This window comes from Pseudoxanthomonas sp. UTMC 1351 (genome assembly GCF_040948865.1).
In the GTDB taxonomy this organism is placed as follows: Bacteria; Pseudomonadota; Gammaproteobacteria; order Xanthomonadales; family Xanthomonadaceae; genus Pseudoxanthomonas_A.
Genome location: NZ_JAVGJT010000019.1, coordinates 1 through 115343, shown reverse-complemented (window position 1 = coordinate 115343; position 115343 = coordinate 1). Strand labels below are relative to the sequence as shown.

General features: G+C 62.3%; 92 protein-coding genes and 3 pseudogenes (1 of these 95 running past the window's edge). 48 read left to right on the top strand and 47 right to left on the bottom strand.

The genetic code is table 11. The features are described 5' to 3' along the window. The 3 genes in view from AB6O04_RS14290 to ompR are tightly spaced (at most 25 nt apart) and all read right to left on the bottom strand, a layout consistent with a single transcriptional unit that may run on beyond the window. On the bottom strand, positions 1–873 hold the 5' portion of the coding sequence (locus AB6O04_RS14290; RefSeq protein ID WP_368564720.1) for an alpha/beta hydrolase. It extends 36 nt beyond the left edge of the window; the window shows 873 of its 909 coding nt (coding positions 1–873); the start codon lies at positions 871–873; its stop codon lies beyond the left edge, outside the window. Between the two features lie 25 nt (positions 874–898). Beyond that, positions 899–2164, bottom strand: a complete 1266-nt coding sequence (locus tag AB6O04_RS14285) for an ATP-binding protein (RefSeq protein WP_368564719.1) — start codon at positions 2162–2164, stop codon at positions 899–901. Then, positions 2161–2892 (bottom strand): two-component system response regulator OmpR, encoded by a 732-nt coding sequence (ompR, locus tag AB6O04_RS14280; RefSeq protein ID WP_368564718.1) that lies wholly within the window; start codon positions 2890–2892, stop codon positions 2161–2163. The genes AB6O04_RS14285 and ompR overlap by 4 nt, the downstream gene beginning before the upstream one ends. A 197-nt stretch (positions 2893–3089) precedes the next feature. On the opposite strand from ompR, the gene AB6O04_RS14275 reads away from it, so the two are divergent. The 6 genes and pseudogenes from AB6O04_RS14275 (at position 3090) to AB6O04_RS14250 (ending at position 9402) form a co-directional block, all read left to right on the top strand. Then, entirely contained in the window at positions 3090–3614 is a 525-nt protein-coding gene (locus AB6O04_RS14275; protein WP_368564716.1) for a hypothetical protein, read from the top strand. Positions 3615–3727: 113 nt separating this feature from the next. Further along, a pseudogene (locus AB6O04_RS14270) lies at positions 3728–3997 on the top strand (hypothetical protein); the annotation flags it as partial. Between the two features lie 552 nt (positions 3998–4549). Beyond that, positions 4550–5704, top strand: a complete 1155-nt coding sequence (locus AB6O04_RS14265) for a DUF2235 domain-containing protein (RefSeq protein ID WP_368564715.1) — start codon at positions 4550–4552, stop codon at positions 5702–5704. 47 nt (positions 5705–5751) lie between these two features. Then, a complete protein-coding gene (locus tag AB6O04_RS14260) occupies positions 5752–7500 on the top strand; it encodes a hypothetical protein (protein ID WP_368564714.1) in 1749 nt (582 codons plus the stop codon). 10 nt (positions 7501–7510) lie between these two features. Continuing rightward, positions 7511–8803: a hypothetical protein gene (locus tag AB6O04_RS14255; RefSeq protein ID WP_368564711.1), complete on the top strand. Its 1293-nt coding sequence runs from the start codon at positions 7511–7513 to the stop codon at positions 8801–8803. A gap of 206 nt (positions 8804–9009) precedes the next feature. Continuing rightward, positions 9010–9402 carry a hypothetical protein gene (locus tag AB6O04_RS14250; RefSeq protein ID WP_368564710.1) on the top strand — a complete coding sequence of 131 codons (393 nt, stop codon included), beginning with the start codon at positions 9010–9012 and terminating at the stop codon, positions 9400–9402. Positions 9403–9527: 125 nt separating this feature from the next. Here the strand turns inward: AB6O04_RS14250 and AB6O04_RS14245 are convergent, their stop codons facing one another. Further along, positions 9528–10913: a choice-of-anchor Q domain-containing protein gene (locus AB6O04_RS14245; RefSeq protein ID WP_368564709.1), complete on the bottom strand. Its 1386-nt coding sequence runs from the start codon at positions 10911–10913 to the stop codon at positions 9528–9530. A 591-nt stretch (positions 10914–11504) separates the two neighbouring features. Between AB6O04_RS14245 and AB6O04_RS14240 the strand changes: the two genes are divergently transcribed. Then, entirely contained in the window at positions 11505–14324 is a 2820-nt protein-coding gene (locus AB6O04_RS14240) for a glycosyl hydrolase 115 family protein (RefSeq protein WP_368564707.1), read from the top strand. Between the two features lie 207 nt (positions 14325–14531). On the opposite strand, the gene AB6O04_RS14235 is transcribed toward AB6O04_RS14240, so the two are convergent. From AB6O04_RS14235 to AB6O04_RS14215, 5 genes are all read right to left on the bottom strand, one after another. After that, positions 14532–21590 (bottom strand): autotransporter-associated beta strand repeat-containing protein, encoded by a 7059-nt coding sequence (locus AB6O04_RS14235; protein ID WP_368564706.1) that lies wholly within the window; start codon positions 21588–21590, stop codon positions 14532–14534. After that, on the bottom strand, positions 21487–26061 hold the full coding sequence (locus AB6O04_RS14230; protein ID WP_368564705.1) for an autotransporter-associated beta strand repeat-containing protein: 4575 nt from the start codon (positions 26059–26061) through the stop codon (positions 21487–21489). The genes AB6O04_RS14235 and AB6O04_RS14230 overlap by 104 nt, the downstream gene beginning before the upstream one ends. Positions 26062–26562: 501 nt before the next feature. Then, positions 26563–27000: a hypothetical protein gene (locus AB6O04_RS14225; RefSeq protein ID WP_368564704.1), complete on the bottom strand. Its 438-nt coding sequence runs from the start codon at positions 26998–27000 to the stop codon at positions 26563–26565. Between the two features lie 156 nt (positions 27001–27156). Next, positions 27157–27783, bottom strand: a complete 627-nt coding sequence (locus tag AB6O04_RS14220; RefSeq protein WP_368564703.1) for a response regulator — start codon at positions 27781–27783, stop codon at positions 27157–27159. A 173-nt stretch (positions 27784–27956) separates the two neighbouring features. Beyond that, positions 27957–31253: a PAS domain-containing protein gene (locus tag AB6O04_RS14215; protein ID WP_368564702.1), complete on the bottom strand. Its 3297-nt coding sequence runs from the start codon at positions 31251–31253 to the stop codon at positions 27957–27959. A 504-nt stretch (positions 31254–31757) separates the two neighbouring features. Between AB6O04_RS14215 and AB6O04_RS14210 the strand changes: the two genes are divergently transcribed. Further along, a complete protein-coding gene (locus AB6O04_RS14210; protein ID WP_368564701.1) occupies positions 31758–32966 on the top strand; it encodes an EAL domain-containing protein in 1209 nt (402 codons plus the stop codon). 245 nt (positions 32967–33211) lie between these two features. Here AB6O04_RS14210 and AB6O04_RS14205 read toward each other — a convergent pair whose 3' ends face one another. Continuing rightward, positions 33212–33709 carry a hypothetical protein gene (locus AB6O04_RS14205; protein WP_368564700.1) on the bottom strand — a complete coding sequence of 166 codons (498 nt, stop codon included), beginning with the start codon at positions 33707–33709 and terminating at the stop codon, positions 33212–33214. 517 nt (positions 33710–34226) lie between these two features. Here AB6O04_RS14205 and AB6O04_RS14200 point away from each other — a divergent pair. The 24 genes from AB6O04_RS14200 (at position 34227) to AB6O04_RS14085 (ending at position 57206) form a co-directional block, all read left to right on the top strand. Continuing rightward, positions 34227–35627, top strand: coding sequence for a sensor histidine kinase (locus AB6O04_RS14200; RefSeq protein ID WP_368564699.1), 1401 nt, complete (start codon positions 34227–34229; stop codon positions 35625–35627). 161 nt (positions 35628–35788) lie between these two features. Further along, the gene (locus AB6O04_RS14195; RefSeq protein WP_368564698.1) at positions 35789–36454 is read left to right on the top strand and encodes a response regulator transcription factor; all 666 of its coding nucleotides are present in this window, start codon (positions 35789–35791) and stop codon (positions 36452–36454) included. A 192-nt stretch (positions 36455–36646) separates the two neighbouring features. Beyond that, entirely contained in the window at positions 36647–37027 is a 381-nt protein-coding gene (locus AB6O04_RS14190; RefSeq protein WP_368564696.1) for a response regulator transcription factor, read from the top strand. A 185-nt stretch (positions 37028–37212) separates the two neighbouring features. Continuing rightward, positions 37213–37818, top strand: a complete 606-nt coding sequence (locus tag AB6O04_RS14185; RefSeq protein WP_368564695.1) for a YSC84-related protein — start codon at positions 37213–37215, stop codon at positions 37816–37818. A 36-nt stretch (positions 37819–37854) separates the two neighbouring features. Then, the gene (locus AB6O04_RS14180) at positions 37855–38478 is read left to right on the top strand and encodes a DUF4136 domain-containing protein (RefSeq protein WP_368564694.1); all 624 of its coding nucleotides are present in this window, start codon (positions 37855–37857) and stop codon (positions 38476–38478) included. Between the two features lie 62 nt (positions 38479–38540). Beyond that, the gene (locus tag AB6O04_RS14175; protein ID WP_368564693.1) at positions 38541–39026 is read left to right on the top strand and encodes a hypothetical protein; all 486 of its coding nucleotides are present in this window, start codon (positions 38541–38543) and stop codon (positions 39024–39026) included. Positions 39027–39147: 121 nt separating this feature from the next. Then, on the top strand, positions 39148–40632 hold the full coding sequence (locus AB6O04_RS14170; protein ID WP_368564692.1) for an arylsulfatase: 1485 nt from the start codon (positions 39148–39150) through the stop codon (positions 40630–40632). Beyond that, positions 40632–42011 (top strand): class I SAM-dependent methyltransferase, encoded by a 1380-nt coding sequence (locus AB6O04_RS14165; RefSeq protein ID WP_368564691.1) that lies wholly within the window; start codon positions 40632–40634, stop codon positions 42009–42011. The genes AB6O04_RS14170 and AB6O04_RS14165 overlap by 1 nt, the downstream gene beginning before the upstream one ends. Beyond that, positions 42008–42985, top strand: a complete 978-nt coding sequence (locus tag AB6O04_RS14160; RefSeq protein WP_368564690.1) for a formylglycine-generating enzyme family protein — start codon at positions 42008–42010, stop codon at positions 42983–42985. Before AB6O04_RS14165 ends, AB6O04_RS14160 begins: the two co-directional genes overlap by 4 nt. 3 nt (positions 42986–42988) lie before the next feature. Further along, the gene (locus tag AB6O04_RS14155; RefSeq protein WP_368564689.1) at positions 42989–43336 is read left to right on the top strand and encodes a DUF1622 domain-containing protein; all 348 of its coding nucleotides are present in this window, start codon (positions 42989–42991) and stop codon (positions 43334–43336) included. Then, entirely contained in the window at positions 43333–43821 is a 489-nt protein-coding gene (locus tag AB6O04_RS14150) for a YidH family protein (RefSeq protein WP_368564687.1), read from the top strand. The genes AB6O04_RS14155 and AB6O04_RS14150 overlap by 4 nt, the downstream gene beginning before the upstream one ends. 33 nt (positions 43822–43854) lie before the next feature. Beyond that, positions 43855–44229, top strand: a complete 375-nt coding sequence (locus AB6O04_RS14145; protein ID WP_368564685.1) for a hypothetical protein — start codon at positions 43855–43857, stop codon at positions 44227–44229. A 149-nt stretch (positions 44230–44378) separates the two neighbouring features. Then, positions 44379–46754, top strand: a complete 2376-nt coding sequence (locus AB6O04_RS14140) for an arylsulfatase (protein ID WP_368564684.1) — start codon at positions 44379–44381, stop codon at positions 46752–46754. A gap of 147 nt (positions 46755–46901) precedes the next feature. After that, positions 46902–47279, top strand: coding sequence for a hypothetical protein (locus AB6O04_RS14135; protein WP_368564682.1), 378 nt, complete (start codon positions 46902–46904; stop codon positions 47277–47279). Then, positions 47276–48487 (top strand): hypothetical protein, encoded by a 1212-nt coding sequence (locus tag AB6O04_RS14130; RefSeq protein ID WP_368564681.1) that lies wholly within the window; start codon positions 47276–47278, stop codon positions 48485–48487. Before AB6O04_RS14135 ends, AB6O04_RS14130 begins: the two co-directional genes overlap by 4 nt. 164 nt (positions 48488–48651) lie before the next feature. Then, the gene (locus AB6O04_RS14125; RefSeq protein WP_368564679.1) at positions 48652–49401 is read left to right on the top strand and encodes a hypothetical protein; all 750 of its coding nucleotides are present in this window, start codon (positions 48652–48654) and stop codon (positions 49399–49401) included. A 37-nt stretch (positions 49402–49438) separates the two neighbouring features. After that, positions 49439–49912, top strand: coding sequence for a YMGG-like glycine zipper-containing protein (locus AB6O04_RS14120; RefSeq protein WP_368564678.1), 474 nt, complete (start codon positions 49439–49441; stop codon positions 49910–49912). A 40-nt stretch (positions 49913–49952) separates the two neighbouring features. Then, positions 49953–50765, top strand: coding sequence for a transporter (locus tag AB6O04_RS14115; RefSeq protein WP_368564677.1), 813 nt, complete (start codon positions 49953–49955; stop codon positions 50763–50765). A 15-nt stretch (positions 50766–50780) separates the two neighbouring features. Continuing rightward, on the top strand, positions 50781–51569 hold the full coding sequence (locus AB6O04_RS14110; RefSeq protein ID WP_368564675.1) for a hypothetical protein: 789 nt from the start codon (positions 50781–50783) through the stop codon (positions 51567–51569). Between the two features lie 43 nt (positions 51570–51612). After that, entirely contained in the window at positions 51613–52362 is a 750-nt protein-coding gene (locus AB6O04_RS14105; RefSeq protein ID WP_368564674.1) for a carbonic anhydrase, read from the top strand. Between the two features lie 151 nt (positions 52363–52513). Further along, positions 52514–53326, top strand: a complete 813-nt coding sequence (locus AB6O04_RS14100) for a DUF2092 domain-containing protein (protein WP_368564673.1) — start codon at positions 52514–52516, stop codon at positions 53324–53326. A 14-nt stretch (positions 53327–53340) separates the two neighbouring features. Next, positions 53341–53988, top strand: coding sequence for a hypothetical protein (locus tag AB6O04_RS14095; RefSeq protein ID WP_368564672.1), 648 nt, complete (start codon positions 53341–53343; stop codon positions 53986–53988). 145 nt (positions 53989–54133) lie between these two features. After that, positions 54134–56362, top strand: coding sequence for a patatin-like phospholipase family protein (locus tag AB6O04_RS14090; RefSeq protein ID WP_368564671.1), 2229 nt, complete (start codon positions 54134–54136; stop codon positions 56360–56362). 529 nt (positions 56363–56891) lie between these two features. After that, entirely contained in the window at positions 56892–57206 is a 315-nt protein-coding gene (locus AB6O04_RS14085; protein ID WP_368564670.1) for a hypothetical protein, read from the top strand. 324 nt (positions 57207–57530) lie between these two features. Here AB6O04_RS14085 and AB6O04_RS14080 read toward each other — a convergent pair whose 3' ends face one another. Beyond that, positions 57531–58463, bottom strand: coding sequence for an alpha/beta fold hydrolase (locus AB6O04_RS14080; RefSeq protein WP_368564789.1), 933 nt, complete (start codon positions 58461–58463; stop codon positions 57531–57533). A 732-nt stretch (positions 58464–59195) separates the two neighbouring features. Here AB6O04_RS14080 and AB6O04_RS14075 point away from each other — a divergent pair. Beyond that, complete coding sequence (locus AB6O04_RS14075) at positions 59196–59726, top strand: NUDIX hydrolase (RefSeq protein ID WP_368564669.1); 531 nt, start codon at positions 59196–59198, stop codon at positions 59724–59726. A gap of 248 nt (positions 59727–59974) precedes the next feature. Here the strand turns inward: AB6O04_RS14075 and AB6O04_RS14070 are convergent, their stop codons facing one another. Then, on the bottom strand, positions 59975–60868 hold the full coding sequence (locus AB6O04_RS14070) for a universal stress protein (RefSeq protein ID WP_368564668.1): 894 nt from the start codon (positions 60866–60868) through the stop codon (positions 59975–59977). Positions 60869–60878: 10 nt separating this feature from the next. Further along, positions 60879–62363, bottom strand: coding sequence for a SulP family inorganic anion transporter (locus AB6O04_RS14065; RefSeq protein WP_368564667.1), 1485 nt, complete (start codon positions 62361–62363; stop codon positions 60879–60881). Between the two features lie 262 nt (positions 62364–62625). On the opposite strand from AB6O04_RS14065, the gene AB6O04_RS14060 reads away from it, so the two are divergent. After that, positions 62626–62796, top strand: coding sequence for a hypothetical protein (locus tag AB6O04_RS14060; RefSeq protein WP_368564666.1), 171 nt, complete (start codon positions 62626–62628; stop codon positions 62794–62796). 256 nt (positions 62797–63052) lie between these two features. Here the strand turns inward: AB6O04_RS14060 and AB6O04_RS14055 are convergent, their stop codons facing one another. After that, positions 63053–64441, bottom strand: a complete 1389-nt coding sequence (locus AB6O04_RS14055) for a PhoX family phosphatase (protein WP_368564665.1) — start codon at positions 64439–64441, stop codon at positions 63053–63055. A gap of 434 nt (positions 64442–64875) precedes the next feature. Between AB6O04_RS14055 and AB6O04_RS14050 the strand changes: the two genes are divergently transcribed. Beyond that, positions 64876–66426, top strand: a complete 1551-nt coding sequence (locus tag AB6O04_RS14050; protein WP_368564664.1) for a TerC family protein — start codon at positions 64876–64878, stop codon at positions 66424–66426. Positions 66427–66553: 127 nt separating this feature from the next. Here AB6O04_RS14050 and AB6O04_RS14045 read toward each other — a convergent pair whose 3' ends face one another. Further along, a complete protein-coding gene (locus AB6O04_RS14045) occupies positions 66554–67612 on the bottom strand; it encodes a succinylglutamate desuccinylase/aspartoacylase family protein (protein ID WP_368564663.1) in 1059 nt (352 codons plus the stop codon). Between the two features lie 179 nt (positions 67613–67791). Next, a complete protein-coding gene (locus tag AB6O04_RS14040) occupies positions 67792–69837 on the bottom strand; it encodes a TonB-dependent receptor (protein ID WP_368564662.1) in 2046 nt (681 codons plus the stop codon). 339 nt (positions 69838–70176) lie between these two features. On the opposite strand from AB6O04_RS14040, the gene AB6O04_RS14035 reads away from it, so the two are divergent. After that, positions 70177–70530 (top strand): LysR substrate-binding domain-containing protein, encoded by a 354-nt coding sequence (locus AB6O04_RS14035; protein WP_368564661.1) that lies wholly within the window; start codon positions 70177–70179, stop codon positions 70528–70530. 169 nt (positions 70531–70699) lie between these two features. Here the strand turns inward: AB6O04_RS14035 and AB6O04_RS14030 are convergent, their stop codons facing one another. The 4 genes and pseudogenes from AB6O04_RS14030 to AB6O04_RS14015 form a co-directional block, all read right to left on the bottom strand. Then, entirely contained in the window at positions 70700–71149 is a 450-nt protein-coding gene (locus AB6O04_RS14030) for a hypothetical protein (RefSeq protein ID WP_368564660.1), read from the bottom strand. Positions 71150–71495: 346 nt separating this feature from the next. Next, positions 71496–73394 (bottom strand): annotated as a pseudogene (locus AB6O04_RS14025) (polysaccharide biosynthesis protein); the annotation flags it as partial. A gap of 123 nt (positions 73395–73517) precedes the next feature. Then, positions 73518–75230 (bottom strand): ATP-binding cassette domain-containing protein, encoded by a 1713-nt coding sequence (locus AB6O04_RS14020; RefSeq protein ID WP_368564658.1) that lies wholly within the window; start codon positions 75228–75230, stop codon positions 73518–73520. Between the two features lie 69 nt (positions 75231–75299). Further along, positions 75300–76295, bottom strand: a complete 996-nt coding sequence (locus tag AB6O04_RS14015) for a serine kinase (protein ID WP_368564788.1) — start codon at positions 76293–76295, stop codon at positions 75300–75302. A 241-nt stretch (positions 76296–76536) separates the two neighbouring features. Between AB6O04_RS14015 and AB6O04_RS14010 the strand changes: the two genes are divergently transcribed. Genes AB6O04_RS14010 through ribA form a run of 4 tightly spaced genes read left to right on the top strand, consistent with a single transcriptional unit; the run spans position 76537 to position 80736 of the window. After that, on the top strand, positions 76537–78018 hold the full coding sequence (locus tag AB6O04_RS14010; RefSeq protein ID WP_368564787.1) for a radical SAM protein: 1482 nt from the start codon (positions 76537–76539) through the stop codon (positions 78016–78018). 8 nt (positions 78019–78026) lie between these two features. After that, positions 78027–79247, top strand: coding sequence for a nucleotidyltransferase family protein (locus AB6O04_RS14005; RefSeq protein WP_368564657.1), 1221 nt, complete (start codon positions 78027–78029; stop codon positions 79245–79247). Continuing rightward, positions 79244–80095 (top strand): class I SAM-dependent methyltransferase, encoded by an 852-nt coding sequence (locus AB6O04_RS14000; RefSeq protein WP_368564656.1) that lies wholly within the window; start codon positions 79244–79246, stop codon positions 80093–80095. Before AB6O04_RS14005 ends, AB6O04_RS14000 begins: the two co-directional genes overlap by 4 nt. After that, entirely contained in the window at positions 80092–80736 is a 645-nt protein-coding gene (gene ribA, locus AB6O04_RS13995; protein ID WP_368564655.1) for a GTP cyclohydrolase II, read from the top strand. Before AB6O04_RS14000 ends, ribA begins: the two co-directional genes overlap by 4 nt. Before the next feature lie 252 nt (positions 80737–80988). Here the strand turns inward: ribA and AB6O04_RS13990 are convergent, their stop codons facing one another. The 15 genes and pseudogenes from AB6O04_RS13990 to AB6O04_RS13920 all read right to left on the bottom strand — a co-directional run bounded on the left by AB6O04_RS13990 (position 80989) and on the right by AB6O04_RS13920 (position 96461). Next, the gene (locus AB6O04_RS13990) at positions 80989–82110 is read right to left on the bottom strand and encodes a glycosyltransferase family 4 protein (RefSeq protein WP_368564653.1); all 1122 of its coding nucleotides are present in this window, start codon (positions 82108–82110) and stop codon (positions 80989–80991) included. Next, complete coding sequence (locus tag AB6O04_RS13985) at positions 82107–83195, bottom strand: glycosyltransferase family 4 protein (protein ID WP_368564652.1); 1089 nt, start codon at positions 83193–83195, stop codon at positions 82107–82109. The genes AB6O04_RS13990 and AB6O04_RS13985 overlap by 4 nt, the downstream gene beginning before the upstream one ends. A gap of 22 nt (positions 83196–83217) precedes the next feature. Next, positions 83218–84729, bottom strand: a complete 1512-nt coding sequence (locus AB6O04_RS13980) for a radical SAM protein (RefSeq protein WP_368564651.1) — start codon at positions 84727–84729, stop codon at positions 83218–83220. A 23-nt stretch (positions 84730–84752) separates the two neighbouring features. After that, positions 84753–85451, bottom strand: a complete 699-nt coding sequence (locus AB6O04_RS13975) for a class I SAM-dependent methyltransferase (protein WP_368564650.1) — start codon at positions 85449–85451, stop codon at positions 84753–84755. A gap of 323 nt (positions 85452–85774) precedes the next feature. Next, a pseudogene (locus tag AB6O04_RS13970) lies at positions 85775–86812 on the bottom strand (amidohydrolase family protein); the annotation flags it as partial. A 139-nt stretch (positions 86813–86951) separates the two neighbouring features. Next, positions 86952–87788, bottom strand: coding sequence for a class I SAM-dependent methyltransferase (locus tag AB6O04_RS13965; RefSeq protein ID WP_368564649.1), 837 nt, complete (start codon positions 87786–87788; stop codon positions 86952–86954). A gap of 359 nt (positions 87789–88147) precedes the next feature. Beyond that, the gene (locus AB6O04_RS13960) at positions 88148–88969 is read right to left on the bottom strand and encodes a Wzz/FepE/Etk N-terminal domain-containing protein (protein WP_368564647.1); all 822 of its coding nucleotides are present in this window, start codon (positions 88967–88969) and stop codon (positions 88148–88150) included. Beyond that, a complete protein-coding gene (locus AB6O04_RS13955; protein ID WP_368564645.1) occupies positions 88966–90147 on the bottom strand; it encodes a hypothetical protein in 1182 nt (393 codons plus the stop codon). The genes AB6O04_RS13960 and AB6O04_RS13955 overlap by 4 nt, the downstream gene beginning before the upstream one ends. After that, on the bottom strand, positions 90144–91091 hold the full coding sequence (locus AB6O04_RS13950) for a glycosyltransferase family 2 protein (RefSeq protein ID WP_368564644.1): 948 nt from the start codon (positions 91089–91091) through the stop codon (positions 90144–90146). Before AB6O04_RS13950 ends, AB6O04_RS13955 begins: the two co-directional genes overlap by 4 nt. Beyond that, entirely contained in the window at positions 91088–92341 is a 1254-nt protein-coding gene (locus AB6O04_RS13945) for an O-antigen translocase (protein ID WP_368564643.1), read from the bottom strand. Before AB6O04_RS13945 ends, AB6O04_RS13950 begins: the two co-directional genes overlap by 4 nt. Beyond that, on the bottom strand, positions 92338–93453 hold the full coding sequence (locus tag AB6O04_RS13940) for a DegT/DnrJ/EryC1/StrS family aminotransferase (protein WP_368564786.1): 1116 nt from the start codon (positions 93451–93453) through the stop codon (positions 92338–92340). The genes AB6O04_RS13945 and AB6O04_RS13940 overlap by 4 nt, the downstream gene beginning before the upstream one ends. 29 nt (positions 93454–93482) lie before the next feature. Next, entirely contained in the window at positions 93483–94415 is a 933-nt protein-coding gene (locus AB6O04_RS13935; protein ID WP_368564642.1) for a GNAT family N-acetyltransferase, read from the bottom strand. Further along, the gene (locus tag AB6O04_RS13930) at positions 94402–95355 is read right to left on the bottom strand and encodes a hypothetical protein (RefSeq protein WP_368564641.1); all 954 of its coding nucleotides are present in this window, start codon (positions 95353–95355) and stop codon (positions 94402–94404) included. The genes AB6O04_RS13935 and AB6O04_RS13930 overlap by 14 nt, the downstream gene beginning before the upstream one ends. Positions 95356–95362: 7 nt before the next feature. After that, positions 95363–96043, bottom strand: a complete 681-nt coding sequence (locus AB6O04_RS13925; protein WP_368564640.1) for an acetyltransferase — start codon at positions 96041–96043, stop codon at positions 95363–95365. Between the two features lies 1 nt (position 96044). Beyond that, on the bottom strand, positions 96045–96461 hold the full coding sequence (locus AB6O04_RS13920) for an FdtA/QdtA family cupin domain-containing protein (RefSeq protein ID WP_337341780.1): 417 nt from the start codon (positions 96459–96461) through the stop codon (positions 96045–96047). 220 nt (positions 96462–96681) lie between these two features. On the opposite strand from AB6O04_RS13920, the gene AB6O04_RS13915 reads away from it, so the two are divergent. The 8 genes from AB6O04_RS13915 (at position 96682) to AB6O04_RS13880 (ending at position 103552) form a co-directional block, all read left to right on the top strand. Then, complete coding sequence (locus AB6O04_RS13915) at positions 96682–97308, top strand: cytochrome b (protein ID WP_368564639.1); 627 nt, start codon at positions 96682–96684, stop codon at positions 97306–97308. Between the two features lie 59 nt (positions 97309–97367). Next, the gene (locus AB6O04_RS13910; protein WP_368564637.1) at positions 97368–98693 is read left to right on the top strand and encodes a cytochrome C; all 1326 of its coding nucleotides are present in this window, start codon (positions 97368–97370) and stop codon (positions 98691–98693) included. Positions 98694–98719: 26 nt separating this feature from the next. Beyond that, positions 98720–99109, top strand: coding sequence for a cytochrome c family protein (locus tag AB6O04_RS13905; protein ID WP_368564636.1), 390 nt, complete (start codon positions 98720–98722; stop codon positions 99107–99109). A gap of 216 nt (positions 99110–99325) precedes the next feature. Further along, on the top strand, positions 99326–99991 hold the full coding sequence (locus tag AB6O04_RS13900) for a hypothetical protein (RefSeq protein ID WP_368564635.1): 666 nt from the start codon (positions 99326–99328) through the stop codon (positions 99989–99991). A gap of 118 nt (positions 99992–100109) precedes the next feature. After that, entirely contained in the window at positions 100110–100694 is a 585-nt protein-coding gene (locus AB6O04_RS13895; protein WP_368564634.1) for an RNA polymerase sigma factor, read from the top strand. Then, positions 100691–101335 carry a zf-HC2 domain-containing protein gene (locus tag AB6O04_RS13890; protein WP_368564633.1) on the top strand — a complete coding sequence of 215 codons (645 nt, stop codon included), beginning with the start codon at positions 100691–100693 and terminating at the stop codon, positions 101333–101335. Before AB6O04_RS13895 ends, AB6O04_RS13890 begins: the two co-directional genes overlap by 4 nt. 38 nt (positions 101336–101373) lie before the next feature. After that, positions 101374–102651, top strand: a complete 1278-nt coding sequence (locus AB6O04_RS13885; protein WP_368564785.1) for a S8 family serine peptidase — start codon at positions 101374–101376, stop codon at positions 102649–102651. A gap of 64 nt (positions 102652–102715) precedes the next feature. Next, the gene (locus AB6O04_RS13880) at positions 102716–103552 is read left to right on the top strand and encodes a rhodanese-like domain-containing protein (RefSeq protein WP_368564632.1); all 837 of its coding nucleotides are present in this window, start codon (positions 102716–102718) and stop codon (positions 103550–103552) included. Here AB6O04_RS13880 and AB6O04_RS13875 read toward each other — a convergent pair. The 12 genes from AB6O04_RS13875 to AB6O04_RS13820 form a co-directional block, all read right to left on the bottom strand. Next, entirely contained in the window at positions 103549–104019 is a 471-nt protein-coding gene (locus AB6O04_RS13875; RefSeq protein WP_368564631.1) for a hypothetical protein, read from the bottom strand. The two genes, AB6O04_RS13880 and AB6O04_RS13875, sit on opposite strands and share 4 nt — an antisense overlap. Next, complete coding sequence (locus tag AB6O04_RS13870; RefSeq protein WP_368564630.1) at positions 104016–104396, bottom strand: type II secretion system protein; 381 nt, start codon at positions 104394–104396, stop codon at positions 104016–104018. The genes AB6O04_RS13875 and AB6O04_RS13870 overlap by 4 nt, the downstream gene beginning before the upstream one ends. Positions 104397–104402: 6 nt before the next feature. Then, positions 104403–104882, bottom strand: a complete 480-nt coding sequence (locus tag AB6O04_RS13865) for a type II secretion system protein (RefSeq protein WP_368564629.1) — start codon at positions 104880–104882, stop codon at positions 104403–104405. Then, positions 104879–107188, bottom strand: coding sequence for a cohesin domain-containing protein (locus AB6O04_RS13860; RefSeq protein ID WP_368564628.1), 2310 nt, complete (start codon positions 107186–107188; stop codon positions 104879–104881). The genes AB6O04_RS13865 and AB6O04_RS13860 overlap by 4 nt, the downstream gene beginning before the upstream one ends. 12 nt (positions 107189–107200) lie before the next feature. Then, positions 107201–107683, bottom strand: a complete 483-nt coding sequence (locus tag AB6O04_RS13855; RefSeq protein ID WP_368564627.1) for a hypothetical protein — start codon at positions 107681–107683, stop codon at positions 107201–107203. Further along, positions 107680–108219 (bottom strand): hypothetical protein, encoded by a 540-nt coding sequence (locus AB6O04_RS13850; protein ID WP_368564624.1) that lies wholly within the window; start codon positions 108217–108219, stop codon positions 107680–107682. The genes AB6O04_RS13855 and AB6O04_RS13850 overlap by 4 nt, the downstream gene beginning before the upstream one ends. Then, positions 108207–108716, bottom strand: a complete 510-nt coding sequence (locus AB6O04_RS13845) for a hypothetical protein (RefSeq protein ID WP_368564623.1) — start codon at positions 108714–108716, stop codon at positions 108207–108209. The genes AB6O04_RS13850 and AB6O04_RS13845 overlap by 13 nt, the downstream gene beginning before the upstream one ends. Further along, positions 108713–109453 carry a hypothetical protein gene (locus tag AB6O04_RS13840; protein WP_368564622.1) on the bottom strand — a complete coding sequence of 247 codons (741 nt, stop codon included), beginning with the start codon at positions 109451–109453 and terminating at the stop codon, positions 108713–108715. Before AB6O04_RS13840 ends, AB6O04_RS13845 begins: the two co-directional genes overlap by 4 nt. Positions 109454–109460: 7 nt before the next feature. Beyond that, entirely contained in the window at positions 109461–111146 is a 1686-nt protein-coding gene (locus tag AB6O04_RS13835; protein WP_368564621.1) for a GspE/PulE family protein, read from the bottom strand. Then, positions 111146–112324 carry a type II secretion system F family protein gene (locus AB6O04_RS13830; protein WP_368564620.1) on the bottom strand — a complete coding sequence of 393 codons (1179 nt, stop codon included), beginning with the start codon at positions 112322–112324 and terminating at the stop codon, positions 111146–111148. The genes AB6O04_RS13835 and AB6O04_RS13830 overlap by 1 nt, the downstream gene beginning before the upstream one ends. A gap of 2 nt (positions 112325–112326) precedes the next feature. Then, positions 112327–112752: a type II secretion system major pseudopilin GspG gene (gene gspG / locus AB6O04_RS13825; protein ID WP_368564619.1), complete on the bottom strand. Its 426-nt coding sequence runs from the start codon at positions 112750–112752 to the stop codon at positions 112327–112329. After that, positions 112752–115343, bottom strand: a 2592-nt coding sequence (locus AB6O04_RS13820) for a hypothetical protein (protein ID WP_368564618.1), incomplete at its 5' end; no start/stop codon positions are given. The genes gspG and AB6O04_RS13820, both read right to left, overlap by 1 nt.

Genomic DNA, 115343 nt, shown 5'->3' with positions numbered 1-115343 from the left:
GTCGGTATAGGCCGAGGGCAGGCCGAGTTCCCGGTTGAGCTGGGTATGCGAAAGATCCTCCGGCAACACGTCCATCGCCACGCCCAACGACCGCGCCTTTTCCGCCATGGTGCGGCCCTGCGGGCAAGCGTCGGGGCGCCGCGTGGAGCAGACCAGCAGCATCGGAACTGCGTCGCGGGTGAGTTGATGGTGGGGCGAGGCAGCCACCCAGTCCGACGTGTCACTGCCGAATGCGCGGTGATACAGCCGCGGAATACGCGGCCGCTGCATCATGTCCGGAACGTCGAGCGCGCCGCTGTCCAGCGAGACGACACCGCGGGGTTTCATTGCACCTGCTTCGCGCCACAGACTGGCCGAAGCGCCGACCAGCGCAGCAAGGTGAGCGCCAGCGGAATGGCCCATCAGCAGCACGCGGGACGCATCGCCGCCCCACTGCGCTGCGCGTTTCTGCACGGCGGCAAGTGCACGTGCGACATCGCGCGCCTGTTCCAACGGCATGGTGTCCGGGAGCATGCGGTAATTGGTGGACACCAGGATGTAACCTTTGGGCAGCCAGTACGCGGCCTTGTTCTCCACTATGCCTGGATTGTCCTTGTTGCCGTTGGCCCAACCGCCGCCATGCACGAACAGGAGGATCGGCGCTTCATGCGGTTGTGCCTGCAGGTAGACGTCGAAGCGCTGGCGCGGATCGTCGCCGTAGGCGATGTCGCGCAGTGCGCGGGCACCGGCGGGCAGCGTGGGTACATGTGCGGCGGGCTGACGCGATGCATCGCGCGCCTGCTCCAGGCGTTCGCGGAAGGTCTGAGCCGCCAGCGGTGGCGGCACGATCAGCAGTACGCAGAGCAATTGGGCTGCGCGGAGCAAGATATTCATTGCATCACCTTGAGGAAAAGGGGAATCAACCTGCACGCAACCACAGTTGTGCGCGCAGTCCGTGTGGTGTGTTCGGCAACAGGCGCAGTTCGCCACCATGCTGGCGTGCCACGCGATCAACGATGGGCAGGCCCAGGCCGCTGCCGCCCTGCGCCTGATCGTGGACGAACGGTTGGCGTACACGTTCGGCGGCTTCCGGCGACAGACCCGGGCCATGATCAGCGACCTCCACCACCCACGCTGCCCCTTCCGACCACAGCTGCAATGACAATGGCAACGCGCCATGCCGCTCGGCGTTGACCAGCAGGTTCTCCACAGCGCGAAGCAACGCCATCGGCTTGCCCGGCAACAACGCGTGGTCTGGCAGATCGACCTGCCAAGCGTTCGACGCGGCAGCGACGGCGTGGCGGCAGATCGCGGCCAGGTCGACGGTCTCGCTGCCTTCGTCGCGGCCGTCGCGGGCGAAGGCGATGAACTGGCTGAGGATCGCGTCCATCTCGGTGATGTCGCGGTGCATGCTGCGGGTAAGCTCGGGATCGGTGTCCGGCACCATCTCCAATGCGAACTGCAGGCGCGTCAGCGGCGTGCGCAGATCGTGCGAGATGCCGGCCAGCAACAGTGCGCGCTCTTCCGCCGCGGCGCGCACATCACGGCTGGCATCGCCCAGCGCCTGCGCCAGATCGGCCACCTCGCGCGGGCCGCGTGCATGCACGGGCGGAGGTGCGTCGCCGCGTACGATAGCCGGTGCCGCCGCGGCAAGCTGGCGCAGCGGCTGCACCAAACGACGGGCGAAGTACGCGGCCGCCAGCCACACCAACGCCACGCACCCCACCAGCATGAACACCGAGAAGTGGCGCATGCCGGTGCGGGGGCGGTCGTAGGCGAAGGCCACCCACATCGGTTCACGCGTGGCCGGCCTCAACCAGATCACGCGCGAACTACCGCGTGCATCGATGCGAAGTGCGCGCCCGGCGCCCAGCGCGTGAGCGGCCTGCTCGCGCAGTTCGCGCAGCAGGGGTGCAAAGCGCACGCGCGCGCCGGCAGGCGGGCTCGCGCGCACGTCCAAACCGGCATCGCGCAACTGCTGAACCGTGCGGTCATGCGGCTGGTGGCGATCGAGTGCCTCCACCACTTCGGCGAAGCCCTGCATCGCCCGCAGCAACTGGTCGGCGGCGGGACGTGTGGCGAGTTCGCGCCCCAGCAGCAGCGCCAGCACGCCGGCACCGACGAGCACCAGCGCGATCACCAGCGCCAGCTGGCCGAACACGCTGCGCGGCAGCGGCGCCCTCATGGCGCGGCCTCCGCGTCGGCCGCAGGCGGCACGAACACGTAGCCCACGCCCCAGACGGTCTGGATCAGCCGCGGCTGGCGCGGGTCGTCTTCCAGCAGGCGGCGCAGGCGCGCGATGGTCACGTCCATGCTGCGTTCGAACGCTTCGTGTTCGCGCCCGCGTGCCAGGCTCATCAGGCGATCGCGGCTGAGCGACTGGCGCGGATGGCGCAGCAGCACCGACAGCACGGCGAATTCGCCGCTAGTGAGCCGCAACAGTGCGCCACCGCGGGTGAGTTCTCGCCGGCCCAGGTCGAGGCGAAACGGACCGAAGGCGATCTCGCCGTCGGCGACCTGCGGCGCACCCGGCGCTGGATGCGTGCGCCGCAGCACCGAACGGATACGGGCCAGCAGCTCGCGCGGATTCACCGGCTTGGGGATGTAGTCGTCGGCGCCGATCTCCAGCCCGACGATGCGGTCGATCTCGTCGCCCTTCGCCGTCAGCATGACGATCGGCGTTACGTCGCCCTGCCCGCGCAGGCGGCGGCATATCTCCAGGCCGTTCTCGCCGGGCAGCATCAAGTCCAGCACGATCAGGTCGAAGTGGCCGCGGTCCAACATTTGCCGCATCTGTGCGGCATCACCCGCGCCGCGCACGTCGAAGCCCTGCGACTGCAGGTACCGCACCAGCAGCTCGCGCAGCCGCACGTCGTCGTCCACCAGCAGGATGCGAGCCGAAGTTTCGTCCATGCGGACACACTATCGCCCGCCAACGCGACGGCCGGCAAACCCCGGTGCCGGTCGGTTTGTAAGCGGATGTTTCAGGCGTGGCCGGCAGACACATTTGCTGGCAACCGCGACACACCTGTTGCCGTTGCACGTCCTACCTTGGCCCTGCCGCCCTCCTCCCCTTTGCGGCCATCTCCACCCCAACGAGGATTCCGCCCATGAACAAGACCACGCTCCTGATCGCCACCACCTTCGCCCTGTGCGCTACCAGTCTGTTCGCCGACCACGCCGAAGCCCGCGAGCGCAGCCGCGCCGTGCAGCGCACCGCGCAAGGCGGCAGTGTCGCGGTCCATCGCAGCAACGCGCGGTTCGACAGCCAGCGCCAACGCAACTGGCAAGCTGATGGCCAAGGCAATGCCTCTGGCGCGCGCAGCGGCACCATCGCCGGAGCTCATGGCGCAAGCGCAAGTTACGACCGCAGCGCCCATCGCAATGCCGACGGCAGCGCCGGCCGGCAGCGCAGCGCCTACGTCAACGGCACCCACGGCGGCACCGCCAGCACCAGCAGCGGCATCAGCCGCGACGCAGACGGCAATGTCGCTGGCGCACGCAGCACCACCGCCACCGGTGCAAACGGCAACAGCTACAACGGCAGCACGACGGTATCCGGGGGCACGCTGGTGCACACGCATAGCTGCACGAACGCCGCGGGCGAAGCCATCGCTTGTCAGCGCGGCAACTGACCTTCTCACGCACTTCCCGCAGGCGTGGCGGTATGGCGCCCCTCACGCCGCATGGATGCACTCCCGCACCGCCGCGCCTGCACCTTCTTTCCGCCTAAACCTGGAGATTCCCGATGTCTCGTTCCCTATCTCTCCTCGCCGCCACGTTGTTGGTGTTCTTGTTCTTCGCCACTTCGGCCAGCGCACAGCAGCGTGCGCTGACTGACGAACAGAAAGCCACGCTGCAGGAACGCCTGAAAGCCGCCGATATCGACAACGACGGCCTGATCGACCGAGCCGAAGCCCAGGCGAAACTGCCGCGCCTGGCAAAGCGCTTCGACACACTGGACGCCGATGGCGACGGCAAGCTGTCCCACGATGAGCTGCGCGCCGCCGGTCAAAAGATGGCCGAGCGTCGCAGACGGTAAGGCATCGCCATGGACGGCATGCCATCTTCGCTGGTCTTCCCTTGCTGCTGCTCGCGCTCATCGCGGCAGTGGAACCGCTCGGTTGAGATGTTTGAGGGCTCAGGCTTCGCTCGGCGATGCCGCCCGGCGGGTGCTGCTCGCGTTGCGCAGGCTAGGAAGTTGCCTATCCTGTGCGCCGAGCAGCGCGTGTCCTGGCATCACTCCGATCACCGTGAGAGGAATCGGCGCCATGATTACCGGGAGGAAGACGGTCGCAAGTAAATGTATTTACCTGGCCGGTCATGTTGCAGGTGTGCGTTCGATGCTAACGAGGCTAAGTCTTGTCTTTGAATCTCTGGCAGGCATATGGGTTCTACCCTGCTTTCCGGGTTGTTGCGACGGCTGAACTCACCGCCATCTCGTTTATCACGATGGTGGCGCTAGCTGGTTCTCTTTTCGACCGCTGTGTCGTACTGCTGCGTTGATAGTGAGCTGGGAAAGGTACTGCCATTCAACCACGCCACGTGATGCCAGAGGGGATTAGCCACCATGTCCAAGAAGCGACTCGCTGTTTTCCTTGACGGCACATGGAACACGCCTGAAGACAAGACCAGTGTTCATCGGCTTTACGAAAGCACGGTGGCCGGGATAGCGCCCGATGGAGTGGAGCAGCGCACGTTCTACCGCACGGGTGTGGGAACCAAGTGGTCCGAACGGTTTAGCGGTGGCGCGTTTGGCGTAGGTCTGTCGCGGAACGTGCTGGACGCGTACCGGTGGCTGGTCGACAACTATGCCGAGGGAGACGACATCTACCTTTTCGGTTTCAGTCGCGGGGCATACACCGCCAGAAGCCTGGGTGGCGTGATCGTCAACTGCGGCCTGTTGAGGCAGGGTGCACGCCTGACGACCGATGATATCTACGAACGCTACCGCGCCGGCAAGGAAGTAGATCCCATCTACCGCCTTGAGTTTATCCAGCGGAACGGTGAGCGGCCTCTCACTGATTCGGAAAAACGCCTGCTCAACGACAGTCGCCGAATCGAAATCCATGTGCTTGCCGTGTGGGACACGGTGGGTGCGCTGGGCGTGCCGTGGACCGCCGCCCCGCTGGTGGGCAAGGGCAACTTTTACTTCCATAACACCAACCCCAGCAGGATCTATGACCACTGCTATCACGCATTGGCGATCGATGAGCACCGGGCGCCATACAAGCCCACGTTCTGGACCCGATTCACGCCCCAAGACAAGGATCCGTTGACGGATCCGCACACGCCGCCCCCACAGATCGAGCAACGTTGGTTTGTGGGCGCACATTCCAATGTCGGCGGCGGTTACAAAGGCGACTGCCTGTGCTTGCTGCCGCTGGCGTGGATGCAGGAGAAGGTCACCGGGCATGGCTTGGCCTTTTCCTCGCCGATCCAACCCAGTCCCGGTGATATCGATGGAGCACCGACGGATTCGTTTGCCGATTTCATGAAGGGCATCTACAAGGTCGTACGCCTGGGCAAGCGCTACTACCGCCCGATCGGTGCGCCGAGTCGCCAAGTGAAGAAAGGTTGGTCGACGTCGATCAAGGAAACCATCGACGCCAGTGTGTTTGCGAAGTACCGCAGGGATCCCGCGTATCGCCCACCCAACCTGCAGGACTGGGCCAAGCGACGGGGAATCGACCTGCTGGCCATTACCGGTGATCAGAGAGCCTGAGCTGCCCCGCGACAGGAGCCATCCCGGTCCGCTGACAAGGAACCACTATGGCGAAGCGCGGCAGTAAGCCAACAACCAAGCTCGATCAGGCTGCGCAGACGCGGGGGCAGCGGAAGCTCTGGCGCGACCTCACCATCCTTGCCCAGGACCCGCAGGTCCAGGTCGATGGCAAGCCGTTATGGTCCAGCGTCACCCTGCCTTGCGAGCCGCTGCTGCCGGGTCCCTGTGGCGCGCGCATCAAGGTTGTCGACTACGACGCCAGTCAGGATCGTTGTTATGCGCCGCTCGCCGGTGGCTACGAAGCCAAAGGCGAACCGGTCGACCCATTCGCACTTGTCTCCGGTGCCACACGCTTGCGTGATCCAAGGTTCCATCAGCAAAACGCATACGCGATCGCCATGCGCGTCCTGTGCCGTTTCGAGAACGCATTGGGCCGACGGGTCAACTTCGGGTTCAACGGGCACCAGTTGCACATCGCACCGCATGCCTTCGCGGAAGCCAACGCCTACTATTCGCGCGAAAGCCGGTCGCTGTGTTTCGGATACTTCCCGGATAGCAACAATCAGACCAGATTCACCTGCTTGTCGCACGACATCGTCGCCCACGAGACGGCACATGCCCTGCTGGACGGTTTGCGGCCGCACTACATCGAACCATCATCGCCCGATCAGGGCGGTTTTCATGAAGGTTTTTCCGACATCGTCGCTCTGCTGTCGATTCTCTCTGACGAGAGGATCGTCGAAACCATCCTGACGCGAAAGAAAGTAATGTCGGCCGGCCAGAAGTTGGTAGCCAAGAAGCAGCTGGGTGTGCGGGAACTGCGGCGCTCTACTCTGCTTGGCCTGGCCGAGAGCATGGGCGAAATGCTCCCCAATGGAGCGGCCACGGCGCTGCGCCAATCGGTAACACTGAAACCCACGCCGAAGTGGCTGGCCGATCCGGAGTTCGCCGAACCGCATCGCCGCGGCGAAATATTGGTGGCCGCGGTACTCAATGCGTTCATTGCGGTATGGCGCCACCGCCTCAACGGGTTGGGCGAGATCAAACGTGGCTACCTGGATGCGTCGCGCGTGGTCGAGGATGGCGCCACCGCCGCATCGCATCTGCTGACGATGTGCATCCGCGCACTGGACTATGCCCCGCCCACCGATCTGCAGTTCAGCGATTACCTCAGCGCTTTGCTCACCGCGGACCGCGAAACCGTCCCGGACGATTCCCGTTATGAATATCGCCGAACGATCCGCCAGTGCTTCGCTGCCTGGGGCATTGAACCCACCAGCGATCCAGCAGGCGACGGTTGCTGGCAGGTCTTCAGCGGCCCTATCGACCATGCCAACATCCGCTTCGAGTCTCTGCAACGCAATACCGACGAGGCATTCCGTTTCATTTGGCAGAACGCTGATGTGCTCAAGCTCAGTACCGATGCCTACACCCATGTATCCGGTGTCCGGCCGATCGCACGCGTCGCGCCTGATGGGCTGATCGTTCGCGAGACCGTCGTGGATTTCATGCAGATACTGTCCGTACGCAGTGACGAACTGGCCGATCTCGGCCTGCGCAAGCCCACGCAGATGCCGACGTTTCGCCAAGTCAGACTGTACGGTGGTGCGTTGCTCGTCTTCAATGAATACGGGCAACTCAAGTTCAGCATTGGCAATGGCGTGCTCAACATCGCTCGGCAGCAAAAGCGCCTGGACCATTTGGCCGAAAGCGGCTTCTTCGAATACCGCAACGAATCGGCCTTCAGTCGTGGATTCTTCTCACGCCTGCACCTGAATCGCGCTCGCGGCCTGTAGGAGTGCCGACATGACCGCTCCAAAGAGTATCCGCATCCGCATGTACCAGGTCGGCTTCGGCGATTGCTTTCTGCTGAGCTTCGACTACTCGCCCAAGCCCAGCCGCCACGTGCTTATCGACTGCGGGTCCATGGCCTCTCCCAAGGGTAGTCCGCCCGGCCTGATCAAGCGGGTCGCGGCGAACATCGCCAGCACCGTGGGCAACGATCCTTTCGCGGTGGTGGCTACTCACCGCCACACCGACCACGTCTCTGGCTTCGACCCGGGTACCACTGGCAAGGGCGCTGGCGCAATCATCGCTGCCCTCAAGCCGAGGTTCGTGGTCCAGCCTTGGACCGAAGATCCAGGCCTGCGCACAAACGCTAACGCACCGCCAGCGCGACGCGGCATGGCGTTGCGCCGCCAGACGCTGGACGACCTGAGCGTTGTGGCCTCGCAAGTCGTCGATCGGTACGTTCCCCGGCTGCGCCGGAGCCCGGCCACGCGCGCGATCGGCAGCCAGTTGGACTTTATCGGCAAGGACAACATCAAGAATCTGAGGGCTGTCGAAAACCTGATGACCATGGCCCCGAACGACTACGTTCATGCCGGCAGAACGACCCGCCTGACCCGTTTCCTTCCTGGGGTGCGGGTGCATGTGCTGGGTCCGCCGACGATCAAGCAATACGACAACGTCCGTGGGCAACGGGACCGTGACAAGGACGAGTTCTGGCATCTGCAGGCGCGATCACTGGCCATGGGCTCGAAAAGCGGTACTACCAAGTCGGCGCCCTTGTTCGAAGGGTTTTCTTCGGTTTCGGGTCGCCACGCACCTGCCTCCTCCCGTTGGCTGGTCAACGCGATCAAGACCGAGAGTGCCGAGCAGCTACTGCAGTTGGTGCGCATCCTGGACGACGCGATGAACAACACCAGTCTTATTCTGTTGTTCGAGTGCGGCGAGCAAAGATTGCTGTTCCCTGGCGACGCCCAGATCGAGAACTGGGAGTACGCGCTGAATACGCCCTCGCTACGCAAACACCTGGAAAAGATATCCGTCTATAAGGTCGGGCATCACGGCAGTCTGAACGCCACGCCGAAATCATTGTGGAAGCTCTGGTTTCCAGATGGCAGCACCCCGCAAGCGGCTGGCCGCCGGATGGTCTCCCTGCTGTCGACGTTAGAGGGCAAGCACGGACATCGCGAGAACGACAGCGAGGTGCCCAGGAGAAAGCTCGCCACCGCGCTCAGGAAAAGAACGACGCTAACCAGCACGGAATCGCTTGATGGTGCCGAGTACTTCGACGAAGTCATCGCGATAAATTGAACTGAGCCGCAGCGGGGTCTACTTAGGGAACCTCTGAATAATTGTCGTCGTCCCCGCGAAGGCGGGGATCCAGCGACATAAGCCATTGAAAGCAAGGCACTGGGTTCCCGCCTTCGCGGGAATGACGAGCAAAGCCGAATTATTCAGACCTTCCTTAGCTCAAGCGTCAGTTGTCAAAGATACCGCCTCTCAACTGGAGCAGTTTTATGGATGACGCCAAGCACATCGAACGCCTGTACGACGCACTCAAAGATGAGTTCAAGCTTTATGTGGACAGTTTGCTAAAAATTGTCGGATTTCAGCTGCTGGGTTTGGGATGGCTGCTGACTTCCGAGGGAGCAAAAACAGCGCTCGCTCACCGGGGGCTGCATCAGTCAACCCAACTTGGACTTTGGCTTCTGGCGGCAAATGTCGTGCTGCTCATCCTTGCTCACTACTTCCGATCCCGCCGCTTGAAAAAAGTACTCAACACACTCGTGCCGGATCAAGCCGTTGTAATCGAGAACTATATGATTCAACCGTTCCAGGTCTTTATAAACGCCTTAGCCATCGGCGGACTATTCTGGCTGCTCTTCAGTTCTTTGCCAGCGGTCAAGTAAGGGGCCCGGCCGAAGAGTTTGGTTCGGTAGCTGATGATCGGCGGCAGCCTGATGGCATCGGCGCACGAACCGCAGCGTTCGAAGCTGTTCGTTTGCAGCAAGGTATCGCGCAACGTTGCAGCCGCTCAACGTTCGATGCTGCCGATGTCGGGTGCCCCACCCTTGACCCTCGGGAATCCTGGGCCGCGCTGGTCGTAGGCGCGATTGAGCAGGTTGCTGCCGCGCTGGAGCACCGGGCTGTCGGCCAGCGGCATGTGCGTGGAGGAATACCCACCGTTGTTGGTCAGCGGGGCGAGCCTGGGATCGACCGCCAGCGTGTCGGCAGGCACCGGGACCAGCGGGTACTCGATCAGGTTGTTTTCGCCGATCACGGAGCCCGTATATACGCTGATGTCATAACCGACCGGACCGGCGACGCAACTGTTGCGCGCGACGATGGTGCTTTCCAGATGGAGTACGTCGGCACCCAGTGCACCACGGAGTTCGCATGGCCTGATTGGGTCCTCGTCCCCTGCCCGATTCGTGATCTCGGCATTGAAGGCGATGGTGCTGTTGTACACGTGGAGGGTGCCGACCGAGTATCCGGCACTGTGGGTGTGCGCACGGTTGTTCGAGATCGTGCTGTCGATGATCGTGTTCTTGCCGCCAGCGTCTGTGCCGCCGACGCCGAAGCCGCCTCCGCTGCCGTAGTCGGTTCGCCAGAGGTCCTCGGCCAGGTTGTTGGAGATCGTCGACTTGTTGATCAGCAGATTGGCGCTCACGTACAGCCCGGCGTAGGCCGCGGCGCGATTGCGGTAGATGCGCGAATAGGTGACGCTCGCCCCGCGTTCGGCCATGAAGCCGCCGCCCAAGTAGCCCGTGTTCTGGTAGACCTGGCTGTGATGCAGCATCACGCGCCCTTTCGCGTAGATGCCGCCGCCGGTGCCGTTCTCCAGCGCCTGGTTGTCGAAGACGGCGCTCCAGGTCAGATGCACGTCGCCCTCCGCGCTGATGCCGCCGCCAAAGGTGCGAGGCGAATCGATGAAGCCCTCCTGCAGGGCGCGGCATGAGTGCACCCACGCCTGGTGGAGCCTGACGTTCCCATCCGAGTAGATGCAACCGCCGTACTCCGATCCGGAGACATCCGGGATCACAACGCGCTGGCCATTGGCGACCGACACGTGATCTATCCGCAGCGTTCCCGTGCCAGTGTGCAGGAACACCCGGTCGTTGCGGTTGCCGTCGATGGTGAGCCCGTAGCGCGTTCGCCCCAGGATTGTCAGGCTGGCCTGCGGTACGGCAATGGAGCCGCTGGTGAGCAGGATCTTGCCGCAGCTCAGCGGGCGCAGGTCGATGACGTCGCCGCTCGCGGCCGCCGCGACCACGGCGCGCAGGCTTCCCGCGCCGCTGTCGTTGCAGTTGCCGACGACACGCGTTGCGGCATTTGCCGCGCCGACCGGAATGCAGGTGCCTGCGAGCAGCAACAACGCGCCGACGATCGGCGCGGGCGTGGAATGCGCGATGCGGTACATGACGTTGCTCCCTCGTTGCACGCCGACGTGCAAACTCGGCTGATCGATGCTGTTTACGCCCCGTTGTGTCCGCGCGCCGTGAACTTCCTCTGCCGACACCACGCGACAGACGCATCAGAGGCGCATCTCGTTCAGTCCTCGGTGACCACCCGACGAACGGTCGTCGGCCTGGACGGACATGCCCGACGAAGTGCGCCACGTTATCGGCTGCAAATTGAATCGATCAATGCAGCCAAGGGAAGCATGTAACCGAGCTTATCGCCAGTCCCGGAGGATCCAGACGCCGGAAAACGCATGAAACTGTGTGCGCGGCTTTGCTGGTGCGGTGCGGCATTCAATAACGATATAGCTCATTAAGAACAATTCATTGGTGCGACATGACGCGCCTGCGTAGGCTCGCCTCGAAGTTGCTCCTTGCCACTTCGTTGCACAACGGGAGCAGCCAGCAACACTACGCCCTGTAACGTCAGTGAGGGCGTTGCGGATTAGCAAAATCGTGTTGGTCGAAACTGGGAGGATCATGTCAAATCGCAAACCTTCCACTTCAGTTCGCTCGCTCCGTCCTGGCATGCGACAAATGAGGGGAACCGAATGAGATCGCTCTCGAGCTTGGTACTTGCCTTTGTATTCCAGGCGCTGCCCGCACAGGCCAAGGAAGCGGTCCTCTTCGATGGGAACGAAGTCGCCTCCATCATTTATCAGGACCACCGGACGACCGAACTGGCGGGACAATTGTTGGCTCGCGATCTTCAGGCACTGACTGGTCGCAATGCGGTCGTGTCAAAGGATCTAGCCGCCTGCGCGAAACTTTGCGTCGTCATCGGGCGCTACGACTCACCTCTTGTCGAAGGGATCGCACGAGACGCCGGCGTCAGCATGGCAGCCCTGCAGGAACAATGGGAGCGGTACGAGCGTGTGCTGATTCCCTCCCGTAGCAAGCGCGGCCAGAATTATCTCCTCATCGCGGGCTCCGACGTTCGCGGTGTCGTGTGGGGCGTGATCGACCTTACGCGCGAAATGGGTGTATCGCCCTGGGAATGGTGGGCCGACGTCACGCCGCGCCGCATGAAGCGCCTGGCGATCGCTGGGGAGCGCCGACGATCGGAAACTCCCTCCGTTCAGTATCGCGGCATCTTCCTCAACGACGAGGATTGGGGATTGCAGCCGTGGGCCGCCAAGACCTACGAGCCGGAGGTCGGCGACATCGGCCCCAAGACGTACGCCCGGATCTTCGAGCTGATGTGGCGGCTGAAGGCCAACACGATCTGGCCGGCGATGCACGATTCCACCAAGCCCTTCTACCAAGTCCCAGGCAATGCCGAATCAGCACGCGATTACAGCATTGTCGTTGGCACCTCCCATGCCGAACCGATGATGCGCAACAACGTACGCGAATGGGATGACGAACGGCACGGCGAGTTCAACTATTTCACCAATCGCGAAGCGCTGATCGACTACTGGCGCGAGCGCGCCGAGGAAGTGAAGGGGTTCGAGAATCTGTACACCATCGGCCTGCGCGGGAAGCACGACTCAGGGATGCAGGGCGCGAACAGCCCCGACCAAGCGCGCGGAGCGATGGAGGATGCGATCGCGATCCAACGCGACCTGCTCGCGGCCGCACAGCGACGCTCCGCTGATCAGGTGCCGCAGGTAGTCACGCTTTACAAGGAAGTGCTGGATATCTATTCGACCGGGCTCAAGGTGCCCAGTGACGTAACCCTGGTCTGGCCGGACGACAACTACGGCTACATCCATCAACTATCCAACCCGGAAGAGCAGAAGCGTAGTGGCGGATCGGGCATCTATTACCACCTCTCCTATTGGGGCCGTCCGCACGATTATCTGTGGCTCGGCACCACACATCCGGGGCTCGTCCGGGAACAGCTCGAGCGTGCCTGGAACACCGACGCACGCAAGATCTGGATCTTCAATGTCGGCGATATCAAGCCGGTGGAATATCTGGCGGAATATGCACTCGAGCTGGCATTCGATCACAACGCGCTAGTCCAGAATCCACGTGATCATTTGCGTCGCTGGGCATCACAGCAGTTCAGCAAGACGTCCGCCGAAGAGATTGCCGACATCATGACGGAGTACTACGACCTCGCATTCGAGCGCCGCCCCGAGTTCATGGGCTTTGGCCAGGTCGAACCGATCCAGCCCAACCGGATCAGCGATTTCGTGCGGACTGGCGGCGACGAAGCGGAACGCCGGCTTGATCGATACGCGGCCATCGTCCGGCGTGCCGAGGAGCTGGCAGCCTCGATGCCGGCTGACCGAGCGGAGGCCTTCTTCCAGCTCGTGCTCTATCCGGTGCGAGGTGCCGCTAGCTTGAATGAGCGCATCCTCAAACTCGATCTTGCCGCAACCCACGCGAAGGCAGGCCGCGCGCCCTTCAATCCCGACAACAGCTGGGACATCGCGGCAAACCGGTTAAGCGGGGCGCCCCGGGCGGATTCCAACGCCCTGGTCACCCAGGCGAAGGCCGCGCACCAGCGAATCATCGCCGATACCGCCGCCTACAACGCTCAAGGCAACGGCAAGTGGAACGGCATCATGGACATGGCGCCCCGACGCCTGCCCGTTTTCCAGGAGCCGATCTATCCGACCTGGGCGTTACCGTCGCTGGCGGCGTGCGGGATCGACGCGACAAACCTTAGCTTCGTTTCCGGCCGCCAAGCGACGCGCAGCTTCACCCTGTATTCGGCGGGGCAACCGATGCGCTGGTCCTATGTCGGACAACGCGGAGTGACCCCGTCGATCACGAGCGGCAACCTCGATGCCGGGAACGGATTCTCGCAGCGAATAACACTTGTTTACCATGGCGCCGATGCGTTGGACGGTGGCCGCATCCAGTGCGGTAATCAGACACTCGAAATGGACGCCCGGCTCATAAAAGTCGCAGCAGGGTCACCGCCGGCCATCAATCGCATCATCTCGATTCCCGCAACGGCCGCGCGCAGCGAAGCCTGGGAAGTTGTCCCCAGGCTCGGCTCACAAGGCAACGCACTGCGAGCGAGGCTCGACCTTCCGACCGTCGAGAAACCGAACGTAGCCGAGCCCCTCACTTACCTTTTCGCCACTGATGCACAGGGCGATGCGGAACTGCGCGTGGTGGGCGTTCCTGTACACCCGCTCACGTCCGGGAACCGCTTACGCCTCGCGATTCGCATCGACGGCGGGCCGCTTCAGGTGCTTGATTTTCAAACCTTCGGGCGCAGTGACGAATGGAGGCAGAATGTCCTGACCAATACGGCAACCCGCACGGTTCCGCTGAAGCGGCTGCCCGCTGGCTCTCACCGGCTGGAGGTTTATCCGCTCGACCCCGGATTCATTCTCGATCGAATCGATGTTCGTCTTGACGGCGCTCCGGATTATTACGGAGTGTGCTGTCAAGCCGCCTCGCACTGATCGCCGATTGGAGAAGGAGCGTTCTTGTTGTTCGAGAGGCGGCTGACTTCTAGCCGTGATAACAGACCTTAATCCCAGGCGTCATTCGACGCTCGCTTCGGACATCGGCCGTCTGTTAGCAACAAGCCGGTAGCGAGTCAAAGACGTCTACTGAACCTACCTCGCCACGCAACGCTGGCGAGGTAGGCCTACGCCATGGCCATAGAGCTACCAACGCACCCGCACACCGAGGTTGGCTTCACGCTGTTCGTAATCGGTGCCATCGAGTTGCTTGCCGACCGATAGCACGCCGAACAGGCTGATGCGTTGGCTCAATGTCGCTTCCAGTCCGATTTCCAGCGTTGCGGATGTGCCCAGTTGATGGTTGGGGAAGGCTTGCGTATCGCCCGTATCGCCCGTGTCGCCAGGCGCCATCAGGCTTACGCTGGTCTCGTTCTGTCCGGTGATTTTTTGCACCCCGAGTGTGGCCCAAGGCCGGATAACGGCACCGTTGTCACGAGTTATTTCCTTCTCGATGCGCAACGCGGTACGAGCCGTGGTCACCAGGTCGTCGTCGAATCCGATTTCCTTGCCGGCTTGGTCGATCTTGCTGCCCCAACCCACTGCACTGACCGTCAGCTGCGCCTGCGGCTCGAGCGTCCAGTTACTTTGAAGGCGATAACGATGTCCGACGCGCGAGCTGAAGGTCAGGCTATTGCCGGGGATGTGTTCGCTGAAGCCGTCCGACGTGCGAATGTCGGCACGCGGCAGGTGTCCAGTGAGTACGAAGTTGAGGTAACCACCGGTGTCCCAGGTGTGGCTCATGTACATGCCGGCGACCAGGGTATCGATCTGCACATGTGCAGCGCCCGTGCCGGGTAGATCGGTGGAATTGACGCCGGTGGTCCAATAGTTGCCGTGCCGGTAGCCCAGGTAGACGCCGCCGCGCAGCGTCCGCCCCGAGCGGTCGAAGGCGCTATCGACGCCCACGTACAGGCCTACATCGTCGCCGGAGACTTCGAAGCCAGGATTCGCTCCCAACTCGGTTTCGCTTCCGATAGCCGCCACCCAGACGCCGCGGCAGTCGTCGATGACTTCGGTACCGGCGCGTTGCACCGGCCATTCGGGTGTGACGCCGCACTGGGGCGACTCGCTACCGCGGACGCCCGCCAACCGCTGATGGATCAGGTTGTCGCTGTTCTGCGCGGCCAACAAGCCCAGACTCGGCAGGACACCATACGCGGGAACTTCAGGCAGCACGCCGGCTTCGGCATTCAAGTACCAGTTGTTGTCCGCTTGTTGCCCAAAGCTCCACGGATAGATGCTGCCTTCCAAACGGATGACGTCCTGGGCGGCCACAAAACCGCCGGCGGTGGCGGGGTTGTCGTTCGGGCTGGAGATCACCAGGATCGATGCCTCACCGCCTTGCGTGAAGTCGCTGCCATCACTCGCAAACGCGACGCGCGTCGTACCGGCAACATCGCCATTGATGTCCAGTCCACCAGCACCCAAGTTGTTTGGCGATACCGTCAGTTGCAGCGAACCATCACTGCCGGTGTAGTTGCCGCTGATGGCCAGCCGGTTCATCCCAACGTCGATCGAGCCGGCGTTTTCCACACTGCCGCCGATCGCGGCTCCAATGCCTGCCAACAGCCGCGAAGTGCCATCAATCGCCAGTACACCGCCGTCCAGATCAAGTTCATCGGCCAGGTTCAGCGCACTGTTGTTCAACAGCTCCACTCGTTCCCAGCTCGTCAGTGTCGGCAGGGTTTCGCTTTCCAGTTCGAGTCCGCTGAAGCTGAGTAGATCGCTACCCTCCCCGCCGTTCAACGAAGTGACACCACTCGGGTTGCCGCCGATGAAAGCCACCGTATCGTTGCCAGCGCCGAAGGCGAATGCGCCACGCACGGTGCCCCGCGAGGTGAAGCTGTCGTCGCCATCGGTACCTGCGTAGCTGCCCTGCACATCGAGTGTCGCACCGGTGGCGACCGTAGTGGTCTGAGCCACGATGCTGCCGCCAGCGGTCACGTTCAACGTACCGCCCAGCACATTGACGGTAGTGAAATCCGAACTGGCCGGACCGTTGACGTTCAGTACACCGCCGCTGGTTTTGCTCAACGTTTCGAAGTCCTGCACCGCACCCAGGTTGGCGACGGTTGCGATATCGGCGTTGAACGTGTCGTTGCCATCGCCTGCCACCACCGTGCCGATGATGATGGTGTTGTCGTGAATGGTCAGCGTGTCATCGCCATTGCCCAGGACGAATGTTCCGCCGACGGTATTCAGTGTGCCGGCCACATCCAACACATCGTTACCGTCGCCGAGGTCGCCAGTGGCCAGCAGGCTACCGCCCTCGCCCACCGTCACCGCGTTTGTGCCGGCACTGCCGGTAATCGCCAGGGCTGTACCGCCGGTGGCATCCAGCCTGCCATCGACATTGAGCACCGTGTTGTCGGCGAGCGCCATGGTCGGCGTCTGCAACTGTCCGGCCACGGTCAAGGTGCCACCGTTGACGGTGGTGCCACCGGTGAAGCTCTGGGTTCCGACGAGGGTCGTTTCGCCTGCGTTGTCCTTCTGCAGGTACTCGAAGTTAATGGTGTTGGTTGCGTCGAAGGTGAAGGCCGCAGCCATATCGAGTACAACCGTGTCGCCGCTGCCATGGCTTCCGCCGCTGATGACGTTGGTCAGCACCGCACCGTCTTGCAACGTCAACACGTCTTCGCCACCGCACAGGTCAATCGTGCCCGCGCCTGATACGGTGCCGGCCACGGTCATCGTGTCGTTGCTGTCGCCGCAGCCGTAGGTGCCGTCCACGCGCAAGGTTGCGCCACTGGCGATCACCGTGTTGAGCGCACTGCCTGCGATCGCAGCCACGTTGCCAGCGGGGCCGATGTTCAGCGTACCGTCCAGCACACTGACTTCCTGCAAGTTAGTTGTGCCCGCGCCGGTGATATTGAGCACACCGGTACCGGTCTTGGTGACGCCCTCGAAGTTGACCAGCGTGCCGACGTCGGCGGTGAGATTGATGTCGTAGATGCGCGTATCCAGGCCGGCGCCGCCATCAACGGTACCCAGCACCACGGTGCCGTCATGAACGACGAAAGTGTCGTCGCCATCGCCCAATGCGAAATCGCCGGCCAGCGTGTCGAGCGTGCCGAATACATCCAGCACATCCTCGCCGCCGCCCAGGTCGCCGGTCACCCGTGCCGTGCCGTTGATGGTCACGGTATTGATGCCGCCACTGCCGGTGATGACCGCAGCCGTCGCTGCGCCGGCGTCCAGCGTGCCGTCGACGGTCAGCGTTGTGTCGTCGCTCATCGCCACGGCAGGTGTGGCCAGCGTACCGCCGATCACCAACTCGCCGCCGGCCAGCACAGTGCCGCCGCTGTAGCTCTGCACTCCCGTCAGTGTTGCGGTGCCGGTATTGGTCTTGGCCAGGAACTCGAAGTTGGTGATCGTGCCTGCGCCGAACGTCAGGTCCGCAGCGTTGTTGAGCACCACGGTGTCCCCGCCGCTGTGGGCGCCGCCGTCCAGAGTCCCCGCAAAGCCACTCAGGTCTGCCCCGTCGTTGAGTGTCAGCACGTCGTCGCCATTGTCGAAGAAGATCGTGCCGGTGCCGCTGATCGTGCCAGCCACCGTCATGGTGTCGTCGCCCGACGAGCCGCTGTAATCGCCATCGACATCCAGAGTGGCGCCGCCCGCCACCGTCGTCGTGACCACGCCACTGATGCTGCCGGCGACGCCTACGTCCAGCGTGCCACCATCGACATTGACCGTGGTGAAGTCCGACAGCGCCGGACCGGCGACGATCAGCGTGCCGGTGTTGGACTTGGTCAGTGTTTCAAAGTTGGTAACGCCGCCCAGCGTAGCGGTGCCGGCGATACCGGCGATGTCGGCGGTCAGGGTGTCGGTACCGGCACCACCGTCGATGGCGTTGGCCAATCCGGTCAGATCGGCGCCGTCCTGCAGGATGAGATTATCGTCGCCATCGAGCATGTCGATGGTGCCCGAACCACTGACGTTCCCGGCTACGGTGAAAGTATCCGCGCCGGGTGTAAACAGCATCGAACCATCCGTGACCAAGCTGGCGCCGTTCGCTACGGTCGCGTTCTGCACACCGTCCAAGCTGCCGGCCACACCGATGTCCAGCGTACCGCCCAGCACTTGCACCTCCTGCACGGCGGTGATGCCAGGACCGGTGACGTTGAGCACACCGGTCCCCGTCTTGGTGACGCCCTCGAAGTTCACCAGCGCGCCCAGGTCGGCCGTGGTGTTGATGTTGTAGACGCGGGTATCCAAGCCGCCGCCGCCATCGATGGTGCCGATGACCACGGTGCCGTCGTGCACCACAAAGGCGTCATCGCCATCGCCCAGTGCGAATACGCCGCCGCCAGTGTCGAATGTGCCAGCCACGTCCAGCGTGTCGCTACCGGCACCCAGATCGCCCACCGCAATCAGCGTGCCGCCGGTGCCCACGCTCACGGTGTTGGCGCCGACGTCGCCGGTGACAGTGGCCGCTGTGCCGCCAGCGGCTTGCAGTGTGCCATCCACGTTGAGCGTGGTGCCGCCGGCCAGATCGACCGTCGGGGTTTCCAGCGTGCCGTCTACGTCCAGCGTGCCGCCGGTGATCGTTGTGCCGGCGGTGAAGCTCTGGCTGCCGGTCAGCGTGGCGGTACCGGTGTTGTTCTTTTGCAGCAGTTCGAAAGCAACGGTGTTGCCCGCATCGAAGGTCAGTGCGCTAGCGCTGTCGAGCACCAGCGTATCGTTGGTTCCCAAGCCACCACTGATGGCGTTGGCCAGCACCGCGCCATCCTGCAGAGTCAACGTGTCATCGCCGCCGCACAAGTCGATGGTGCCGGTACCCGACACCGTGCCTGCCACGGTCATGGTGTCATTGCCGGCGCCACAGCCGTAGCTGCCGTCCACGTTCAAGGTGGCCCCGCTCGCCACATGGGTGGCCAGCGTATTGCCGAGCGCGGGAACGACGCTGCCGGCCGCGGTTACGTTCAAAGTTCCTACGGCGACCGTCACTGCGGTGAAGTCCGAACTCAACGGCCCATTGATGTTCAGTACGCCCACGCCCGTCTTGCTGAGGGTTTCGAAACCCTGCACTGCGCCCAGGTCGGCGACCGTATCGATATGAGTGTCGAAGGTGTCGTTGCCTGCGCCCGCCGACACGGTGCCGACGATATTGGTGTTCTCGTGGATGGTCAGCGTGTCGTCGCCATCGCCCAGCGCGAATACGCCGGCGCCGGTATTAAGCGTGCCCGCTACGTCCAGCACATCGTTACCGGTACCCAGGTCGCCGTTCGCCAACAGTGTGCCGCCCGCGCCCACGGCGACCATGTTCGCGCCCGCGCTGCCGGTGATCGCGGCTGTGGCGCCAGCGGCGCCATTGACCAAGCCGTCCACGATCAGCGCGGCGCCATCGCCCAGCGCAATGGTCGGCGTTTCCAGAGCACCATTGACGTCCAGCACACCCGCCGCAATGGTGGTTCCGCCGCTGAAACCCTGGCTGCCAGTCATGGTGGCGGTGCCGCTGTTCTGCTTGAGCAGCGTCTCGAAACCGATAGTCTGACCGCCGTCGAAGACCATCGCCGACGTGTTGTCCAAAATCAGTTGATCATTGGTGCCGGTGCCGGCGTCCACGCCACCGTCACCGCTTTCAATGAACGATCCATCCTGCAGAGTCAGCACATCATCGCCAGCGCCCAGCCCCAAGGTGCCGGCGCCGGTGCTAAGCAATCCCGCCAGGATCACAGCATCGCTGCCATCGCCCAGATCGCCGTCCGCACGCAGCGTGCCGGTGATGCCGACCGTGATGGTGTTGGTGCCGGCGCTGCCGGTAACGGTCGCAGGCGTGCTGCCGGCATCTTCAACGGTGCCGTCCACGTTCAACGTGGTGCCGTCGGCCATGACCAAGGTTGGCGTCTCCAGGCTGCCATCCACGTCCAGCAGGCCGCCGTTGAGGTTCGTACCCAGGGCGAAGTCGTGGTCGCCGGTCAGCGTCAGTGGGCCGGTGTTCTGCTTGGTCAGGATATCGAAGGTATCGATATTGCCGCCGTCCAGGGTGTAACCCAGCGCGGTGTTGACCACCAGGGTATCGGTGCCGCTGCCGCCGGACGTATCCACGCCGTCGCCGAGGATCTGCGCGCCGTCGTTGAGCACCAGTGTGTCGTCGCCATCGCCCAATTGCAGGGCTCCGGCGCCGGAATTCAAGGTGCCGGTGAGGTCCACGGTGTCGTTGCCGCCACCCAGATTACCGCTGGCTAACAGACTGCCGCCCGCGCCCACGGTGATGGTTTGTTCGCCAGCATCGCCGGTGAGCACGGTTTGCGTGCCGCCCGACGCCTGCACCGTGCCATTCACGCTCAGTGCGGAAGTGCCAGTCATAGCGACTGTTGGCGTTGCCAGGGCGCCGTTCACCTGCAGCGTACCCGCGCCGATCGTGGTGGCGCCAATGCTGTTGCCGGCCGACGTCAGCACGCTGGTGCCGGTGCCGATCTGCGCCAGCGTACCTGGGCCGCTCAAGGTGCCGCTGAAGGTGAAGGTGTCGCTGCGGTTGAGCGATAGCGTGGAGGTCGGCGAATCCACGATCACGTTGCCGACACCCGCGTTGCCGGTGGTGCCGCCATTGCCGATCACCAGGTTGCCGTCGTTGATGACGGTATTGCCCGAGTACGTGTTGTTGCCGGTCAGCACCCAGGTGCCGCTGTCGTTCTTGGCCAATGTCGTGGCGCCGGTGCCGTTGTCGCCGATGGCGCCGCCCATGATGTTGTTAGCGGTGTTGGTGCCGCCCAAGGCGATGGTACGCGCGGTGTTGGTGCCGGTCAGGGTCACCGCCCCGGTGTTGGTGAACTGCAGCGCACCGGTGCCGGAGGACTCGATGAAGGTGACGCCGGTGGCCAGGGTGAACTGGCGGTTGGTGGTGTCGCCGGCGCCGGTGTAGCGCAGCGTGGAACCGTTGCCGATCACCAGATTTGCGGCGGCACTGGACGATGCGCCGATGCTGCTAGCCAAGCCGCCGTCCGCCAGTTGGTCGACGCTGAGCACGCCGCCGCTGATGGTGGTGACGCCGGTATAGGTGCTGTTGTCATTGCTCAGGCGCCACAGACCGCTGCCGGTCTTGGTCAGCGACGTGACGCCGGCACCGTTGTTGTCCAATTGCGCGGCAAAGAGGTTGTCACCGGTGTTGGTGCCGGTCAGCGTGAACGTGCGCGCGGTATTGGCGCCCGCCAAGGTCACCGGCGCGGTGGAGGCGAACTCGATGATGCCGCTGGGACGCATCGAGCGTGCCGCCATTGGTGCCAAGCGTGAACTGGCGGTCGGTACTGCCGCCCGCTCCCGCATAACGCAGGGTGCCGCCGTTGAGCACCAGATTGGCCGGACCGGCGGCGGACGCGCCGATCGAACTATTGACGCCGCCGTTCTCCAGGCAGTTGACCGCCAGCACGCCGGCGTTGATCGTCGTGGTGCCGCTATAGCTGCTGTTGCAGCCGGATAGAAACTGGCCGCCGGCCCCGTTCTTGATCAGGTTGCCCGCACCGTTGATCGCACCTGCGTACGTCTGACTCAAGCCATCCCTGATCGTCAATGTGCCCGTGCCCAACGCTATGTTGCCGCCCGCGGTGCCACCACCGATAAGAGCGCCTGCATTGGCGTTGAAGTTATTCAGGTCCACCAATGCGCCGGCAGTATTGGCCATGACGAAGGCGTTGGTGGTGCCGAAGGCGGTGTTCGAACCTGCACGCAGCGTGCCGCCTCTGACTTGGGTGTTGTTGGTGTAGGTGTTGTTGCCTGACAGCACCAACGTGCCGGCGTTGTCCTTATACAACTCGCCTCCGCCGATGACCTGGCCACTGAAGCCGAGCGTGGTGCCGTTGACCACATCGATAACGCCATAGCCCGCAAGATTGAAGCCGCGATCGATGCTGACTGTGCCGCCTGTGTAGTTCAAATTGCCGTTGGTGAAGGTCAGATTGGTCGACGCATTGCTGGACGCACCAATGCCGCTGGCCGCGCCGCCGTCGGCCAGGCAGTTGACGCTCAGGGTGGCACCCTGCAAGTTGGTGACGCCGGTGTAGGTGTTGTTGCAGCCGTTGAAGGTCTGGATGCCGCCATTGGTGCGCCAGACGCCGCCAGTGCCGCTGATCACGCCGGAATAGTTGCCGCCGCCGCCTCCGATCTGCAGCGTGGCCGAGCCCAGGGTGACGTTGCCGCCGTTGGCGCCGCCGCCGTTGAGAGGGCCGATGAAGTTATTGAAATTGTTCAAATCCAGCGTGACACCGGCGGTATTTGCCAGGGTCATGACGTTATTGGTATTGGGCTGGCCGAACGCCTGGGTCGAGCCGGCGCGTAGGGTGCCGCCATTGACGGTGTTGCCACCGATGTAGGTGTTGGTGCCGGAGAGCACCAGGGTGCCGTCCCCTTGCTTGGTCAACGAAGTCAGAGCGTTGCCTGCGGCCGGGTCGCGGATGGCCGTGCCGCTGATGGTCAAGGTGGTGCCTGCGTTGCTGACGTCGATGGTTCCGTTGTTGACGCCTAGTGAAAAACCGCGATTGATGCTTGTGGTGGCGCCGGTGTACTGCAGGCCGCCACCATTGAGCAGCAGATTGGCGGAAGCACTGCTGGATTGGCCAATGCCGCTGATCTGCCCACCATTCGCCAGGGTGTCTACAGACAACAGGCCGCCCGTAACAATAGTGCTGCCCACGTAGTCGTTGGCAGCATTGGCCAGGGTCAGCGTGCCGGGGCCGCTCTTGGTGAACGTGGCATCGTCTGGGCTGGTGACCAGACCGGTGAAAGTGAGATTGGTACCCGCATTGGTGACCGCGACACCGCTGCCCAGGATGCCGCCGGATTTGGCGATGGTGAAACCGCGGTCGCTGGCCGTGGTGGCGCCGGTGTATTGCAGGGTGCTGCCCTCCAGCACCAGGTTGGACGAATCCGCGGAGGACGCGCCGATGCCGCTGGCCACGCCCCCGTTGCCGATGTTGCCCACCGACAGCGTGCCTTGCGCCACGGTAGTGCCGCCGGTGTAACTGTTGCCGGCATTGGTCAGGGTGACCAACCCAGTGCCGGCCTTGACGAAGCCCATGCCGGGGCCGTTGTCGACGATCTGCGAGGCAATGGTGAAATTGCCGGTGCTGTTTTGCTGGATGCCCAGATCGCCGCCATTGGTACCGGTCAGCATGCCGCCGGTGATCACCTGGTTGGTGTTCAGAACGGACGGCGCCACGATGATGGTGCCGTCCACGCCCAAAGTCTGGCCCGGATTCACCGTTACGGTGGTGGACACCGGCTGGGTATAGCGCAAACCACCCAATTGAACGCTGCCGCTCACCGTGCCGAAGAAACCAGTGGCATCGGTGATGAACTCGTTGTTGAGCCAGTTCGCCGCGTTGTCCTTGTTGGTGTAATCGGCAGCGGTGAATGCAGCGATATTGCCGCCCACCACCTTGGCGTAGTCGGTGCCGTTGACGGTGGCCCAACCGCCCAGCACGGTGCTGGTGGTGGTGATGTTGCCGCTGGTCGGCAGGTTGAAGTTCATCAATCCGCCAGTGCGGGTGATGGTCCCCAGGTTCACTGTCGTGCTGCCGCCGCTGCCGGAAGTGGCGCCAATGATGTTGTTGCCGGCGCTGACGTTCAGGCCATTGAAGGTCTGGGTATTGGTTTCCCCCGCCGCACCGATCACGTTGAGGGTGCCGCCGCTCAGGTTGAGCGTGGAGGCGCTGGCGATAATGTTGCTGGCCGGACCGCCGGCGGGGCTGAAATTCAAGTTGAGCGTGCCGCCGCCAATGGTGGTGGCACCGGTATAGGTGTTGGCGCCCGTCAGGGTCTGGGTGCTGGCGCCCAGCTTGGTCAGGCCGCCGCTGCCGGTGATGCTGCCGGCGTAGCTTGCCGTGGTGCCGGTCGGCGCTTCCAGGGTCAGCGTGGCGCTGCCCAGATCCACGGTGCCTCCGGTACCGGACAAGGTGGCGAAAGTCCGGTCGAAACCATTCATATCCAGGGTGCCGCCATTGACCTGGGCGACGGTGGACGCGCCGAATGCACTGGAGGTGCCCGCGCGCAGCACGCCGCTATCGACAATGGTGTTGCCGGTATAGGTGTTGGCGCCGGTAAGCACCCAGGTAGCGTCGCCGCCGCTGCGCAGGTTGCCAGCGCCATCGATGACGCCGATGATGACATTGTCGGCGCCGGTGAAGCTGCCGCCGAGAGTGGCGATACCGGCTAGATTCATCGCGCCACTCAGCGTCAAAGCGCCGCTGCCATTGTTGGCCAGTGTGCCGCCGTGGTGCTGCCAATCGCGATTGCTACTGGCGGCAGCGCCGGTATAGCTCAGGGTGCCGCCGGCGCTGATGTTGATGATGGTGCCGGCGCCCAGCGAACTGGCGACGCCACTATTGGCGATGGTGCCGGCTACCACCTGCCCCGCGCCCCTGACCACACCGCGGCCGGTGAAGGTGTTGGCGTCACCAAGGCGGACGGTTCGGCCGGCATCGGCAACGAACCAAGCATCGCGAGCGTTGTTGCTGCTGATCACGCCCAGCAGCTCCATGTCGGCGTTGATCGCCTGGAACTGGGCGCGATTCCCGGAACCTCCACCCAGCGCGATATTGCCCGTTAGCGTCAGGGTGCCCGTACCTCGGTTGCGGAGGTACACCGCCTCACCACTCGGACCAGCAGGGGCGTTCATCTGCCAGTAGCGATTGGAGGTATCGCCATCGCCCACGTAATCAAGAATGGCGTTGGTCTGGTTGGGAGCACCGATCGTAATCGTGCCGTTCGCGACGGTGGTGGGTGCCCCCAGAGAGCTGGCGATGCCCAAATTGGCGATGGAGGTGAAGGTGGAACCGGATCCACTATTGAACGTGGTGACGCCCGTGTAGTTGTTGAGGTCGTTGCTGACTGCGACGCCAAAGAAAGCGGCACTGCCGCTGCCAGTAAGGAAGCCACTGCCCACTCCAGTGCCGTAGAGCTGGACATTTCCGGTGAGCGAAACCGTGCGCCCTGCCAGGCCGCCGCCCGTCGAGCCGACATCCAGCCGGGTGCCATTGGCCATATTGACGATATTGGCGAGGTTACCGAAAGCGGCGTTGCCGTTGACGTCAAGGCGGCCGCCGTTGACGTTGATGTTGCCGGTAAAGGTATTGGTCCCGGTCAGGAACAGCCAGCCGGTTCCGGCCTTGGTGAGGCCCGCGTTGCCGGCGATGGCCGAGTTAATGGTGGTGATCACGCCGGGACCGGTAGTGATGGTCGGTGCGACGCCGCCCAAGGTCAGCGTGCTGCCGTTGAGCACATAGCCGTTGGTGAGGAAGCTCATGTTGTGCACAGTGAGCGGCGCACCCAACGTCACCGTGCCGGCGGTACCGCCGAAGAAAGCGTCATCCAGCGCGGCGTTGCTCCAGGCGCTGTAAGGGCCGCTGACACCGTCATTATTAGGGCTCCAGAAGACGTTGGTCGTATTCCAGGTGCCGGTACCACCGAGACCGACGGCTGTGCCGTTGGCGTCCCACCAGCGATCCGCGGCCGACGCCGGAAGGCATGCCGTCATCAGCGCCATAAGGGTGCCCAGGCGCAGCGGCCAAGGCTGCGTCGGCAGCGAATCTTCGAGCGCGTCTTGAACCTGCGCCATGTTGGCTGTGATGACCCGTCGATCGACGATCCGGCCGTTCTTGCCACCCGGGGTGGCCAACTCCGAAGCAACCACCCAAGCGCGCAAAGCCTTGGACCAGAGGATGCGGAAAATGCGGTTCATGATCTTGCTCCTGATGACATCCGTGTAGCGGACGCGACAATCGATGACCGGCACAACGCCGGCGGGAACTTGCGTACTGATCAACAGCGATTGCGCAGCCGAGGCCGCGCATTACTTCAATTCAGACAAAAACGGTATTGGGCGCAGACGCGCACGCAGAGACGGCCCCGGGCAATGGGCCACCCCTTGCGAGAGAGGTAAACAAGTCGTTTAGGCATCGCCCGCACGGGGCGTATAACGAAGCGTAGCTACAAGATAGCGAGCGAGCGCTGTGTTGGCGTAAGCGGAAACCTTCCCCTGTACAGCTTTCATCACCATACCCCCTAGAACGGTCGATGCAGCGCGTCTCCTTCTACACCGATCCGATTGAACATTCAAATCCGGCGCGCCGTCACGATTGAATGCTAGAAGGAACAAGCCGCTGCCGATATTGGGAAAAGTCTGAGAGTCCCGGCCATGTGGTTCGATACGACCGTAGTCTCTCTGTCCGCCCTGCTTGCTTTACGCCACAGAATCGAGCTCATCGACAGCGGCATACGCCGCAGCGCAATCAAGGACCTGGACCAAGCGGTCGCGCGCGTAGCGAAACTGGTGCATGAAATCGCTTGGACCTGTCGCCGCGCAGGTGCGCGCGCACTCGATCGCGGACACCACCTGGGAGATAAGTTCTTCGGCCATGCTCTCTTCGCCGATCTGCCGGCAGCCGATCGATATGCGATGCGCCAACCGCAAGACCACGAACCACTGCCCGCGGGCGGCGGCCTGTTCCATTGCTTGGATGTCCTTGCTGACCGACAGGTGAAAGACCCGCAGGATCGCCCTGATCTTACGGTCATCACCCTCCAGCAATGTCGCAAGAACGGGATACGGCGAAGTTTGTTCGCCCATTTTCATACTTGTGCCCATGACCTTCTCATGACTTGAGAATTGCAGGCGCACTGCGCGTCCTACTTGAATCATCGTAGGGTCAAGCATGAGGTAACGATATTGGGAAAAGTCCTAGTGCGTACCCGACGCTTTCCCTTCCCCACTGTCAGTGTGTGTTTTTCCCTTCTCCCCTCGGGAGAAGGGAAAGCACGATCTCTCAGAGCAAGTTCAATCAGCCAACAAGTAATCCAGGCCATGATTCGCCAAATACGGACCAATCTCCGTGTTGGCCCGCAGCCCCAGCTTGCGCAGCGCGTTGTACTTGTGCGTCGTAACGGTCTTGTAGCTGCGCTCGCTATCGATCGCCAGGGCCTGCAGATTATTTCCCTTTGCGATCGCTATGAGAATGCTTTGTTCGGCTGCCGTCAGGCGCCTCCAAGGGTGGTTTCGCGCTGCCAGAAGATCGATGGAGGGATCCATGAAATTTCCGCCGGCTACAACCACGCGCATCGCCTCCATGGCCGAGAACGGCCCACTGTTCTTGGAGACGTAGGCCGAAGCGCCCAGGTCGAGCGAGGCCAACGCCAAGCACGGATGCACATGGCCTGTGTACACGATGACGCGCAGGTCCGGACAAGCGCTCATTACCGCTTTCAGAAGCGGAATGCTCGTTGGCGAACCGGGCATCTGCAGGTCGAGAACAAGATAGTCATAGCGCGCCTGCCCCACTTTATGCAGGAGACCGGGGCCATCGATGATCGCCTCGATGTGGACATCGTCCGGAAACGCTGTCTTCAGCATCTCGGTGAGCGCGATGGCAATGATGGGGTGGTCGTCGGCAATCAGAACTTTCATCAGCACGTTCTCCGTTTGTGCGCGTTATTGCCTGGTGGAAGGTCTGAACAGCTCATTTCTTGCCCGTCATTCCCGCGAAGGCGGGAATGACGGGCAAAAAAAACGCGCTTGTTCAGAGCCTCCCTAAATCTGTTCTTCTCCTTGGATGCCGGGAAAACGTCCCTGCTGCCGGGTCATAGCACTCCATCGAAAGAGGGTTCTGCCTCTAGGCGAGCCCTGACGTGCACCAGCACTTGTTGAAGCTCGGGTCGCGCAGCTGCGAACTCGCCGTCGAACTCGGCATCGCTTTTCGCTTTCGCTTCGAGGTTATCCAGAGCGATCGCCGCGGATTCTTCGCCCAACTGCCGGCATCCTGATTTCAGTTTGTGCGCCAGGTCTCGCACGCGTCTCCAGTCGCCAGCGGCATACGCCGCATCCAGCAGTTCGCAATCGGCGCGAGTCGAACGCTCGAACACGCCAAGCACGTGGCGAAGCTTTTGCTCGTTGTTTCCAAGGATATCCGCGAGTTCGCGGAAGCGAACCATCGTTCCCTCAGCCGCGTGCTCGGTCACGATCAGGTCGGAAACGGCAGGCGATGGCAGGAATTCGTCCATGATCCGCTTCAGGTCGCGAATCTGTAATGGTTTGGCCAGGTAGCCGTCCATGCCCAGGGCAAAGCACCGTTCGCCCTCCCCCTGGAGCGCGTTGGCGGTAATCGCGATGATCGGCAAACTGGGAGCACCGCTGCTTTGCTCGTGGGCGCGGATTCGTCGGGTGAGTTCATATCCGTCCAGCCGTGGCATGTGGCAATCCGTCAACAGCAAGCCATAGCGGCTTTGGCTTTGATGGAGCATCGTCCAAGCGCGTGCGCCGTCTTCTGCCACATCGCAGGCATACCCCAGCCGGGCCAACTGCCGGCATATCACGTCGCGGTTGGTGGCGTTGTCTTCCGCCAGCAGGATCAGCCGACCGGCCGCTTCCTCTTGTTCCCTGGAGAGCACTGCGGCAAGCCCATTCATCTCATCTGCCGCGATAGCCGGCACCGGCGCGCTAATCCGCCCCAACGCCACCGCGATGGCAGGGATCAGATTGGCGCGAGTCAACGGGTTGCCATTGACCAGCGTCGCATTGGAGATCAACTGCGCATGCAGGGATTCCGAAGAACGCACGACGACGAACGGCACGTCGCACAGCGCCCGGATTTCGTCGAAACAACGACGCAGACCGGCGCATTCGGAGATCGTCCAGTCCCGGTCCAGCAAGACAAGATCGAACGAACGCTCCGACGTGCCCGCTTGCGCACGCATCAGAAGTTTTTCGGCCGAGTCGAAGAACTCGACATTGACGCCGAACTGCCGCAGAAGATCGGTGAGAATCCGTTGCCGCAACTTCCGCGCCACCAGCGCCAGCACGCGAACGCCGGTGATCGAGTAGCCCCAGTCGTATTCGCTGGCGGCCACCGTCTTGAAGGGAATCACCACACTGAAGCGACTGCCATGTAGCAGTTGGCTTTCGCACTCCACCCAACCGCCCATGAGCTCGGCCAGATGCTTGACGATGCTCAGCCCTAGTCCAGTACCGCCGAAGCGGCGCGTCGTCGCTGCATCGGCTTGCTGGAACGGCTGGAACAAGTTCTTTAGCGTGTCCTCATCCATGCCGATCCCGCTATCGGCGATTTCGAAGCGTACGTGGATCGGGGCTCCATGCTCCGCGTTCGCGCCTCCCCGCTCCATCGATACGGTAACCACCACGCCGCCGCGGTCGGTGAACTTGATGGCGTTGCCGATGAGATTGGTCAGTATCTGGCGCAACCGAACCCTGTCCCCGATGACGCGGCGTGGCACCTCGGGGGAAATATCGATATCCAGATCGATACCGCGCTGCGTCGCATGAGTGCCGAGCGATTCGCCTACGCTCTCCGCCAGGCGACGCAATGACAGCTGCGTATGCTCCAGTTCAAGCTTGCCGGCCTCTATCTTCGAGAAATCCAGGATGTCGTTGATGACGGTCAGCAGTGCGAACGCCGAGTCCTTGCAGGTCCTGAGCATCTGGTGCTGCTCGGCGCTCAGCGAAGTTTCGAGCAGCAACTCGATCATGCCGACCACGCCGTTCATTGGCGTCCTGATCTCGTGGCTCATCATCGCCAGGAAGCGGGCCTTCGCCTCCATCGCCAACTGCGCCTCAAGAGCCGTTTTGCGCAGGTCCGCCTTGAGGTTCTCCTCGTCGGTGATGTCCCGGGCAATGCCGGTAATCCGTCTATTTGCGTTGGCGTCCGAAGCATCACGCGGCTCGATCGTGGCGTGTATCTCAACCCAACGCATCCGACCGTCCGGGAGCCTGATCCGGTACTTGTCCGTGTAGTACCCGCCGCGCTCAGCGGCGTCCCGCACCTGATCCAGGACTCGCCCCCGATCATCGGGGTGCAAAGCTTCGAAGAAATCCCTGCGAGTCACCGGCTCGTCAGCGCTGCGACCGAAGATGCGGCGGACGTTGACGTCCCAGTCGACCGGGTCCTCAAGCCCTGGGTCATCCGTACTGTCGGCTTCGCTGACGTCGCGGTACTCGGAGCCCCACACTCCCAGCCGCCCACTGCGTAACGCCAACTCCAGAGCGGCGCGAGCCTGCTCCAGGTCGCTGGTGGCCTGCTGCGCCTCGCGCACCTTGTGGCGCAGGTTGGCTTTAAGTGTTTCCTCATCGGTAACGTCGTGAACGATGCCCGTCATCGAGTACACGTCCTCGGCGGTATCGGGGTCGACCCGCATCGTAGGCGCCGCGGCGTACACGGCGATCACGCGTACCTGGCCGTCGGGAAGGATGATCCTGTACTGGTCGGCGTACTCGCCGCCGCCTGAGTGCGCAAGGCCAGCCAACACCCGTTCCCGGTCTTCCGGATGCAGAGCTTCGAAGTAGTGCCGCCGTGTGACGGGTTCGTCCGGTCCGCGGCCGAAGATACGGCGTGTGTTGACGTCCCAGTCGACTGGTTGCTCGAGCCCTAATTGGCCGGGGCTGTCCCGGTCGGCAGTATCGGCGCCGCGAACTTCGGAATGCCAGACGCCGAGACGCCCGCTACGCAGCGCCAACTCCAGATCCGCACGCGACTGCACCAATGCGGCCAATGCGCGCTCGGACTCATGTTTAGCCTGGCTAAGTTCGAGCGCCTCGCGTTTGCGCTGGGTGATGTCGCGATTGACGCCAATCAGATAAGTCGGTTTGCCCGGCATGCTATGCCGGATGGCCGAACCTTCGACCCAGGACCAACCGCCCTCTTTGGTCGGAACTCGAAAGTCGTAATCGACAGCTACGCCCTCCTTTAGCGCACGCCGAACCGCATCCCTGAAAGGGCCGATATCCTCCGGATGGATATGCACCGCCAGTTCCGCGGCCTTGTACGGCCCCTCGCCAAGACCAAACAGCTGGCGCTCAAAAGTATCGAGATCCAACTCGTCGCTCCTCGCGTCCCAGGCCCAGGTCCCCATTTGTGCAGCGCGCATTGCGATATCCAGGCGCGCTTTACTGACATCAAGCTGTTGGCGAAGCTCTGTTTCATCCGCAGCGTTCATTGACACCCCCAAGCAGAGTTTACAGTCCGAGAAACGGTGCCTTGCGCACTAAACAGAGCGGACACTCCTATTCGCCGGATGATCTTCAAGAGACAGGCGTGCATTCCTGTCAGCCAACACGGCAGGCTTCTGGGCGACCGTAGGGAAATATCGTTATGGAACTTCGCCGGAGTCGGGATCGTTCGCGCCCGGCGAACAGACTGGCGGGGCAATACGCTTGGCTCTGCAACGGCGAACCATAAAGGTACGCCCTCCAATGCGCGGCGAGAGCAGCCTTTTTCCTCTACCCAGGTATGTCCCCTATCCAAGCCTCTGCGCCTCCATAAGACGAACGATTGCCTGGCTGATTCAATGTCACTCCACTTGTCGCTGTTTGTCAACGCGAAACGCCTGCTCTAAAGTCGCCCCGGGACCTTCCTCGGGACTGCGCCAACTGTGCCTAACCACCCATTCTCTGGCTTGCGTGCATTGGTAGTCGATGACGACCCCTTGATGACGGAACTGATTGCGATGCTTCTGCGCGATTGCGGATTCGCGCAGATCGACATTGCCGATGGTGGACAGGCAGCCCTTGAGCATCTTTCCAGGCGCACTGTCCACCTGCTCATATGCGACCTCAACATGCCGGGCATGGACGGTATTCAACTGATGAGCCAGATCGCGGCATTCGAGCAACGCCCGGCGATCATTCTGGTCAGCGGCGAACACTCGCGCATTCTGGACTCCAGCCGTCAGTTCGTCGAAGCCAAGCAACTCATTTTGCTTGGGGTGCTACGCAAACCGGTTGCGCGCGAGCCGTTGATATCCCTGCTCAACCTTTATCGGCCCGATACCGCGCTTCCTCGCGCTGACTCGGTGCATGCTCACTTGGACGCTCCCTATTTGAGCGGGGGTATCGAGAATGGCGCGGCGCGCTTGCTCTACCAACCGAAGATGGATTTGCGTTCCGGTCGAATGGTAGGCGTGGAAGCATTGCTGCATTGGACCGATCCAACGTCCGGCATCGTGCCTTCTGCCCGTGTGGTCGATGCGGCGGAGCAATGCGGTTTGATCGACGAGTTGACTTTGGCGGTGCTGGCCCAAGCCGCGCATGACCGGAAAATTGCTGCGCACAGGGGGATCTTTCTCGACTTCGCCATCAACGTATCGCTGAAGAACCTGCACCACGCGGACATCGTGGAACGAATGTTGGATGCAGTGGCGACCGGTCTGGGCGAACCTTCAGACTTCACGCTGGAGATAACGGAAACACACCTGGTCGATGACCTGGCGAAGATTCTCGAACCCCTGCTTCGCCTACGCTTGTTCGGTTTCAAGATATCTCTGGACGATTACGGTACTGGCGCATCCAGTATGCAACTGCTTTCGCAGTTGCCCAGCACCGAACTGAAGATCGACCGGAGCTTCGTAACTGCCGCGCCCAAGAGCGTGCAAGGACGGGCCTTCATGCAATCCGCCGTTGAGCTGGCGCTCCAGATGGGCCAATCCATCGTGGCCGAAGGCATAGAGACCGAAGAGCAGCGCACATTGGCCCTGGAGCTTGGGTGCCAGATTGGACAAGGTTATCTTTTTTCCCGGCCAATTCCCTTTGAAGAACTGATGGCAATGGCGGGAGGAATGTCTCAGGTTGAGAACCGCACTTAGGGAAGGCCTGAATAATTCGGCTTTTGCTCGTCATGACCAGCCATTCGGCTGTTGAAAAGCGCTTCCCGCGAAGGCGGGAACCCAGTGCCTTTGCTTTCAATGGTTTAAGTCGCTGGATCCCCGCCTTCGCGGGGACGACGACAATTATTCAGAGGTTCCTTAGTTAAGCCGGCCGGTCATCCAGAAGAAGAGTTAAACATCCCACGACTCGACAACCACTTCTGGCCTGTGGTGCAGATTGGAAATTACGTGCCGTCGCTCGCCATCCAATAGTCCAGCTCCCACCAGAAAATGAACTTCCCGGATTGGATCCAGCCGATTCTCTCCACATCCCGCTCGCGTCTTTCGTTGTCTGTCTCGCCTTTGATAGGCGACTCCAGGCATTGGGGAACGTCCTCGATGCCGACGTTGTACTCGGCATCGAAAAAAGCATTGATCAAGATCGCTTCTTCCGTAACACGGAGTTCGCGCATCCAGTCGACAACTTTTCTCTCGACCTCGCTCCGCGTTCCGGGCTCGTACAGCCAATAAACTCCCGTACCATTCCGCACCATCTCCGGCTTCCGCCACGTCTCTCGCTCGCGCGAAACAAGATGACCGTCGGAATCGAACACGTAGGCAATCATTTCCGAGAACATCAGACCCAGAATTAGCTGTCCTCCATCCGGTGTGCGCCCCACATGGAATGGCCGGCCCGGCGCGGGACCAATCGTATAGCGGCGATGCTTCATACTTTTCTTCATCACTTCTGGCTCTCCCGTGCCTTGGATGCCAGAACTTGCGTCGTGCAGAGCCCGGCCCGGCGGAATGCCGTGCCTACAGCGCAAAGCTTAAAGACGCTTCGGAATGCACACTATTGGGAAAAATCTTAGCCAATGCCCCTTTGCGCGATCGGCATTGTCCCGAAGGGCAGCTAAGCGTGCCCTTCGGGACAATGCCAAGCGCCAATTTGCAAAACTAGACTTCGCACTCCGTAGGCGTTATTACAGGGGCGGGTTGAACCACGCAGCCGTTTCTCTTCTGGGAGCTTGTGCCAACACCTCGGACAACAGATGACCGACCTGTGCGCCAGATTCCGTTTCTGGCTAGATCGATCTGCTATCTAGGCATGTGTAGGACGCGGAAGCGAAATCTTCGGGGCGGACGATAAGTACATGGCTAGATGCCGGACGCCTCACGGTCGGCGACTGTGTTCTGTGGGGTGCGAAGCCGTAACCAATTGCAACTAAAGCCGTCCCTCCTTTCAAAGAGCAGGTGAGCATGGTTATTGGTGCGTTGATCCTGCTGGCGGCCGTATTTGCGACGGCTGGCGCCCATCATATTTTGATCTGGATGCGCCACTCGGCAGGGCGAGAGCATCTGTGGTTTGCCTTGACCTGCTTCAGCGCCGCTGGCGCGGCGGCTGCTCATGCGGTCGCACCCGACACCGTGTCTGCCAATGGTTTGTCAGCGGAGCTGCCCGGGCTACCGGCTTCGGTATTGGCCTGGCTTGTCGCGGTCGCTTGGTTCACCGCCGAATATGCCGGAGGCAATCACCCACGGCGCCGCGCTGCGCTGGCTGTCACTCTACTCTTGACGGTAGCGGCACTTGGAAATGCGCTCCCACTGTTTGTTGACATCAGCGTGATCGCCATAGCCAACGTATGCGCTGCGGCTGCCTTTGCGGCACTCATCCTTCTTCTTGGACTGGCGCTTGGTGGCGCGCGCCGGCTTTGGTTTTCTGCCGCTCGTTTCCGCGGCTCAGTCCTGGCAGTGGGCGTCGGCTTGGTGGTTGTCGCCGCCATGGTCCAACTGGTGGTCCCGCAGCTGGGAACGCTGGAAATGACGTCGCTGACGTTGAGCGCATTCCTCGTCACTGTCGGCATGATGATGTACGAACTTGCCGGAACAGTCGCCGATGGGCGAGCGGCGGCGAAGCGGCAGCAGCAGGAGCTCGCACACGCATCGCGACTTTCGATAGTCGGCGAACTGACCGCATCCATCGCTCATGAAATCAACCAGCCTTTGGGCGCCATTCTTAGCAACGTCGATGCCGGCGAGATTCTGCTGGATCGCGCCGATCCTCCTTTGGATGAAATCCGCCACATCCTGGCGGACGTACGTCGCGATGGCTTACGTGCGAGCGATGTCATTCGCCATGTCAGGACATTGGTGCGCAAGCGCGAGCTTGAGATGGAGAAGCTCGATGCCAACGCGATCGCGGCGGATGTCATCGCGTTGCTGGAGCCGGAGGCGCGCCGTCGGCGAATTCCCGTCGCGAGCGTCCTATCGCCACAGCATGCCTACGTGCGCGGAGATCGCGCGCATCTTGAGCAAGTGTTGATCAACCTGATGTTGAACGCGATGGATGCGGTAGAAGCAATGAGCGTTTCCCACAACGGAACCACGGCGCCCGCCCCTATCGTCATCGGTGTCTCCGGCACCTCCCATCGAGAAATCGAGATATGGATCAGCGACGCCGGTCCAGGTGTTCCCGCCGAACAGCTGAGTCATCTGTTCGACTCTTTCTATACCTCCAAACCGCACGGCATGGGACTTGGATTGTCGATCGCACGCTCCATTGTCGAGGCGCATGGCGGCCGAATCAGAGTGGAGAACAACCGCGATTCCGGCGCCACATTCAAGATAACGCTACCACCCTACGATGATGCCGACGGGTAGCTCACCCGCCTAGGTCGACGCCCGGAGAGGAGGCTACCATTCGTCGGACTGAGGTCAAAGAATCAGCAGAAAGTTGCCAAACGGCACTAGGCAGGAGTAAAGACGTTCCACCAACATGTTCGGATGTGAAGGCGCCGTTGATCTCGGGAAGGGGAAAGGATATGGCCGCACCCAGTGGAGTGATACATGTGGTTGATGACGATTCATCCGTGCGCGACGCGCTGCACCGGCTGTTGTCGGCACTAGGCTTTGAAGTCCGCCTGTATGCCTCCGCCGGGGATTATCTGCTGGCGTGGTCAGGCGATAGTCCAGGCTGTCTTCTCCTGGATGTCCGCATGCCGGGTCCCAGCGGCTTGGATCTGCAACTGGCGCTGATGCGGCGCCCCGATGCGCTTCCCGTCGTCTTCATTACCGGGTTTGGGAACATTCCGATGAGCGTGCTGGCGATCCGCCGCGGCGCGGTGGATTTCCTGACCAAACCCATCGACCGCGACGCGCTCATTTCCGCAGTCACAACCGCGATCGAGCGCGATGCCAATCGACGCGAAAGCGAGCTGATGAAGCAGCATATCCGTCGCAATTTCTCTTCGCTCACACCACGCGAACGCTCGGTCTTCGAACAAGTCGTTGCGGGCCGCTTGAACAAACAGATCGCGGCTTCACTCAGTACGTGCGAAAGGACGGTGAAAGCGCACCGCGCGCATGTGATGGAAAAATTTAATGTGCATTCGGTCGCCCAGCTGGTGCATCTGGCCGTGCAACTCGAGCTGGATACAGCATCCCGTTCCGAATCGTCGGCTGTAGGTGAGGAGAAAACAGCCGCATGATTTCACGGCTTGCCTGCGGCCGATCCCCCGCGCCTGGCGGTAGCCGCTCGCCGATCCTCTGAGCCCCGCCCTGCCCCAAAGGGCATCGACAGCCACCCCAATGAGCAATTACGCGTGCGCCGGAGACTGCGGATGATGGAGCGGTGCTGATCCAGCGCCGACGAATCCTCCTGGCGGGACCCTGAGCCCAGCATGGCGAGCGCGACACACGAGGTGGTACTGGTCGAAGACGACAGGAGCATGCGCCAGGCAATCGAGCGCATGCTGTGCGGCTCCGGCTACCAGGTAGACGCCTACGAGTCCGCGGAAGCACTGCTGGACGCGTTGGAAGGCGCACGCGTTTGGAATTCCAGCCGCTGCTTGGTGTGCGACGTCCGCCTTCCCGGCGCATCCGGGTTCGAACTGCATCGACGACTGGCCGAACAGGGGCCTACGCCGCCTTGGATCTTCATTACCGCTCATGACGATCCCGCGGTACGCGCACAGGCCGAACGCGCCTGCGCCGCCTATCTGTTGAAACCGTTCGAAGGCAAAGCACTGCTCGCGCTGGTCGCGCGCACGTTGCAGTCCTGATTTGCGTCATCCGGCGCTTGTGCGGGTACGCGCATGCACCAAAGGGCATTCGGCCCCTCCCTCAATGCCAATTTCAATGCTGCGGCGGCCGCCGCCAGAATCCGCAACCAATCCTTCCCACATCAAGCCCACGTCGGCTGGCCATGCAACACGGGATGACCGCCGGGGAACAAGGAAATCGAACCATGCCACGCGCCAAGCACATCGCCATGCCGCTTGCCTTCATCTGCTTCGCTTTCCTCGCCGGCTGCAGTACCAGCAACGTTCGCGATCCCGTGCCGGGGGAGAACCCTTCAGCACCCTTGGATGAGGCGCGTAACGAGGTGCGTACGATGGCGCGCAATACTTTGCAGCAGCTCTATGCCAGTCAGCCAGCGGCGAAACAGACGGTGGAAAGCGCCGCCGGGTATGCGGTTTTCAGCAATTTCGGGATGAAGATCCTGGTTGCCGGTGGCGGCACCGGCGAAGGCCTGGCCGTCAATAACGCCAAGCGCCAGGAAATCTTCATGCGCATGGCCGAGGTGCAGGCCGGCCTGGGATTTGGCGTGAAGAAGTTCCGCTTGGTCTGGGTATTCGAAACGCAAAGCGCCTTCGATGCATTCGTCAACCAGGGCTATCAGTTCGGCAGCCAAGCGACGCTGGGAGCGCAGGCTTCAGGCAAAGGCGTGTCCTACGCCGGCGCAATGTCGGTATCCCCAGGCGTATGGGTCTATCAGATCACTGATGACGGGCTGGCCGCTGAGTTGACAGTCAAGGGCACCAAGTACTACCGGGACAACAATCTCAATTGAGGGTTGCGGTATCGGCGTTCGATCCGGAGACAGCACATGAACCCCGTTTGCACGTTCGGCGACAGCCGTCGCCGTCTGAAGGAGATCGCCATGCACTGTTCGCTGCGCGCACTGTTGTTGGTCGTTGCCGGGTGGCTGCTATCGAGCTGCGCAAGCAGTCCGGTGTCCACCACCGCCGACTACGATCGCAGCGCAGACTTCAGCGCATACCGCACGTTCGGTTTTTTTGATCCGCTGGGTACGGACTCCGCCGGCTATGAATCGCTGGTCACGCAGACCTTGAAGTCGGCCGTGCAGCGCGAAATGGAAGCCCGCGGCTACCGCTATGGCGAAACTCAGCCCGATCTTCTGATCAACTTCAATGCCAGGTTGGCGCAGCAAACGCGAGTCAGCCAGACCCCCGCGCCACCTCCGATGTATTACGGCTACCGCCGCGGCTACTACGGCGGCTGGGGTGGCTACGGCTACGAGACGCGGGTCGATCAATACGTCGAAGGCACGCTCAACATCGACATCGTGGATGCACGGCGCAAGCAACTGGTTTGGGAAGGCGTTGCGGTGGGTCGCGTCACCAAGAAATCGCAGGAAGATCGCCAAGCCGCGATACGCGCAGCCGTAGCCGAGATCTTTGCGAAGTACCCGTTCAAGGCCGGCGGTTGAACGCAACCGCATGCCATCCATCCATCGAATCACGAGGACACGTCATGTTTGCACTAGCTCGTTTGGGTCTGATTGCTGCGCTCATTGCCGCCCCGGCCTGGTCACAGGAAAGCAAGAGCCCTGGGTACACCGCCGACGAAGCGGCAAGCTTCGCGGAGATGCATGCGCTCGAAAGTGAAGTTGGTCCGGAGAAGCGGGCATTTGTCGAGGAGCAGTTGGCACTGACACCGCCGGAAGGCGCCAAGTTCTGGCCGATCTATGAGGCGTACCAGGAAGCGTTGCGCGGGTTCAACCAGCGCCGCCTCGACAACATCCTGAAGTACGCCAGAGCCTACAACGCCGGCGCGATTGATGATGCGACCGCCACCGCGATCGCCGAGGACGCGCTGGATCTGGAGAAAGACGAAGCCGTGAAGATGGAACACACCTTCCGCAAGCTCAGGAAGGTAATCCCTGCGGTCAAGGCAGTGCGCTACCTGCAGGTAGAGAACAAGCTGCGCGCGATCGTGCGTTTCGAGCAGGCGGCACAGGTTCCCCTCGCCGACTAGCTTCGCGAGGTGTCCGCCAGGACCGGCAATCCTTTGCCAAATTTCGATCAACGACGTTGAAACCTTATCCCCAGCGCGGGCGGAGTCGCCTCCGCGTATTCGCACCAGAATGGAGAAGACCATGGCAACGAAACGCAAGCCCAACATCCTCATCCTCTGGGGTGACGACATCGGCTACTGGAATGTCAGTGCCTACAACCAGGGAATGATGGGTTACAAAACCCCCAACATCGACGGCATCGCCAAGGACGGCGCGCTGTTTACCGACTGGTACGGCCAGCAAAGCTGCACCGCCGGTCGCGCCTGCTTCATCACCGGCCAGGTCGGCTTCCGCACCGGGATGCTCAAGGTTGGATTGCCCGGCGCCAAGGAAGGGCTCAAGGCGCGGGATGTAACGATCGCCGAGTTACTCAAGGGCCAAGGCTACAAGACTGGCCAGTTCGGCAAGAACCATCTCGGCGACGCCGACGATACCTTGCCGACCGCGCACGGTTTCGACGAGTTCTTCGGCTCGCTCTATCACCTCAATGCGGAACAGGAGCCCGAGAATCCCGACTATTTCAAAGATCCGGAGATGATCAAGAAGTACAAGACCCGGGGAGTCCTGCATTGTTGGGCAAATCCGGATGGCACTCAGAAGATCGAGAGCACCGGACCGCTCAACATAGAACGCATGAGAACGATCGACTACGAGGTCACCGCAGAAGCGAAGCGCTTCCTGGAAGACGCCAAGAAGGAAGACAAGCCCTTCTTCCTGTGGTGGAACGCCACCCGGATGCACATCTTCACGCACCTCCGGCCGGAGAGCGAAGGGGTCACCGGCCTGGGCACCTATCCCGACGGCATGGTCGAGCATGACAAGCATGTCGGCGAGATGCTCGCGAAGCTGAAGGAGCTCGGCCTGGACGAAAACACCATCGTCATGTACTCGACCGACAACGGCTCCGAATCCTTCAGCTGGCCGGATGGCGGCTGCACGCCGTTCCGTGGCGAGAAGAACACCAACTGGGAAGGGGGCTATCGGGTGCCTTGTGCTATCCGTTGGCCGGGCGTGATCGAGCCCGGCACCGTCAGCAACGAACTGTTCGCGCACGAGGACATGCTGCCGACGCTGTTGGCCGCTGCCGGCGTGCCCGACGTCAAGGAGAAATTGCTGACCGGCTACAAGGTCGGCGACAAGACCTACAAGGTCCACCTGGACGGCTACAACATCACCGACGCACTGGCCGGCAAGGGCGAGACTCCGCGCAAGGAGTTCTTCTACTTCAACGACGACGGTTCGCTGGTGGCGCTGCGCTACGGCAACTGGAAGCTCAATTTCCAGGTACAGAACGCAGAAGGCCTGGAGGTCTGGCAACGGCCCTTCGAGGAATTGCGCTTCCCGCTTCTCACCAACTTGCGTTCGGATCCGTTCGAGCAGGCGCACGAAATCGGGATCGGCTATTCGAAGTGGCGGCTTGACCGCGCCTTCATGCTGGTGCCGGCGCAGGACATCGTCGGCAAGTTCCTTTCCACGTTCAAGGAATTCCCGCCAAGCCAGAAGGCCGGCAGCTTCAGCCTCGACAAGGTCATGGAATCGCTCGCTGCGGGCATGAAGGGAAGCTGATGGATGCATCCGCACCGCGTGGAGCACCGCCGCCTCCGGGTGGCGGTGCTCCTGTGTCCGGCGATCGGGACGCAGCGGCGGCCGAGTCCGGAACTGCGCAGACGGTCAGCACGTTCTATGAGACACATCCCTACCCGCCGCCTATCGAGAGCCTCGACGCCTATCGCCAATCCTGGGACGACGCCCGCCGGCGCGCGGACGCTGCGCTGTTCTGGCCAACGCAAGGCTACCGCGACGACCGACGCATCCTCGTCGCCGGCTGTGGCACTTCGCAAGCTGCGAAGTACGCAGTCCGCTGGCCACGCGCGCAGGTGACGGGCATCGACGTCAGCCAAGCCAGCATCGCACAGACGCAACGGCTCAAGGATCGCCATGGTCTGGATAACCTCCAACTGAAGGTGATGCCCGTCGAACGTGCGTCGGACCTCGCCGGCGAATTCGACCAGGTGGTCTGCACCGGTGTGCTGCACCACCTTCCCGATCCCGACCATGGCCTGCGCGCCCTGCGCGAGGTGCTGGCGCCCGACGGTGCCATGCATCTGATGCTGTACGCGCCCTATGGACGCACCGGCGTGTACATGCTGCAGGACTACTGCCGGCGGCTGGGGATCGGTAGCACGTCAAGCGAGATCCACGAACTCGCCTCAGCATTGGGCATGCTTCCGCGCGAGCATCCTCTGGTGCCGTTGCTCCACAACATGCGCGATTTCCATAGCGAAGCCGGGTTGGCGGATGCACTGCTGCACCCGCAGGATCGCGCCTATTCGGTACCGCAGATGTTCGATCTGCTGGCAGGTGCCGGCCTCGAATTCGGGCGTTGGCTGCGACAGGCGGCCTACCTTCCCCAATGTGGCTTGTTCGCGTCGTCACCACACCGTTCGCGACTGGAACAGCTTCCCGCTTCAGAACAGTACGCCGCGGTGGAATTGTTCCGCGGCTCCATGGTTCACCACAGCTTGGTTGCGTATCGCAACGACTACGCGCGACGCCCTTCCCTTTCGTTCGATGGCGATGCGTGGCTCGACTACGTGCCCATCCGTCTTCCCGAGACCATCGCCGTGCAGAAGAACCTGCCCGCGAGTGCCGAGGCGGTGCTGATCAACCGTTCCCACACCTGCACCGATGTGTACCTGCCTGTTGATGCGCGACAGAAGATCCTCTTCGACAGGATCGACGGGGCGCGGACGATCAGGGACATCGCTGATAGAGACAGCGCCGTCGATAGCGACAGCGCCGTGGACGACGCGGCACTACCGATCGCACGCACCCTGTTCGAACAACTCTGGAACTACGACCAGGTGGTGTTCGCCATGCCGCGCGAAGCGAACGAGCATGCCCCCTCCTCCACCCTTTCCATGCCCGAAGGAAACCTCCTATGAACGTGATGACCACGGCCTCGGCCATCGCGCAGGCAGCCGCGCCGTTCCCTGGGATGGTCTGGGTGCCCGCAGGCGAGTACCGCATGGGATCGGACCACCACTATCCGGAAGAAGCGCCTGCGCATCCAGTCGAAGTCGATGGTTTCTGGATGGATGTCGCGCCGGTCACGAACGCGCGGTTCCGCGAGTTCGTGGAAGCAACCGGACACGTGACGTTCTGCGAAATCGCGCCGGATGCGGCCGATTATCCCGGTGCCGATCCTTCGATGCTGACTCCCGCGTCGGTCGTGTTCGTGCCGCCGCCGGGGCGCGTAGGTCTGCAGGATCATTATCAGTGGTGGCAATTCATCCCCGGCGCCGACTGGCGGCATCCGCAAGGACCCAGCAGCTCGTTGGAAGGACGCGACGATCATCCCGTCGTGCATGTGGCCTACGCCGATATCGAAGCGTATGCCCGCTGGGCCAGCAAGGCGCTTCCCACCGAGGCGGAATTCGAATGGGCGGCACGCGGGGGCGTTGAAGGCGAATATGCGTGGGGCAGCGAACTGACGCCCGGCGGGCGGCACATGGCCAACATCTGGCAAGGCGAGTTTCCGTGGCAGAACCTCGCCGAGGATGGTCACGTTGGCACGTCGCCGGTCGGCGCATACCCGGCCAACGCTTACGGCTTGCAGGACCTGATCGGCAATGTATGGGAATGGACCTGCGACTGGTACCGGCCGCGCCATCCTGCTGCCGCGGTGAAAAGCTGCTGCATTCCAAACAACCCTCGCGGCGCGAACCTTGACGAGAGTTACGATCCGGCGCAGCCGATCCGCATACCACGCAAGGTAATGAAGGGCGGCTCGCATCTGTGCGCGCCCAACTACTGCCGCCGCTACCGTCCTGCGGCGCGCATGGCGCAGCCGGTGGACACCTCGACCTCGCACCTCGGGTTCCGCTGCGTGGTGCGCCGCGATGTGTTTGCGGAGTGATCCATGGAAGCATACTTCCAGACCCTTGCCGAATACGTCGCCCTCGCCCTGGAGGCGATGTCGATCCTGATCGTCGCGACCGGTGGCGTTGAAGCGACCTGGCATCTGCTGCGGCGGCAGCTGCGTGGCGGCATCACCCATGGCATACGCCGCGAAGCCTGGTTGAGCATGGCGCGCTGGTTGCTGGTGGGGCTGGAATTCATGCTTGCCGCCGATGTCGTACGCACTGCGATTTCACCGGACTGGCAGGCCATCGGCGAACTCGCCGCGATCGCGGTGATCCGCACGTTCCTCAACTACTTCCTTGAGCGCGATCTTGAGGCGGCATCGCGCCTGTCGGAGGCGACATGAACACGTCAGAACCATCGAATCCAGACCTTCCGCAAGATCTGGCTCAATCCATCGAAGGCAAGGACAGCGGCACCGCATCGACCTTGCTGTCGACGCATCGCACCAAGCTGTCGATCAGGCGGACGGGGCTGTCGGACCTTCGCTCCCACCTCGCCAACGAACGCACGCACCTGGCCTATCTGCGCACGTCGATCTCGCTGATCGGCTTCGGTATCACCATCAACCGGTTTGCGATCTTCCTGCAAGAGAAGCACGTGCTTTCCGGAACGCAGCATCGCCCATTGCTTCGCGACACGGAGAACGCGGGCGCCGGCATGGTCATCGTCGGCCTGGCGCTGGTGGCGTGGTCGCTGTACCGCTACTGGCACGTCAACCATGACATCGAACAAGGTGTGTTCCGGCCCCTTCACCGCGCGGTTATTTCGGTGACGGTCCTTTTGCTGCTGGGTGGCGGCGCGACCGCGGCCTGGCTGTTCCTGCAGTAAGTAGTCCACGCCGACGCGCGCCGGGAGGCAGCTATGGACGACATCTGGATTCGCGTAGTGGAGAACCTGCATGACCGGGTCACCGGTCCGATGAAGTTCCGTTTGCTTCTGCAGCCACTGATGGCCGTGATCTTTGCGGTGACGTCGGGACTGAAGGATGCCAAGGCAGGCAAGCCACCGTATTTCTGGGCGCTGCTGACCGATCCAACCCACCGCCGCGAAATGATCAGGGATGGATGGAAAAGCGTCGGCAAGGTGTTCGTCCTGGCGCTGGTACTCGATGTCATCTACCAGGTCATCGTGCAGCGCTTCGTCTATCCGGGCGAAACGATCGTTGTGGCTCTGGCGCTGGCGATCGTGCCGTATCTGATCGTGCGCGGGCTCGTGACCCGTGTTGCACGCAGATGAGGTGTCGCCTTTTTCAGTCGGCAAAAGCCGCCGCCGGATTGCCAGCAGAGCCGTGATTGGTGTTAGCCCGGCGATCAAGCGAGCGGGAACCGTTCCCTTCAAGCGTCGTACCAATCTCTTATCAGCATTCCAATGAAAGGACCTACGAGATGAGCAACGAAGACAAGAAAAATCGATCACAACTGCCGATCCATGGCCTGCAGCCGGCCCGCCTGATCACATTCGACGCGAAGGATCCGGACACCAAGTTCCCGCCGATCGATCAGCTGCGCCCGCCGAAGGGTGCGCCGAACGTGCTCATCCTCCTGATCGACGACGTCGGCTTTGGCGCATCGAGTGCATTCGGTGGCCCGTGCCAGACACCCAACGCGGAACGTCTTGCTGCTGGCGGCTTGAAGTACAACCGCTTCCACACCACGGCGTTGTGCTCGCCCACCCGGCAAGCTCTGCTGACCGGCCGCAATCACCACTCCGTCGGCATGGGATGCATCACTGAAATCGCAACCGGATCGCCGGGCTACAACTCGATCCTGCCGGACAACTGCTCGCCGCTGGCGCGCACCCTGAAGCTCAACGGCTACAACACCGCGCAGTTCGGAAAATGCCACGAAGTGCCGGTCTGGCAGACCAGCCCGATCGGGCCGTTTGACTCATGGCCCACCGGCGGCGGTGGTTTCGAATATTTCTACGGTTTCATCGGCGGCGAGGCAAACCAGTGGTATCCGACGTTGTACCAGGGTACGACGCCGGTCGAGCCCAAGAAGACGCCCGAAGAGGGCTACCACTTCATGGAAGACATGACCGACAAGGCGATCGGCTGGATCGGGCAACAGAAGGCGCTGGCGCCGGACAAGCCGTTCTTCGTGTATTTCGCGCCAGGTGCGACTCACGCGCCTCACCACGTGCCGAAGGAGTGGGCTGACAAGTACAAGGGCAAGTTCGACCAAGGTTGGGACAAGCTGCGTGAAGAGACGTTTGCGCGACAGAAGAAGCTTGGCGTCATTCCCGCCGACTGCCAGCTCACGCCGCGGCACAAGGAGATTCCATCCTGGGAAGACACGCCGGACGCAATGAAGCCGGTACTGGCGCGGCAGATGGAGGTGTATGCCGGCTTCCTTGAGTACGCCGATCATCATGTTGGACGCCTGCTCGACAATTTGCAGGCACTCGGGATACTCGACGACACGCTCGTCTACTACATCATCGGCGACAACGGCGCGTCGGCCGAGGGCACGCTCAACGGAACGTTCAACGAGATGCTCAACTTCAACGGCATGGCCGCGTTGGAAACACCGGAGTACCTGATGGAGCGGCTGGACAAGCTTGGCGGCACCGAGTCGTACAACCATTTCGCGGTCGCATGGGCGCACGCGATGAACACGCCGTACCAATGGACCAAGCAGGTCGCGTCGCATTGGGGTGGAACCCGCAACGGCACGGTGGTGCACTGGCCAAACGGCATCAAGGGCAAGGGTGAGCAGCGTACACAGTTCCACCACGTGATCGATGTCGCGCCGACGGTACTGGAAGCGGCGGGCCTGCCCGAACCGGTCGCCGTGAACGGGATCGCGCAGCGCCCCATCGAAGGCGTCAGCATGCTGTATTCGTTCAATGAGCCGAAGGCTGCCGAACGGCGCGAGACCCAGTACTTCGAGATGTTCGGAAACCGCGGCATCTACCACAAGGGGTGGACCGCGGTGACGCGGCACAAGACGCCGTGGCTGCTGATCGGCGAGACCGTGCCGGCCTTCGACAATGACGTCTGGGAGCTGTACGACACCAACAAGGATTGGAGCCAGGCCAACGATCTTGCCAAGCAGATGCCGGAGAAGCTGAAAGAGCTTCAGAGGCTGTGGCTGATGGAAGCCGTGCGCTACAACGTGCTGCCGCTGGACGACGACATCGGCAAGAAGATGAATCCCGACACCGCCGGTCGCCCGACGTTGATCAAGGGCAACCGGCAACTCCTGTTCGGGGGCATGGGTCGGCTGTCCGAGAACTGCGTCATCAGCGTCAAGAACAAGTCGCACGCGGTGACGGCCGAGATCGTCGTGCCAAAAGGCGGCGCCCAAGGCGTGATCATCGCCCAAGGCGCGAACATTGGCGGCTGGACGCTCTATGCGCACGGCGGGAAGCTCAAATATTGCTACAACCTTGGCGGTGTGAAGCAGTATTACGCCGAAGCGACCACACCTATTCCCGAAGGCGCGCACCAGGTGCGGATGGAGTTCGCGTACGCAGGCGGCGGCCTCGGCAAGGGCGGCAAGGTGACCTTGTATACCGACGGCAAGCAGGTCGGCGAAGGGACCGTCGACGCGACATTGGCGATGATCTTCTCAGCGGACGACGGCTGCGATGTTGGCGAGGACACTGGCGCGCCCGTATCCCCGGACTACGGCCCGCACGGCAACGCCTTCAACGGAACCGTCAAGGGCGTGGAGATCGCCATCGCCGATGCAGCCGAGAACGCCGACCACCTCGTTTCGCCGGAAGAAGCTTTGCGAGTTGCGATGGCGCGGCAATGAATGGTCGCCATGGCGCGCGCCGGTCCTGCCCAAACCAGGAAACAGGACATGTTCCGACGCGCTTCCCCGGCAGCGACGCAACGCACCTGGCCCAGCAAATCGGGCCGGGTGCGTTGAATCCGGATGGAACTTGACCAAGGGACGCGCATGAAGCCTCTGCTCACGATCTCGGCTGCAATTGAAGCAGCGACCGGACTGGCGTTGCTCGTCGCGCCGTCGTTTCCTGCTTCCCTGTTGTTGGGGTCGACACTCGACACCACCACCACCGGATCGACGATTGCGCGGATTGCCGGGGCCGGCCTGCTCGCATTGGGCATCGCATGCTGGCTGGAGCGTGACAACGCGGTTGGCGCGCGCAGCCTGGTCGCGGCGATGCTGTTCTATAACGCGGTGGCCGCGGCCGTGTTCATCCATGCGGGCCTGGGTTTGGGGCTGTCCGGTCTTGGCCTGTGGCCGGCGGTTGTTCTGCATCTGGCCCTGGCGATCTGGTGCATCGCCTGCCTTCGGCCAGGCAGCCGGCAATGAAGCCATCGCACGCTGCCGCTAAGTCGAACACGGCAACGCGTGATGGCGACGGCGATTTTTCGTTGATCCTGGGCGGCCCGCTGTACCAGCTATTCCTCAAGACGCGGCTGGCGCGTCCACCGCTGAAGCTCCTGCACCGGCGGATGCTGGTCATCCCCGCACTGGCCTGGTTGCCATTGCTGGCGCTGACCTTGCTTGAGGGGCACGCGCTGGGCGGCGTCAGCGTGCCGTTCCTGTACGACATCGAGACCTATGCGCGGTTCCTGGTCGCGATGCCTTTGCTGATCCTGGCCGAACCGGTCGTGCACTCGTGGACTCGGGAAGTCGTCTGGCAGTTCCGCGAACGCGGCATCGTGCCGGCAGAGTCGATGCCGCGATTCCAGGCGGCCATCGATTCGGCGATGCGTCTGCGCAACTCGGTGACCGCGGAACTGGTGCTGCTCGCCACCGTGTTCGTGCTGGCGCCCTGGTTGTGGCAACACGGCATGGCGCTGCGCACCGACACCTGGTACGCCACGGTCGACGCTGGCGGCGTCGACCTGACCCGTGCCGGCGGGTGGTTCGTCCATGTCAGCGCACCCATGTTCCAGTTCCTGCTGCTGCGCTGGTGGTTCCGGCTGGCGATCTGGTGGCGCTTTCTCTGGCAGATGTCGCGCCTGCCGCTGGAGATCAAGGCAGCGCATCCGGACCGCGCCGGCGGGCTGGGTTTCATGGGCGACGGCGTGTACGGCTTCATGCCTGTGCTGTTCGCGCAGGGCGCGGTGGTGTCCGGACTCATCGCCAGCCGCGTCCTGACGGGTGCGCGCACCGCGGTCGAGTTCCGCAGCGAAATCGCGTTGCTGATCTTGTTGCTGGTCGCACAGGTGCTGATCCCGATGCTGTTCTTCGTGCCCGACCTCATGGCTGCGCGGCGCGATGGCCTGCGCCGATACGGCGCGCTCGCAGCGACCTATGTGCGCGAGTTCGAAAACAAGTGGCTGGGACCGGGCATACCGACCACCGAGGCGCTGGTCGGCAACGCCGACGTCCAGTCGTTAGCCGACATGGCGGGCAGCAGCGATGTCGTGCGCGAGATGCGCCCGGTTCCGTTCGACCTGCGAGTGCTGGTGCAACTGGTCGTGGTCGCGGCGGCGCCGTTCCTGCCGCTGGTGCTGACCGTCATCCCACTGGCGGAGTTGCTGAAGCGCGTGGTGGAGATGGTGCTATGAGCGATCGCCGCCACCGCCCCCCGGACAAACCGAGCGCACCCCCCGCGCCGTCGCCGGATCGCCGCACCGATGCGCGCACTGTGCGGCAGCTATCGCCTCAACCCGCGGCTTGCGCGTCAGGCGCGTCCGCCCGCTGCCGCCCCTTCCCTTCCGGAGAACCTGTCATGACCACGACTCCCCGCGCAATCCGCCCAGCTCTCTGCATCCTGCTAGCGTCGCTAAGCCTGGCCGGAACGGCGCAGGCCGGCGAACGGATGGACTGGATCGTCGCGCCCTACGGCTGGGCAGCGAGCATCGGCACCGATCTGAAAACCACCTCGCCGCCGTCGGAGTCCAGCAACGACACCGACTTCCGCGACGTGGTCGACAAGCTCGACGGCGCATTCGAGATCCATATCGAAGGGCAAGGCGATCGCTTTGGCTTCTTCACAGATTTCACCTACCTGGGCATCGCCGACGACCGTGTGCATCCGCGGTTCGTCATCGACTCGGACCTGGATACGCGCCTGTTCGAGCTGGCGGCCGTGTGGAATCCAAGCCCGGAGCGCTTCCAGGGCGTGGACGTCTTCGCCGGCCTGCGCTACATCGACGTGGATTTGACGGTGCAGTTGGAACCGAACAATCCGATCTTCAACAACATTCGCATCGATGGAGGTCGTACCTACAACGACTTCATGGTCGGCGCGCGCTACACCTGGGCACTGTCCCCCCGCTGGGTACTGACACTGCGTGGAGACGGCTCTTTCGGCGATACCGATGGCACCTGGAACGCAAGCGCGGTGACTCAGTTCCGTACCGGCAATGGCGCGTGGGTATTCGGCTACCGCCATCTCGACGTCGAGATCGAAGCCGGCGGTTCGAAGACCCACATCACGATGAGCGGCCCGGTGATCGGTTACGCGTTCCGGTTCTGACAACCGCCCACCATCACCGCAACAACAGGAGAACGCCATGCACGTCATCACTTCCTTCAGGACTACCCTCGGGCTCGGCTTGGTGCTGCTTACGGCGATGACGCCGGCGTGGTCGCAAAAACCTAGCGCGTACCCCGCCAAGGGCCAGAGCACGCAGCAGCACAGTACCGACGACTCCCAGTGCCTTGCGTGGGCCAAGCAGGACACCGGCGTCGATCCGGCCGCGGTCGCAGCAGCACCGCCTCCGCCAACGGGCCCGCAAGGCGAACGCCTGCGAGGCGCGGCACGTGGTGCTGTGGGTGGCGCGGTCATCGGCGAGATCGTCGACGACGACTCCAGCAAAGGCGCGGCGGTAGGTGCGACCGCCGGTGTGTTGGCTGGTGGACGCCGGTCGCGGCAGAACCAGGCTGCGCAAGCACAGCAAGCGCAAACCAAGCAGACGCAAACATTGGACACGTACTACCGCGCGTACAGCGCCTGCATGCAGGGTCGCGGCTACACCGTGAACTGATCCGTAGTGTTCCCGGCTTGGCGACGAAAAGGAGTTTCCGATGCACTCACTACATTTGCCACGCGCACTCTGCATCTTGCTGCCGCTGGGTTGCGCGACGATGCCGGCGCATGCACAAAACTCCGATGAGCTTGCCAAGCAGCTGTCGAATCCGATCGCCAGCCTGGCCAGCGTGCCGATGCAGTTCAACTACGACGACGGTGTCGGGCCGCAGGACGATGGCGACCGGTTCTTCGTGAATGTGCAACCCGTGATTCCGGTATCGATCAGCGAAGACTGGAACATGATCTCGCGCACGATCGTTCCCATCATCAGCCAGCGGGACATATTCCCCGGCGCCGGCAGCCAGTTCGGACTCGGCGACACCTTGCAGAGCCTGTTCTTCTCGCCCAAGGCGCTCACTGCCGGCGGATGGACATGGGGTGCCGGACCCGCGCTGCTGCTGCCAACGGCCACCGACGACCTGCTCGGGGCAAAAAAATGGGGCGGCGGTCCAACCGCGGTTGCGCTGCGGCAGACCAAAACCGGTTGGACCTACGGCGCGTTGGGCAACCATATCTGGTCCTTCGCGGGCGACGATGATCGCGCCGACATCAGCGCCACCTACCTGCAGCCGTTCCTGTCGAGATCATTGGGAAAGGGAAGGACGATATCGGCATCGCTGGAATCCACTTACGACTGGAAAGCGCAGCAATGGACCGTGCCGATCAACCTCGGCTACAGCAAGGTCAGCCGCATCGGTAAGCAGCTGGTGAGCTATCAAGGTGGCGTGCGCTACTACCTGGAAGCTCCCGACAGTAGTGCGGAATGGGGCGTGCGCTTCACGTTCACGCTGCTGTTTCCCAAAAAGTAGCACGAGGGAAACCCGATGGGCCGATATTTCCTCGAAACAATGCCGATTGCAGGGGCCTACCTCTGTATCGTTGTCCTGATCCTTGCGGCGTGTGAAGCCGGCATCCTGATCGGTCGCCACCATCGCCGCACTCGCCAGGACGAAGGCGCGCTGCCGTCAGTGGGACCCATGGTAGGCGGCTTGCTTGGCATGTTGGCGTTCGTCCTTGCCTTCACGTTTTCGATGGCGTCCACGCACCACGGCGCCCGGAAACAGGACGTGCTGACGGAAGCGATCCACATTGGCACTGCCTACCTGCGAGCGGACCTGGTGGGCGACGTGCGAGGCCCGCAAATCAAGCGCTTGCTTGGTGAGTACGTGGACGTTCGAGTACAGGCGGCGCAGCCTGGCGGCGATATCCAAGCAGCCCTGAAACGATCGTTGGAGATCCACGACCAGCTATGGAGCCTGGCATCATCCGCTGCCCTGGAGCACCCTGGCGCGAACACCGCACTCGTGATCGGATCGATCAACGAGATCATCGACATGCACGAACGACGCTACAACGATGCGATCCGCGCGCGCATCCCCGGCACCATCTGGCTTGGATTGGCAGCGATCGCCGTCGTCACCATGGCCACGCTGGGTTTGCAGGTCGGATTGTCGGGCAAACGAAGACTGGTTGGCATTGTTCCGATTGCGTTCGCATTCGCAGTTCTCGCCACGCTGATTCTGGATTTGAATCGCCCACAAGGCGGATTCATCACCGTCAGCCAGCAGGCGATGCTCGATCTGCAGACCAGGACCAATGCGGCGAAAAAGTAGTTAGTCAAGAGAGTTCGACTTCCCGAGTACGAGGAGATACGACATGAAAACGCAACCACGATTGGCCGGGCTGCTGCTCGCTTCATTGGCGCTGTCGTCCACCGCACAGGAGGGAGGGCATCCTAAGCACTGGGGCTATGCCGGCGAAGTCGGGCCGGAACACTGGGCGGAGTTCGAATCGGATTTCGGTGAGTGCAATAGCGGAAGGAACCAATCACCGATCGACCTGAGCAATTTCATCGAAGCCGAGTTGCCGAAGATTGCATTCGATTACAAGCCGGGCGGCCATGAGGTGGTCAACAACGGTCATGCGATCCAGGTCAACTACAACCCCGGCAGCAAGATCACCGTGGACGGCACGGACTTTGCGCTGAAGCAGTTCCATTTTCATTCTCCCAGCGAGAACACGGTGAAGACCAAGTCCTTCCCGATGGAGGCGCACTTCGTCCATGCCGATGCCAAGGGCAACCTGGCCGTGGTCGCTCTGATGTTCGAGGAAGGTGCAAGCAACAAGCTGTTGGAGCGGGTGTGGCCGAGCGTGCCGAAAGTCGAGAACGGAAAGGCCGAGTTGTCGACCCCGGTCTCAGCCTCGGATCTATTGCATGCCAATCGCGACTACTACCGCTACGAAGGTTCGCTGACTACGCCGCCATGTTCGGAAGGCGTGCGCTGGTTGGTCCTCAAGCGCCCCGCCAAGGCCAGCGCCGAGCAGTTGGCGATGGTGCAGAAAGCAATCGGACACCCGAACAATCGCCCTGTGCAGCCAGTTGGGGCAAGGGTCATCCTGCAATGAGCACTGCGAGTATCAAGCAGAGAAGTCCATACGGACAGCTTCTACGGACACGATGCTTCTAGGAAGTACGAATCGACTTCGACCACTGAGCGCAGCGTCCCGCGATCGCCTGCAAGCCCGACATCAGCCCTGTGTACAACGAGGAAGCGACATGAAACTGTCTAGTACAAAGACCGCGCAACTGCTGTTGCCGGCGGCGATCCTGTTGGCATGGATAGCGCCGGCTACGGCGCAGGAAGCCGCCGCCTCCGCAGCGTCGCCAGATAACACCGCCATTTCCACGCAGGTGGTTTCGCCTGAAGCGCAAGCGGTGCTCGACCGCATGACCCGCTATTTGCGCGGCCTGCAAACGTTCTCGATCGAAACCCACGCATCGCGCGACGAAGTCGTTGCGCTCGGGTACAAGCTGCAGAACAACGAGCGCTCGGTCATCGTCGTGCAGCGCCCGAACAAACTGCGCGCCGATATCTCCGGCGATATCCGCAACCGCACGATCGTGTACGACGGCACCCAGCTCACCATGTATTCGCCGGACGACGCTGTCTTCGCGCGCACCGATGCACCCGATACCCTCGCCGACCTGATCGGCATCCTGCTCGACATCGGTGTCGAGATGCCGCTGATCGATGTGCTGTATCAGGCGACGGCCGGCACGCTCACCAGCGACGTTCGCGGCGGCATCCTGGTGGGCACATCGATGATCGATGGTGTCGCCACCGATCACCTCGCCTTCCGGCAGGCGAATGTCGACTGGCAGTTGTGGGTCGAACAAGGCGCTCGGCCGTTGCCGCGCAAGATCCTGGTCACCACCCGCTACGAAGTCGGCGACCCGCAGTATCAGGCGGTCCTGCACTGGAACCTCAAGCCCAGGATCCACAGCTCGACCTTTGAGTTCGCGCCGCCCAAGGGCGTGACCGAAATCCCGTTGGACACCCCGGCAAGCACCGCTAGCGGCGCGCCCTGAAAGGAGATCCATAGATGAACAGCAAATCTACTCACTTGCGTATCTGGCGCGACCCGCGTTCGGCTGCAATTTGCCTGATCGCTACGTGTGCGGTGCTGGCGCTTGCCATTGTCGATGCGAACGCCGCGCGTGGCGGCGGCGGTGGTCGCGGCGGCGGTGGCGGCCGCATGGCTCAAAGTTCGGTCTCCGGCGCGAGTCATTCGATGTCGCGTCCAAGTACCGGCGGCGCCAGTGGCAGTCGTGCCAGCACCGGCAACCGCGCCAGCACCAGCACCAGCAATATCAACACAGGCAACCGCGCCAGCACCAGCGATATCAACACCGGCAATCGCGTCAATACAGGCAACGTCAACACGGGCGACCGCGTCAATACGGGCAACGTCAATATCGGCAACGACGTCAACATCGACATCGATGGCGGCTACGGTTATCGCGGCGGCTACTACCATGGTGGCGGCTATTACCATCCGGTCGCGGCCGGAGTGGTAATCGGTGCGACGGCCGTGACAACCGCAGCCGTATTGGGCTCTTACTACTACGCGTTGCCACCGAGCTGCACCGTCGTGGTGAGGGCCGGGGTTTCCTATCACTACTGCGGAAGCGTCTATTACCAACAGACCTGGTCAGGCAACGACGTCGTCTACGTCGTGGTCAACCCGTGATCGGCTAAGGCGGCCCCTGCGCCGGCATGTCAGGATGCTCGCCGGTACATGGCTCATTATCCGAAACCAAGCAGGGAGAAGCATGATAGCCGGCCACCATCGACAACATTGCCGGCGAGCAAAGCCCATCTCGCCGCCACGCGCGATGGCAGGTTGGCTTCTCTGTTGCCTGTTGCTCGTATCCGATGCGATGGCGCAGCCAGCGATCGTCGCGCCCACAGCTGCTTCCTGCAGCGTTCGCGAACCCGGCGACACGCGGCCCCGCATCGGCTTGGCGCTGGGCGGCGGCGGAGCGCGCGGAATCGCACACATCAGCGTGTTGCGGATGATCGAAGAACTACGGATTCCGATCGATTGCGTCGCCGGCACCAGCATGGGCGCGCTGGTGGGCGGACTCTATGCCTCGGGCATGTCCGTGGATCAGATGGAACAACTGGTCGTATCCACCGATTGGAAACGCCTCTTCGACGATTCCCTGGAACGGCCGGAACGGTCATACCGTCGCAAGCAGGATGATCGCGATCACCTCACCACTCTGGGCCTCGGCATAAGGAGCAGCGGCCTGAGGCTTTCACCCGGTTTGCTGCAAGGCGAGCGCATCCTGGCGATGTTCGAACGTTCCACACTGCCGGTGAGCGTGATCGATGACTTCGACCATTTGCCGATTCCCTATCGCGCCGTCGCCACCGATCTGAATAGCGGCCAGGCGGTCGTACTTGGCCGTGGCAGCTTGGCGATGGCGATGCGCGCCAGCATGTCGTTGCCCGGTGTTTTCCAACCCGTCGAAGTCGATGGCCGAGTGCTGCTGGATGGCGGCCTGGTGAACCAGGTGCCGATCGACGTCGTGCGGGCGATGGGTGCCGACATCGTTATCGCCGTCGACGTCGGCACACCCTTGGCAGCGTTGGGCAGCGACGCGAGTTTGCTGGATGTTGTTTCGCAGATCAGCGGCATGATGACCACCGGCAATACCCACCGCCAGCTGGCCTCGCTCGGCCAACACGACGTCCTGGTGACCCCCCCGTTGGGCGATATCGTCACCACACGCGATTTCGAAAAGGCACGGGAAGCGCTGACGATCGGCATGCAGGCAGCGCGAGCAGCACGCGATCAGCTGGCGCGGCTGACGCTGCCGATGGATCACTATCAACTTGCGGTGGACGCGCGCCCCACGGTGAAGAGCGGGTTCCCGGCCATCGAGTTCGTACGCCTCGAGAACGAAACCGACTATGCGGACGAGCTGTTGTTGTCCTACGTGGATATCCCCACAAACAAGCCGATCGATCCATCGCAGATCGAAGCGCGCCTGCTGCGGGCATACAGCCTGGGCACGCTGTCCAGCATCACTTACGAAGTCGTGCGCGAAGACGGACGCACCGGCGTGCTGCTGCGGGCACGGCCCAAGCCGCACGGCCCTAACTACGTGCAGGTTGGGCTGACGATGAACGCCGATTTCGAAGGCACCTACGAGAGCAATCTGCGCGCGGCGGTGTTGTTCTCCCCAATTTCGCGGCTAGGTGCCGAAGGCCGCGTATCGGTCACCGTGGGCAGCGAGCCGGCGTTGAAGGGCGAGTACTACCATCCGCTGGACATCGCCAATCGCTATCTGCTGTACGCCCGGGCGGGCTATGAAAACCCGAATATGCATGTGTTCAACGTAGCGGGCGACAACGTGGCCACTTACGACGTGCGCACCACCGGCATCGAACTGCGTGCGCTGCGCGAGTTCGGCAACTACGGTGCCGCCGGCCTCGGTATACAGCGCGCGCTAGGGCGCGCCCGGGTGGAGGTAGGCGATCCGCAGCTGGGTAGTTTCGATTTCGATCAAGGCAACTTGTTCGTATCGCTCGCCATCGACCGGCTGGACAGCCTGTACTTCCCGCGCAACGGTTACTACGGCTCGTTGGGCTACACCATCTCCCGCGCCTGGCTGGGTAGCGACAGTGAATTCGACCAAGTGGACTTCGACGCGCTCGGCGCACGCAGCTTCGGCAAACACACCCTACAACTGGGAGGCGCCTATCACTCCACGGTATCGGGCACGCTGCCGGTGCAGAGCCGCTATCGCCTGGGTGGACGCGGACGACTGGCGGGATACCGGCTAAACGAGTTGACCGGCCAGCACTATGCACTGGCATTTGTCGGCTACACCTATCAGCTTGCGGAATTCTTCGGCCGTTCCGCGCTGGTCGGCGGCACTCTCGAATACGGCAATGCTTGGGAGCGCCGCCAGGACATAAGCCTGGGCGATGGTGTCTTCAACGTAAGCGTCTATACCGGTTTCGATTCCTGGCTGGGCCCGATGCTGTTCGGCTACGGCTGGCGCGAACAAGGCGACGGCGCAATCTTCCTTGAAATAGGGCGGCCGTTTTGATGTCCGCTAGCTAGAGAGCGTCATTGAACGTCGCGTTGTTCCAACTTGATTTCCTCAACTATATCCGTCGTCGATTGACGAATCTCCCCAGCCGTCTTCGTGCCAATACTGGACGCCCTGCAGCAGGGGAATTTTGTTGTGGTGACGTTTGTTCTGATCGACGTCCGATCGGCAGTCGCCAGCTTTCAAGCTGGCCACCGACTACCTGGCCAAGAGCAGATCTGACCATGCGCCCCCAATCGCCAAGTCAGTGCAAGTGCATGGACGTGAACGTTCCAGCCGTTCTATAGGCGATTGTTTTAATGGGCAATGACCGATTTCTTTGCCTTCATCTCTTACAAACTGAACCCGCTTTGACTGGGGACTGTTTTCCACGTTCACGCGCAATGCCGTCCGTCATTACGCGACGCGTCATCGCTGTCGTCTTATCGTAAAAATGAATTGAGCCCGCCATCGATCTGGCCGCAGCCAGCGTGTTCTGAAGGCAGCTGCGTTGTGCGAGCGTCGTCGGCGAATTGAAGGAGCACATATGAGTGAATTCTTCGTCGGACAACGCGTCCGCATCAGATGGTCGCTCACCTGGCCTGACCTCAACGGACAAACCGGCCGCATCGTCGCCAAACTCACTGATGCACAACGTCGGTATTTACCCGCCAGCCACACCGGCGAGTGGGAAGTCGCGCCAGATGCCTGGGGCGGCTCGGCCTCCCCCGATGCGGTGGGTTTCTTCTTTCCAGCCAGCGAACAACTTGATCCACTCATTCCCGAGGGAATGCACCCTGCTGAGTGGACTGACTGCGCATGGCAGCCAGCCGAGTTCATAGACGAAACCGCATCGTCATGACGGCTTGATTGCAGCAAGGCGTTGAATCCGAGGTCGAGAACTGCCTTCACTACTGCGATAGCGGCCTCTAATCGCCCTTCCCTACTGCATATTTCCGTTCGAAAGGACCCTTACACCTGTGAGTCAGCTTGCGAGCAAATCGGCATACGACGCGGTTCTTTGGAGCTACAAGCAATAGTTTCGGAAAGCGGCACTTCTGCTCAGACGCGCCGATCACCGATGCAGCACATCGAAGAGTAGGTAGACAGCGGGAGCTTCGCATGGACCGATTGAGTTCGCGCCAGAAGCGGAGCGTCCCGAAGTCGATGACCTTGCGCTATGTGCTCATTGTTCCTTGGCAGGATGCGGCGTCGCGAGACGCAGCATCTCCTCTACTGCCGATGCCACCGCGTCGGGTCGATCAAGCTGGATATCGTGTGATGCGTCCGAGACAAGCCGCCGCTCACTGCGCGTTGAGGCCGCCATGATCCGTTGATGCGTCAGCTCTCGCACTTGCTTCAGTACGGCGCGCACTTCCTCTGGTGCGCCCTTGTCCAACTGACCGGCGCTCAACAGCAGCAAAGGAATTTCGCCGTAGCGCTCCTCAGGTGAAACCTGGGTCGAGAAGACGCGCTCATTCTCGGTCAGCTCCGAACGCAAGGTCCGCCAGTATCCCGGCTTGGCCTTGTTCGCCTTGACCGAGGCGGCGACGCGCTCACCCATCCAGGCGGGCGGTGGCCGCAGGCAGCCTGGCGCAGATGCGGTGAGGAAATCTTCTGCTTCCGCGGCCTTCGCGCAAGCGGCAAGAAATGCATTGCGCTTTTCACGCGATATCGCATCGTCGCGCTTCCATTGTTCGGGCATGGCCGAGTCGGCGCCCTGTTCGGGCGGATCCACCAGCACCATACCAGCCACGTCGCTTGGGAACCGTTGTGCGTACCCACGGACGATATTGCTGCCCAGCGAGTGCCCCACCAACACAAGGGGCAACGGAAGCTTGGCGGTGCGGATCAGCTCATGCAGGTCGGTGATGTCGGCATTGAGGTCACGTGGCATGGGGCCTTCATCGCTGAAGCCGTAACCGGCACGGTCATAGGCACATGCCCGTGCGTGATCCTTCAGCATGGGGAGCACCCGGTACCAGGTGGTGGAATCCGCATTGGTGCCCGCCTCGAACAGGACAACCCGCTCTCCCTGCCCTGAGCATCTCAAGTTAATGGAACGACCGTCGCCGAGCACAACCCGCGTTGCCGGCGCAGCGTAAGCGTCTGGGATCATTTCCGTGGCGGACGCGGCAAGTGCCGTCGCAGGTGCGAGAAAGCTAAGTAGTGATGCCAACAGGACTGCGCGTAGTGGGTTCAATGTTTGCTCCTGCAATTGACTGTCTGGTTGGACTGCACATACCTGAGGTATTCGTCTCGCCTGAAGCTTCTATGTCTTGCTGACCGCCTTGCGTCATATGGCCATCTTTGTACGATCGCATCAAGGTCGATTTGCAGACGAATGTGGCGGGAAGCAGTGCCGGCAGCAAGACCACGAGGAAGCAAGAATCTACTTCGTACAAGCCTCCAAAAGCGTACATTCCACAAAGCACAGCCTGAATAGTGATCGGTCACGACCTGCGCCTTCAACGCTTTGAAAAACAAAGACACCGGGCTTCCTCCATCGCGGGAGTGACGATCGAAATCGAGGTACTCAGACCTTCTCCAACGGTACGTGGATTGCAACAATACGTCTTGACCATTTTAGTCATCTTCGCTTGTGGCTTAACGGTGCTCATGATCGCGCACGCTCATCGTGCAGACGTACAACACGAACAGCCAGCACAGCCTCAACTTATTCAGTATGCCGTCGGACTGGATAGCCAACCTGCTCATGGTTGAGATCCACTACTGCGATCCGTACGAATATACGCTGGATGCGGGCGGGAGCTGTTTGCAACGGGGCTGGACAAAGGCACGGCGGCTTTGCATTCGAAGCAAGTTGCCCGTCGCGGGTAGAATAGCCGGCATGCAACTAATCGCGACCCTCGTTCACCCCGATCTGAAATCCACCGATGGCAACGTGCTCAGGCGTCATGCGGTGCGCGGCATCGTCACGCGCGGATCAAGCATTCTGCTTCTTTACACCGAGCGGTACAACGATTTCAGCTTCCCTGGTGGTGGCCTGGACCCCGGTGAGGACAGAGTCGCCGGTCTTGCCAGGGAGATGCAGGAAGAAACCGGTGCCAGGAACGTAAAGGTGGTCGCCGAGTACGGATACATAGAAGAATTCCGGCCCTTCTGGAAGCCGGAGTTTGATCTCATGCATATGACTTCGCACTTCTTTTCCTGCGAGATTGATCAGGATCTGGGAGAAATCCAGATGGAGTCGTATGAGTTGGACAACGGCATGAGACCCGTGTGGGTCGACATAGGTGAGGCCGTTGCTCACAACAAGGCTGTCATGGCCGGCAAGGAAAAATCGATGGGACTCTCCATTTACCGCGAGACCTTCATGCTGGAGAGAATCGCGGGCGATCTGCTGGCTCTTCCCGCATGAATCATGCATGCGATTGATTGCCACCAGTACCTATATCTGCCCACCTTGATCTCTGTCTGTCTCGCCCGTATGGAGCGTGCGCTGGAATTCACCGGGCTTTAGGGAACCTCTGAATAATTGTCGTCATCCCCGCGAAGGCGGGGATCCAGCGACTCAAGCCCTTGAAAGCAAAGGCACTGGGTTCCCGCTTTCGCGGGAATGACAAGCAAAAGCGGAGTTGTTCAGAGCTTCCTTAGTGTTCTGCGGTGTCAGCGCAGCAGAAGCACTGGGATACCACAGGTGCGCAGCACGCTGGTGGTGGTGCTACCGACGATCAACTGGCGGATGCGCGAATGGCCGTAGGCGCCCATCACCAGCAGGTCGATGGATTCGTTCTTCACCCGCTGCAATATGATTTCTTCAGGCTCGCCGGCGATAACCAGGCCGCGATTGCTGAGACCGGCCTGAGTCAAGGTGGACAGCGCCCACTCCAGGTTCTGACTGGCAGCCTCGGTTTCCTTGCCAACCGTGATCACTTCGACGTGCGTGCCGCGGAACAGCGGACTGCCGGCAATCATCTCGATGCCCTTGCGCGTGGTGGCGCTCCCATCGAACGCGACCAGCACTTTCGATACATCGGTGTAGGCGCGGGAGACAACCAGGATGGGCCGATGGACAGCGCGAACGGCGCGCTCCACCTCACCGCCGAGATGTCCCTTGGCCAGATCCGCGTGCTCGCCACGCTTGCCTAGTACGAAGAGGCGCACGCCAGGCTCCTGCTCGGTCAGCGTATCGACCAAAGCGCCATGCCTAAGCTTGGTTTCGGCCTTGAGGCCGTGGAAAGAACTCGCGATAGCCTGTGCATGCTTCAGCAGCAATCGTCCCCGCTCTTGAGCAAGCTTGCTCTTGGACTCATCCGCCGAAGCCAGTTCCTTCAATAGCGATTCCTGGGCGCCCAGCGCCAGGCTGCCGCTCAGATCGCTGCTGCTCGCATGTTCCGGGTGGCGGTCGAGCACGTGAAGATACTCCAGCGGAGCTTCCAGCCGGTGCGCCGCCCAAGCGGCGTAGTGCGCCACGCTCTCGCTGTACATGGAGGCATCGATAGCGGCCAGCACGCAGCCGCCGATGTTCAAGTGGGATTGCCCGATCGTCTTCTCTGTCATGGCGATTTCCTCAGTGTCCCATCAGCCGTTCGACGGCATCGGGTTTGTCATGGACGCCCAAGCGGTCCACCAGCGTCGCGCTGGCTTCGTTCATGCCCAGGATTTCGACCTCAGTACCTTCACGCCTGAACTTCAGCACCACGGTGTCCAACGCACCCACCGCACTCAGATCCCAGAAATGGGCACGGCCAACATCGATCCTGACCCGCTCGATAGCCTCGCGGAAATCGAACCCGGCGATGAACTGATCTGCCGATGCAAAGAACACCTGTCCTGTCACGGTGTAATGCCGGACACGCCCTTCCTCGTGGGAAGTGGAGCCGATATGAAGTACCTGCCCGACCTTGCGGGCGAAGAACAGCCCCGAGAGCAGCACGCCGGTCAGGACCCCTTTGGCCAGATCGTGGGTAAAGACCGTCACGATCACGGTGGCCACCATCACAACACTAGATGTCTTGGGATTGGTCTTGAGCGCAGCCAGCGAGCCCCAGCTGAATGTGCCGATCGACACCATGATCATCACGGCCACAAGCGCCGCCATGGGAATTTGTTTTACCCAGGGTCCTGCGAACACCACCATCAGCAATAGGAAGACGCCCGCGGCGAGCGCGGAGAGGCGACCACGGCCGCCGGACTTCACGTTGATAACGGACTGGCCAATCATGGCGCAACCTGCCATGCCGCCAATAAAGCCGGAGGCGATGTTGGCAACACCCTGGCCCATCGCTTCCCGGTTCTTGTTGCTCGGCGTGTCCGTCAAATCATCTACGATCTTTGCAGTCAGCAGCGACTCCAGCAGCCCAACGATCGCCAACGTGGCGGAGACGGGAAGAATGATCTTCAGCGTTTCCAGATTCAGCGGAACATCCGGCAGCAGGAACACCGGCAGGCTATCGGGTAGTTCACCCATATCGCCAACGGTACGGATATCGAGTTTGAGCGCGAGGGCGACTACCGTTAGAACCACGATGGCGACCAGCGGCGAGGGAATCGTCTTCGTCAGCCGTGGAAACAGATAGATGATGGCCAACCCTGCGGCGGTCATCGCATAGACCGTCCAGGGCACGTTGGTCAGCTCGGGCAGCTGCGCCATGAATATCAGAATGGCCAGAGCATTGACGAAGCCCGTGACGACGGAGCGTGAAATGAAGCGCATGAGCGCGCCCAGCCTCATTGCGCCGGCGATGATCTGCAGCACGCCGGTCAACAGCGTGGCTGCCAGCAGGTACTGCAGACCATGGTCCTTCACCAAGCCAATCATCAGCAGTGCCATGGCACCGGTTGCGGCAGAGATCATGCCAGGGCGACCGCCGGTGAACGAGATCACGACAGCGATACAGAAAGACGCATAGAGGCCGACTTTAGGATCTACGCCGGCGATGATCGAGAAGGCGATCGCTTCGGGAATGAGCGCCAGGGCGACAACAGTGCCGGCCAACAGGTCGCCACGAATGTTCCCGAGCCAGTCCTGGCGCAGGTTGGAAAACTTGTTCAAGGGATATAGTCCAATACGCTTCGGCGGTGGCCGAAGGTTGCTGTGAAGGGTGTAGAGCCGCCTACCCGCGGAAGCGGGCATCCTCAAGATGATGAGAATTTAGGGTGGCGTAATCACAGGTAATTTGAACGTCGGAGGAGCGAGCGGAGCGTCGCTGGTGGCGAAGTGTAGCATGGTGCAGCGCGGCGGAGGCCCAGAACTACAGGGCGCCAGATCGGCAACGACCCCGTCCGGCTGGAATGCAAAACAGCAATGCTCACTTATGTCGAGACTGAAAAACCGACACGCGCTCGACGATCATGCACTGGGGCAGTCGGTACTGCTGCATACCCTGGGCACCGTGCTGGGCGGCGGTTGCCTGGTACAGGCCCACTTGGCCAATTTTAGGTTGCACCGCGTGATTTCGCTTGCACCTGGCAGAGAGCGCCGCTGAGAAAGCAATGTCATGCCGGTGGTGTATCGACGTGACGCCGCACTAGGACCTGTTAACGCTATTGGGATAGTCATGTTGCTTCCCCGCCTTGCCAGGGGCGGCACGCTCTTGTAGGAGCGCCGTCCTCGGCGCGAGCTTTCGCTTCTATCGCGATCTGATGGAAGAGCTCGCGGCGGGACGCCGCTCCTACAAGGGCGAACCCTTGCCGAGGCGGGAAAGCACCCTGACGGGCCGCAACCCAATAGTGTTACAGGCCCTAGATCAATCCCCGCTGCCACGGCCCGGTGATGGCGACGCTGAAGCCGGGTTGCTGCAGATTGGCAAACAACCATTTGCCGTCGGGAGAGAAGCAGCTGCCCGCCCATTCCGAATCGCTGTAATCGCCAGCGAAGCCCTGCTCACCGTTCAGGCGGGTGTTGTTGCGGGCGAAAGTGAACAAGCCGCCGTCCGTACTCAGCCCAAACATGTGCTGCTGGTCGCCCCCGGCGTCCTGGCATATCACCAATCCGCCACGCGGGCTGATCACGATGTTGTCCGGATAGTCCAGTACGGTCGGATCAGGCGACTCGTATAGCAGCCGCAGTTGTTCGTCGTCCGGGTGATAGGCCCACACCTGCCCGCAATGCGCATCGCCGCCGTTGGTGGCGGTGAAATAGACCACGCCATCGCCAGCGATGCAGCCTTCCAGACGCGTGAACATCGAACCACCATTGGCTAGCCCTTGAGCGATCACGCCGGACATACCGTCAAGGCCGGCGACGCCGCGTTCGGGATGCTCGATCTCCACCCATTCCACAGGCCACTTCGTGCCGACTTTATGGCCGGCACGCAGATCCGGCACGCCCTTGACCCGCAGCATCTGCAAACGGCCACCACGACGCAATTCACCTTCTACCTTGGGCAAGAACCGGTAAAACCCGGCGGCCGGTTCATGGTCCTCGGTCAGATAGACGATGCCGCTGCGCGGATCGACCGTAGCCGCCTCATGGCGAAAATGTCCCATCGCATACAGCGGCTCGGCGTTGGACGTACCCTCGGCCGGCACCTCAAAGACGAAACCGTGGTCGCGTTTAAGATCGTGGTCGGCACCGGCCAGGCTGATCGGTCCTGCGGCACTGACGATCTCTTCGCACGACAGCCAGGTCCCCCACGGCGTAGTGCCGCCCGAGCAGTTCATCAATGTACCGGATAACGAAGCATGCGCATCGAGCAGCTTTCCGGCTCGGCTGTCGAAACGCAGGGTGACCGTGCCGCCTGCACAGGGACCGTCAAAGGTCGCCGACGCCGGTGCGAAGCTGCCCCAGCCCGCATCGACTTCATGGTTGCGCACCAACGTCAGCACATCGCCATCGCTGCGCACGATACCCATTCCATCATGTTTGCCAGGCATCCGCTGATCGCCCGGTAGCGGCTCACCGGCCCAGCCGAAGCTCAGGTAAGAAAACCCCGCCGGCAATTCCAACAGCGGCAGACCGGTGGTCAGGTCGCTCACCGGCTTGATCGGTCCAAAGCCCGGATGTGAACCGGCAGGCGTACCGGCCTGGGCCAGCAAGCGCCCTACTGGACCTAGCGTCAATGCGGCGCCTGCTGCGAGACCGCTTCGCAGCAGGAAACGGCGTCGGGCATCAAGCTGAGATGGAGCCATCGTTTTGCAATCCTTGTGTACGGATGAGTGAGCAAACGACCATGATGCGGTTGGAGTGTTTCCGATATCTTTCAAAGCCAATGCCCAAGCTCCCACCGCAGGTTCAATGCAGACCTGACACGCCTATCAACGAAGCGCGCCGCATAGTTGGAACGCGTGGCACAGCCAGTGCCGCCATCACTCCCGCGGCGGCATTCGCGCTCTGGTTCAAACTTAGGTTCATCAGTTTCGGTGGAGCCGAGGGCCCGCCACCGGCTACGCGCATGGATTGGCTTTGGCAGCGAACCTGAGGCGGCGTCGCAGCCGGCAGCCTGTTCGTACCTCCATGGTGGGTAATCCTGATATCGCCCGCGTGATTGTGTGTGATGGCGAATGAATGCCTATCGTCAAGGAATCGTGAGAAGATCTAGTGCCGCAATGTTCTGATTTTCACTATGGAATGGTTATCTGATCCGGCGATATGGATGGGTCTCGCCACCCTGGTGACCCTTGAGATCGTCCTGGGGATCGACAATCTAGTTTTCATCGCGATCCTGGCGGACAAGCTGCCGCCACACCAGCGCGACAAGGCGCGCATGATCGGGCTCAGCCTGGCCCTGCTGATGCGGTTGGGCCTGCTGGCCACTCTTTCCTGGATCATGCGGCTGACCACGCCGCTGTTTTCCGTCCTCGACCATGCTTTCTCCGGGCGGGATCTGATCCTGCTGGGAGGCGGTTTGTTCCTGCTGTTCAAGGCGACCATGGAGTTGCACGAACGGCTGGAAGGGGGAAGCCATGGCGGTGGTGGCGACAAGGCTTATGCCAGCTTCGGGTTGGTGGTAACCCAGATCGTCATTCTGGATGCGGTGTTCTCGCTGGATTCGGTCATCACGGCCGTTGGCATGGTGGACGAGTTGGGGGTGATGTTCGCCGCCGTCATCATCGCGATGGCCGTCATGATGCTGGCCAGCAAGCCGCTCACCAGCTTCGTGAATCACCACCCGACGGTGGTGGTGCTATGCCTGGGCTTCCTGATGATGATCGGCTTCAGCCTGGTGGCCGAGGGACTGGGCTTCAAGATTCCCAAGGGCTACCTGTACGCGGCCATCGTCTTCTCGATCCTGATCGAGGGTTTCAACCAGTGGTCGCGTTTCAACCGTGAAAAGCAGGAGCGCAAACAGCCGTTCCGGCAGCGCACCGCCCACGCGGTGCTGCGCCTGCTGGGCGCGCGTCCCGCCTACGAAGCCGCCGCGGATGCCGGCACGTCGACGGGTGCTGCAGAAGAACGCGAACCCGGGCTGGAGGCAGCGGAGCACGACATGATCCGCAGCGTGCTGACGCTGGCCGAGCGTTCGGTGGCCAGCGTGATGACCGTGCGCACCGACATCCAATGGATAAACTCCCAGCGCGGCGTAGAACACGCCACCGAAATGCTTATGCGCTCACCGCATACGCGCCTGCTCGTATGCGATGGCGATCTCGATAACCTGCAGGGCATGGTGCAAAGCCGCGATCTGCTGGCCGGTGTGTTGTCCGGCCGCTCGCTATCGCTGGCCGACTACCTACGCGAGCCATTGGTACTGCCCGAAGGAACCACCGCATTGCGGGCGCTGGAACGCATCCGCGAACACCCCATTCCGTTGGGAGTGGTGGTGGACGAGTACGGCGGTGTGGAGGGGCTGGTTACGGCGAATGACCTGCTGGCCGCGATCGCCGGCGACCTTGCGGATACGCGCGACGCGGACTTCGGTGCAGAGAAACAACCTGATGGCTCATGGATCGTGGATGCGACCATGTCGATGGAGGACGTCGAGCATGCGACGGGCATTGCACTGGAACGGCGTCCGTCGTACGTCAGTCTCTCCGGCCTGTTTCTGCACGCGCTGGAACGCCTGCCGGACGTGGGCGACAGCGTCCGCTCTGGTGACTGGCAATTGGAAGTGCTGAGCCTGGAGCGTCGGCGCGTGGGCAAGGCACGCATTGCGCCGGCGCCACCGGCCTCTTAGAAACCTTTCAGCTTGAAGTTGCAGTAGAGAAGAGAAGCGGCCGATGACGACTGGCGGCCGCTTCTGAGCAGAAGCGGCGCGCGAGGACCTGTTGAGATCTTCCGGCATGCGTGCTCATTCCGGCCTGCTATTTGCCTGACGCTTCCACCCCAATCGTGACCGGCGTTTCACCTGCTTTTACCGGGGGCGTGTCGCTGATCATAAACACGGTTCCGCTCACCGGTGACGTCAGCTCAGCGAGGACGTTGCCGAAATAATCACGGACGTCGCCGACGATGGTTCCGACTTTGACGGTACTGCCGATATCGACCCTTGGCGTAAACAAGCCATCGGCGGGACTGGCGACGGATTTGAGCGTTTCATAGATGACCGGGTCGGGATGGCGCTTCGATTTGCCCGGCAGCATCTCCAGGAAGTAGATGGCGTTCCTGGCAACGTCGAGTGCCTGCTCCACGAAGGCTTCGTCCCGTTGTCCCAGGTGGCCGATTTCAGTGGTTAGTGCCGGTTTCCCGCGGGTCATGGCGGTATTCGGGTAGGAGATGGAATTGGCCGGATCCCGCGGACGTTCGCCATACATGACGATATGCCGCATGCCGGTGGCCTTGGCGAACTCGAATGTCAGTTCATCCAGCTCCTTGTTGCCAACAAAGGGCGAATAGACATGCGGCCACAGTTCCTGATTCCAGCTGCCGGAATGCATGTCGATGAGAAAATCCGAGCGGCCGATGAATTCGCGAGTAAGGAACTCAGCCAACTGTTCGGTTGGGGTGCCATCCGTGCTGCCGGGAAAGACGCGGTTGAGGTTCTTGTCGTCCAGCGGACTCAGCGCGACGCGACGGCCATGAAAACCGGGCAAGTTGGCCAGATGCACCAGAATCAAGGTACCGCGCAACTGCTTGGCATCGATCTCGCCGCGTAGCCGTTGCAACGCCAGTACGGAAGGAAACTCGTCGCCATGCACGCCGGCGGTCAGCAACAGCACCGGGCCCGGTTGCGTGCCGTGGATAACGGTCACCGGCACCTTCAGGTCGTGCTCCTTGGCAATGAAGGAATGGGATTGCCCCGCTTCCGTCAATACGTTGGCCAACTGGAAAGATTCCTGCGCGAATGCGGCAGGACACGCCAGCAGCCACGCCGCCAGCAACCATGGTTGAAAGAAGAATCGCTTCTTGTTGCAGTCGGTCATGCGGGTCAAAGGCTCCGGGTATTGGAAATAAAGGCAGGTAAAGTCTGATCGGTAAAACGCTCGCCGTTCCATCCGAACGCATCACGTGACTCATCATCAAAGCAGGTAGTGGCTGTGCCGTGTTGGCGGCAGGAAGGGCAACGCCGGACGGACCGGCGAGACCTCCCTGCCCCATTCTTCTACAGCTTCATATTGAAGGAGACGTAAGCCGAACGCCCGGGCGCCGACGAGAACATGGGCTGGTTGTCGCCGCCCCAGAAGAAGCTGTCGTACCAGACATATTCGTACTCACGATCGGCCAGATTCCTGACCTGCAAGTCGATGCTGAAGCGATCGGACAACTGGTAGCGTGCGCTCACGTCCAGCACTTTGAAGCCGCCAAACTTGCCTTGCTCGTTGAGTTCGTCGATGTAGTAGTCGCCCTGCATCCTTCCCTGCATGCCGAACTTCCAGCGCTCGTCCAGCTGATAGTCGATACCCACGTTGCTGATGTAGCGAGGCGTGGAGAATACCTCCTTGCCCTCCAGCGCCACGCCGGTTGCGGTGAAGGCGCTTACGACCTTCGCTTCCTGGACGGCATGCGAAGCCCACAGCGTCCAACGCTCACCCACGCGCGAGCTGACCAGCATATCCAGCCCCTGCCGGCGGGTCTGGCCCAAGCCAACCGTGGTCCCGGTACTGGGCATGTTCGCCACTTCGTCCGTGGCGTCCTGCCGCCACGCGGCGATGCGCGCCTCGGTGCCCGCAACCGGGCTGAGCTTGATGCCTAGTTCGGTGCCGGTGTTGATCGATGGGCGGTACGTTTCCTGGCCTTCCGTCAGGTAGGCCGGCGCCGTGGATCCGGTCAGGACCTGGAACGTCCTGCCCCAGTTCGCATAGAGATTCGCTGTGGGCGTGACCGCGTACACCACGCTCAGCTTGGGCTGCTTGATCCACCCGTACGACTGCAGAGATGCCTGCGCGCCGCCGAGGAGATGAGTGCTGCCGGAAAACTTGTCCACTCGAAAAGCCGGGACGATCTTCAGCGACTCGACAGGGTTGAAGACTGCTTGCACATACGCGCCGATATTCTCCAAGGTGTAGTGGTCGTCGTTCTGTACACGGGCCGGAGCGACATCGAAGTCGGTGGGAATGCTGAAATTGTAGCGGTAGCGCCGGTAAGCGTTGTCCTGATGCTCGAAGTTCGCCCCGGCTTCCATGGTCACCGATTCCGTAGCTACCCAGGTAAGGCTGCTCAGCATGCCTGTCTGTCGTTCATCCCACTGACGGCGTTGGCGAGGCGCATTGCCCACCGGGTAGCGAGTGAAGGTCACCGTCCTGTCGTCTTCGTAGCTATTGATGTAAAGCTTGGTGCTCAAGCTCAGGCCATCGGCAAGCCGCTTGTCCAGGTGCGCGCCGAGATGCCACATGTCGCGGTCGTCGCCATCGTTGGCGTTTTTTTCAGGCGACTGGTTTCTGTCCGCGGCCAGCTCTTCGGCCGTCAGGAATCCGGATTCGTCGGCTTCGTGGTGATACGCGCGCGCTACCAATCCCGCCTTCAAGGTTTCGGCTTCGTCGGTGTAGAACCACTTGCCTGCCAGCGTGTACTTGGTGGAGTCGGCATGATCGCGATGGCCGTCCGACGCCTGCACTCCCATGAAGTAGTTCTGCGCGATGCTCCCGGTCTCCTTGCCGACCGCCAACTGGGCTTCGCGCGTATTGAAACTTCCATAGCTCAGGCGACCGTCCAGGTAGTTCCCGCCTTGACGCGTGGCGAAGTTGATGTTGCCGCCGATGTTGTGCAGCCCGTAGCGCGGGTCGTTGGTGCCGCGCACGACTTCGATGTAGTCGATTTCCAGCGGAAAGATCATGTCGATGAAGCGCTGGTTGCCGCTGTTGACGTTGCTGGGAATACCGTCGATCAAGGTCTTGATGCCGTTGATGTAGCCCTCGCCGTTGAATGCCCGGAACGTCACCTTGCCGGACTCCGCACCCTGGCGGGTCTCGGTGAGCTGGATGCCCGGCATCTGTCCCAGCAGCTCCCAGCTGTTCATGACGTTCTTGTCTTCGACCTTGTCTGCGCCCATGACGTCCACCGAGGTCAGCACGTTGTTGGCCAGCAGCGGGCCGCCGGAGGCGCCACGCACTTCCACCTTGCCGAGCGTTATGGCGGAGTCGCCGGATTGAGCCAGCGCAGGAGGGCCGAGAAGAGCAAGCAGGATCGACAGATGCAAACGGTTTCGCATGTAGGGAACTCAGGTTGAGGAAGAGGTTTGGGAGATAAGTGCGGTGTGAGATATCGATGGTCAGCGACAGCTGCCAATGGCGCTTGTCGGCCATGCCAAAGCTGTTGTTGCCCTGGATGGTCCAGTAGAAGGTGTCGGTCAGGTTCAATACCTGCGCGCGGGCTTTCCCGCGAGTTGGAAGGTGAGGGCGGCGGATACGTAGCGGGCTATGCAAAAATGTAATGATATAACATGATAAACAATTAATGTCGGTCGCAATGCTGGATGGCGCGGACACAGAACCGAGGACCGTTCGCGCAGAGGGGAAGGACGGTCGCTCTTTGTGCGTGGCAACCGAAGATGAGCATCGCGGCGCAACGCGAGGCATCCGTTGCGGCTTGTACTGTTTGGTGTGGGTGGCTAGAGTCGCGAACCCTGACTCGGCACAACTGCATCAACATCCGCTTCCCCGCGTCCGGCGGCCTGTATGTGTGGGAGTTCGAACGCCGCGACCGTCAGGTGAACGTGCGTGTCGATGGCCAGGCGATCTTCAACACTTCACCCCACATCGTGCTCGCGGCCCTGGATGGACTGGGCATCGCGCTTTTGCCAGAAGAAGAGTTCGCTCCGCACATCGAGGAGGGACGCTTGGTTCGCGTGCTGCAGGACTGGTGCCCAGTCTTCTCGCTCGCCGCGGACGCGCCGCGGATGTAAGCGCCTCACGACGACCCGCCACCTTCACCAGGCTGCCCGCCCGTCATGGTCGCCAGGCTGTCGTGATGCCAAGCAACACCGGTACGTAGAGATGGCTAGCACCTCATCCACGGCAATGCATGCGCCGACGATGTAGCGCACCGTCGTCGTGTTCGACCGGAATTCGGCTTTAGGCCGTGAGCGGAACCGGTTCGTGACTGACGTTGAACAGATGCACGAACAGACCCGAGCGCACACCGAGCCAGATCCCCTCCGAGCTAGGCGGGATGAAGGGCCTGGTATCCCAGTCGATGTGAAGCGAATCGTTGAAGCGTACGTCGGCCCGCAGCAGCTGCCAGTTGTCGCCTCTCGATTTGGGCTGGAAACGGATGTAGACCGGAAATCGCGCCACGTTCTCGGTGAACAGCCCCTGCTTGCGTGGGTCGTTGACGTCCGCATTGCGGATGTCGGCATTCTCGCCAAGGACGTAGGTGCGGCCACTGCCCCGCTCGAAATCATCACGGGTGGAGTCGATGGAGAACTCGCGGCCGCACACGCCGAGATAGACATCACCATCGGTTCCCGCACCTGACAGGTCCCCTGTCTCAAGGTGCAGTTGGATCGAATTGATTTGTGCCATGACTTGCTCCTGGCGCCAGAAGAAGCGGGGCGCTATCCGCGGGTACGGGCCGAACGCACTCAACCCGCCGTCATATCGATCAACGCACGCCGTACATGGATGAGGACATGCGGCGACTTAGCCCGGACAATTGGATCATCCGGCGTCACGAGTCGCCATGCCATTTCACCGGATCAATACTTCTTTGAATGGCAAGCGGCGGTGTGAGCGTCCCCACGTCGCCCGCCAGCTACGCCAACGCTACGCCGAACCGCACCCGGCGATCAGATCAATGACCACTATCATCCAACGTCGCGCTGGCTTGATGCGCCTGACGAATGAGAGGTGCGACCGTGTTGCTGGCGTTGCGTGCGGGAAACACGACCACGGTGGCCGATTCCCGATAGTCGAGATGCGTTCCAATCGGCTGGAACTCGGGAACAGCACGCCGCAGTTGTTGGATCAGCGCGTCCAGGTCGTAGCGCGACACGGCTTCGCGTAGGTGAGTCACCGCGCTTTCGATATTCGTTGCGGTAACGCTGCGTGGTTCCGCCTGCAGGATCTTGGGATGCGTCGTCGGCCGGTATCGCTCATCGGCATGAAACAGGGTTTCGTGCAGCTTCTCGCCGGGACGCAGGCCGGTGTAGACGATCGCTACGTCGCGGCCGAGCTGCCGGCCAGCCAGCCGGATCATCTGCTCCGCCAGCAATCGGATCGGGATCGGTTCGCCCATGTCGAGCGTGTAGATGGCCTCGTGCGTACCAATCGCCGACGCCTGCAGAATCAACTGGCAGGCCTCGGCAATGGTCATGAAGAACCGCGTGACTTCCGGATCGGTCACGGTGACCGGACCGCCGTTGCGGATCTGTTCGCGGAACAGCGGCACCACGCTTCCCGCCGAGTCCAGGACGTTGCCGAAACGCACGGTGACGAAGCGAGTTGGACATTGCTCGGCTTGCGCCTGGCAGATCATTTCCGCCATTCGCTTGCTGGCACCGAGTACGTTGGCCGGATCGACCGCCTTGTCGGTCGAGATCAGGACAAAGGTCCCGACGCCGGCATCGCTGCAGGCGCGCGCGACGGTTTCGGTCGCCAGTATGTTGTTGCGCACGGCTTCGCGCAGCTGCAGTTCCAACACCGGCACCTGTTTGTAGGCGGCGGCGTGGAAAACCGCGTCCGGTTCGGCCTTGGCCAGCGCGTGCGCGATCACCGCCGGATCGCCGCAATCCCCCAGCACAGGAATGATTTCGATAGCCGGAAAATCGCGGCGAAGTGTGGTCTCGATGGTGGTCAGTGCCAGTTCGTCCATCTCGATCAGCGCGATGCGATTCGCGCCGTGCCGGGCGCACTGCCGGCACAGCTCCGAACCGATCGAGCCGCCAGCACCGGTGACCAGGACCGAACGCCCGCCGAGCCACGTGCGGATCGCTTTCCAATCCGGCAGCACCGGCTTGCGCCCCAACAAGTCTTCGATGGCGACTTCTTTCAACTCGCCGGGCAGCGAGCGGCCTTCCAGCATGTCCTGCAGGCGCGGCACAACGCGAAACGGCAAGCCGGTGCTTTCGCAGGCCATCACCACTTTCTGCATCGCATGTGCGTCCGCCGAGGGCATGGCGATCACCAGCAACTTGGCAGCTGTCTCGCGTGCGATCTCGGCTACGTCCTGCACGCGCCCCAGCACAGGCACTCCGTGCACCTTGCTACCGCGCAGACGCGTGACGTCGTCAAGAAATCCAACCGGATGATAGGTGCCGACGCGGCGCAGATCGCGTACGAGTGCTTCGCCTGCCGTGCCGGCACCGAGGATAAGAACGCGCGTCGAGCCGCGGCCGCCCCACTCCACGCGCATGTCCTTCCATGCCCGATAGAGCAGACGGGGTGCGCCCAGCATGCCCGCCAACACCACCGGATATAGAACCAGCACGGTGCGCGGCGACGCGTCCAGGCGGTTGTACAGGAACAAGCCCAATGCGATTCCGAACAGGCCCACCACCGAAGCCTTGAGGATGTTCCATAGGTCCGGAAGGCTGGCGAAGCGCCACAATCCCCGGTAGAGGCCCATCTGCCAGAAGACCAGTCCCTGAACTGCCAGGACCAATGCGATCTCGACCGACCACAGCGGCAAGGACGACGCTTTGTCCGCGGATTCGATGGCCCAGCGCAGACGACAGAGACTCTGCCAGACCAACCAGACCATCGTCAGATCATGCGCGGCCACCGCCACGCGCGGCAGGACGTGCTTGCATCGTTCGCGCCACGAACCCATTCCCTGCCCTCTATTTAATCCAGTCGCGGCTCGTATGCCGCATGACGGAGCGGCATTCGCGCAGAACCGTCGATTACATGCAGCGTGAGTGCAACGGCCGGCGGGAAAAGGTTGCGAACCATATCAACTGACATCGCAGGAAGTCGGAGCGCATGAAGGCGACGTGGCGAAAGTGGACATGGACAGGCAGTGATCGGCCATTGCAGCCAAATGTGCGCGATGCGACACCACCACCAATGCCGTCCGCGGCAGACACCGCTTCAACGCTGAAAGAACCGCTTCCTCCGATGCCGAATCCAGCGCGCTGGTGGCTTCGTCCAACAACGCGAGCAAGGGGCGACGCAGGATGACCTGCGCCACTAGCAGACGTTGCAGCTCTCCTCCCGACAGTCGGCTTGATGCGTTGTCCAGGGCCGTCCTCAGGCCATGCGTTGATGTCATCAAGCGCTCAGCTAGTCCGACCTCCCGTAGTACTTCCCACATCCGTTTTTCGCTCGCTGCGGGTTCGGCCCAGGCCAGGCATTCGTACACCGTCTGCTGCCATGGGCGGACACCTTGGCCGACATAGGCGCCGTGGCACGCGAACGTGCGGTAGGCCGAAAAATCGATGGTTCTTCCGTCCTGACTGGCGGCAAACTCCGACGGCTCGACCATGCCTGCGAGTACATCCAGCAGGCTGCTCTTGCCGACACCGGAAGGTCCCAGCACCAGCGTCATCCTGCCCGGTGCCAATGACAGCCCGCCTATGGCCAGGTCTGCCAGCGGTGGCGCCAACTGGATCTTCTCGATGTGCAATTCGCCGATTGCCACCCCTTCTCCCGCTGGAGCAGCCAAGCGCCGTAAGGGCGCATCGGCGTGCCGCCGCCAAAGGTCGAGAGCGGGTGCGGCGGAACGCAGTTGCTGCAGACTCTGCCGCGTGGATACCAGGTACGGCAGCAAGCGGCCTAGCAGCAAACTCACGGTGATGAGTGCGGTGCGATCTGCTCCATGCCGGAAATCGGCCAGCACCAGCACGCATGCGATAACCATGACTGCCGCCACTTCAAGCATCAACCGCCCGGACGCAACCAAGTCCTGCTGACGTCGGTAGCCTTCGCCAAGACGGGCGGAAATCCCTTCATATCCCGCTTTCTCGGTGTCCTCGCGCTGGAACGAGCGGATATGGCGCAGGCGTCGCGGAAAATCCTCGCTAAGCCAGAACAGCCGCGTCATATCGGCGACGTAACGGCGACTTACGTGCGCCTGCTCATGGCCACACGCGCGGAACGCCAGCACACCGAATGCCAGCACCAACGGCATGAGCAGCATCAGCATGGGCGACACCAGAAACGCCAAGCCCAGGCTGACGGCGGCGGTAATGCCGGCCACCAGCAGCTGCAACACCGCACTGTACCCTTGAGTGACAATCTCGATGTTGTAGGTAAGCACGTTGGCGATTTCCGCCGAACTCGTATCCGCCAACGCCGGCAGCGGCGCATCGATCAGGCTCGCGTGCGCCTTGCGCCTCAGTGCCATGGCGTAGCCACTGGCCAGGCGGGCGCCCAGGCGCGCGGTCAGCCAGCGCAGCAATGCGAAACTGGCGCTGGCCACGATGAAAATCGCCACCTGCGCGGCGATGCCGTTGGGCACGGTGATCGCATAGCCGCCGAATCGCAGCGCATGTCCTGGCTGCACCAACGGCACCAGCGAAACGGCGGCAAGACTGCCGGCGATCGCTCCTGCCAGAGAAAGTACGACGTAAAGGCCGATGCGCCTGCGCTCGCCAGGCGAGAGCGTATCCGCGAACGCGCGCAGCAGGTTGCGAGTGCGATCGAGAGTACGCTCGGGCTGCATCATCAGGATTTACGCGCGCCATGGCGGGCGGCGACGGGAAACACTGGTAAGTAAACGCCGCTCATGCAGCCATCATCCGAGCAACTGCAGAACAGCACTCAGCGAAGATTCCGGTGTCCGTCCGCGGCGTAGCCGATGCACGCCAACTTGCATCAGCCGTTGTACGAACAGATGCCAGCCCGGCTGTCCGGCCGCGTATGGCTGGTCGGCAGCCAGACACGCAGCGGTCTCCTGTTCCGATAGCCGTTCCAGCAACGGAGCGCCATCGCGAGCCGATTCGGCAGATATGAAGATCGCTCCGGTCAAGCCCAGTGGCGCGCTTGCGAGCCGGCCACGACCATGCCGGATATCGACTTCGAACTTTTTCACGCCGCTGCGCCGACGGATCGTCGGCGATGAAGCAATCCAGGACCGCGTTCCTCCATCGAACCGATGCAGCACATCAGGACGCAGATGCAGATAGTTGGCGATACCGGTCGCGAATAGGCCTTCCGGCTCGACGAAGACGCTGTCCTCGGCCAAAAAATCCAGGCCATGCAACAGACAGTGCAGCGCCAGTGTCGACTTCCCTGCCCCACTCGCACCGAGCAGCAGGACGCCGCGTCCATGCTGTCCAACGCAAGCGCCATGCAGCGGCACCAAGCCCATGCCGCGCGCGGCGAGAACGAAGACCGCGAACTCGATCAACTCATAGCGCAGATGGTAGGGATGCTCAAGCATATCCTCCGACACTGCGATCAATGCGCGGTGCTCGCGGGGCGAGAGCACCGCATAGTTACTATCGTCGATGACGCCGCATAACACGCCCGCGCCTGAATGCATCCGCATTTGTGGCGGTTCCGGAACATACGGCACGTCGCGGGGCGGGAGCAGATCCAACTCGATGAGGAACTCAGACGCGGTGGATAGCCGATGAGGCGGCAATCCCGCATACGCAGCTTCGACCAGGCGCAGCAATGCCTCGCTGTTGCTGGCGAAGCGGAACCGGCCACCCAGCAATCGCTTATCCAATGCATGGCGACGTGGCTGCCGCTCATTGAAAGGATCGACGCCAGGATCCTCGCCCATGCGGTCGTCGCCAGGACCGGCATCGTCCGCGCTCCATCGTTCCGCTTGCACGGCCGGGTGCGACATCTGCTTTGAATCCATCGGTTCGATGCGGTGTAAGTGCGCCGCCATGCCGGAAAGGTTGCTTCGCAAAGCACAACCAAATGCCGTCCGCGCGGCACTTACTGCCATACCGCATGCACGCGGCACATCAGGCATGCGCCGCAAAGGCCGGCCTGGCACCCACGAGGCGCGTCTCCAGATGCTCAAGATCCAGATCGGCCATTCCTATTTTCTGCATTACGACCCGAAGCAATGGGAACGCGGCAAGCCCTACCCTCCCCTGGCCACGCTCCAGGTAGCCGCGCTCCTGAGGCGGATGGGCCATGAGGTGTCGCTGTTCGATGCGATGCTGGCCGAAAGCGTGGAGAACTACACGGCATCGGTGCAGGCCGCGCAGCCGGACCTGGTGGTGTTCTACGAGGACAACTTCAATTTCCTGACCAAGATGTGCCTGAGCCGGATGCGCGAGGCCAACTGCAGGATGATCGCCGAAGCACGCGCTTGCGGCAGCCGGGTGATCGTGGCGGGCTCGGACGCTTCGGACCAGCCGGAGGCATTCCTCGCCGCGGGTGCGCATGCGGTGCTGATTGGCGAAGGCATTCCGGCGCTGGTCGAACTGGTATCCCGTCTCGAACACACTCCCGATATCGCCATTGATGCCTGGGTGTCGGAGATTGCCGGCATCGCTACCGGCGCGCAGCCTTCGCTCAAGCGTGCGCACATTGGCACGCAGCCGCCGGATGCACGGCTGTCGGGCCTGCCCGCTTGGGATCTGGTCGATATGGCCCGCTACCGGCATATGTGGCTGGAACGCCATGGTCACTTCAGCCTCAACATGGCGGCGTCGCGAGGTTGTCCCTTCCGTTGCAACTGGTGCGCCAAACCGATCTGGGGCAACCACTACAAACGGCGCGGCGCTGATGAAGTAGCCGCGGAGATGATCCACCTCAAGCGCACGTTCGCGCCGGACCATGTGTGGATGGCGGACGATATCTTCGGCTTCCATGTCGAATGGGTGGAGGAGTTCGCTGCGCTGCTCGGCGAAGCCGATGGCTCTGTTCCTTTCACCATCCAGACTCGTGCCGACTTGGCCAGCGAGCGCATGGCGGCCGCACTCGCCCAGGCCGGATGCATCGAGGCGTGGATCGGCGCGGAAAGCGGCAGCCAGCGGGTGCTGGACAGCATGACCAAGGGCACCCAGGTCGAAGGCGTGATTGCCGCCCGGGAGCGGCTTGGCCGGCACGGCATCCGTGTCGGCTTCTTCATTCAGTTGGGCTATCTCGGCGAAGAACTAGACGACATCCTCGCCACTCGTGAACTGGTTGCGCGCGCACAACCCGATGACATCGGCGTAAGCGTGTCGTATCCATTGCCGGGGACGCCGTTCTACGAACAGGTCAAGCGTCAGCTCGGCCGCAAGACGCATTGGCAGGACAGCGACGATCTGGCGATGATGTTTCATGGCGCCTACGATTCGGAGTTCTATCGAAGCGTACGCAACCTCCTGCACCTGCAGGTCGATTTGCAATGCGGGCGGGCGACGCTTTCCACGGAAGATTTCGCGGAAGGCCAGGCATCCCTTGATATGCAATGGGATGCGCTGATCGCTCGCGAACAGCAGCACAGGACCGAACCCTTGGCACCCGCCGGTCGCAGGATCGCCGCCGTACTGAGCGGTTGATTCCGATCATGCAGCCATCACTCAAGACACTCCGCACCGGTCTGCGCGTGGCTACCGAAACACTGGCGCAGGAACTGGCGCGGCCGGGCAATGCAATGCCTGCATGGAATTCGCTTCAATGGCAACTCGCCTCCGCGGCGGCGGCGGCGCACGGCATATCGCCGCTGCTACAGCGTCTTTCCCTGTGGCCCGATCCGGACTGGAACGGATTTCTCGCCAGCCAGCGTGCGCACGTGGAACATCGTCATCGCCGCGTGGCCGCACTGCTGGAACATATCGACGAAGCTGCACAAGCCACCAACGTGGCGGCCGTTGCATTGAAGGGAGCCGCCTTGCACTCGCTGGGCCTGTATATGCCAGGCGATCGCCCCATGGCCGATATCGACCTGTTGGTGGACGACGCCGACGCGGAGAAAGTCGGCGACCTGTTGCGGAGTATCGGCTACGTCGAATCCTTCGCCCAGTGGAAGCACCGTGTATTCAAGCCCGCTGCGGGCCACCCGACTCCGGGATTGGGCGAACACCGCGACACGCCGATCAATATCGAACTGCATACCCGCATCCAGGAGCGGCTTCCGGTCTCATGCGTGGACATCACCGAACGGATCCTGCCGGTGGATCGCCGGCCTGGCTTGAATCCGTATCCCTCGAACGGCGCGCTGATGAGCCACTTGTTGCTGCATGCGGCTGGCAACCTCTGCAGCCGCAGCCTGCGCCTGATACATCTGAACGATATCGCCTTGCTGGCCAGGCGCATGACCATGCGCGATTGGCAGGTGTTGTGGGGCGAAGGCGCCGCCGGTGTTCCGTGGTGGGCCTTACCTCCGCTCCAACTGATCTGCCGTTACTACCGCGACCCGTTCCCGAAGGCTGTTCTCGCACGCTTGCGCGCGGACTGTCCTACGCTGCTACGTCTGCTCTTTCGCCGGCAGAATCTGACGGCGGCATCGTGCTCCAACTTGTGGTTGCCCGCACTGCCCGGCATCGAGTGGTCGCGTTCGCTGCAAGAGGCCGCAGCTTACCTGCGCAACCGTCTCCGTCCAACGGAGGAAAGCCGCAGGGAGCGCGCCGACATGGTGCGCACGCAGCTCTGGTTGCAGGACCAGAGCTGGGTCACCTTGCCTCATGGCCGACGCCTGCTGACCCGCCTCACTCGCCCCGTTCCCCGCATGGATACGCTTTACGTCGTGCGCGCGGCGCTGGACGGCTACGCGCGAACCGGCGCATGAACCTTCCCGCCTCATCCCACGGACGGCTCGGCGATACGGCGGCGCGCGACTACTCGCGCAAACTGCAACTCTTCAATGCATTCGCACGGCCGGAACTGCGCCAGGCGATCGCAACCCTGGCACTCAAACCAGGAATGCGCGTCCTCGACGCCGGGTGCGGCACCGGCGAGGCGCTCGGCTGGCTTGCCGCCGAAGTAGGACGAGAAGGCACGGTCGTTGGCATGGATCTGGCAACCGCCCACATTGCCGCTGCCCGCGCCGTCCGCCCGGAAAATGCATGGGTCATCCAGGCAGACTTACTGACGACGCCTCTGGCACCGGCAAGCTTCGATGCGATCTGGTCCGTCAATACGTTCAATCATCTGCACGATCCATTGGCTGCGGTGAAGGCGGCGACCAGATTGCTTCGGCCCGGCGGTCGCATCGCGTTGGGCCAGAGCTCGTTGCTTCCGGACATGTACTTCGCATGGGATTCGCGGTTGGAGCGGTTGACCAACGAAGCCGTGCGCCAGTACTACCGACATCGGTACCAGCTCAGCGAGCGCGGCCTGACGGCTGTCCGTTCCCTCGTGGGTCTGCTTCGCGCGGCTGGGCTGCACAACGTCACCGCTCGCACGTTCATGATCGAACGCGTGTCGCCGGTCAGCGCGCAGGACGAGCACTATCTGGTCGAGGCCATATTCCAAAGCACGTGGGGAGCGCGGCTGCGGCCCTACCTGCTGAAAGAGGATTACGAGCAGCTGACGCGCCTGTGCGATCCGGAGCATCCGGATTTCGCGTTGCGTCGCCCGGATTTTCATTTCCTGCAGAGCTTTACCCTGGTGGTTGGGGCCGTGGAGCCGGAATGACGCCGACCACTCCCGACGCTGTCCTTGCCACGTCTTCTTGCGTCCGCACCACGATACGGCTGCCAATCTTTCTCGGCGGCCGCGAGGCGCTCGCGCTACTCCATAGCTTCAATGGACTGGTGGACGGCAAAGAACACGTGGCGCTCCAGTTCGGGCATCCGACGGGCACGCCACTCGTGCGCTTGCACTCGGAATGCATGACCGGCGATGTGTTGGGTTCGGCACGCTGCGATTGCGGCCCTCAACTTCACCAATCACTTCGGCTGCTGCATGACGAAGGCGGATATCTTCTGTATCTGCGGCAGGAAGGACGAGGAATCGGTTTGTACCGCAAGCTCGACGCCTATCGCCTGCAGGATCTTGGGCATGACACCTTTGCAGCCAACCGCGCTCTGGGCCACAGCGACGATGAGCGCGACTACACCGCGGCGGCGCAAATGCTGACGGCGCTCGGCGTGATGCGCGTCGCTCTGCTCACCAATAATCCGGACAAGCGCAGGCAACTTGAACGACTCGGCATCGCGGTGGCTTCCGTCCGAGAAACCGGCGTCTACGCTAGCCGGCATAACTTCCGCTACCTGGAAACCAAGATCCGCCACGCGGGCCACGCCTTCGTGCTTCCAGGCGAGATTGAAAAATAACCCAGGCGGAGCGCGACGCTGCGGGCTCAGAACGCTGTCTGTTGTCGATCACGCCCGGCAGGCCGATAGATCAGACATCGACGAAAACCTGCGAAGAGTTCCTGCCGAAGGCGGACTGGCCTGGCGCCCTGGCAGCGCTTGGCCGTTTCCACATCTCCCGCAAGGGAATCGCCGGTGCTGGTCATCGTTTTCTAGCCGGAAGCCTCCCTCAAAGCACACCGTCACAACGACAGACCGTGTGCCGGTGCAGATTCAAATCGCTCCAGCGTTCGCGCTACCCAGGCATAGCCAGCGATACATCCGCTCGAACACGCGCTCGGTGTGGCGGGCGTCCTCGCGTGTCGCTCTGCATTGCGCCGCCCAGGCCAGCCGGAGCCGCAGATCCTCGTCCTTCAACACCTGGCGCACCGCTTCGGCCAAGGCGGCCGGGTCGCCTGGCGGTACCGCCAAGGCGGCCGAGGGTGCCCACTCGACCAAGTGACCGACGGCGGTGCCTACCGTCGGCACCCCCGCTATTGCCGCTTCAAGCAGGACCATCGGCCCCGCTTCGTGCAAGGACGACATCACCAGCAAGTCGGCCGCTTCCATGATTGGGCGCAGTTCGCGCTGGGTCTTGAATTCGAGGAAGTGGACCTGATTGGCCAAGCCTAGTCGCTGCACCAGTCGTTGCATCTCGCCGTGCAGCGTATCCACGCCGACGATATCCATGCGGAACGGCACGCCGGCCCGTTGCAGGATGGCCAGCGCATGCAGCAACGTGGACTGATCCTTGACGCGGTTGAGGCTGGCGACATGCAGCAGTCTGGCCTCGCCTTTGCCGCGCCGACGTGGCGCCAGTGGCGGCCAAGCCCGCAGGTCCACGCCAAGTGGAACCCGTTGGGCTTCCAGGCCCAACGCGTGTAATGAATCGATGATAGGCGCGCTGGCCGCCGTCACCGTATCGGCGGCACGCAGCACCGCGGCTTCGCGTAGTCGGCTAGACCATGTGCGACGACCGCCATATTCGATGTCGTGCAAGGCAACGAGTTCGCCGCCGGCGATATGAACAAGACTGGGGCGACGCAGCAAATGGGCTGCCGCTACTGCCACCAGACTGCAGTAGCCGGAAAAAAAAGCCTGGATCAGGTCGAACGGTGCGCAGTGATGTTCCGCGCGAATGGCGGCAATCGCGCGCAGGCGGGTCCAACCGTCGCCGATGTTGTGGACGGTGGCTCCGGCCAGTTCCCAACACCCGGGTGCGGCTTCCTGATGCAGGGCAAAGACGTGTACTTCGTGCGTTCTGGCCAGGCGTTCGATCAGCGTCAGCAACACCGGGATCACGCGGAATTCGCCACTGCGATCCACACCGCCCGGGACCACCAGCGCCAGTTTCATTCGCACACCTCAAGATAGGCGTTGGCCCAGCGCTGACCGACTGCCGCGAACGAAAGGCGCTCATCGAAATGGGCGCGTAGTTCTGCTGGCGATGGCCGCTCCGCCGCCGCGCGGATCAGCGCCGCGGCCAATGCATCGGGATCGCCGCAGGGCCAGAGTTCTCCGACGCGGCCGCCATCGGTGAGCGCGCGAAATGCGGGAATATCGGTGAGCACCGGCATCGCGCCGCAGGCGAACGCCTCCAATGCCGCGTAGCCGCAGCTCTCGCGCAGACTGCCGGCGACGAATATATCGGCCGCCCGCATCAACGTTTCCACGCGTGCGTGCTCCACCTTGCCCAGCAGCCCTACCCGCCCTGCCAGGCGTGGATCGCTTTCAATGCACCGCTGCACCTGCGCCAGCAACGGTGCGTCGTTGAATGCGCACCACAGCCGCAAGCCTGGCAGCTGCAATACCGCCCGGGTAACGCCTTCCAATACGCAAAGCGGGTCCTTGCCAGGACTCAGATGGCCCACCCACAGCACGCATGGGTCGCCGTCGAGACCGGTATCGTGACGGGCCTGAGTACGATCGCCTGGGGTAAAGCGGCTACTGGATTCTGGAATGGCGAATAGACGCGTTGACGGCGCAAACAATTCCGCTTGCAGGAACGGCTGCGCCATTTCAAGCGAAGTGAAGGCGATGCCTGCGGCGGACGCGTACCAGCGCCGCCACGGTATGCGGCGCCACCAGCGCGGCGGCTGGTTGGCGTGGTCCTGCAACAGGATCGGCATGTGCGGCAGCAAGCGTTTGATGGCATGCGCCGCTCTGGCAAACTCCAGCCCGTGCACATGCAACACGTCCGCCCGGATGTCGCGGAGCTTGCCTGCAAGTTGGGCCATGCCCTTGCTGGGATCGATGAAGTGATAGTCGATTCCGCTTCGGGTGAACGTGGCGGGTACGGGCGATGCCTGGATCACTGAAACCTGTGCTCCCGCGCAGGCCACCGCTTCTGCGATGTCGGCCAATGACGGCCAGCGCCTGAACACTTCCGTCGGTGCATGGAAGGCCGGTGCAGACACCAGGTTGATCTGCGCTACATGCATGGCGGGCGTCGTCGCGACATGTCTACAGCCCGGAAACCTGAGGCCGGCGCAGACGCACCAGCCGGTCGGCCAGGTCCAACTCCCACGGCCGGTCGTACTGGCGAAAGCGATAGCGCCAGCCCGCCATGGCGCTCAAACCACGTTTGGCCCAGCGTGGCGAGCGCATGTCCTGCACCGTTGGATAGCGGCAGCGCAGCACGGTCACGAAATCGCGAATGCGCTGGCGCAATGCATCGCTGAGCCAGGGCGCATCGGCGTGGCAGGCATAGTCGACCCAACGTTGTTCGGTCCACTCCTCCGGCGTTCGCGGAAACGTCACTGGCTCGCCGTACAAATCGAGAAGCGGCTTGGCCGAATGCTTGCCGCGATCCTTCTCATGACGGCTGCCTTCCGGCAGCGGCGTGTAGATGTAGACGATGATTTCCGACTGCGGATTGATGCGCTTTATCTCGCGGATGAACTCGAACGTCCGCTCGGTTTCTTCCTCCGTGTTTTCCGGCGGTGCCACCATGAACGACAGTTCGGGGATCACGCCGTTGCGTCGGCACAACTCGGCCGCTTCCAGTGTCTGATCTGGCCGGGTGCCCTTACGGATTTCCTTGAGCATGGCGCCACTGGGCGACTCGGCGCCTATGTAGGCCATGCGCAAGCGGCTCTTGCGCACGAGCTTCCAGGTGCTTTCGGACAAGTTGAGTAGCGCGTCTGCGCGGGCGTAGCACCACCACGGCATCTCCAGTCGCGCCATCACCTCCAGCAGCGGAATCATTTCCACTTCGCGATCGAAGAAGTTGTGGTCGAAGAACTGGATGGAGTCGGCGCCCAGGCCGTGTTTGAGATAGCTCAACTCGCGCTCCAGCCGCTGCGCGGTTGGCAGCGCGGTGGCGCCGCCGAACATCGCCGCAACGCCGCAGAAGGTGCATCGGAAGCGGCAGCCCAACGCCGCCTGGTGCGCCGCGGTTCGGCGACCGAGAAACGTGCGCGCCAGGTAGTTCCGCGGATCACCAAGTTTGCCGTAGGGAAGCGCCAGCGCCGGATTGCTGCGCAGGAAGCGGCGATTGGCGTTATGTATGACGGTTTCGCCATCCTTCCATGACAGACCCTCGATCTGTGCCAGCGCCGAACCTTCGCCGCGCAATGCGGTGATCAGCGCAGGCAGGGTCTCTTCGCCCTGCCCACGGATCGCGTAGTCGACGTAAGGCGCGGCCAATGCGGTGTCGGTATAAAGCGTCGGAAAGTAGCCGCCCCAGACGATCGGCGTGGCCGGGAAGTGTTCGCGGATGGCCTTGGACAAAGCGATAGACGGCGCGACTTGCGGTCCGCCCATGACGCTGATGCCTACCGCGTCGTACTGCTGTTCCGCCAGCGCACTTAAAGCAGTGTCAATGAAGTGGCGATCAATGTTGCCGTCGATGATCCGGCTTGTACCGTTGCGGTCTAGTCCTTCCGCCAGATTCAACAGCGCGAGTGGAAAACGCGCACTGGAACGCGAGGTGATGGTCGGGTTGACCAGCAGCGTGTTGGCCGTTGGCGTCATGGGCGAAAGCATCGTGTCGGTGTTCACAGCGGGCAGCGAAGTTGAAGCACCAATGCCACCGGGACATTCAGTGCGACTGGATCGAAGTGAGCACCGGCGGGAATGTCGGCTGGATCGAGCATCGGCTCGGACACCGCCTCAATGACCAACCCAAGCATCGAACACGCGGCGTGCCAGTGGCTGTAGAGGTGCTGGGTATGGCACACGGCGTAGCGAGTTCCATCAATCTTGAAATCGCGCTGCCAGCCAAGCGCATGGCCGATGGGGTGCACATCGCTGCACAGGACGACGCCACCGGGCCGGGTTACGCGGCGCAGTTCGGCCAACGCGGGTTCCAGTTCCGGCAGATGTCCGATCACCAATCCACACAGCGTCAGGTCGGCAGCGCCGTCCGCGACGGGCAGCGCCTCCAGGCGACCTTGTTTCAGTTCATGGCGGGTGCCGAATCCGCACACGCTCAGCTCGATAGCGGCGCGTTCCAGCATCTGTGGCGACAGATCCACACCTGTCGCGCGAGTCGCACCGCGCTGCAATGCATGTATCAAATAGCGACCACTGCCGCAGCCGGCATCGAGCACGTGTTTGCCTCGCAAGTCGGTCGGCAGCAGAGCGAGCAAGGCGCGCTGCTCCGCGCACATCACCGGATTGTGGGCGTGCGCAGGATATTCACGCGCCCAAAGTGCGTAGGCTTCGGCAGGTTCCATTACTGGAATGGGATTCATGTAAAGAGACTCTTCGCTCTCCCCTTCTCCCTCTGGGGTGAAGGCATGCGGCTTACGAGCCATTGGCTCGTGCATGCCTGAACGCCCTGCGCGCTGCGCAGGGCCGGGGCAGGTGGTGAGGTGGCGCGCAGCGACGGATGAGAGCGTGAGGTGTCCGCTGGTAAGGAACTTGGCTGGCGCGTTATTGCCACTCCCTCATCCGCCCCCGTATCAAGTACGGGGCAGGCTCTCCGGGCAGGCTCTCCGGGCAGCTTCGCCGTGCAAATCGGCAGTCCTGCCGATTTGTCTCCCGGAGAGAGAAGGAACTGAGGCTCGTCCCTACTCAAATCGAGACCGGGCTCAAGCGCGAGAACGCCCGGATCGGCAAGCTCGGCTGCCAGCAGTTTGGGATACCCATCAAGCGTCACTGGTACGATATCCACGCCAGCGATGGCGAACCAATCTGCGAAATCGGGATCCGCGATCCGCGGTCGACCATCGCGCACGACCGCTCTCAGTTCGCCGCGCGTGCGTCCGACCAGACTGTCGGCCGGTTCGCCACTACGGTCGCGAACGATCACAAAGTCCGCAGTCGCTCCCGGCGACAAGCTGCCGCGCGACGACAGACGCAAGATGCGTGCCGCTGCGGTGGTTACCAGTTCCAGCACTTGCGTGGACGAAAGGCCGTGGCGTACAGCTACGCGCAGCTCCTCCAGCAGATCGCGTGCACCGCTGAGGCGTGAGTCGCTGCCTAGCGCCAAGCGTCCGGCGTTGTACAACTGGCGCGGATCGAGCGTGCGTCCCAGCAGTGCCAGATTGCTCGACGGACACCACACCACCGCCGCGCCGCGTTCGATGATGAGTTCGATATCGTGTTCGGCCAGACCAACGCCGTGAATCAGTACGGTGTTGGCCGCCAGACATCCCAACCGCTCCAGTTCCGTCAGTTCGGACTGTGCCACCGCGTCGGTGCCTTCGGCCAAGTGGAGCATCCAGGGATGCTCAGCCGGTGTTGCCGCAAAACTCTCACGCGCCGCCGGGCCGTAACCGGGCCAACCCAGCGCATAGCTCCAGCCGAAATTGCGCAGCAGCGCCACCGGGAAATCCGCTGCGTCCAATTCCGAATGCCAGGGATCGTGGTGCGCCACGCAGGTAACACCAGCCAGCAGGTTCTTCAACGCGCCGTGCCGCAGACGCGTCGCTTTGGATACCTGCAACGCGTCGGCGACTGCCGGATCGTCAAAGTGCTTTTGGAAAGCTTCGATCCAGGCGTAGCTATTGGGAAACGGCTGGCCCTGCGGCAACCTCGGCACTGCGTTGACCTGCAGGTGCTCGTGCGCGTTGATCAGTCCGGGCAGGATCACATGTCCGCTCAAGTCGATATGCGCGCCCGCCCTGCTCGGCTCCGTGGCCAAACAACCATCACGCACCACCAGGGGCACCTTCGAAACTCCGTCAGTCAGAAGCGAGCGGGCGCCCTGCAGGCGAATTCCGGTACTGGCTGTGTGCACGTTCAAGCGATCAGCGCCTGCGCATCACGATGAGAAAGTGATCGCCCATGGCGCGCAGCAGCGGCATTCCGCCCAGGAGATCGTCGAGCCGGCCCAGCCGCTCGCTCAGTCCAGGACGGCGCTGGCAGAAATCCACCAGGTAAGGCGGCGGCAGGAAAAGACTCAACGCGCGATGGCTCTCCAGCGCGAAGTGCTCGGCGAATGCCTGATAGAACTCGCGTGGCAGGTAGTAGCGCGTCCATATCGTGTGGCCGTTCATGCCAACCGCCGTCACCCCTCGCGTGGCCCGTACGGCAGCCCGCTTGAAACGCCCGCGAGTCGCGTAGTGCGCCACCTCCCAAGGGCATATCCGTCCGATTACCGAGAACACCATGCGACCGTCGCGACGCAGCAGGCGCGCGCATTGCGCAGCTACCGCCTGCAGATCCGGCGCGCAATTCAACGGGCCAAAGTTGGAGTAGATACCGTCGAACTCGCCTTCGATCCGGTCCAGCTGCTGGACGCCGACGTGGGCGGCCGTCAATCGCGACTCCAGCGAGGTTGCCTGTGCGCGTGCGCGTGTACGTTCGACCATGTTCGGCGACCAGTCGGTAGCCAGCACGTGGTAACCACGCCGGGCGAACTCCTGCGCATCCAATCCTGTGCCGCAACCCAGATCGATCAGACGCGATCCCACCGGCAATTCGCTGATTACCGTATCCCACAACGTGACACGCATGCGCTGGATCAGCGCATTGTTGCCGCGAGGTCCGTCGTAGTCGGCGGCCACGCTATCGAAAGCGCGCTGGGTGTCCAGCAGCTGTTCGGCATCGAGCGTGGCGTACCGGTCATCCGCCGCTGACTTCATGACATCTCCGCCATCAGGAAGGATTCGAGTGGGGCGGTCTTTTCCACAAACATGCTATGTCTCGTTCCAGCGCCGCGTAGAAGGCGGCTTCTATCTGCATGTGAGTGCCGTCAGGACGTCATTTGGTTGGGTCTATGTTCCATGAAGCGAAATCCCTTCAGTTCGGGGAGCGGTGAGCACTGATCAGTGAGCGAGTATGGCTCTCGCTTTTGCCTCCCCCTTTTTAAAAGGGGGATGACCCGCCATTCAGCGGTTGAAAAGCATCTGAGGGGGATTTGCTTTTTGCTCTGGAAGGAAAGCAATCCCCCGTAGCCCCTTTAGTAAAGGGGCAACAGCCGGAGCTTTGTCCGCCCTCCGCCCTACGTCCGCCGCCGCCACGCATTACCTGCCACCGCGGCCGCCAGCCCCAGCGCGGCACCCAGCAACAAACCCACGCCCCAGGCCAGCACTTTGTTGGGAGACGCGGGTCGGTCAGGCACGTAAACCGGCCACGGCAGCGAGGTGTCGTAGGTGTGGCGCGGAGCAAGCCGCACGACCAGATCATCGATCTCCGCCTTCAATCCGCGGATGACGCCTTCCTTTTCGGTCAGCATCATCCCGGCCAGCAGCTGACCCTCGCTACTGGTACGGGCGCCATCGCCAGTTCTCTGCAGCCACTGATCGCGTTCGGCCCTGGCGCTGCGCAGTTCCTCGCGCGCCGTCTGCAGACGTGCTTGCGCGAACGCCATTGGTTGAGCGCCGATGCGGCGATGGATCACCTGCAAGCGGGCACCGGTAGCCGTCACCAGTTTCCGCGCCAACTCCGGCGAACCCGCACGCACGCTCAAACGGATGAGGTTGGCGTAGGGATCCGGCGCCAGCTTCAGACTCTTGCGATAAAGTCCGGCATCGCGCCCTTTGAGGGGTAGGCCCAGGTCGCGGAGCACGCCATCCTGGTAGCCTCGCGTCTTCATGCGCTCGATGGCGCGCTGGAATGGCTCGATCTTGGGATCGCGCCCGACCGGAGTGGGCCCGAACTCACCCACCTGCACCCAGGCGGTCGCTTCCCACTGCGGCTTCGCAAAGAAGGTGAAAGCGAAGGTCGCGGCCAGCACGGCAACCATCGTCACGGCGAACCAGCGCCAACGGCGGATCAGTATCCGCCCCATGTCGATCAGGTAGATGTCGTCTTCTGCTTTCATTGCGGCTCAGTCTTGGGCGGGTTGTTATGAAAAAGCACGGGTCGTGGAAGCCCGGCTTGCGCGGCGGCGTTGCGGTCGGGCAACAGAACCGTGAAGGCGTGCAGCGTCAGGCACATGCCGATAAAGCCGAGGTTGGTCCAGGTAAATGCCTGCGGTGCGAACGGCGACATCAGGCAGGTGTAGGCGATGCGCAGAAAGATCAGCAGCGGAAACAACGACAGTGCGATACCGAGCCGTCGTACGCTCCACAGCAGTGCGGCGTAGAGCGCCAGCAGCGCGGCGACGGCGCCGGATGCCCCCCAGGCCATGAGGAACGGAAAGAACTCGGTGCCGACATTGATGTTCGATGCGTCGAGTGGAATATCCGTTCCTGCGGTCGCAATGGAGCCACTCATCGGCACCAATTGATTGACCAGGAAGTTGGCGTTCTCGTACTCCTTGGCCAGGATCGCGCTGAAGTTGTACGGACCGGCGCTGATGTAGAGCAGCAGCCATTCGACGCCCTGCGGCGCGGCGCGATAGAGATCGCTGAACGGCAATGCCACCGACTCGATCGACCCCGAGCGTAGCGTTCCTAGCACCGAAAACGCCGCTGCCCCGGCGAACGCCAGCAATAAGATGGTCTTCCACGGCAACGGCCGTGCCGCGTCCCGGCGCAGCACGATCAGTACAGCGAACGAAAACAAGGAAGCCAGAAGCCGGTTGCGGTCGATCACCAGCACCGGGAACAAAAAGCCGATGGCGACGACCTGATAGCGCAGCGGCTTGTTCCTGATGCATAGCAGAGCGATGGGCGGAAGTACCCAGCAGATGTTCGACAGATGCCGGATGTGGGTGTGGAGTGGACTGAGCGTGGCGTAGGAGGACGGATCGTTGAAAATAGGCACCGGAAACAGCACCAGATCCAGTACGCAGAACACGGCCACCCATGCCGCTAGTGCCAGCGCGAGAAAAGATTCCCGCGTTCCTGCGTACTGGCGCTCACGGAATCTCTGCAAAGGTGGCAACCGGACGCCCAGCAGCAGATCCATCGCCACGGTCGCCATCGCCAATGCCGTCAGCAGCGCGATTCCGATCAAGTACTCGGTTGGAAGGTCGTAGGTGAGCAAGGTCACCCCACAGCTGAACAACATGGGTATGCCCAGGTAGCTCGACGGCATGCGCAGCAGCCGGTTCATACCGCTCTCGTTGCGCGCGCACCGGGCGTCTGCCGCAGCAACGCCAGAAGCGCCATGCAAGCGTGGACCGCGAGGTGAAATGCCGTGCCGAAGGGACGGCGCTGCAGGAAAGCGATCTTGGCGGCAATGCGGTGGGCCTGCGACCTGAGCAGTGTCCGACAAGGTTCGTCGAACAGATCCGCACGCCGCATTGCCACCTGCCGCGACTCGGTCAGATTGGCGATGCGCGTGGCAACGTGCGCGGTCTTGCTGACGTTGCCACCATGCAACCGGTACGCGCACACGCGCAAGTCGATGAAGCCAAGCGCATCACGCGCGGCCAGGCGCAGAAAGAAATCCCAGTCCTCGATGTGCAGGTCCTCGCTCCAGCCTGCGGCGGCGAGCGCCTCGCGCCGCGCCAAGGTGACCGCGCCACTCACCGCCCAATGGCTGATGACCGCCTGGCGGATGCTGGCATCGGAGAGATATAGCCGCTTATCGACGCCGTACAGATGGCTCATGCTGCTTTCGTACAGCGTGCGTCCATCGCGGTCTACGACGATGGCATCGCCGATCACCGCTGCTTTATGTGGATGCGCAGATAGGTAACGCACCTGTGCTTCGAGTCCGCCGGGCAGCAAGTAGTCGTCGCTGGCTCCCAGTCGCAGCAATCCACCGCGGGCCAGCGACACCAGTTCGTTGAGCGTAGCCGCGATGCCACGGTTCTCCCTGCGCCGGTAGGTCACCGGCAGCACAGGCTTGTGCGCGGCCACCCATTCGCCGATCCGTGTGGCGGTTTCGTCGGTCGAACCATCGTCGATCACAATGATCTCTTTCGACGGATATGGATCCTCCAGCACGCTGTCCAGGCAGCGTACGATGAAGCGCTCATGGTTGAAGGCAGGTATCAGTACCGAGACCAGCGGCAGCGATGCGCCGGCTGGTGTGGATGCGGGATCGCTCATACAGGCCTCCTCAGGTACCGACGCACCACCACCATGTTGAACGCCAGGTACAACACGTAGTTGGCCACGAATGCATACATCGCACCTATCAACCCGAAGCGCTCCGACAGCAACAGAACCAGCGCGAAGTAACTGACCGCGAACACGCATTCGGACACCACGAACAACCGCGTCATGGCCTTGGCCAGCATCAGATACGACAGCACGAACGAAGCGATCTTGACGACGTCTCCCAGCAGCTGCGGACCGTACAGCGGTTCGGCAGCAGCGAAGTCGGCGTTGAACAGCAGGCGGGTCACCCAGTCGCGGCACAGATAGACCGCGGCGGCGGCCGCGATCACGATCGGCATGAGGTAGCGATAGGCCGCCTTCAACTCCGACGCCAGCTCGGTGCGGTCCTGCATCGATGCCAGTTTGGGCAAGTAGTAGACATTGATGGCGGTGGTGAAGAACAGCAAGTAAGCATCGGAAACCCGGCTTACCGCCTGCCAGTACCCGACCTGCTCCCAACCAAATCGGGCCGCCAATGTGTCGCGCACCGCGATGCCGACCAGGTGCGGTATCACCGCCGAGACCAGGCTCATCACCGAGAACGCCGCCAGCTTGCCGCTCATCTCGCGATCGAAGCGCATGCGCAACATGCCGCTCTGAAAGTAAGGGCTCCGCCGCAGCGCCGGCAGTGCGGCGACAAGCCAGAGCAACTGGCCGGCAACCAACGCGAACAGTGCGCCATCAAGCCCGTACTTCAGGCCGGCCAGCGCCGCCAGCGCTACGCCGATCAACGACCCGGTCACATGGATGAAGGCCAATCGACGCACATCCATGAAGCCATTGATGATGGCAAGAATGTAGTTGAGCAGCGCGATACCGAACTGGGCCAATGCCAACAGCATGATCAGTTGCTGGTAATGCGGGTCGCCCAGCAACTGCTGGGCGATCTGACGACTAAGCAGCAACGCCGCCATGCTCATCAGGACAGCCGCGCAGAACGCATACCCCAATGCCGCGCCCAACAAGCGCGCAAGCCTGGGGGCATCATCGCGATATTCGGCGACGTACTTGACGACGCCGGCACTGATGCCGCCGCCTGCCAGCACAGCCAGTAGCGACATCAGCCCCATGAACTGCCCAAGCCTTCCCACGCCGGCCGGACCGGCGAACCAGGCCACCAGCTTGATGACCGCCAACGCGGCGACCAGTCGCGCGGCGGTACCGATGCCGGTGTAGAAGCCAGCGCGCAGCACGTTCACGCGATATCCCCAAACGATTGGCAGGCGGCGATCACCCGGGTCACGTCCGCGTCGCTCATCGCCGGTCCCATTGGCAGGCTCAGCACCTGCTGGTGCAGGCGTTCGGTGATGGGAAGATGCAGGCCTCCCAGCAATGCGGCATAAGCCGGCTGCCGATGTGGCGGTACGGGATAGTGCACCTGGCTTTGGATGCCGTGCGCTTGCAAGTGCTGCTGCAGATCGTCGCGACGGACGCTGCGTACGACGAACAGATGCCATACATGCGCATCTTCCATCACCACCATCGGCAGCTGGATTTGTGGGTTGTGGATAGCGTTGCGATAGCGCCGCGCCACTTCGCGCCGGCGATCGATCTCTTCGTCGAGATACCTCAGCTTCACCCGCAGCATGGCGGCTTGCAGTTCGTCCAAACGGGAATTAACGCCGGGGAACAGATGCCGGTATTTGATGTCCGACCCGTAGTTGCGCAGCGCCCGTATCCGCTCAGCCAGCGGGGCGTCGCTGGTCACCACGGCACCACCATCGCCGAGCGCGCCCAGGTTCTTGGTAGGGAAGAAGCTGAAAGCTGCGGCATCGCCGAAAGCGCCTGCACGGCAGCCGTCCATTGCCGCGCCATGCGCTTGAGCGGCGTCCTCGATCAGCAACAAACCGTGCCGATCAGCCAACGTCCGCAGTGCCGCCATGTCGGCGATCTGCCCGTACAGGTGCACCGCCATGATCGCGCGTGTCCGCGGTCCGATAGCCGCTTTTACCCGCGCCACGTCCAGGTTGAACGTGGCCGGATCGGGTTCGACGGGCACCGGCACCAGCCGGTTTTCGGTGATGGCCAAGAAGCTGGCTATGAAAGTATTGGCAGGCACGATTACTTCATCGCCTTCCGCCAGTCGACCCAGCTCCCGATAGCCGCGCAGGATCAGGGTGAGCGCGTCCAGGCCATTACCTACGCCGATGGCTTGGCCAACGCCGCAGTATGCGGCGAATTCGTGCTCGAAGGCTGCCAATTCCTGGCCCATGACGTACCAGCCCGAGTCGATGACCCGCGCGGTGGCGGTCTTCAATTCATCGACGTAGCGTGCATGGGCAGCCCGCAGATCGAGAAAGGGTACGTCCAAGGTTGGCATGTCGAAAGCAGCGACGTCCATCAGAACGTCCACTCATAGAAGTCGTGCACGATGGCGCGTGCGCCGAAGCGCTCCTTCTGCTCGATCAACCCGTCGTTGAGCACGCGGCCTTCCTGTTCGGTAGAAATCCCGAGGCTGAAGTAATCGCGTTGTGCGTAAACACGCTCGATGAGATCGGCCAGCAAAAAGCTGAGCGCATCCAGACGACGACCTTCCTCGGAGGCCACCAGGTACTGCGTGTGCACGGTCTTGCCGAAGTCGTAGACCAGCGCGCCGGCCAACAATGCGTCACCGGCCCGCGCCTCGTGCAGCACGATCTGCGATGGGAAGCGATTGCATAGCAGCTGCAGCTCTTCCAAGCGGTGCGTCGGCGCTGCGCCATGCCGTTCCAGCACCTGCGTGAGCAGCACGTGGAAACCCGCCATGTCCTGCCCGGTCTGCACGCGCAGACCCGCCTTTCCTGCCTTGGCAATGGAGCGCCGCCGCTCAGGCGTGAACCTCGATGGCTCACGTAGTGCGATCACCGAGGACACGTCACGACGCTGCAGGCGCGCTCCGAGCCGATGCAGCGCATAGAGATCTTCCTCGGCCGGAGAGGCGTGGAACACATGCGGGATGGCCTTGTAGAGCAGCCGCGACAATCCCCGCGATTGGTAGTGCTCGCCGATCTGATCGAACACTGCCAATGTCGATCCGGCGCGCAGCGCGTGCGAGCAAAGCAACCCGGCGTAGGTCAGTCCGGCATGACTGGCGACAGCGTCGCCACGAATGTTGGCCGGCAGCACCGCCACCACTTCGTCGCCCCGCTGTACTACCAGCGAAGCATCGGCGAAACGGTCAGCGTGGTAATCCATATAGCCGCGCAGATGCAGCAGGTTGCCGTTGCGGGAACTCGCCACCAGCGCATCCCAGGCCTTGGCGTCAGCGGTGACATATGGCCTAACCAAGAACATCCGCTTCCCCGGCGCGTTGCGGAAGATCAGCCACCGCCAAGCCGAACCCTTCCCTGCCCATGTCGTTGCCGTTGTAGAACATCAGTAGTTTGTCGCGGTGCTGGATCAACGCCGGGTAGCACAGCGTGCGCGCGTCCCAGCCGCTGCCGGACAGCGCCAGCCCCAATGCTTCGTCGCACCGCCGCCATTGCACGCCGTCTTCGCTCTCGGCCAGGCCGGGGAAGTACTCGCCAGTGGTGTTGCCGCGGGTGAAATACATCAGGTAGCGGCCATCGAAGCGGTACACACGAGGCCTGCCGATGCGGTATTCGCTGCCGCTTGGCAGCAGGCAGACTTGGTCCTCGCGCGGGATCGCGTCCAGATCGCCGGTTTCCACATAGCGGATGTGGTAACGCGGAAACGGCGCTTCGCCAATGCGTTCCCAGTCGTCGCCGACCGCATACCACAGCCGCCAGCGGCCCTGCTCGTAGCGCACCGAATGCACGGCAGCAATCGTACTGCGGCCCTGAGCGCGATCGAGAATGGGTGTTTCCTGCCGGCGCTGGAACGACTCGCCGCCATCGCTAGATATCGCCAGTCCGGTGAACGCCAGGAACTTGGCGTGCGCCACGCGCTGGAAGCCGACGTAGAACAGGTGCAGACCCTCGGGCGTTTCCACCACATCGCCCAGAATCATGCCGCTGTCATCGAAGCAACCGCCGCGTCCGACATCCAGCACGGGCTCGGGGCTGACGCGCACGACGACGGTAGGATCATCAGCGCGGACGTCGACGTAGCCAATCCGGCTGACGCCGTCACCGTCGCGGAAGCCCGCATAGACGCGCAGCGTTTCTTCGTCCAGTCGCCACGGCGTCGGCGTCAGCGCCGAATGGCGCATCCAGCCGCCCACGCCATGCCGCGCGGCATCGAACACCAGTCCCTTCTTGGCCCAGGCGAACATCCGCGCCTCAGAGCTTGATGTCGAAGCTGGAGCGACCCGGCACGGCACGCGCCGGCGAACCGACGTAAACGCGGCCCGGATCGGTATCGCGCGTGATCAGCGCGCCGGCGCCGATCACGTTGTCGGCGGCAACCTTGACACCGTCGTTGAAAGTCGCGTTCACGCCGACGAAGCTGCTCGCGCCGATCTCGCAGTAACCAGACACCACCGCGTGGGATGCTACGAAGGCATGTTCGTGAATCACTGTGCGATGACCAATATGATTGCCGCTCCACAGGATGCAGTTGTCGCCGATGCGGGTGAACGGTTGAATGACGTTGCCTTCGAAGATGAAGCAGTTTTCGCCGATCTCGGCATTGCGCCAGACGAAGGCTCGTGAACTGACGTAGCTAGCGAACCGGTAACCACGGCGTTTGGCGTCCAGATAGAAGCGGGTCCGCAAGCGGTTGAGCCCGGTGGCCGGGATGGCGACGAACACGTCCACCTCGTCCGGCGCATGGAGGCTCTCAAGATCTTCGTAGGCGAGTACCGGCAAGCCGGCCAGCGTAGGCGCAGTGCTGCCTTGGGTGGGCATGTAGTCACGCTCCACGCTGAAAGCCACCACCTCGTGGTCGCTGTCGTGGGTGAAATATTCGCAGGCGATCTGCGCAAGCTCACCCGCGCCGACCAATACCAGAGGCTTGGCCATGCTAGGCCTCCTGCCATTGAACGCCGTTCGCTTCGCGCAGGAACTCGTCGTAGTCGACGATGTAGTCGTCCGGGTCATACAACTGGTCGGCCAACACCATTAGCACGCAGTCTTCGCTGAAGTCGTACAGATCGCGCCAGACCATGCCGCCGAGCAGCAGGCCGCGAGCAGGATCGTCCAGCACCACCTCGACCGGACCATGACCCTCGTCGGCCAAAAAAGTCACTGACCCATGCAACGCCACCACCAGCTGATTGAGACGGCGGTGCGCGTGCTGCCCGCGATGGACGTCCTGCCGGGTGGCGAACAAGTAGTACACGCGCCGTATTTCGAAAGGTACGTTGCGCTCCTGCTCAAGCGCGACGAGCTGGCCGCGGTCGTCACCGTGCATGTGCAGATGGATGAGTTCGATTGTCATGACCTGGGCGTGCCCCACGGCGTCCTGAAAGGAAGCGCTTGCAATAGCTGAGTGCCGCCAAGCCGGTGGAAGGTTGCTCGGCGGAACGACTGCGGGATCGACGCAACCTTTCGCCGGCAACTCGGCACATAGGGATACGCGGCTTCCCGTACGCGCCCTGAAGACCATCGCCACGAGTCTTCAATCGAACGATTCGCTGACCGGAAAACCCAACATCCAGATGACGCCATCGAACCCCTCCCCTGACGCCGTCCCTTCCGCCACGATGCCATCGGAGCCTGTCTCGGTTGCCGACGCCGGCGCGGCATCCTGGCGGCAGCCCCGGCCACGATCGCTGGTCGCGCTGCATTGGCTGACCGCACTTGCATTGGTGGCGGCCGTGGCATTCATCCTGGTACGTGGCGAGGCAGATGGCCGCGCGCTACGGCAATGGCTATTGGAAGGTCATCGCCATTTCGGCCTGCTGGTACTCGCGCTGTTCTTTTTGCGCATTGCAGTGCGACTGCGCCTGGGCCGATTGCAGGCGCCTGCGGGCATGGGATGGGTCGTGCGCGCCGCCGCCGCGCTGACTCATGTCGCGATGTACGCACTGCTGCTGTCGCTGCCGCTACTCGGTTGGGCGCTAAGCGATGCGCTGGCCAAGCCCGTGCACCTGCTAGGCCTCTCCTTGCCGACGTTGGTGGAACCGGATCCGGATCTCGCCGACACGTTGCAAGCATGGCACCTGGATGCGGCGTGGGCGCTGTTGGCGCTGGTCACGCTGCATGTCGGCGCCGCGTTGTGGCACCACTTCATTCGGCGCGACGGAGTCTTGCGCGACATGTTGCCGAAGCGCACGCGTAAGTGATGCCTCGCCGTCTTCCCACCACCCGCAGTTTTTCGCTTCCAAGCGACCAAGGAACTCCCATGCCGCACGTCCCCTATCGCCAACTGCACATCCTCCTTGGATCGATCGCCTGTTTGTTGATGCTGTCGATCAGCCCATACGCGCAGGCAGTGCCTTCATTCGCGCGCCAGACAGGCTCGGCGTGCGCGGACTGCCATATCGGCAGCTACGGCCCGGCACTGACTCCGTACGGCATGCGGTTCAAACTAGGCGGCTATACCGATGGCAACGGCGATGGCATCAAGATTCCCGTCTCCGCCCAGGTCACCGGCGTGCATTCGAATCCAGCGCGTGGCGAAACCACCTCGCGACTCAACGAAGCCGATCTGTACCTGGCTGGCCGCATCTCCGACTACGTCGGCGGATACGTCAAGGTCGCCTCCACCAATACCGGCAACGACAAGTTCGACACCCGCCTCACCGAAATGGATCTGCGCTTCGTTGCCAGCAAGTTCAAGATCGGCGAGAAGGACGCAATGGTCGGCGTCACCGTCAACAACAACCCTGGCGCACAGGACCCCATTGGTGTGCTGCCGGCGGCTTCCAGTTTGGGGGCGCCATCGGCATACGCCACGTCCAACTCCATTCTCAACTCCTCGCCGTTGTCGCGGCGCGTGCTGGGCACCAGCGTATACGGCGTATACGACCGCAACTGGTATGGCGAACTCGGCACCTATCGCAGCATGTCCACCTCGCTGCAGGATCGCTTCGGTTACCCTGTCTCCGGCGACCCTGGCAGGCTCAGCGATACCGGATACATGCGCCTGGTCTACATGCGCGACTTCAAACGCCATTTCTTTTCGGCTGGCGTGACCGCGCTCAGCACCAAGCAACAGCGTCCGCGTGTGGGCGGGCCGACGAACGATATTACCGATCTCGGCTATGACCTCACCTACCAGTTCCTTGGCAATCGCGAGCACGTGGTGAGCGTGGCCTATACCAACATTTATGAGCGCCGTCGTTATGGCGACCCGCTCGGCGGCGGAGATCCGGCGTTGGTACCCTTCCGGCGCGGCTCTGTGCGCGACCAGACTTTGAGTTTGAACTACGCCTTCCGGCAGAGTTACGGCGTGCTGCTGGCCCATATGATCAATACCGGGTCGGCCGATCCGGCGCGCTACGCGCCTTACGGGGTTCCCGATACCACGGCCAATCTGATCAGTGCGTACTGGACGCCGTTCGGCAAGGAAGACAGCTTCACCTCCATTGCCAACATGCGCCTTTCCGCCACGTGGTTTCGCTTCAGCAAATTCAATGGCGCATCCGACAACGTGTTCGGTCCGTTTGCGCCGACCAATGCGGAAGACCTGAATCAGTTCCAGGTCGCCTTAAGCCTGGCGTTTTGATTTCCCCCACCCAAGAGCCGAACACGATGACCTTACGTGTTGTCCCCGTCCTGCTGCGCGCCGTACTGCTCGGCGCGTTGATGGCTGGCGCCTGGGCGCCTGCCGCCGTGCATGCCGCCGATCCCGGCGTCAGCGTTTTCATGTCCGAATGCGCCGAGTGCCACAGCGCAGCCAATGGCAAGAACAAGAAGGGCCCCTCGCTGTTCGGCGTGATCGGCCGACCCTCCGCCACGGTGCCTGGTTACAAATACTCCAAAGCGCTGCGTCAAGCGGGGTGGACGTGGGACGAGGCCACCCTGCGCCGCTATCTGGCCCAGCCCGCGGAGAAGGCGCTGCCCGGAACCAAGATGGAGTACGAAGGGCTCGATTCCGCGCAGGTGGATGCGGTCATCGCCTATCTGCGTACGCGGCGTTGAAGCTCGCTGCGCTGCGTCCTGCCTATGGAGGGCTATACTCGGTCCACCCTTTCAGCCGCGGCTTGCACGACCGCCGCTGCCTGGGCGTACAAGCACAGAATTCCTTCGGTTTACGACCTTGCGCAACGATCCGTCCGCCGCCTTAACCACCACGCCTCCCGTCAGGCGCTCGTGCGGATAGCGGCCCCCTTTAGCCATGGGCTGTTGCTGACCGCCATGCTTTGTCCAGCACTGGCGGCAAAGGCGGCCGATCTGGGCGGTACGGTGGCGATCAATTCGCAGCTGGTCGATCGTGGCATCGCGATCACCTCGCGCACACCTGTCGTGCAGGGCTCGGTCTACTGGGCGCCCGCCACAGACTGGTCAATCGACCTGTCCGCCGCCGTCGAAACCCGCTCTCCTGAACACCTGCTGCAATCGGGCGTCGCCCTCTCCCGCCATTGGACGTTGTCCGACCGCTGGCAGGCGCAGGCCAGTTTCTCGTACTACCGGTACCGCTATGCCGTCGACGACAGGGAGTGGGACGTCGAGCGGACCGAGGCCAGCCTCGGTTGGACTTATCGAGACATGGTGACCTTTTCCCTGTCGGCATCGCGCATGCCGGGCAGTGGACGGCTCTACGGCGCGGCGGACATTACCGTGCAGCATTCGCTATCGGAGCATTTCGCGCTGTCGGGCGGGCTGGGAATCGCCCAGCCCCCGCTGTTCGACGACGGCCTGGACCGTAGCGGCCATTACCGTTACGGGCATGCGGGATTGATATGGAGCCGCGGAAGCTGGAGCATCGAGCTGGACCGGGTCGCCACCAGTGCCAACGTGCCGCGCCCGTGGGGCGGCCCGCGTGTATCGCCTTGGGTCGCAACGGTTTCGCTGGCATTCTGAGAGCCTGCCCGCGATCCTGCTGCGCTCGGCATGCGGATCGGGGACAGCTTCTGAGCAGGATGCAACCTTTCGCCCTGGCGGCGGCACCTACTCGGAATCCGATCTCCCTTTGCCTGCCATGAACGACACCGACGCCCTGGGCGATGCCACCGACCGCGTGCTGCTGCAACGCATGGCCACGGGCGACCGCGACGCGTTGGCGGTTCTTTACCGGAACTATCACGGCCGGCTGTGCCGGTTCCTCTCACGCTTGACCCGCCGCCCGGACATCATTGAGGAAGTCATCAACGATTGCTTCTGGATCGTCTGGCAGAAAGCCGAAGGCTTCCGCGGCGATTCGCAGGTATCCACCTGGATCATGGGTATCGCCTACCGCTGCGGCCTGAAAGCATTACGCCAGCATGGCAGCGACCCGGTCGACGACAGCGAAATGGCAGAGGACCGTTTTCCCGCCGATCACCCGGACGAGGACCGCGAGCTGCGCGATTGGCTAGGCAAAGGGCTCGAACGGCTGACCGCCGACCAGCGCGTGGTGATCGAGTTGGTCTATGGCGTCGGTTACAAGCTGGAGGACATCGCGACCATCATGGACTGCCCTGTCGGCACGATAAAAGCCCGGCTGTTCCATGCGCGCGTCAAGCTCCGCAACGTGCTGCCGGCCTTGGCCGGAAGCGTCCCCACACTGACGGAGAAACTGTCATGAAGACCTTCTTCGTGGAACCCGGCCAAGAATGCTCCCACGCCTGGGAGCTGATGCCCTGGGTATTGCAAGGAAGCGCCAGCGAGGAACAGAACGACTGGCTGCACACCCATTTGACCCAGTGCAACGCGTGCAGTGCCGAGTTTGCTCAGCAAAACCGGTTGCGCATGGCCATGTCGCTGCCGGCCGACGTTCCGGTCGATGCCGAAGCAGGCTTGCAGCGCCTGCTCAAGCAAGTGGACACACCCGAACTGCGCAAGGCGCCGGCGCGGACACAATCAAGCGGCTGGTTGGTCAAGGCGTTGGTCGCCACGGTGCTGGCCCAGGCGATCGGCCTGGGCGTATTGAGTTCACAGCTGCTCACCGCAAACCCGGCGCCAACCTATCGCACGCTCAGCGATGCACCCGCCCCTGTCGCGGCCGGAACCGTCAGGGTAGTACCCGATCCGCAAATGCCGTTGTCTGATTGGAATGCGCTGCTGCGTACGTTGCAACTGCAGGTGGTCGGTGGCCCCAACGGCATGGGCGCCTATATCGTTGCGCCCATCGCACCCAATGCCGCCGCACAGACCTCGCAAGTCGTGCAACAGCTGCGCGCCGCGCCTGGCATTCGCCTGGCAGAACCCATTTCGTCTACGCCGTGAAGCGACGATTTGCTCTACTGCTGGCAGCCAGCTTCGGACTGGCTGGCTGCGCTCACCTGGATAGCGGACCGGTGCCGCCGCGGGATCAGGCCAGCGAGGCGTCCGCATTGGATAGCCAACGCGACATCGTGATAGCGGTGGAGAATCCGCTGGCGCCAGCACCGACGCGCGCCGGTTCCAACCTGCTGGGCTATGCCGCGGCCAGGTCTTACGGTGCAGGCAGACAAGCGCTCTTCACGCTCGATGCGCTCAAGCGTCACTACGGCCTGCGCGAAGTAGCCGCATGGCCGATCAAGCCGCTTGGTGTGTATTGCGCCGTATTGCAGCCTCCGCCCGGCGTGTCGCGGGATGAACTGATCGCTTCGTTGGCCGCGGACAAGCGCGTCCAACTGGTGCAGCCGCTGCAGAACTTCTCCGTTTACTCGTCGAACGAGCCCGCTCCCGACCGCAACGCGCCGGCGCCACGCTACAACGATCCCTATATCGATCTGCAACGCGGCTTCATCGCCACCGACGCCGCCGCCGCGCAGATCCGTGCGCAGGGCAAGGGTGTGGAAGTGGCCATCGTCGACACCGGCGTGGACACCGCCCATCCCGACCTGCGTGGCCGCATTCATGACGTACATGATCTGGTGGGAGGAGGTACGGCCGCCTTCAATCGCGATTCCCACGGCACCGAAGTCGCTGGCATCATCGCCGCGAACAGCAACAACCGTCTCGGCATCGCTGGCATGGCGCCCAAGACCAAGCTCAACATCTACAAAGCGTGCTGGTACCCGCAACCCTCCGGTGCGAGTGCGCAATGCAATTCCTTCACTCTGGCCAAAGCCCTGGCGGCTGTTGTCGACAGCCATGCGCGCATCATTAATCTCAGTCTGGGCGGTCCCAGCGATCCGCTATTGCGCCGCTTGCTTGAGCAGCTGTTGCACCAGGGCCGCATCGTGATCGCCGCGATGCCTCCGGATGGCCGCCTCGCAGGATTTCCTGCCGATGTTCCAGGCGTGATAGTCGTCCGTACCAGCAGCAGCGCATCCGCCCCACCCGGCGTGCTCAATGCACCGGGCGACGACATCCTGACCACGCAGCCGGGCAACGGCTACGACTTCACCTCCGGCTCGTCCATGGCCGCCGCGCACGTCAGCGGCATGGCCGCCCTACTGCTTTCCCTCTCGCCAAATCTGGACGCACGCAGCACACACGAACTCATGCGACGGACCAGTAAATCCAGCGATGGACTGCTGCAAGTGAACGCGGATGCTGCGGTGAGTGCTTTGGCGAATGCAGGCAAGACGTCGCGCCGGGTGGCTCGTCCGTGATCAAGAGTGTAGTCAACGCGCGGTGTAATTGAAGTACGATTCCCCCTGGAAACAGGGGAATGCCATGCCGCGCAAAAAGCCGGATTTTGAAAATCGCGATCTGATTTCAATTGCAAGGTGGTCATTGATGCTTGCCGTCGTGGTGGCTAGCTACGCCTTCGCTCAAGTCGATTCCCAGGCCGGCCCATCCAGTTCAGCGCTTCCCACTTGCATGGTCGGCGCGGCTCCCGTGGTGCCACTGGCAGCACCTGTGTTGACCTCTGACTCGACCAAAGCCAAGGGCTGTTTGGTGGATGCCGGGGCCATTGGCAAGGAAGCGAAGATAGTCGATCTCCGGTCACGAGAGGAGTACGCCACGTTCCATATTCCTGGCGCCGACAACCAGCCGATGACTGCGCTCATGAACTATGGATCCAAGAAGGCGGTCATCTACGACAGCGGAAAGTTGCAGCAGGATGCGCAGCTGCTTTGCGAACGTGCGGCGCGTTACGGCCTCAAGCAGGTCCAAGTGGTCGACGGCGGTTTGGCGGCGTGGTCACAGCTCTACGCGCCGGCTCATGCGTTGGAGGCCAGCCGGCTGAACGACGCCGAGGTGTCGTCGGCGTTGCTTGCGAACGAAAGCCAGGTCTTGAGCTTGTCTGCGGAGTTTGGCGCAATGCTGAAGTCGATCCAATCTTCACCCGCGGCTCGCGGTGCCAGCCGTCGGCTGATCATCTTGGCGAGTTCGCCTGCGCAACTACCACAGGTTCAGAAGCAACTGACGCGCAAGCCGGGTGGCCGCACAGCGCTGTACTGGATAGGCGACGCCGCGCGATTGCAGACCCTTATCAGCAACCATGTTGCCCAGGACCAGAAGCGACTGGAAGGCCGCGGCCATAGCAGCACGTGCAGTTCGCTTTAACGGCGCTGCGTCGGAGTTTTTTCTGCGATTACCGCCAGGAACTTCCAGTCCGAATACTGCTGGGCGTGCTCAAACTCAGATTCCTCAATCTCGAATCCGGCTTGCTTCAATGGCGTTCTTGGCGACAGCGAGTAGATGCCGACTATCTGCCCGCCTTCGGTGACGAATCCCCATTCCTGCTGGCGGGTGATCGGATCGACGTAGTTCCGACGCAGATGACGCCTGACGGGCGCTGCTCGCTGGTCAGCCAGCAGCTCCTCCAGCGAACGCGGGAACATACGCTCCGGGCCGGCCATGCGGTAGCTGATCAAGGCCGCCCGGAACTCCCTGCCGATCCGCAGCAGCTCACGTTCTTCCTGCCGGCGCGTCTCATAGAACTGCAGCGTGGCACCGGCGGTCACGCCGATTGAAGCCATCGCGATCAGAAAGAGTACATAGAGGTAGGCGTAGCCCCGCTGCCGGTTCATGGCACCAGGTTCGCGTAGGGTACGCCGTTCAAGGCCACCCCTTTCGCGCCGCTGCGGACATCGCCAATCCCTCCTCCGCCCGTCGTGTCTTCCACTGGCACCCAAGTGGCCTTGCTATCGGTGATGGGATCGATGGGGACATCGCGAAGATATTTCTCTTCCACCAGGTCCTCCAGGTTTTCCGGATAGTGCCCCTTGTCCTCATGGAAACGATCGATGCTCTCGCGCATGGTGCGCAGACTGGATGACAACGCAACGAATTCGGCACGATCCAGCGAGGACTGATAACGCGGCAGCGCCACCACCAACAGCAAGGCCACGATGGCCACGACCACGACCAGCTCGATCAAGGTAAAACCCTGCGTTCTGCCTCTCACTTCGGTTCACCATTCACGATAGGGCACATCGTTCAATCCCTTATCCGGCGACGTACTGTAGACATCGAATACATCCTCGCCGGCTTCGGGAGCATCGGGCGGGCTGGCGTAGCTCCGCAATCCCCACGTCTCCTCCGGCTTGGTTCTCTTGCCGGCGAAGAAAGGATCGGCTGGCACTCGGCGCAGGAAATAGAGCTTCGCCCCGGTCGGGCTGCCGATATCGTCCACTCCGGATGCCAGCACCGTGAGATCGATCGGGTAACCGGTCGCTCCGCTTTCGACGGCAATCCTGCCGGCGTCCGCAGCACGCTTGTATTGGTCGATGGCACCGCGGATCTGGCCCAAAGCAAGCCTGAGTTCGGCTTCTTGCCTACGCTTGACCACGCTCTGCGCCACCGGCACCGCGGTCAGCAGCAAAGTCGCGATGATGGCCAAGCTGGCCATCAGTTCGATGAAGCTAAAACCGCGGGCGGCACGGGCTGTCATCGGATGACCATGCTTCCGTTGGAGGTGCGGACCTGTCCGGCCGGGTTGGTCTGCGCGGAGAGGATCGCCAGCTCGGTCTTGGGCGAGGCGGCCAGCGCCTTGAAGGTCACCTGCAGCAGAGCGCCCTGGCCCGATACCGCACTCCCCTGCCGCACCACCGCCGCGACGATCTTGCCGTCGCTCAGGTTGACCTGTTTGGTCAGGCTGCTCTGTCCTCCTCCCTGGTTCATGTATTGCCCCTCCTCGACGCTCACCACTTGCAATACCTGCGGATCGAAACCCAGCATCACCGGCACTTGGTCGATCGGCTGCGTTGAGCTGATGTTGAGCACGGCGGTGAACTGCTCTCCCGCTTTCACTTCGGCGGGGAGTTGCCAACCCAAAGCGACTTGCGACGCGGCGGGGAGCGGCGCCTGACTCACTTCAGGATCGGCCACGGGTGTGATGACGGGAGTGACCACCGGCGCCGCCGCCGCGGCAGCGCCGGTGGTGGCGGATGAGGCATCGCCCGGGACTTCCGCCTGCAGGTCGGCCGGCCGCATGTCGGCTACGCCGCCCAGGCGCGTCGCGGTGCCGCTCTCGAACTGCAACTCGCTCAAGCCGGCACGGGCGATGCCACGCACCAAGCGCGGCGTGATCGACAATACGATCTCGGTATCCTGCTTGTCCGACTTGCGGGTGCCGAAGATCCGGTCCAGCACCGGGAACCGGGAGATCCATGGCAACCCGCTCGCCGTCTTGCGGTCTTCCTTGTTGATCAGGCCCGCCAGCACTTGCGTCTCGCCATCACGCAACCGCAGGGTCGTTTCCGCGTTGCGGGTACCGATCTGGTACGACAGGGTGCCGGATTGGGTGGTGATCTCCCTCACCAGGCTGCTCACCTCCAGGTTGATCTTGATCGAGACTTCGTCCGAAGCGAACACATTGGGTTCGACTTCCAGCTTCAGGCCGACGTCGACGTAGTTGACGGTTTCCGAAACGAAGCCGGTCGAGGTGGAGGTGGAGGTGATGACCGGAACCTTGTCGCCGATCAGGATCTTGGCCTTTTGTCGGCTTTGCACGCGGATCTTGGGATTGGCCAGGATCTTTGCGTCGGAGCGGTCGTCGGTCAGGCGAATGCTCGCATTTGGAATGTTGGCCAGCACGCTGCTGGAATTCAATGCCCTGAGCTGATCGACATTGAGCCAGTCGGCGGATTGGTCGGCGCCCTTTACCGAAACTCCGATTTCCTTGGGCAGGTTTACCCCGGCATCCAGCAGCGCCGTGCGTTTCACCTCCAGGATCTCCACGTCCAGCATTACTTCCGGATCGCTGATGTCGTGCAGCGCCACCAGCTTCTCGGCCAGGCCGATCGCTTCGGGGCTGTCGCGCATGACGATCATGTTGAGCTTCTCGTCGACGACGATGCTTTCCGTCTTCAGGATGGACTTCAAGCTTTCGGCCACCGCCTTGGCATCGCCGTTGGAGAGGAAGAAGCTGCGTACGCTTAGCTGGCGATAGTCGCTGATCTTCTGCGGTGTGCTGGGGTATACCAGCATCGAATTGGCGTTGAGTATCCGCGTTTCCAGTTGGGTGGAAAGCCCGATCATGCGTATGGCTTCGTCCAGCGGCGTCTGGCGCAGGAATACCGACACCTTCAGATCCGGACGGATTTCCGGGTCGTAGATGAAGTTGATGCCGGACGCTTTGGACAGCACCTCGAACACCACCTTGGCCGGCACGTCCTTGAACTCCAAGGTCACCGGCTTGCGGAACTGACCGTCCAGGCCCTCGTCGACTTTGCGCTGGAAGGTGGCGGCGCGAACCCGTTCCATCGAGTTGAGCGCGCGGGGATGGCGGGGATCCTCCGCCAGCACCAATTCGGCCAGCCGCTGCGCTTCGGCGAAGTTACCGGCACCGATCAGCTCGTCGATCTTCGCCGTCTGCTCATCGTGACGGCGCCGCATGTTCAATGCGCTCTGCCGGTCGCGAACCAGCAGGTTGCCTGGGTCGATCTGCTGCGCCGCCTGGTAAGCGCCTTCGGCGCGAGTGAGATCGCCGGCAGCCAGATATTGATCCGCCTGCTCCGCGAGTTCGGCCATGGCTTCGCTGCGTTTGCGCAGATAGTGCTGCCGATAGCGGATGTTCTCCGGCGCTGCGTCAGACGCCGCCTGGTAGCGCTGCACGGCAGCCGCATAGTCGCCCTTCTCGAACAGCTTGTCGGCCGCCCGGTAATCCCTTTGCGAAGCGCACGCAGCCAGCAGCACCAGCTGCGCGACTATCGCCGCGACACGCGCCCTTCTTCCCAAGCTTAGCTTGCTGTACATCGAACATCGTTCCTATTCAGACATCGTGACATCGCTCACCGGGTACTGACGGGTAGTCCCGTCCGGCAGGAAGGTGAACTGGGCGGATCCTTCAGAGATTCTGTCGAAGCGATAGAGATCCCCCACAGACTGCTCTGGCTGCAGCGTGTAGTTCTCCTTCTCCCATTCGACGAATACATAAGGCACGGCATCGGAGAGCATCCAGCCAAGGATGCGCACTTCTGCCGGCGGCGGCGGCAACACCGGAGCCGGCGGCGCGGGCGCAGATAGCGGTGGCGCCGCCGGTGCAGTGAACAACTCGCTCGGCATGGGCTCCGCACTGCGCTCGGCGAGCAGTGAAGGCGCAGCAGGCGCAGCCAGTTTCGGCCGGCTCACCGCAGCCACCACCGATGTCGCGATTGCGGCAGGTTCGGAAGGCGTGGCGCGCAGCCACAAGGCGGCACTCAGAGCGCATATCGCCAGCGTGTAAAGTTTGACTCGCGCACTTTTGTTCATTGCGTGCCCGCCTCTGCCGCATCGCGATAGGCGATGGTGACTTGGATCTCAGCCTTCAGCGCCGGCTGGCTAGCGTCTTCGCGCGTCAAACGCAGCCGGGAAATGTAAGCGGTGCGGCCGATGCCCTGCGCGCTGTCCAACATCGGTCCCAGCTGCTGCCAACTGGCATCCGTCGCGATGGTGGCGGTCTGACGGATGATGCGAGCCTCTTGGCTCTGGTCGTAGGCGAACTTGATCTTGCCTGGCTTGTTCGGGTCCGCGGTCAGTTTTGAAAGCGCTTGTGCGGTCAGCGCAAAACGCTCGGAGAATGGCGGGAAAGGTTGTTCCGGCGGCGGCGCGGTCTCGGCCAACGAAACCGTGGGCGCGACGACTCGATCCTCGTCCGATGCGGCGAGCCGATGCAGCGACGTCATCAGCGACAGCACCTGTACCGACAACACCAGCCCTGCCGCGACCTGCAACCACGCCAACCGGCCCCGCAGCAGGAACCAGCGGTTTATCGTCCACGCCCAACGGCGAATATTTATCGCGCCCATTGTCCGCTCACTTCGAACACCGCCTGCTGCGGCTGGCCGTCCAACGACATCAACCTGACTTCCTGCAACCGGCCGCGCTGCTGCAGCAACACCGTGTAGTCATTGGCCTGCGCCGCGGTAGCGGCACTGGCGGATATCCGCACGGCGCCGCTCACCGGGTCGATGTCCAATGACAGCAAACGGGTATCGGCATCGGCAGGTACCAGACTCGCTAGCAAGCCATTCCAATCGCGATTGATCAACGCCAGTTGCTGGACCATCTGGATGCGCCCGGCTTCGTTGAGCGCGGGCGCGGCCGGAGCCCTTCGCGCCATCGCAGCGGCTTGCTTCGGCAGTGGTTGGCTGGCCTTGCGCTGCCTTTCCAACTTGCTGTCGACCGCGTGCTGGCTCCAGCCGAGAGCCGCGGCAAGCACCAGCGCGGCGGCGACCCATGCCAGCCACGTCCCGGGCCGGCGTGGTTGCCGCAGATACAGATCGGTGTCGCCTGCCCTGCTCATGCAACGGCCGCCAGAAGCGCCACGCCATAGCCACCACCATCATCCGGACACGCCAACAACGCCATCGACTGCGCAGGCTGGCGTTCGCTGGGCAGGAACCAACGCATCTGCTTGGCCTCGGGCAGGTCCATCTGCTTGCGGTGCAGCCAGACGGAAACCTCATCCAGGCCCTGCCCGTCCGGCGGCAGCGTTTCGAAATCGGTGATCGCGCCATCCCGCAGGTGAACGCCAACCAGCGCATCGTCTTCTTCGATGACCAGCAGCGATGGGCCGGAAGGCATGCGCACGGCATAGCGGCCGGCGATCGCCACCGCGCTGCAGCCGATCGCGCCCACCGAAACACCCGCGGCGGCCAGCGCAGCTTCCAGCGACCGTAGCCAGGCCGTGGGATAGGCGACCGCGACAATGGGTTCGCCATAACGCGGCCACTGGATCCGGATGTCATGAGTCGAATTGTCCAGCCCGCTTCTTTCCCATGCCTGCAGCACACGCTTGCGGATGCCGGCTCCGGTGCCGGCGGCGGACGACCATGGCAAGGTCATGAAACGTACTGCCGCTGCCGATACCAGTACATCGACACGGAGCTTGCCGGTCGCATGCGACGTCAGCCATTGCGCCAGTGCGGCGAACGGCTGCTTACTGCCAGCATCGATCGATCCGGAGGCGTGGACGCGCTGACGGCCGCGTTCCAATGCGTGCCAGGATCGAGAAGTGAGATAGAGAATGCAGGACTTCATATGCAGATCAATCGGAAAACGTCACCCGGTTAATTTCGGCCAGCGTGGTTTGTCCGCTGAAGAACAGATCCAATGCGGCAGCCCGTAGGCTCGGCCCGCCTTGCCGCGCAGCTTCCGCACGAAGACTGCTGATCGGCGCCTTGATGGTCACCAGTTCGCGCAGCTTGTCGTTCATGGTCAGGTACTCCGCGACCGCCCGGCGCCCCTTGTAGCCGGTGCCACGGCAATGCGAGCAGCCTGCGCCGGCACGCAGGTCTTTTCCTTCGATATCCGCAGCGGTCAAGCCGGATGCCGCTAGTAGTTGCTCGTCAGGCTGGTACGGGTGCGCGCATTCCGGGCAATTCAGCCGCAGCAGCCGTTGCGCCCACACCCCGACCAGAGCCGACGCCAGACTGTAGGCGTCCACGCCCATGTGCAGCAGGCGGCCCACAACATCGAAGACGTTGTTGGCGTGCACCGTGGTCAGCACCAGATGGCCGGTCAATGCGGCCTGTACCGAGATTTGCGCGGTCTCTTCGTCGCGCACCTCGCCCACCATGATCTTGTCCGGATCGTGGCGCAGGATGGACCTCAATCCGCGGGCGAACGTCAGTCCCTTCTTCTCGTTCACGGGGATCTGCAGCACGCCAGGCAGTTGATACTCCACCGGATCTTCGATGGTAATGATGTTCTCGTGGCCGCGATTGATTTCCTGGATAGCCGCGTAGAGCGTCGTGGTCTTGCCGGAACCGGTAGGACCGGTGACCAGGATCATCCCGTAGGGCTGCGCCACCAGTCGGCGCAAGGTCGCCACCGCAGCTTCCTCCAACGCAAGGTCGGCCAGCTGCAATACGCTCTCGCGGGTGCCGGTCAGCGAACTACGGTCGAGCAGTCGCAGCACCGCATCCTCGCCGTGGATGCTGGGCATGATAGAGACACGGAAGTCGACCTGTCCCTTGGCGGTGCGCACCCGGAACCGTCCATCCTGCGGCACGCGCCGTTCGGCGATGTCCAACATCGACATCACCTTGATGCGGGAAATCAGCCGCTGCGCCATATCGATGCCGGATATTTCGGACACCGCCACCAGCACGCCATCCAGGCGGAATTTCACACTCATGCCCGATGGCGTGGACTTCAGGTGGATATCCGAGGCGCGTTGCTTCAATGCGTCGTACAAGATGGAGCTGACGGTCCGGATGACCGGGCTGGAGTCCGATTCGATCGTCTCCAGCGAGATGACTTCACCTTCGGTGCCGTCGGTCTCCGCCGCGCTGTCGCCGAGCTGCCGCTCGGTCGCCCTCACCGCTTGCTCGGCGCCGGCAAGCAATAGTTGAATGTCGTCCTGATGGGCCAGCCGCGCCTGGTATGGCTGCTGTATGGCCGAGCGCGCCCAATCGATGGTCTCGCGCGAGTACGGATCGGCCAGCACCAACATCAATCCATCATCGGCGCCGTGCATCGCAATGCAACCGCGCCGCGCGCATTCCACATAGCTCAGCAGCTCGAAATCCGGGGTGGCGGCGAACAAGGCTTCCGAGGCGATTGCCGGAATGCCGGACAACTGCGACAAGGCGGACACGAAATCGCTGGCTGCCAGCGCCTGTTCGTGCTGCACCAGCTGCATCCAGCTGGTGTCGCCTGCGACCGAGCGCAAGCGGGCATCACGCACTTGTTGCGCGGTCAGTTGTGGGATTGTCTCCAGTGCGTCCATCAGCCGACGTTGCCCACCATGTCGAAGATGGGCGCGTACATCAGCACCACTATCGCGCCGATCACCACCCCGATGATGGTCATCAGCAAGGGCTCGAACAGGCGCGAGAACGTCTCCACCTTGCGGTCCAGATCCGCATCCAGAAAATCGGCCAGCTTGTCGCTCATTGCTGCCAACGCGCCGCTGCGCTCGCCTACACGCAGCAGGCTTTCGGCGATTGGCGGCACCATGCTGGTGCCGGCGAGCGACTCGCTGAGCATCTGCCCGGAGCGCAGGCGCACGATGGCAGCGGACACTTCCGCCGCTTGCAGGGGATTAAGGACGCCACGCACCATGTCCAAGGCTTGCAGCAGCGGAATGCCGCTATCCAACAGCAGCGCCAACGTTCGGTAGAACCGGGATAGTCCCAAAGCGAGTAGCACCTCGGAAAGCACAGGAACCCGCGCAGCCGTCCGCATTGCTGCGGCGCGTCCGTCCGGATGCAGTACCAGCCAGGCTACGCCCAGGACCACCGCCGCGAGCACCAACATCAGCATCCACGGATAGTCGTTGATCAGTTGGCCGCAACGCAGCAGCACGCGCGTACCCAGGCCTACTTGCCGTCCCGAACCATCCAGGATCGAGGAGAACTTCGGCACGACGTACGCCACCAAGAAGACGATTACGCCGCCGCCCACGATCAGCAGCAGCAACGGATAGATCGCACTGGCCGACACTTTGCGCTTGATCTGCCCGATTCGTGCGTCGTATTCCAGGTAGCGCTCCAGCGTGGCGGCAAGGCCACCGGCGGTTTCGCTGGCGGCTACGCCAGCGACCAGCACCGGCGGGAACAGGTCGCGCTCATCGGCCATCGCCGATGAAAAGCTGGCGCCCTGCCGCAACCGCGACAACATGCGCGCCAGCACTTCGCGGAAACCCGGATCGCTTTCCTTGCGATGCAACGTTTCCAAAACCTCCACCACGTTCAGGCCAGCGCGAAGCAGCGTCAACGCCTCCTGCAGGAACACCCCTTGCGAGTAGCGGACACGCGATCGAGGCGCGCTCTCGCCGCCGGATTCCACCCGCAGTACCCGGCCACCGCGGCGCGTCGCCTGCAACTCCGCTGCTTCCGACGAATCCGCCTCGATCTCCAGCCAAGCGTTCTCGGTGCCCATGGACACCAGTACCCGGTGTTTCATGACTACCCATCCACTCCGATGTCAGCATCCTCGCCTTCACCGCCAGGCCGCCCATCCTTGCCGTACGAGATCACGTCGTAGTCCGCGGTCGCTCCCGGCACCTGATAGATATAGGCGTTGCCCCAGGGATCGGCCGGCACCGCCTTTTGCAAGTACGGCCCGTTCCAGCGCGGCTCGGCGTCCGGCTTGGTGACCAGCACAGCCAAACCTTCTTCCGGGCGCGGGAAATGGCCGACATCCATCCGATAGGTATCGACGGCCTTGCGCAAGGCGTCGATCTGATTCGCTGCCGCGGTGCGCTCCGACTTTCCGATCTGCTGGAAGTATCTGGGCGCCACCAGCGCCACCAGCAGCCCGATGATCACCACCACCACCAACAGTTCCATCAGGGTGAAGCCGTCTTGCTTCTTGGAAATACGTCGTTTCATTACATTGCCTTCAATGACCAGGACAGACCAGGAACCTGGTCGCCGATATCGGTGGGAGAAGTGAGGATGATTTCGTTCAAGCTGTTGGCTGACTCGTTCTGTCCAATGGCGCCGTACAACAAGGTGCCGCTGACCACGGTAAAGCCCGGTGCCGTGGTGATGCTGGCGGTTACCGTGTTGACCTTGGGGCCGTCGTTGCTGAGGGTGACGCGATAGCGATAGATCCACCGGCCCAGCAGCGCGACATAGGTTTTCGATACCCGCTGATAGCCGGAAATACTGAGATCGTCGGTGGAGGTATGAATACCGTTGTCGACGGTAGTGCCACGGACCGTCTGCCCCATTGCCCCCATGTAGTGGGGATCAAGACTGCTCACGCGGCCCACGGTGATTTCGAACGGTTGATCACCATCGCGTACGTCATCCTTCACCGCGGAGATCCGCACGATCTGCGGCACCCACCAATTTTGTGCGGTGAAAAGCAACTGCTGCGGCTGCACAGTGGCTTCCGAGGTATCGCTGGAACTCACAGGCAGCCTGACTTCGTGTGTCGGCGCCCGGGTCAGGGCGACGGTGAACATCCCCATTCCCAAGCTTTCGTTGATGCGGATGTCACTGGGAGCGGTGACTTGAACGCCGCCCAGCTGCGGACTGGCGGGGATCACCAGTGAACCCGGAGCGTAGGCGCGCGATAGACCCTTGTCGTCGTAGATCACGCCGTAGATGTAGTAAACACCGGCCGGCAGCGCCGACATGTTCCACACGTAGCTACCGCTATGCGTGCCTGCACCTTGACTGAGTCCATCGACGATGCGCGTGCCGGCGAAGCCGCTACCGGTCTGGTCGTAGTAGAGCGCGATCTTGGGATCGATATTGGCGTCGGTACCCTCCCAGGTGATCGTGGCCGAGCGCGAACTTGCATCGGTCACTGCGGCCGGGCTGGTGACGGCGATGGTCGGCGGCACGTAGGCTCCCGTGCTGACAAACAGGGTCGACAACGGAGTCCATTCGCTGGCCGCACCGCGGCCGTCCTGAGCGCGGGCGCGCCAGTAGTGCGTTGCCTTGTCGGTCAGAGCTGTCGTGGACTGCCACGCGGTGACGCTGCTGGTCCCGGAAGCGATGCGCAACGACATCGCGGTGTCGGCATAAACCTCGAATGCGTAGAGCACCGGATCGCCTTCCGGATCTTCGGACAGATTCACCGTGAAGGAAGGATGCAGGGTACTGACCCAAGCCCCATCGCCGGGATTGGCCAAAGTGGGTACCGACGGCGCTTCGTTGCGGGCGTCGAGGACGAAATCGCCCTGCACCCATTCGCTCTGGCTATGGCCATCGCTGGCTTTCACGCGCCAGTAGTAGTGCTGGTTTTCCGTCAATCCCGTGGCTTGCCAACTAGTGACGCCGGTGCCGGCGGGAACAGGGGGCGATGCCTGTCGCGAGGAGGAGTCGAAGGTATTGACTACGTCGATTTCGAACTCGTAACTCACTGCGTCGCCATCGGCATCGACGCCGTTGTTGACACGCAAGTCCGCGGTGCCTTCGGTCGTCACGCGCGCGCCTGGTGCCGGGCTGGCAATAGTGGGCGATGCAGGCGCCTGGTTGCCGGTGAATACGCGGAAGCTGCGTGCAGGCGTCAACGTCCTGGCACCATGGATATCGGTCGCAATGGCGCGCCAGTAATAGGTCGCGTGATTGGCGAGTGGAATGGCGACGGTCCACTGGGTGGAGCCACTCTCGCCGCCGACCAGATCGCGGGCGCTGTCGTGCAGTTGTGTCAGTGCACTGTCCGCATAGATCTCAAAGCCGTACACGATCGCATCGCCATCCACGTCCACTGCGTTGGTTGCCGACAGCACCGGCATGAGCGTCGCCACATCGGTGCCGGCCTGCGGCGAGGTCAGGTTGAAACTTCCTGGCGGGTCGTTGAACAGATTGACGAAGAAGTCGCCGCTCACCCATTCGCTGTTGACGCCTGCCGTACCGATGGCGCGGGCGCGCCAGTGATAGCGGGTGTTGTCGTTAAGATCCGATTCCGGCTGCCATTGCGTCGGCTGTCCTGCGGTCGGATTCTCCGGCACGGTCGCTTCGCCTAGCAACTCGGACATGCCCGCATCAGCATACAACTGGAACTGCGCCGATACGGTGGGATCGTTGCTGGCTTCTCCGGTTCGCACCTGCAATGCAGGACGCTGACTAGCCACTTGCGCACCCGCAAGCGGCGATACGATTTGCGGGATGGCCGGGCCCGGAGGCGGCTCTCGCGATTCGACGCGGATCTTGGCCGAACGGTTACCGCTCAGGCTGCCGTCACTGGCGAGATAGTTGATCAGATAACTGCCGGCCTGCCCGGCTTCCGGCGTCCAATCGAACACCGCGGTGCCATCGCCTTGGTCCTGGAACGTGGCACCGGTCGGCAGCGGACTGGCCGACAAGGTAATCGCCTTGCCCATCGGGCTGGAAGCTTCGACCAGGAACGATACCTGCTCGGTTTCCTTCACCACGCGGTCGGGAATGAACTGCAGCACCGGCGGCTTGGGATCCTGGTCCAGCGGCTTGAACGCAACCTGATAACCGCCCGGCGAGTTGGCATC

Bases quoted from the DNA above. Each gene is read 5' to 3' on its own strand.
- AB6O04_RS14285 (WP_368564719.1), bottom strand. From the start codon at position 2,164: ATGAGGGCGCCGCTGCCGCGCAGCGTGTTCGGCCAGCTGGCGCTGGTG.
- ompR (WP_368564718.1), bottom strand. From the start codon at position 2,892: ATGGACGAAACTTCGGCTCGCATCCTGCTGGTGGACGACGACGTGCGG.
- AB6O04_RS14275 (WP_368564716.1), top strand. From the start codon at position 3,090: ATGAACAAGACCACGCTCCTGATCGCCACCACCTTCGCCCTGTGCGCT.
- AB6O04_RS14265 (WP_368564715.1), top strand. From the start codon at position 4,550: ATGTCCAAGAAGCGACTCGCTGTTTTCCTTGACGGCACATGGAACACG.
- AB6O04_RS14260 (WP_368564714.1), top strand. From the start codon at position 5,752: ATGGCGAAGCGCGGCAGTAAGCCAACAACCAAGCTCGATCAGGCTGCG.
- AB6O04_RS14255 (WP_368564711.1), top strand. From the start codon at position 7,511: ATGACCGCTCCAAAGAGTATCCGCATCCGCATGTACCAGGTCGGCTTC.
- AB6O04_RS14250 (WP_368564710.1), top strand. From the start codon at position 9,010: ATGGATGACGCCAAGCACATCGAACGCCTGTACGACGCACTCAAAGAT.
- AB6O04_RS14245 (WP_368564709.1), bottom strand. From the start codon at position 10,913: ATGTACCGCATCGCGCATTCCACGCCCGCGCCGATCGTCGGCGCGTTG.
- AB6O04_RS14240 (WP_368564707.1), top strand. From the start codon at position 11,505: ATGAGATCGCTCTCGAGCTTGGTACTTGCCTTTGTATTCCAGGCGCTG.
- AB6O04_RS14235 (WP_368564706.1), bottom strand. From the start codon at position 21,590: ATGCGTCCCAGCGGCATCATCGAGTTCGCCTCCACCGCGCCGGTGACC.
- AB6O04_RS14230 (WP_368564705.1), bottom strand. From the start codon at position 26,061: ATGAACCGCATTTTCCGCATCCTCTGGTCCAAGGCTTTGCGCGCTTGG.
- AB6O04_RS14220 (WP_368564703.1), bottom strand. From the start codon at position 27,783: ATGAAAGTTCTGATTGCCGACGACCACCCCATCATTGCCATCGCGCTC.
- AB6O04_RS14215 (WP_368564702.1), bottom strand. From the start codon at position 31,253: ATGCGCGCTGCACAAATGGGGACCTGGGCCTGGGACGCGAGGAGCGAC.
- AB6O04_RS14205 (WP_368564700.1), bottom strand. From the start codon at position 33,709: ATGAAGAAAAGTATGAAGCATCGCCGCTATACGATTGGTCCCGCGCCG.
- AB6O04_RS14200 (WP_368564699.1), top strand. From the start codon at position 34,227: ATGGTTATTGGTGCGTTGATCCTGCTGGCGGCCGTATTTGCGACGGCT.
- AB6O04_RS14195 (WP_368564698.1), top strand. From the start codon at position 35,789: ATGGCCGCACCCAGTGGAGTGATACATGTGGTTGATGACGATTCATCC.
- AB6O04_RS14190 (WP_368564696.1), top strand. From the start codon at position 36,647: ATGGCGAGCGCGACACACGAGGTGGTACTGGTCGAAGACGACAGGAGC.
- AB6O04_RS14185 (WP_368564695.1), top strand. From the start codon at position 37,213: ATGCCACGCGCCAAGCACATCGCCATGCCGCTTGCCTTCATCTGCTTC.
- AB6O04_RS14180 (WP_368564694.1), top strand. From the start codon at position 37,855: ATGAACCCCGTTTGCACGTTCGGCGACAGCCGTCGCCGTCTGAAGGAG.
- AB6O04_RS14170 (WP_368564692.1), top strand. From the start codon at position 39,148: ATGGCAACGAAACGCAAGCCCAACATCCTCATCCTCTGGGGTGACGAC.
- AB6O04_RS14165 (WP_368564691.1), top strand. From the start codon at position 40,632: ATGGATGCATCCGCACCGCGTGGAGCACCGCCGCCTCCGGGTGGCGGT.
- AB6O04_RS14160 (WP_368564690.1), top strand. From the start codon at position 42,008: ATGAACGTGATGACCACGGCCTCGGCCATCGCGCAGGCAGCCGCGCCG.
- AB6O04_RS14155 (WP_368564689.1), top strand. From the start codon at position 42,989: ATGGAAGCATACTTCCAGACCCTTGCCGAATACGTCGCCCTCGCCCTG.
- AB6O04_RS14150 (WP_368564687.1), top strand. From the start codon at position 43,333: ATGAACACGTCAGAACCATCGAATCCAGACCTTCCGCAAGATCTGGCT.
- AB6O04_RS14145 (WP_368564685.1), top strand. From the start codon at position 43,855: ATGGACGACATCTGGATTCGCGTAGTGGAGAACCTGCATGACCGGGTC.
- AB6O04_RS14140 (WP_368564684.1), top strand. From the start codon at position 44,379: ATGAGCAACGAAGACAAGAAAAATCGATCACAACTGCCGATCCATGGC.
- AB6O04_RS14135 (WP_368564682.1), top strand. From the start codon at position 46,902: ATGAAGCCTCTGCTCACGATCTCGGCTGCAATTGAAGCAGCGACCGGA.
- AB6O04_RS14130 (WP_368564681.1), top strand. From the start codon at position 47,276: ATGAAGCCATCGCACGCTGCCGCTAAGTCGAACACGGCAACGCGTGAT.
- AB6O04_RS14125 (WP_368564679.1), top strand. From the start codon at position 48,652: ATGACCACGACTCCCCGCGCAATCCGCCCAGCTCTCTGCATCCTGCTA.
- AB6O04_RS14120 (WP_368564678.1), top strand. From the start codon at position 49,439: ATGCACGTCATCACTTCCTTCAGGACTACCCTCGGGCTCGGCTTGGTG.
- AB6O04_RS14115 (WP_368564677.1), top strand. From the start codon at position 49,953: ATGCACTCACTACATTTGCCACGCGCACTCTGCATCTTGCTGCCGCTG.
- AB6O04_RS14110 (WP_368564675.1), top strand. From the start codon at position 50,781: ATGGGCCGATATTTCCTCGAAACAATGCCGATTGCAGGGGCCTACCTC.
- AB6O04_RS14105 (WP_368564674.1), top strand. From the start codon at position 51,613: ATGAAAACGCAACCACGATTGGCCGGGCTGCTGCTCGCTTCATTGGCG.
- AB6O04_RS14100 (WP_368564673.1), top strand. From the start codon at position 52,514: ATGAAACTGTCTAGTACAAAGACCGCGCAACTGCTGTTGCCGGCGGCG.
- AB6O04_RS14095 (WP_368564672.1), top strand. From the start codon at position 53,341: ATGAACAGCAAATCTACTCACTTGCGTATCTGGCGCGACCCGCGTTCG.
- AB6O04_RS14090 (WP_368564671.1), top strand. From the start codon at position 54,134: ATGGCAGGTTGGCTTCTCTGTTGCCTGTTGCTCGTATCCGATGCGATG.
- AB6O04_RS14085 (WP_368564670.1), top strand. From the start codon at position 56,892: ATGAGTGAATTCTTCGTCGGACAACGCGTCCGCATCAGATGGTCGCTC.
- AB6O04_RS14080 (WP_368564789.1), bottom strand. From the start codon at position 58,463: ATGATCCCAGACGCTTACGCTGCGCCGGCAACGCGGGTTGTGCTCGGC.
- AB6O04_RS14075 (WP_368564669.1), top strand. From the start codon at position 59,196: ATGCAACTAATCGCGACCCTCGTTCACCCCGATCTGAAATCCACCGAT.
- AB6O04_RS14070 (WP_368564668.1), bottom strand. From the start codon at position 60,868: ATGACAGAGAAGACGATCGGGCAATCCCACTTGAACATCGGCGGCTGC.
- AB6O04_RS14060 (WP_368564666.1), top strand. From the start codon at position 62,626: ATGTCGAGACTGAAAAACCGACACGCGCTCGACGATCATGCACTGGGG.
- AB6O04_RS14055 (WP_368564665.1), bottom strand. From the start codon at position 64,441: ATGGCTCCATCTCAGCTTGATGCCCGACGCCGTTTCCTGCTGCGAAGC.
- AB6O04_RS14050 (WP_368564664.1), top strand. From the start codon at position 64,876: ATGGAATGGTTATCTGATCCGGCGATATGGATGGGTCTCGCCACCCTG.
- AB6O04_RS14045 (WP_368564663.1), bottom strand. From the start codon at position 67,612: ATGACCGACTGCAACAAGAAGCGATTCTTCTTTCAACCATGGTTGCTG.
- AB6O04_RS14040 (WP_368564662.1), bottom strand. From the start codon at position 69,837: ATGCGAAACCGTTTGCATCTGTCGATCCTGCTTGCTCTTCTCGGCCCT.
- AB6O04_RS14035 (WP_368564661.1), top strand. From the start codon at position 70,177: ATGAGCATCGCGGCGCAACGCGAGGCATCCGTTGCGGCTTGTACTGTT.
- AB6O04_RS14030 (WP_368564660.1), bottom strand. From the start codon at position 71,149: ATGGCACAAATCAATTCGATCCAACTGCACCTTGAGACAGGGGACCTG.
- AB6O04_RS14020 (WP_368564658.1), bottom strand. From the start codon at position 75,230: ATGATGCAGCCCGAGCGTACTCTCGATCGCACTCGCAACCTGCTGCGC.
- AB6O04_RS14015 (WP_368564788.1), bottom strand. From the start codon at position 76,295: ATGGGCGAGGATCCTGGCGTCGATCCTTTCAATGAGCGGCAGCCACGT.
- AB6O04_RS14010 (WP_368564787.1), top strand. From the start codon at position 76,537: ATGCTCAAGATCCAGATCGGCCATTCCTATTTTCTGCATTACGACCCG.
- AB6O04_RS14005 (WP_368564657.1), top strand. From the start codon at position 78,027: ATGCAGCCATCACTCAAGACACTCCGCACCGGTCTGCGCGTGGCTACC.
- AB6O04_RS14000 (WP_368564656.1), top strand. From the start codon at position 79,244: ATGAACCTTCCCGCCTCATCCCACGGACGGCTCGGCGATACGGCGGCG.
- ribA (WP_368564655.1), top strand. From the start codon at position 80,092: ATGACGCCGACCACTCCCGACGCTGTCCTTGCCACGTCTTCTTGCGTC.
- AB6O04_RS13990 (WP_368564653.1), bottom strand. From the start codon at position 82,110: ATGAAACTGGCGCTGGTGGTCCCGGGCGGTGTGGATCGCAGTGGCGAA.
- AB6O04_RS13985 (WP_368564652.1), bottom strand. From the start codon at position 83,195: ATGCATGTAGCGCAGATCAACCTGGTGTCTGCACCGGCCTTCCATGCA.
- AB6O04_RS13980 (WP_368564651.1), bottom strand. From the start codon at position 84,729: ATGACGCCAACGGCCAACACGCTGCTGGTCAACCCGACCATCACCTCG.
- AB6O04_RS13975 (WP_368564650.1), bottom strand. From the start codon at position 85,451: ATGAATCCCATTCCAGTAATGGAACCTGCCGAAGCCTACGCACTTTGG.
- AB6O04_RS13965 (WP_368564649.1), bottom strand. From the start codon at position 87,788: ATGAAGTCAGCGGCGGATGACCGGTACGCCACGCTCGATGCCGAACAG.
- AB6O04_RS13960 (WP_368564647.1), bottom strand. From the start codon at position 88,969: ATGAAAGCAGAAGACGACATCTACCTGATCGACATGGGGCGGATACTG.
- AB6O04_RS13955 (WP_368564645.1), bottom strand. From the start codon at position 90,147: ATGAACCGGCTGCTGCGCATGCCGTCGAGCTACCTGGGCATACCCATG.
- AB6O04_RS13950 (WP_368564644.1), bottom strand. From the start codon at position 91,091: ATGAGCGATCCCGCATCCACACCAGCCGGCGCATCGCTGCCGCTGGTC.
- AB6O04_RS13935 (WP_368564642.1), bottom strand. From the start codon at position 94,415: ATGTTCTTGGTTAGGCCATATGTCACCGCTGACGCCAAGGCCTGGGAT.
- AB6O04_RS13930 (WP_368564641.1), bottom strand. From the start codon at position 95,355: ATGTTCGCCTGGGCCAAGAAGGGACTGGTGTTCGATGCCGCGCGGCAT.
- AB6O04_RS13925 (WP_368564640.1), bottom strand. From the start codon at position 96,043: ATGGCCAAGCCTCTGGTATTGGTCGGCGCGGGTGAGCTTGCGCAGATC.
- AB6O04_RS13920 (WP_337341780.1), bottom strand. From the start codon at position 96,461: ATGACAATCGAACTCATCCATCTGCACATGCACGGTGACGACCGCGGC.
- AB6O04_RS13915 (WP_368564639.1), top strand. From the start codon at position 96,682: ATGACGCCATCGAACCCCTCCCCTGACGCCGTCCCTTCCGCCACGATG.
- AB6O04_RS13910 (WP_368564637.1), top strand. From the start codon at position 97,368: ATGCCGCACGTCCCCTATCGCCAACTGCACATCCTCCTTGGATCGATC.
- AB6O04_RS13905 (WP_368564636.1), top strand. From the start codon at position 98,720: ATGACCTTACGTGTTGTCCCCGTCCTGCTGCGCGCCGTACTGCTCGGC.
- AB6O04_RS13900 (WP_368564635.1), top strand. From the start codon at position 99,326: ATGCTTTGTCCAGCACTGGCGGCAAAGGCGGCCGATCTGGGCGGTACG.
- AB6O04_RS13895 (WP_368564634.1), top strand. From the start codon at position 100,110: ATGAACGACACCGACGCCCTGGGCGATGCCACCGACCGCGTGCTGCTG.
- AB6O04_RS13890 (WP_368564633.1), top strand. From the start codon at position 100,691: ATGAAGACCTTCTTCGTGGAACCCGGCCAAGAATGCTCCCACGCCTGG.
- AB6O04_RS13880 (WP_368564632.1), top strand. From the start codon at position 102,716: ATGCCGCGCAAAAAGCCGGATTTTGAAAATCGCGATCTGATTTCAATT.
- AB6O04_RS13875 (WP_368564631.1), bottom strand. From the start codon at position 104,019: ATGAACCGGCAGCGGGGCTACGCCTACCTCTATGTACTCTTTCTGATC.
- AB6O04_RS13865 (WP_368564629.1), bottom strand. From the start codon at position 104,882: ATGACAGCCCGTGCCGCCCGCGGTTTTAGCTTCATCGAACTGATGGCC.
- AB6O04_RS13860 (WP_368564628.1), bottom strand. From the start codon at position 107,188: ATGTACAGCAAGCTAAGCTTGGGAAGAAGGGCGCGTGTCGCGGCGATA.
- AB6O04_RS13855 (WP_368564627.1), bottom strand. From the start codon at position 107,683: ATGAACAAAAGTGCGCGAGTCAAACTTTACACGCTGGCGATATGCGCT.
- AB6O04_RS13850 (WP_368564624.1), bottom strand. From the start codon at position 108,219: ATGGGCGCGATAAATATTCGCCGTTGGGCGTGGACGATAAACCGCTGG.
- AB6O04_RS13845 (WP_368564623.1), bottom strand. From the start codon at position 108,716: ATGAGCAGGGCAGGCGACACCGATCTGTATCTGCGGCAACCACGCCGG.
- AB6O04_RS13840 (WP_368564622.1), bottom strand. From the start codon at position 109,453: ATGAAGTCCTGCATTCTCTATCTCACTTCTCGATCCTGGCACGCATTG.
- AB6O04_RS13835 (WP_368564621.1), bottom strand. From the start codon at position 111,146: ATGGACGCACTGGAGACAATCCCACAACTGACCGCGCAACAAGTGCGT.
- AB6O04_RS13830 (WP_368564620.1), bottom strand. From the start codon at position 112,324: ATGAAACACCGGGTACTGGTGTCCATGGGCACCGAGAACGCTTGGCTG.
- gspG (WP_368564619.1), bottom strand. From the start codon at position 112,752: ATGAAACGACGTATTTCCAAGAAGCAAGACGGCTTCACCCTGATGGAA.